Below are 115,343 nucleotides of genomic sequence, written 5' to 3'. Positions count from 1 at the left end.
GGTGATTCTGGCCGGGGTGATTCAGGGCGCACTGTCGCAAAGCTATGGGCACGCCAGCGTCTACTGGACAATTGCCGCTATCTCGCTGGTGACGCTATTTATGACCAGCCGGGTGAAAGATATCTGATTGTCGTTACCGCCCCGGCTGGCTACCGGGGCAGCGTCCCGGCGGGTTATTTCAACACGATCCTTTTTATATCGCCGATAATAAAAATATAAGCGATAACGCCAATCAGCGCGGTTAAACCGATATAAATCAGCGCGTAGAAAAAATTACCGGTCATGGATATGATGACCCCGATAATTAACGGGGTAATAATTGATGCCATATTTGCGCAGAAGTTGAAGATCCCTCCGGTGAATCCGCCCATGTTTTTAGGCGCAATGTCTGAAATAAGCGTCCAGCCGAGTCCAACCATGCCCTGACCAAAAAAAGCGATCGACATAATAATAATAACAGCGGTGTTACTCTCGACCCAGTTAGCAATGATGATGCAGCTCGAAAGCAGCAGCCCGGAAATAATGGGTAGCTTTCTGCTAATATTTACGGAACAGGTTTTCTTTAAGATTTTATCGGATACCCAACCGCCGAAAAAGATACCGATAGCCGCGGCCAGGAACGGCCAGGAGGCGAAGAAACCCACGTGAAGCCACGGTAAATGGCGTTCGTTAGCCAGATAAGTGGGGAACCAGGTCAGGAAGAAAACCAGCGTGGTGTTACCGGCAAACTGCCCCAGGCTGGCGCCGATAATCTGTCGGCAGCACAGCAGGCGTTTGGCATCGGGCCAGTTAAACGGGATATTTTCATCGGCGCTAGCCGTATTTTCTACGCCGATATATTCCAGCTCTGCTTTATTTGCAGTCTTTGATTGATGCGGTTCATGATAAAATTTCCACCACACAAAAGTGAATGCAATGCCCAAACCGCCGGTCAGGAAAAATAGCGTTCTCCAGCCATGATGCTCCAGAATTAAAAAAAGTAGCGGGGAGAATGCGGCCAGCCCAATATATTCACCGACGGTGTAAGTCGCCGTTGCCCGAGCGCGTTCATGCTGGGGAAACCATTTACTCACGACCCGACTATTCACCGGAAAGCAGGGGGCTTCGCTGATGCCTAAACCTAATCGCAGCAGCAGCAATGATTTTAAGCCTACGGAAAAGCTTTGTAATAGGGTAAAGGTTGACCAGAAGAAAATAGAAAGCGCGTAAGTTAATTTATTACCGAAGCGATCTAAAAACATTCCCCCGGGAATTTGCGCCAGCGCGTAGGTCCAGGCGAAAGCGGAAAAAACGATACCCATCATCGCCGGGTCGATATGGATTTCGCTCGTTAACTTAGGTGCAACAATACCTAAAATAGTACGATCGAGATAATTTATCATCGTCCCGATCGATAGTAACATTAAAATTACAATTCGCGTTTTAGTTCGCTTTTGCGTGGCCGACGGCAAAATCGGCCGTTCCTGAGCATTGAGTGTCCTCATAGAGAGTTCCTTTAAAGTTTAAAATATTTTTGCATGTATTTATGCATGCAGAAATACTCTGCTTAAGTATTGACTCTATCGATGATTGGTCATGCCTTGTTACCCCTGGAACGAAATGGTAAAACAATATTTGATATGACTCCGATATTTCTCCTTTCCGGCTCATCATAGATAGCTTGTATGGTATATTAAGCACATTAGTTTTATTTTTATATTATACGAGCAAAAATAATGAACCTAAAGCAACTTTATTATTTTAAGCGACTGGCAGAAACTGAGCATTACACTGAAGCTGCCTCCAGCCTTTTTATCACCCAACCGTCCCTCAGCCATGCCATATCTGAACTGGAGAAAGAGCTGGGAGTGGCGCTATTTGCCAGGAAAGGGCGCAATGTCAAGATTACGCAGAATGGTAGGCGCTTTCTGCCCTACGTGGAAGATGCGCTGGCCTCGTTAGAAAATGGCCGTATGACGTTGCAAAAAAATAGCGCTGAGAACAAAGAAAATATTCGCATTGCATTTATTTATACCATGGGCGAATATGTTGTTCCGCAGTTAATTAACAAATATTCGCTGTCACCATCTCGTCACAATGTGACATTTTCTTTTACTCAGGGAACCTCGTTAACCCTTCTCCAGGAACTGAAAGCCGGAAAAAGCGATCTGGCTATTTGTTCCTATATTGCGGATGAACCGGATATTGACTTTATTCCTATTATTCAACAAGAACTGGTCGTAGTGACGGCAAAAGATCATCCTCTGGCCAGGCTTTATGAAAATGAAGTCGACCTGGTGGAGACGATCCACTACCCCTATATCTATTTTTCAGAAAATAGCGGTCTGCGACCTTTTATTGATAACGTGTTTATGCAGCAAAAACTAGTTCCGGATATTGCCTGCTACGTTGATGAGGATACGGCGATGGCGGGGCTGGTTAGTATTGATTACGGTATTGCGATTATGCCGAGAATTTCCGCGCTGTCGTATTACAACGTGCATATCCTGACGATCAAAAATGCCATTCCTCCGCGTTATATCTATCTGGCGACCATGAAGGAGCGGGTACTTTCCCCGGCCATTCAGTCATTTAAAGATGTCATTATTAATGACAGCCAAAAAATCAGATAACAAGATGCCCGGAGGGTGACCTCCGGGCGATGGTTTCATCAGGAAAGAATATCCATCAGCTCACGCAGCTGGGTAATGGCGATTTGCCCTGGCGCAGAAGCCTGACCGACGGTGCCAAAGGTCATTGCTGAACCGAACAAACGGCCGGTTACCCGGCTCACGCCGCCGGATTTACCCATCGACATCGTGATTAATGGGCGAGTGGCATACTTCTCTTTCATCGTCAGCGTTGCCGAAAGCAGGGTCAGAACATCTTGCGGCGACTGTGGCATAACCGCGATCTTCGGCAGGTCAGCACCAAGATCCTGCATGCGACGCAGACGGTAGATGATATCTTCCTGAGCTGGCGTTTTATGAAAATCGTGATTGCTCATGATAACTTTAACGCCCGCAGCGTGGGCATCGCTCACCAGCGAGCGAATTTGCGCTTCGTCGTTGAACAGCTCGATATCAATCACGTCGGTCAGACCGCTAACGGCCGCCTGGCGATTCAGCTCAAAATAGGCTTCGTCGCTGATTTCCGTTTCGCCACCCTCTTTTTTGCTGCGGAAGGTAAACAGCAGAGGAATCTCTTTCAGCAGCTGGCGAATTTCGCCCAGCGCCAGCAGAACCTGCTCAGTTTCTCTGACCTGGGTGAAGTGATCGACGCGCCATTCGATAATATCGGCTCCGGCGGTAGCCAGCGCGCGTGCGTTAGTCTGCAGCTCGGCAAGCGTTTTGCCGATCAGCGGTACGCAGATTAAGGTTTCCCCTTCCTGGAAGGTGATGTTTTTTACTGTTACTGCTTTAGTCATGTTGGTATCCATTATTCTTTTTGTCATTGACCATCAGGCGGTTGCTGCAACGCGGGATGTTTTTGCAGCGGCGCGAACCTGAAGCTGACGATAACCGATGTACAGGGCGATCACAAAGCCGACGATAGCGATCAGAAGATCGAACCACATAATGCTGGCGATACCAATCTTCGACAGTTTTGCCGTAATTAGCGGGATCGTAAAGCTGGCCAGACTTCCTGCGGTATAAAAGATCCCGGTGGCTTTGCCTTTCCCGTTCGGAAAGCTCATGGCCATGATGGTCGCGCCTATCTGCAGCACGCCGCCTGCGGCGGCAAAGCCGATGATAAAGGCAAAGCCGGTCACAATCATTGGCGTCGGGAACAGGCAAACGATCAGCAGTGAAATCATCGACAGGAAAGTGTAGATGATCATAGCGACGGCTGAGCTGAATACCTCTTTAACAAATGCCGCAGTGACAAATACGCAGGTCAGTGAACCGGCAGTATAGACGCTCAAGAGTTTAATAGCCGACTCGTGAGGTATGCCTGCAACGAACTCGCCGTACTGCGCTAACCACTGGCTTACCAGATAAAAAGTCGCCATACCGATATAACCGTACAGGGTAAAGATGACCATATCCAGTTTGCCGGCGTCCGCCTGCGGAGCGGCGGCGGCAGTCACTGATTTCTCTGCGGTTTCCTTTTTCGCCCGATGATCCGGGAAAGGCATTTTTATCAGGTAGACCGCGCTCAGGATCATTAATGCTGCAGCGATGATAAACGACCACCCGTACCACATATTCGCCCATATCAGCGCACCGATAATGAACGGCAGCAGGAACTGCCCGGCAGAGACAAAGGCTTTGATCAACACATTAGCCCGGCTGGCGGAGTTAGGGAAAGACTCCATCAGCGCCGGATAGGTACCGGAGTCGAGGAAGCTGTTCGCCAGGCCCGCCATAATGCCGCAGCAGTAGGCCAGATAGATGTTTTTCGTCAGCAGAATACCGAGGAAGAACACCACATAACTGGCTATGCCGAGATAGATAAAGGGTTTACGACCAAAACGGTCGGACAGGAATCCTGTCACGATCGTGGCGAGCTTACCGATCCCGAGCGACGAGATAACGATGGAGACGCCGGCAGCGTCGGTTCCCCATTGTTCCTGCAGATTCGCCATATTGAGGGTAATTAACAAAACCCCCATACCGTGGATCAGATAGTTAAGATATAGCCCAGCTGCCGTTGGGACATATTGATTTTTCATCGCGCCCATCCTTAGAACAGGATATTTTTGACGTGTTCAACCGGCATTTCTTTGCCTGTCCAGATTTCAAAAGCGCGCGCGCCTTGCCAGAGCATCATCCCCAGACCGTTGATGGTGCGGCAGCCTTTTTTCTCAGCCACTTCCAGCAGATAAGTTTTGCGCGGGTTGTAGACCACGTCAGAAACGATCAGGTCCGGGCGCAGGAAGCTGTCGTCAGGCAGCAGCATCTGGCCTTCAAACGGTTTCATCCCCACGCCGGTGGCGTTGGTCAGAATGACGCTGCTGTCGATTTCCGCGCGCAGTTTGTCATGATCGTCCAGATCGAACAGGTGGATCTCGCAGTTGGTGTTATTACGGATTTTGGCAACGGTCTGTTCTGCGTTGGCGAAGAATTTATCTTTGCGGTTGAAGATGGAGATCGCTTTGACGCCATCAAGCGCGGCCTGAACGCAGAGCGCGGTTGCCGCACCGCCAGCGCCCAGAACGGTCATCTTTTTGCCGATGATATCAATGCCTTCTTCTTTGAGCGCGCGCATATATCCGGTGCCATCGGTGATATGGCCGGTCAGGACGCCATTGTCGTTCACCACGGTATTCACCGCGCCAACCAGTTCTGCCGCCGGCGAGAGTTTGTCCAGATACTGGCAAATCTCCGTTTTGTTCGGCATGGAGACGTTACAGCCGCGCAGTTTTAATGCACGAAAACCCTGTACGACATCTTTCAGCTCTTCATTACCTACTTCGAACGCCAGATAAACGTAGTCCAGTCCCAGATGGGCAAAGGCTTCGTTATGCATAGTCGGCGACATGCTGTGACGAATCGGGGTCGCAATCAGGCCAATCAGCTCGGTGTGTCCAGTAATACGTTCTGCCATGATAAAGTCCTCAATATGTTAGAAATGGAATTTTTGTCGATTCGCGGTTGCCGAGAGCGCCCATATCTTCGAGGGTGTCCAGCACGTTGCGCCCTTCGCGCACGCCATCAATGATTCGCCGGGCCATCAGGCTGTCGCCGATGTTCATTATTTTTACGTTATTGGCTCTGGCCCATTGTTCAATCTCAGTGAGACCGGCGGTATTGGCGCGCATTCCCAGGCAGACGAAGCCGTAATCAAAAGGAATGTCAAAGGTGCCATCCGCATTTTTAACGGTGAAATGCGTTGGGGTGACGGCAACCAGCTGCGTACGCATGTGCTGTTCCACGTGATGTTCATCGAGCATGGTCAACATGGCATTTTTAGTAATGATGTCCAGGTCGCGTCCCGGCGCGTCCTGCATCTCGATAAGCACGGCGCTGGCGCCGCGCGCGGAGAAGTATTCAATAACATCCAGACCTACGGCGCCTGCGCCGACGACAGCGATGCGTTTACCTGTAGCATCGGCAAACTGGTCCAGATGATGAATCATGTTGGTGATGGAGAAGACGTTTCCGCCTTCGACATCGATGTTCTCGCGCAGTCCTTCAATTGGCGGCAGCAGAGGAACTGAACCGGTTGCGTTGACGATTAAATCCGGGCGAAGAGCGGAAACGGATGCCACGGTGGCGCGCTTGCCGACCTGCAGCATCAGGTTATCGAGCGAGGCGATACGGTTTTTCATAAACTGCGGAAAATCGGCGATACGCTTTTTCTCCGGCAGCAGGGAGATCTCGCTGGCCAGTCCGCCGATGCTGTGCTTCTCTTCCAGCAGCCAGGTATGGCAGCCGACTTCCGCCGCGGTGCAGGCCGCTTCCATTCCCGCCGTACCCGCGCCGATAACCACGACGTTGGTATCGCGGATAACGCGCTGCTGTTTATAGGCATCGCCGTGGATAATATCCGGGTTAATCGAGCAGCGCAGAGGGCGGGAGCGGGCGATGCGGTGATCCGCGCAGCCGATGTTGCAGGAGATGCATTTCCGCATCAAACGCTCGTTACCGCTCTGCACTTTTTGTACCCACTCCGGCTCGGCGATCAGTCCGCGGCCAATGGCTATCAGGTCAGCATCGCCGCTGGCGATAATATCTTCAGCGACTTTCGGGGTACGGATATTGCCGGCAATTACCGTTGGCTTGTGGAATTTGTCGCGTACCGCACGGGAGAGATAGCGCTTCCAGCCATCTTCCAGAGACATCTGGTCAATCTGGAAATTCAGGTTGTCGTTTTGCGCGGCGGAGACGTTGATAATATCGACTTTCTCCTGGCACAATTCGAGGATCCGCAAGGAATCTTCGAGCGTATTCCCGCCCTCCAGGAAGTCATCGGCGCTAATACGCAGGCTGACCGGGAAACGCGGACCTACGCAGGCGCGTACCTTATCGACGATTAAGGTTAATATTCTGGCGCGATTCTCTACGCTGCCGCCAAATTCATCGGTACGCTTATTAAACAGCGGTGATAAAAACTGACTAATTAAATAAGAGTGGCCGGCGTGAATTTCCACACAGTCGAAACCAGCGCGGCGAACGCGCTCGGCAGCATCACCAAACTTATCGACGGCATGATATATCTCGTCGTGCGTCATCGGACGGGGAATATTACCGTTCTTTTTGGACGGCGTGCTGGAAGAGGAAAGCGGCATTTCGCCGTTCAGGCGATATGCATAGGCCGATGCGCCAGCGTGGTTTAATTGAATACCGACGCAGGCGCCGTGTTTATGTAAGGTTTCGGTTAATTTGAACAGGCGCGGAATATACTGATCGTTATCGATACGCAGCTGGGTTGTGCCATTAGAAGCGAATGGAAAATCGATACAAATATTCTCGATAGTGATGAGTCCTGTGCCGCCCCGCGCGCGTAGCTCATAGTAGTCAATCTGTTCCTGAGTGACTTCACCGTTCAGGCTCGCCAGGTTGGTCCCCATTGGCGGCATAATGATGCGGTTTTTTATTGTCATCCCGTTAATGGTCAACGGGGAAAAAAGATGGGGGTAGTGGCTCATATGCTCTCTCCACTGGATGCCTGATGGCCGCTATTGGGCGATCCTGGCCGGTCCAAAGTTAATATTTCTCTGTGGGGAAAGATAACGAGGCGTCCAATAGAAAAATAATGCTTTTTTTTGCGTGGAGCTATAGGGGGACTCTATGGGATTAACATTCGATTCACATATTCATGTTTTTATCTTAAATATTTCAATCGAATTTTTACTTGTACTTGTGGAATGACACAAAAAAAGTAGGGGAATGATTGAATAGATGCCCAATTGATAATGATTTATTTTTTTATCGGCAAAATTTTCTATCTATCAAATCAGTCTGGATATTATATATGTGCGCTAGATCTCATTTTCATCGGCAGAAAAAAGCCCGGATGTTCGTCCGGGCTGAGATAGCAATGGCGGTTCGCCTTAATTCATAAAAGCCGGCAGTTTTTTCTCATAGGCCGAGATGGCCTCTTCGTGCTGCAGGGTCAGACCGATGCTGTCCAGGCCGTTAAGCATGCAGTGGCGGCGGAAAGCGTCAATTTTAAAGCTCCATGATTTATCGCCAGCTTTCACGACCTCGGCTTGCAGATCGACTTCAAACTTAATGCCGGGCTGAGACTGGACCAGCTTAAAGAGCTCATCAACCTGTTCTTCGCTCAGCGTGACCGGCAGCAGCTGATTGTTAAAGCTGTTGCCATAGAAGATATCGGCGAAGCTGGGCGCGATGACGACTTTAAAACCGTAATCGGTCAGCGCCCACGGCGCATGCTCGCGGGAGGAGCCGCAGCCGAAGTTTTCTCGCGCCAGCAGGATAGAGGCGCCTTTATACTCCGGAAAGTTCAGCACGAATTCCGGGTTAGGCTGTTCGCCTTTATCGTCCAGGAAGCGCCAGTCGTTAAACAGATGGGCGCCAAAACCGGTACGCGTGACTTTCTGCAGAAACTGTTTTGGAATGATTGCATCAGTATCGACGTTCGCGGCATCCAGCGGAACCACCAGGCCGGTATGTTGGATAAATTTCTCTGCCATGAGGGTTTCCTTATTTCAAGCTACGGATATCGGCGAAATGACCGGTAACGGCCGCCGCGGCTGCCATGGCCGGGCTAACCAGATGGGTGCGCCCGCCGCGGCCCTGACGGCCTTCAAAGTTACGGTTGCTGGTGGAAGCGCAGCGCTCGCCCGGATTCAGGCGGTCGTTGTTCATCGCCAGGCACATAGAGCAGCCGGGTAAACGCCACTCAAAACCGGCTTCAATAAAGATTTTATCCAGACCTTCCGCTTCGGCCTGCGCTTTCACCGGGCCGGAACCTGGGACGACCAGCGCCTGAACGCCCGGCGCCACTTTACGGCCTTTAGCGATCTCGGCGGCCGCGCGTAAGTCTTCGATGCGCGAGTTGGTGCAGGAACCGATAAAGACTTTATCAATCGCTACTTCGGTTAACGGTACGCCAGATTTCAGCCCCATATAGGCCAGCGCTTTTTCCGCGCTTGCGCGCTCTACCGGGTCGTTGAACGATGCCGGATCCGGGATGATGTCGGTGACGGATATCACTTGCCCTGGGTTGGTGCCCCAGGTGACCTGCGGAGCAATATCTTCCGCCTGCAGCGTGACAACGCTGTCAAACGTCGCGCCATCATCGGTAGTCAGGGTCTTCCACCAGGCGACGGCTTCGTCAAAATCCTGGCCCTTCGGCGCGTGCAGACGGCCTTTCACGTAATCGAAGGTGGTTTGGTCAGGCGCCACCAGGCCCGCTTTCGCGCCCATTTCGATCGCCATATTGCACAGAGTCATACGGCCTTCCATGCTTAAATCACGGATGGCTTCGCCGCAAAATTCGACAACATGACCGGTGCCGCCGGCGCTGCCGGTTTTACCGATAATCGCCAGAACGATATCTTTGGCGGTGATGCCCGGGGCTGCTTTACCCTTGACCTCAATCTTCATGGTTTTGGCGCGGCCCTGCTTCAGCGTCTGCGTTGCCAGAACGTGCTCGACTTCGGAGGTGCCGATACCGAATGCCAGCGCGCCGAATGCGCCATGGGTTGCCGTATGGGAGTCGCCGCAGACGATGGTCATGCCCGGCAGGGTCACACCCTGTTCCGGCCCCATCACGTGCACGATGCCTTGGTAAGGGTGATTCAGGTCATACAGTTCAACGCCGAACTCTTTGCAGTTTTTAATCAACTCCTGCATCTGGATACGCGCCATTTCGCCGGACGCATTAATGTCTTTAGTTTGCGTCGATACGTTGTGATCCATCGTGGCGAAGGTTTTACCCGGCTGGCGTACCGGACGTTTATGGGCGCGCAGGCCGTCAAACGCCTGCGGCGAGGTCACCTCGTGAACCAGATGACGGTCAATGTACAGCAGCGGGGTTTCGTTTTGCGCTTCATAAACGACGTGAGCATCAAACAATTTTTCGTATAACGTCTTCGCCATGATTACACCCCTTCAGCGACATAGCGGGCAATGATATCGCCCATTTCATCGGTACTGACCGCCGCCGCACCGCGCGCTAAATCGCCGGTACGTACGCCTTCTTCTAATGCGCGGTTGATCGCGTTCTCAATCGCAGTGGCCGCGTTGTCGGCATCCAGGCTGTAGCGCAGCAGCAGCGCCAGCGAGAGGATCTGCGCGATAGGGTTAGCGATGTTTTTGCCGGCGATATCCGGCGCGGAGCCACCTGCTGGTTCATATAAACCAAAGCCTTGCTCGTTGAGGCTGGCTGACGGCAGCATGCCCATCGAACCGGTAATCATGGCGCATTCGTCAGAAAGGATGTCGCCGAAAAGGTTGGAACACAGCAGAACGTCGAACTGAGACGGATCTTTAATCAGCTGCATGGTGGCGTTGTCGATGTACATATGCGACAGCTCAACGTCAGGATACTGCTTACTGATTTCACTAACGATTTCACGCCATAAAATAGAGGACTGCAGGACGTTAGCCTTATCAATAGAAGTCACTTTGTGACGACGTTTACGGGCGGATTCGAAGGCAATGTGCGCGATACGCTCAATCTCGAAGCGGTGGTATACCTCGGTATCAAATGCTTTTTCATGCTGACCGCTACCTTCGCGACCCTTCGGCTGGCCAAAGTAAATGCCGCCGGTCAGTTCACGCACGCATAAAATGTCGAAGCCGTTGGCGGCGATATCGGCGCGCAGCGGGCAAAACTCTTCCAGCCCCTGATACAGCTTAGCCGGACGCAGGTTGCTGAATAATTTAAAGTGTTTCCGCAGGGGCAGCAGCGCACCGCGCTCCGGCTGCTCAGCGGGCGGCAGATGCTCCCATTTCGGTCCGCCAACGGAGCCGAACAGAATTGCGTCAGCCTGCTCGCAGCCTTCAACGGTAGACTGAGGCAGCGGAGTGCCCTGACGATCGATGGCGATACCGCCAACGTCATGCTGGCTGGTGGTAATGCGCATATCAAAACGGTTGCGAACGGCTTCCAGTACTTTCATTGCCTGGTTCATGACTTCCGGGCCAATACCATCACCTGGTAAAACAGCAATATGGTAATTCTTCGACATTACACGGTTTCCTTATTGTTCTCTTTATTCTGAGCTTTGCGTTGCAATTCTTTTTCGACTTCAGCGGCGCGCCAGATATTGTTCAGGACGTGAACCATCGCTTTCGCGGAGGATTCCACGATGTCCGTCGCCAGGCCAACGCCGTGGAAGCGGCGGCCGTTGTAGTTTGCCACGATGTCCACCTGGCCCAGCGCATCCTTGCCCTGACCCTTGGCGTTCAGGTCATATTTGACCAGCTCAACCTCATAGCCGGTGATGCGGTTAATCGCCTGGTAGATGGCGTCAACCGGCCCGTTGCCGTTGGCGGCCTCAGCTTTGGTTTCTTCGCCGCAGACCAGCTTCACGGAGGCGGTTGCGATGTCGCTGGAACCGGACTGCACGCTGAAGTAATCCAGACGGAAATGCTCCGGTTCTTCCTGCTGTTTGTTAATAAAGGCTAACGCTTCCAGGTCATAGTCAAATACCTGGCCCTTTTTATCCGCCAGCTTCAGGAACGCTTCATACAGGTGATCCATGTTGTAGTCGCTGTCCTTATAGCCCATCTCTTCCATACGGTGTTTCACCGCCGCGCGGCCGGAGCGGGAAGTCAGGTTCAGCTGTACCTGGTTCAGACCGATAGATTCTGGCGTCATGATTTCGTAGTTTTCGCGATTCTTCAGCACGCCATCCTGGTGAATACCGGAAGAGTGGGCGAAGGCACCGGTACCGACGATCGCTTTGTTGGCGGGAATCGGCATATTACAGATCTGGCTGACGGTCTGGCTGGTACGCCAGATTTCCTGGTGATTAATGCGGGTGTGCACATTCATAATGTCTTTGCGCACTTTAATCGCCATAATCACTTCTTCCAGCGAGCAGTTACCCGCGCGCTCGCCGATGCCGTTCATTGCGCCTTCAACCTGGCGAGCGCCGGCATGGACTGCGGCGAGGGCGTTACCCACCGCGATACCCAAATCGTCATGGGTATGGACGGAGATAATGGCTTTATCGATATTGGGAACGTGTTCGTACAGGCCGGTTATGATATTGGCGAATTCGAACGGCATGGTGTAGCCGACGGTATCAGGGATATTGATGGTCGTTGCGCCGGCATTTATCGCGGCTTCGACGACGCGGGCCAGATCGGCAATCGGCGTACGGCCAGCATCTTCACAGGAAAACTCAACGTCGTCAGTGTAGTTGCGGGCGCGCTTAACCATATAGATAGCGCGTTCAATCACTTCATCCAGATTACTGCGCAGCTTGGTCGCGATGTGCATCGGCGAGGTGGCGATAAAGGTATGAATACGGAAGGCTTCCGCGACCTTCAGCGATTCCGCCGCAACGTCGATATCTTTTTCAACGCAGCGGGCCAGCGCGCAAACGCGGCTGTTTTTGATGGTGCGTGCGATGGTTTGCACGGATTCAAAATCGCCCGGGGATGAAACCGGAAAACCGACTTCCATCACGTCAACGCCCATCCGCTCCAGGGCCATAGCAATCTGCAGTTTCTCTTTCACACTCAGGCTGGCTTGTAACGCTTGTTCACCGTCGCGTAAGGTCGTATCGAAAATAATGACTTGCTGGCTCATGGTTTAGATCCTTGGTCTGTGTCCTGGCGCCTTGCTAGCGAGCATAAAAAAACCCGCGCATTGGCGCGGGTTTTATAGTCTTGCTGGAAGATGACTTAACGATGAACGTCGCCCAACAGCCTACCGCGCAAAATGGATGCGTTTAGTAGTAGTAGGCTGAGAAAGCGAATGCTGCGAATCATTGCGTCATGCTCCAGATGAAATCGTTATGCTTTTAGAGTTACTGGATATGGGTTTTGATGTCAACCCCCGGGCGTAGAAAACGTCTTTTTACCTAACAGGCGCATTAGCTAATTGTGCTGACGATCGCGCTTTTTGGCCGATGATCCTTTTTTGGACATTACTTCATGTTGAGTTATTTTCACCATTTGATAATTTTTATTTTCAATCGAATCTTCATGGATATCGCTGTCGCGCAGGATGATATCCTGATGAAAATTATAAGCTTATTTGTTTTATGAATGTGTTTGTGAATATGATGGTTCATTATCAATGATAATAAAATGTGAAGTTTAAGGATGGCTTAAGCTGATATTTTAATAATGCTTAAGTTAAAGTTAACCACTGCTGTTATTGTTTATTTTTGATATTTATGGGTACACTTGATTTTATCAAGTAAACAATATGGTTTAAGTGGTCGCGGGTACTTTCAAATGCAGACTTTTCGTCGCCACTCATAACCTTGATATATTCCTAAAATTCATCTTTGCCCTTTTGTAAATGTCATATGCATGATAAATGATATTCTGAGAATTAATTACTGCACTTTGGCAAAGGGAATTTAGCGTGACAGTGGAGTTAAATATGTTAAATGAAGGTACTGAATATAAGTCGACCTCTGAGGTAGAAAACACAAAACCCCAGCTGCGGATGGTCGACCTCAATCTGTTAACCGTATTTGATGCGGTAATGCAGGAGCAAAATATCACCCGTGCGGCGCACTCTCTGGGAATGTCCCAGCCGGCGGTCAGCAATGCGGTCTCGCGCCTGAAAGTGATGTTTAATGATGAGCTGTTTGTTCGTTATGGGCGCGGCATCCAGCCTACGGCGCGGGCTTTCCAGCTATTTGGTTCCGTACGGCAGGCTCTGCAGCTGGTGCAAAACGAATTACCGGGCTCGGGCTTTGAGCCGCTCAGCAGCGAGCGGGTCTTTAATTTATGCGTGTGCAGCCCGCTGGATAACGCTTTAACTTCGGTTATTTTCAACAAAGTTGGCGAGATTGCGCCCAACATTCATTTGGTCTTTAAATCGGCATTGAATCAAAACACGGAACATCAATTACGCTATCAGGAAATTGAATTCGTTATTGGTTATGAAGAGTTTCGTCGTCCTGAGTTTGCCTGCGTACCTTTATTTAAAGATGAAATGGTACTGGTGGCAAGTCGCAAGCATCCGCGTATTTCCGGTCCGCTGATGGAAAATGATATTTATCAGGAGGAGCACGCCGTTGTCGCTCTTGATCGTTACGCATCATTTAGTCAGCCATGGTATGACACTGCGGATAAACAGTCTCGTATTGCCTATCAAGGCAACGCAATGGTTAGCGTATTAAACGTTGTTTCCCAAACCAATATGGTCGCTATCGCGCCGCGCTGGCTGGCCAGCGAGTTCGCCGATAAGCTGGATTTGCAAATATTACCTCTACCGTTGAAGGTCAATAGCCGTACCTGCTATCTCTCCTGGCATGAAGCGGCAGGCCGCGATAAAGGCCATCAGTGGATGGAAGAATTGCTGGTGAGTATCTGCCAGCGCTAAACTGTCGCAATACAAACGGGGGCTTCGGCTCCTGCTTTGTGTGACAAAAATCACTAAATGCAGAATTTTATTCTGTTTGCATTGTTCGGTAACCAACGCGGTCAGATAAAAAATGGATGATTTGCTGCTGTTGGTTATTTTCCCCGAGCATTGACTATCATATTTTCTTATCGCCGAAGTTTTTCACCGTGTTTTACCTGCGAATCTTTCTTTTATTCTTTTAATGCCGGTCAAGCGCCGACGCTCGCCAATTGCCTGCCCGTAAGCGAGCAGTTATGGTAACGGCATGCAGTCTATTCATCTCAATGCGAAGCTATTGCGCTTCGTCTTGTGCGAGCGCGCGGAAATCGGATTCCGCTGTCGTTAAAAACAATAAGCCGGGAGGCAAACCATGGAGATGTTGTCAGGAGCCGAAATGGTCGTCCAGTCGCTGGTCGATCAGGGCGTCAAGCAGGTGTTCGGTTATCCCGGGGGCGCGGTCCTCGATATCTATGATGCGTTACACACCCTTGGCGGAATCGATCACGTTCTGGTCCGTCATGAGCAAGCGGCCGTTCATATGGCGGATGGTCTTGCTCGCGCAACGGGCGAAGTCGGAGTGGTACTGGTGACCTCGGGCCCGGGGGCGACCAACGCCATCACCGGCATTGCGACGGCTTATATGGATTCCATCCCGCTGGTGATTCTTTCCGGCCAGGTCGCGACCTCCTTAATCGGTTACGATGCTTTCCAGGAGTGCGACATGGTTGGCATCTCCCGACCGGTGGTAAAGCACAGCTTTCTGGTTAAGCAAACCGAAGATATTCCCGGCGTACTGAAAAAAGCGTTTTGGCTGGCCGCCAGCGGGCGCCCTGGTCCGGTCGTCGTGGATTTACCGAAAGATATTCTCAACCCGGCTAAAAAACTGCCCTACAGCTGGCCGGATACGGTTAGCATGCGTTCTTATAATCCGACGACGTCCGGTCATAAAGGGCAGATTAAGCGAGCGCTGCAGACGCTGATAGCGGCAAAAAAACCGGTCGTTTATGTAGGGGGCGGGGCGATCAATGCGCAATGTGAACCGCAGCTGTACGCGCTGGTTGAGAAACTGAAGTTACCGGTAGCTTCATCGCTGATGGGGCTGGGCGCTTTCCCTGCGTCGCACCAGCAGGCATTAGGGATGCTGGGCATGCATGGGACCTATGAAGCCAATATGACCATGCACAATTCCGACGTGATTTTCGCCGTTGGCGTGCGCTTTGACGATCGTACGACGAATAACCTGGCCCGCTACTGTCCGAACGCTACGGTGCTGCATATTGATATCGATCCGACTTCGATATCCAAAACCGTTCCTGCCGACGTGCCTATTGTGGGTGACGCTCGCCTGGTGCTGGAACAGATGCTGGAGCTGCTCGAACACGAGGAGACACAGCAGCCACTCGATGAAATTCGCGACTGGTGGCAGCAAATTGAACAGTGGCGCGCGCGTCACTGCCTGCAATACGACACGCAAAGCGGCAAGATTAAACCGCAGGCGGTTATTGAAACGATCTGGCGGCTGACTAACGGCGATGCGTACGTAACGTCCGACGTCGGTCAGCATCAGATGTTCGCCGCTCTCTATTATCCTTTCGATAAACCGCGGCGCTGGATCAACTCGGGTGGTCTGGGAACCATGGGGTTCGGCCTTCCTGCTGCGCTTGGCGTGAAGATGGCGCTGCCGGAAGAGACGGTCATTTGCGTCACCGGCGATGGCAGTATCCAGATGAATATCCAGGAGCTCTCCACCGCGCTGCAGTACGAGCTGCCGGTGCTGGTGCTGAACCTGAATAACCGCTACCTCGGGATGGTGAAGCAGTGGCAGGATATGCTCTATTCGGGCCGCCATTCGCAATCCTATATGGAGTCACTGCCTGATTTTGCCCGCGTAGCGGAAGCCTATGGCCATGTGGGCATTCGTATTAGCGACCCGCAGGAACTGGAAGCGAAACTCGCTGAGGCGCTGGCGCAGGTGCGTAACAATCGACTGGTTTTTGTCGATGTGACGGTTGATGGCAGTGAGCATGTATACCCTATGCAGATCCGCGGCGGCGGTATGGACGAGATGTGGCTGAGCAAAACGGAGAGGACCTGATTATGCGCCGGATATTATCAGTATTACTGGAGAACGAATCGGGTGCTTTATCCCGCGTGATCGGCCTCTTTTCCCAGCGTGGTTATAATATTGAAAGTCTGACGGTAGCGCCGACGGACGATCCGACGCTCTCCCGCATGACGATTCAAACCGTTGGTGATGAGAAAGCCATTGAGCAGATCGAAAAGCAGCTGCATAAGCTGGTCGACGTTCTGCGCGTTAACGAGCTTGGGCAATGCGCGCACGTAGAGCGTGAAATTATGCTGGTGAAAGTGCAGGCGAGCGGCTATGGACGCGATGAGGTGAAACGCAATACGGAAATCTTCCGCGGGCAAATTATCGATGTCACGCCGTCTATCTATACTGTTCAACTGGCGGGAACCAGCGACAAGCTGGATGCGTTTTTGGCTTCTCTGCGCGACGTGGCGCGAATTGTTGAAGTCGCCCGCTCGGGCGTGGTTGGTTTATCTCGCGGTGACAAAATCATGCGTTGAGCCCTGAAACTGACGTAAAAATAGCCCGACACAGCGTGCCGGGCTATTTTTTTGCGAATTCGGTGGGAACTGTGGACTAAAGCGGTTGCTGCGCTTACTTTTCTGCGCTTAGATGTTATAAAAACGAGCTCGTACCTGAAGAATGGTTATGTTCTGTACTTATTACCCAAGGGGCAATTGTGAAACTGGATGAAATCGCCCGGCTGGCCGGCGTCTCGCGAACGACCGCTAGCTATGTGATTAATGGTAAAGCGAAGCAGTATCGCGTTAGCGATAAAACTGTTGAGAAGGTGATGGCGGTCGTTCGTGAGCACAACTATCACCCCAACGCGGTTGCTGCAGGCTTGCGTGCAGGACGTACGCGTTCTATCGGTTTGGTTATCCCGGACCTGGAAAACACCAGCTATACGCGCATCGCTAATTACCTGGAGCGTCAGGCGCGCCAGCGCGGCTATCAGCTATTGATCGCTTGCTCCGAGGATCAGCCGGATAACGAAATGCGCTGTATTGAGCATCTGCTGCAGCGACAGGTCGACGCGATTATCGTTTCCACCTCATTACCGCCTGAACATCCGTTCTATCAGCGCTGGGCTAACGATCCTTTCCCGATTGTCGCCCTCGACCGCGCTCTCGATCGAGAACACTTCACCAGCGTAGTTGGCGCCGATCAGGATGATGCCGAAATGCTTGGTGCGGAGCTGCGTAAGTTTCCCGCTGAAACGGTGCTGTATCTCGGCGCTTTGCCGGAGCTTTCCGTGAGCTTCCTGCGCGAGCAGGGATTCCGTACGGCGTGGAAGGACGATCCCCGAGAGGTACATTTCCTCTATGCAAATAGCTATGAGCGAGAAGCCGCGGCCCAGCTTTTCGAAAAGTGGCTGGAAACTCATCCGATGCCTCAGGCGCTATTTACAACTTCATTTCCGTTACTGCAGGGGGTGATGGACGTCACGCTGCGCCGGGAAGGGAAGCTGCCTTCTGAACTGGCCATTGCCACTTTTGGCGATAACGAGCTGCTGGATTTCCTCCAGTGCCCCGTTTTGGCCGTGGCTCAGCGCCACCGCGATGTCGCGGAACGCGTGCTGGAGATCGTGCTCGCCAGCCTTGATGAACCGCGGAAGCCCAAACCGGGTTTAAGCCGCATACGGCGCAACCTTTATCGTCGCGGCAGCCTGAACCGTCGCTGAGCGCAATACCAGGATTATTCGTAGCAAATTCGCCAGACGGAGACGCGTCTGGCGATAATCTGGATAAATGACGTAAAAATTGCAGGGTTAAGGATCTTTCAGACAAATCCTTAATCTTCCTGACATCTCTTTTAATTCTATTCTTAGCGCCATTTATTTAGCGGTTTAATTAACCGATAAAAGGATTAGCGTATTTATTTGTATTATTTTGTTACATTCGGCGGATGAGTTGCTGAATTAACACTCATTTCCTCACGCTTATGCTCGCCAAAAGCGCTGTACCCCGCAGTAAGAGAGCCTCCCCAATGAAAACTGGTGCTGTTAACGGTCATCAGAATGGCCTAAAATGCCGCTCGCGTCGCAAACTGACACTTTATATTTTCCCTCAGAAGATATTTTGCTGCTTTTAACTGTTACAAGTTTGTTGGTTGTTTTCTTACCGATATTCATAACGTTAATTTGCCTCGTTTGTTGGTTGATTTTTCCTCAGGGCGAATATCGGCTGTAAATAATGGGTTTTTGAGCTCTGTTGGCATTCGTGCTGGCTTGACAAGCTTTTCCTCCGCTCCGTAAACTCCTTCTTGTGGGAATTTGTGGGGTAAAGTGGCGAAAAGGGGTGAGGCTGGCATGTTCCGTGGGGCAACGTTAGTCAATCTCGACAGTAAAGGCCGTTTGGCCGTGCCGACGCGCTACCGCGACGGGCTGATCGAGGACGCTTCCGGTCAATTGGTGTGCACCATTGACATCCATCACCCATGCCTGCTGCTTTACCCTTTGCCTGAGTGGGAAATCATCGAGCAAAAATTATCGCGTTTATCGAGCATGAACCCCACCGAGCGGCGCGTACAGCGTTTGCTTTTGGGACATGCCAGCGAATGTCAGATGGATAGCGCCGGGAGGCTATTAATAGCCCCGGTGCTGCGGCAACATGCCGGGCTGACAAAAGAAGTGATGCTGGTCGGGCAGTTCAATAAGTTTGAGCTGTGGGATGAAACGACCTGGTATCAACGGGTCAAGGAAGATATCGACGCTGAGCAGTCCGCTTCCGGGGAACTGTCGGAGCGCCTGCAGGATTTGTCTTTGTAAAATGATGGAAAATTATAAACACACTACGGTACTTCTGGATGAAGCCGTTAACGGCCTGAATATTCGTCCTGACGGTATCTACATTGATGGTACCTTCGGCCGCGGCGGTCACTCGCGTCTGATCCTCTCCCAACTGGGAGCGGAGGGACGCCTGCTGGCGATAGATCGTGACCCACAGGCTATCGCCGTCGCGAAAACTATCGATGATCCCCGCTTTTCCATCGTTCATGGTCCATTTTCTCAGCTGGCCGACTATGTAGGCGAGCGCAACCTGACCGGCAAGATCGACGGTATTTTGCTCGATCTTGGCGTCTCCTCGCCGCAGCTGGATGACGCTGAACGCGGCTTTTCTTTTATGCGTGATGGCCCGCTGGATATGCGTATGGATCCGACGCGCGGCCAATCTGCCGCTGAATGGCTACAAACCGCCGACGAAGCCGATATCGCCTGGGTCATCAAAACTTTTGGTGAAGAGCGTTTTGGTAAACGTATTGCCCGCGCCATCGTCGTACGTAACCGCATCGAACCGATGACGCGCACCAAAGAGCTGGCGGAGGTCGTTGCGGCGGCAACGCCGGTGAAAGACAAATTCAAACATCCCGCGACCCGTACCTTCCAGGCGGTGCGCATTTGGGTAAACAGTGAACTGGAGGAGATAGAGCAGGCGCTAAAAAGCTCGCTCAGCGTGCTTGCCCCGGGCGGGCGGCTCTCAATTATTAGTTTCCACTCGCTGGAAGACCGTATTGTGAAGCGTTTTATGCGCGAGCAAAGCCGCGGTCCGCAGGTTCCGGCTGGGTTACCGATGACCGAAGAGCAGCTTAAAAAACTGGGCGGCCGTGAGCTAAGAGCATTAGGCAAGTTGATGCCGGGTGAAAAAGAGGTAGCTGAAAATCCTCGTGCCCGTAGTTCAGTTCTGCGTATTGCAGAGAGGACGAACGCATGATCGGCAGAGTGACAGAAGCCCTAAGCAAGGTTAAAGGGTCGATAGGAAGCAACGAGCGCCATGCTTTGCCTGGCGTGATCGGAGACGACCTTCTGCGGTTCGGGAAGCTGCCACTCTGCCTGTTCATTTGCATCATTATTACGGCGATTACGGTGGTGACAACGGCGCACCATACTCGCCTCTTAACGGCGCAGCGCGAACAACTGGTTCTGGAACGCGACGCGCTGGATATTGAATGGCGCAACCTGATCCTCGAAGAAAATGCTCTCGGCGATCACAGTCGGGTTGAGCGGATCGCGACCGAGAAGCTGCAGATGCAGCACGTCGATCCATCACAAGAAAATATCGTTGTACAGAAATAAGGATTATTGCGACGCATGAAAGCAGCGCCGAAAACGCCAAAAGCAAAACGTCAGGAAGAACAGGCCAACTTTATCAGTTGGCGTTTTGCGTTGCTGTGCGGCTGTATTCTGCTGGCGCTGGGCTTCCTGCTGGGCCGCGTGGCCTGGCTACAGGTGATTAGCCCGGACATGCTGGTACGCCAGGGCGATATGCGTTCTCTGCGCGTGCAGGAAGTTTCTACCGCGCGCGGAATGATAACCGATCGTTCCGGCCGTCCGCTGGCGGTGAGCGTACCGGTAAAAGCGATCTGGGCTGACCCGAAAGAGCTGCATGAAGCGGGCGGCGTCACCCTGGACAACCGCTGGAAGGCGCTGGCCGATGCGCTGAATATGCCGCTGGATCAGCTGGCATCGCGCATCAATACCAACCCACGGATGCGTTTCATCTACCTGGCGCGTCAGGTGAACCCTGATATGGCCGACTACATCCGTAAATTGAAGCTGCCGGGGATTCACCTGCGGGAAGAGTCCCGCCGCTACTATCCGTCGGGCGAAGTAACCGCTCACCTCATTGGCTTCACTAACGTTGATAGCCAGGGGATTGAGGGCGTTGAGAAGAGCTTCGATAAGTGGCTCACCGGCCAGCCCGGCGAGCGTATCGTACGTAAAGACCGCTATGGCCGGGTAATAGAAGATATTTCGTCCACCGATAGCCAGGCCGCGCATAACCTGGCGCTGAGCATCGATGAACGCCTCCAGGCGCTGGTTTATCGCGAACTGAACAATGCAGTGGCGTTCAACAAGGCGGAGTCAGGCACAGCGGTTCTGGTCGACGTCAACACCGGCGAAGTGCTGGCAATGGCTAACAGTCCTTCGTACAACCCGAATAATTTCGCTGGCACGTCTAAAGATACCATGCGTAACCGCGCCATTACCGACGTGTTTGAGCCGGGTTCAACGGTGAAGCCGATGGTGGTGATGACGGCCCTTCAGCGCGGCATTGTTAACGAAAATACCGTGCTGAATACCATTCCTTACCGAATTAACGGCCACGAAATCAAAGACGTGGCGCGCTACAGCGAATTGACCCTGACCGGGGTGCTACAGAAGTCGAGTAACGTCGGTGTTTCTAAGCTGGCGTTAGCGATGCCGTCCTCAGCGTTAGTAGATACTTACTCACGTTTTGGGCTTGGAAAAGCGACCAATTTGGGGTTGGTCGGAGAACGCAGTGGCTTATACCCTCAAAAACAACGGTGGTCTGACATAGAGAGGGCCACCTTTTCTTTCGGCTATGGGCTAATGGTAACGCCGTTACAGTTAGCGCGAGTCTACGCAACGATCGGCAGCTACGGCATCTATCGCCCGCTGTCGATTACCAAAGTTGATCCACCGGTTCCGGGCGAGCGCGTCTTCCCGGAATCACTCGTTCGTACCGTTGTTCACATGATGGAAAGCGTGGCGTTGCCCGGCGGCGGCGGCGTAAAGGCGGCGATCAAAGGCTATCGCATCGCCATTAAAACCGGTACGGCGAAAAAAGTAGGGCCGGATGGCCGCTACATCAACAAATATATTGCTTACACCGCAGGCGTTGCGCCCGCCAGCCATCCGCGCTTTGCGCTGGTGGTGGTGATCAACGATCCGCAGGCGGGCAAATACTACGGCGGCGCCGTTTCCGCGCCGGTCTTCGGTGCCATCATGGGCGGCGTGCTGCGTACCATGAACATTGAACCGGATGCGCTGGCAACGGCTGAAAAAAGTGAATTAGTGATTAATCAAGGCGAGGGAACAGGTGGCAGATCGTAATTTGCGCGACCTTCTCGCTCCGTGGGTGCCAAATGCGCCGGAGCGAATTCTGCGAGAAATGACGCTGGACAGCCGGGTGGCTGCTTCTGGCGATCTTTTTGTCGCGGTTTTAGGTCATCAGGCGGACGGGCGTCGTTATATCCCGCAGGCGATAGCGCAAGGTGTTGCTGCCATTATTGCTGAGGCCAAAGATGAGGCCCATGACGGCGAGATCCGTGAAATGCACGGGGTGCCGGTTATCTATCTCAGCCAACTCAACGAGCGCTTATCCGCGCTGGCCGGGCGTTTTTACCATCAGCCTTCAGAACAACTGCGCCTGGTGGGCGTCACCGGAACTAACGGTAAGACCACCACGACGCAACTGCTGGCGCAATGGGCGCAGCTGCTTGGCGAAACCAGTGCGGTAATGGGAACCGTAGGCAATGGCCTGCTGGGGAAAGTTATCCCAACGGAAAACACCACCGGTTCGGCTGTTGACGTTCAGCACGTCCTTTCTGGCCTGGCAGGGCAGGGGGCAACGTTCGCCGCGATGGAAGTTTCCTCTCACGGCCTGGTGCAGCACCGCGTCGCCGCGCTGCAGTTTGCCGCGTCGGTCTTCACCAACCTGAGCCGCGATCACCTTGATTACCACGGTGATATGGAGCATTACGAAGCGGCAAAATGGCTGCTCTACTCAACTCACCATTGCGGTCAGGCGATTGTTAATGCGGACGATGAAGTCGGTCGCCGCTGGCTGGCGAAACTGCCGGATGCGGTTGCCGTATCGATGGAAGATCACATTAACCCGAACTGCCGTGGCCGCTGGCTCAAAGCCACTGCAGTGAACTATCACGACAGCGGCGCAACCGTTCAGTTTGCTTCCAGCTGGGGTAACGGCGAGATAGAAAGCCGCTTGATGGGCGCCTTTAATGTCAGCAATCTGCTGCTGGCGTTAGCCACCCTGCTGGCGCTGGGTTATCCGCTTGCCGATCTGCTGAAAACCGCCGCGCGCCTGCAGCCGGTATGCGGGCGTATGGAAGTGTTCGCCGCGCCGGGTAAACCGACCGTGGTCGTTGATTATGCCCACACGCCCGATGCGCTGGAAAAGGCGCTGCAGGCGGCGCGTCTGCACTGCAGCGGTAAGCTGTGGTGCGTATTCGGCTGCGGCGGGGATCGCGACAAAGGCAAGCGTCCGCTAATGGGCGCTATCGCCGAAGAGTTTGCCGATATTGTGGTTGTCACCGATGACAACCCGCGCACTGAAGAGCCGCGGGTGATTATTAACGATATTCTGGCCGGCATGCTGGACGCGGGCCATGCCAGAGCGGTGGAGGGGCGTGCGGAAGCGGTGACGAATGCAGTGATGCAGGCGAAAGAAAACGACGTCGTTCTGGTGGCGGGCAAAGGCCACGAGGACTATCAAATCGTCGGCAATCGCCGGCTCGATTATTCTGACCGCGTCACCGTGGCGCGTTTGCTGGGGACGGTAGCATGATTCGCTTGACTCTCAGCCAGCTCGCCGACATCACGCGCGGCGAGCTGCACGGCCGCGATGTGGCGATTGATGACGTCACCTCCGATACCCGTAAAGTCACGGCGGGCTGCCTGTTCGTGGCGCTAAAAGGCGAGCGTTTTGATGCTCACGATTTTGCCGAACAGGCGAAAGCTGCCGGCGCGGGCGCGCTGCTGGTCAGTCGTCAGCTGGCCTGCGATTTACCGCAGGTAGTGGTGAAGGATACGCGCCTCGCGTTTGGCGAACTGGCCGCATGGGTGCGTCAGCAGGTTCCGGCGCGCGTAGTCGCGCTGACCGGATCTTCCGGAAAAACCTCGGTCAAAGAGATGACCGCGGCGATTCTGAGCCAGTGCGGGAATACGCTGTATACCGCAGGTAACCTGAACAACGATATCGGCGTGCCGATGACGCTGCTGCGCCTCACCCAGGAATATGACTACGCGGTCATCGAGTTAGGCGCTAATCATCAGGGCGAAATTGCCTGGACCGTTAGCCTGACCCGCCCCGAAGCCGCGTTAGTGAATAACCTGGCCGCTGCCCACCTGGAAGGTTTTGGCTCTCTGGAAGGCGTGGCGAAAGCTAAAGGCGAAATTTACACCGGCCTGCCGCTCAACGGCATCGCGATTATGAACGCCGACAATAATGACTGGCTGAACTGGCAAAGCGTAATTGGCGAGCGTAAAACTTGGCGTTTTTCGCCGAATGCCGCCAACAGCGATTTCACGGCAACCAACGTACACGTGACGTCGCATGGGACTGAATTTACCCTGCAAACCCCATCGGGCAGCGTTGATGTCCTGCTACCGCTCCCGGGGCGCCATAACATCGCTAATGCGCTGGCCGCAGCGGCGCTGTCAATGGCGGTTGGTGCGACGCATGAGGCGATCAAAGCGGGTCTGAAAGATCTGCAAGCAGTACCAGGGCGTTTATTCCCGATCCAACTGACCGACAGCCAGCTCCTGCTGGATGATTCCTATAACGCCAACGTTGGCTCGCTAACCGCCGCGGTACAGGTGCTGTCTGAGATGCCGGGCTATCGGGTACTGGTCGTCGGCGATATGGCTGAACTCGGCGCGGAAAGCCAGGCGTGCCATCGTCAGGTGGGCGAAGCGGCAAAAGCGGCCGGGCTCGATCGCGTACTGAGCGTCGGTACGCTGAGCGCAGAAATCAGCGGCGCCAGCGGAGTTGGCGAACATTTTAGCGAGAAGGCCGCGCTGGTGACTCGCCTGCGCGAGCTTACCGCAGAACATAAAATTATGACCATTTTAGTGAAAGGTTCACGTAGTGCCGCCATGGAAGTGGTAGTACGCGCATTACAGGAGAACGGAACATGTTAGTATGGCTGGCCGAACATTTGGTCAAATATTATTCAGGCTTTAACGTCTTTTCCTACCTGACGTTTCGCGCCATTGTCAGCCTGCTGACCGCGCTGTTCATCTCGCTGTGGATGGGCCCGCGCATGATCGCCCGTCTGCAAAAACTCTCCTTTGGCCAGGTTGTACGTAACGATGGCCCGGAATCTCACTTTAGTAAGCGCGGTACGCCAACCATGGGCGGGATCATGATCCTGACCGCCATTGTTGTCTCCGTTCTGCTGTGGGCTTACCCATCCAACCCCTACGTCTGGTGCGTACTGACGGTTCTCGTCGGCTACGGCATCATCGGCTTTGTCGATGACTATCGCAAAGTGGTGCGTAAAGATACCAAAGGCCTGATTGCGCGCTGGAAGTACTTCTGGATGTCGGTGATTGCGCTGGGCGTTGCCTTTGCGCTGTATATGGCAGGTAAAGATACGCCGGCGACTCAGCTGGTGGTGCCGTTCTTTAAAGACGTGATGCCGCAGCTGGGCCTGTTCTACGTCCTGCTGGCCTATTTTGTTATCGTTGGGACCGGTAATGCGGTCAACCTGACTGACGGCCTCGATGGGCTGGCGATTATGCCAACCGTATTAGTTGCCGCCGGCTTCGCACTGGTGGCCTGGGCGACCGGTAACATGAACTTCGCCAACTACCTGCATATCCCTTATTTGCGTCACGCCGGTGAACTGGTGATCGTCTGTACGGCGATTGTTGGCGCGGGTCTGGGCTTCCTGTGGTTTAACACCTATCCGGCACAGGTCTTTATGGGCGATGTGGGTTCGCTGGCACTCGGCGGCGCGCTGGGTATTATCGCCGTGCTGCTGCGCCAGGAATTCCTGCTGGTGATTATGGGGGGCGTATTTGTGGTGGAAACGCTCTCGGTGATTCTGCAGGTCGGTTCCTTCAAGCTGCGCGGTCAGCGCATTTTCCGCATGGCGCCGATTCACCATCACTATGAACTGAAAGGCTGGCCGGAACCGCGCGTTATCGTGCGTTTCTGGATTATTTCGCTGATGCTGGTGCTGATTGGCCTGGCGACGCTGAAGGTACGTTAATCATGGCAGATTATCAGGGTAAAAAAGTCGTCATTATTGGGCTGGGTATGACCGGCCTGTCATGCGTGGACTTTTTCATGGCTCGCGGCGTGACGCCGCGGGTGATGGATACCCGCGTTGCGCCGGCGGGGCTGGATAAACTGCCGGAAGCTGTTGAGCGCTATGTTGGCGGTCTTAATGAAGACTGGCTGTTGACGGCAGACCTGATTGTCGCCAGTCCGGGTATCGCTCTGGCGCATCCTTCCCTGAGCGCCGCGGCGGATGCTGGGGTGGAAATTGTCGGTGATATCGAACTGTTTTGCCGCGAGGCGCAGGCGCCTGTCGTTGCGATCACCGGCTCTAACGGTAAAAGCACCGTGACTTCCCTCGTGGGAGAAATGGCGAAAGCAGCGGGTATGAACGTTGGCGTTGGGGGCAATATTGGCCTGCCGGCGCTGATGCTGCTGGATCCTGAACGCGAACTCTATGTTCTGGAGCTTTCAAGCTTCCAGCTGGAAACTACCTCCAGCCTGCGGGCGGTAGCGGCGACGATCCTGAACGTCACCGAAGATCATATGGACCGCTATCCGCTAGGGCTTCAGCAGTACCGCGCCGCCAAACTGCGAATTTACGAGAATGCGCGGGCCTGTATCGTCAATGCCGACGATGCGTTAACCATGCCGGTACGCGGCGCGGACGAGCGCTGCATCAGCTTCGGCGTTGACGTTGGCGACTATCACCTGAACCGCCAGCAGGGCGAAACCTGGCTGCGCGTCAAAGGCGAAAAAGTGCTTAACGTCAAAGAGATGATGATTAGCGGCCAGCACAACTACAGTAACGCTCTTGCGGCCCTGGCCCTGGCTGACGCCGCGGGTTTGCCGCGCGCCAGCAGCCTGAAAGCGCTAACCACATTCACCGGGCTGGCGCATCGTTTCCAACTGGTGCTGGAGCACAACGGCGTGCGCTGGATCAACGATTCTAAAGCCACCAACGTCGGCAGTACCGAAGCGGCGCTCAATGGGCTGCATCTTGATGGAACGCTCTATCTGCTGCTGGGCGGAGACGGGAAATCCGCTGATTTCACGCCGTTAAGCCGTTACCTGACCGGCGACAATATTCGCCTGTACTGCTTCGGACGCGACGGCGCGCAGCTGGCGGCGCTGCGCCCGGATGTCGCTGTGCAAACGGAAACGATGGAGCAGGCGATGCGCCAGATTGCGCCGCAGGTTGTCCCGGGCGATATGGTGCTGCTGTCTCCCGCGTGCGCCAGCCTCGATCAGTTTAAAAACTTTGAACAACGCGGCGACATCTTTGCTCGCCTCGCGAAGGAGTTAGGTTGATGCGTTTATCACTCCCGCGCCTGAAAATGCCACGGCTAAGACTGCCGCGTCTGCCGGGAATGTTTATTTTCGCATGGCTGTTCGCCGCGCTGAAAGGCTGGGTGATGGGCTCACGGCAAAAAGATACCGATAGCCTGGTGATGTATGACCGGATGCTGCTGTGGCTGACTTTTGGCCTGGCCGCAATCGGCTTCATCATGGTGACCTCGGCGTCGATGCCGGTAGGCCAGCGTCTGGCGAACGATCCGTTTCTGTTTGCCAAGCGCGATGGCTTATACATTCTGCTGGCGCTAGGGCTGGCGATGGTGACGCTGCGCCTGCCAATGGAGTTCTGGCAGCGCCACAGTACTGCAATGCTGATTGCTTCTATCGTCATGCTGCTGATTGTTCTGGTGGTCGGCAGCTCGGTTAACGGGGCCTCGCGCTGGATTGCGCTGGGGCCGCTGCGTATCCAGCCTGCGGAGTTCACCAAGCTGTCGCTGTTCTGCTATATCGCCAACTACCTTGTGCGTAAAGGCGACGAAGTGCGTAACAATCTGCGCGGCTTCTTAAAGCCGATGGGCGTGATTTTCGTGCTGGCGATTTTACTGCTGGCGCAGCCTGACCTCGGTACCGTCGTGGTGCTGTTTGTCACGACTCTGGCCATGCTGTTCCTTGCGGGGGCCAAGCTGTGGCAGTTTATCGCGATTATCGGGATGGGGCTTTCGGCAGTCGTACTGCTGATTCTGGCTGAACCGTACCGTATTCGCCGCGTGACCTCTTTCTGGAACCCGTGGGAAGATCCATTCGGCAGCGGCTACCAGCTCACCCAGTCGCTGATGGCCTTTGGCCGCGGCGAAATGTGGGGGCAGGGCCTGGGTAACTCGGTCCAGAAGCTCGAATATTTGCCTGAGGCGCACACCGATTTCATCTTCGCCATTATCGGTGAAGAACTCGGTTATATCGGTGTGGTACTCGCACTTTTAATGGTATTCTTCGTCGCTTTTCGCGCCATGTCCATTGGCCGCAAAGCGCTGGAGATTGACCACCGTTTCTCCGGTTTTCTGGCCTGCGCCATTGGGATCTGGTTCAGCTTTCAGGCGCTGGTTAACGTCGGCGCGGCAGCGGGAATGCTGCCAACTAAAGGCCTGACGCTGCCGCTGATCAGCTACGGTGGCTCGAGCCTGCTGATTATGTCGACGGCCATCATGTTGCTGTTACGAATTGATTATGAAACGCGTCTGGAAAAAGCCCAGGCGTTTACACGGGGTGTTCGATGAGCGGTCAGGAAAAGCGGTTAATGGTGATGGCGGGCGGTACCGGAGGACACGTGTTCCCGGGGCTGGCGGTTGCGCACCATTTAATGGACCAGGGCTGGCAGGTTCGCTGGCTGGGTACCGCGGATCGTATGGAAGCGGATTTAGTGCCGAAGAACGGCATTGAAATTGACTTCATTCAGATTTCCGGCCTGCGCGGCAAAGGCCTGAAGGCGCAGCTGCTGGCGCCGGTTAGGATATTCAACGCCTGGCGCCAGGCGCGGGCGATTATGCAGCGTTTTCAACCGGACGTGGTGCTGGGAATGGGCGGCTATGTGTCCGGCCCCGGCGGACTGGCGGCATGGTCGCTGGGGATCCCGGTGGTCCTGCATGAACAGAACGGAATTGCCGGTCTGACGAATAAGTGGCTGGCGAAAATTGCCAAAAAAGTGATGCAGGCATTCCCCGGCGCTTTCCCGCATGCCGATGTTGTGGGCAACCCGGTTCGCACCGATGTGCTGGCGCTCCCGCTGCCGGAACAGCGCTTAGTCGGGCGTCAGGGGCCAATTCGCGTATTGGTCGTCGGCGGTTCGCAGGGCGCTCGCGTGCTCAATCAGACGATGCCTCAGGTGGCGGCGAAGCTGGGCTCTACTGTCACCATCTGGCACCAGAGCGGTAAAGGTGGGCAGGGAACCGTACAGCGGGCCTATTCCGATGCCGGGCAGCCGCAGCACAAAGTGACCGAATTTATTGACGACATGGCGGCGGCTTACGCCTGGGCCGATGTTGTCGTGTGTCGTTCCGGGGCGCTGACGGTGAGCGAAATTGCCGCCGCGGGTTTACCGGCGCTGTTTGTGCCTTTCCAGCACAAAGATCGTCAGCAGTACTGGAATGCCCTGCCGTTAGAGAAGGCAGGAGCAGCGAAGATCCTCGAGCAGCCGCAGTTTACCGTGGATGCCGTCGCGCAAACCCTGGCGGGCTGGGATCGCGAAACGCTGCTGGATATGGCGGAGCGAGCGCGTAGAGCCTCGATTCCGGATGCTACCGAACGGGTAGCGGAAGAAGTGAGCGCCGCAGCACTGGCGCGCTAATCGCGGTGATGATCACCGTCCGAATAAAGAAGTTGATGGCGTAAAGAATGAATACACAAGATCTGGCAAAACTGCGTTCCATAGTGCCCGAGATGCGTCGCGTCCGGCACATTCACTTTGTTGGCATTGGCGGTGCCGGCATGGGCGGTATTGCCGAAGTTCTGGCCAATGAAGGTTATCAGATTAGCGGCTCCGACCTGGCGCCGAATCCGGTGACCCAACAGTTGACTCAGCTTGGCGCCACGATTTATTTCAATCATCGCCCTGAAAACGTGCGCGATGCGAGCGTTGTCGTGGTTTCCAGCGCGATTTCTGCGGATAACCCGGAAATCGTCGCCGCTCACGAAGCGCGTATTCCGGTTATTCGTCGCGCTGAAATGCTGGCGGAACTGATGCGTTTTCGCCACGGCATTGCCATTGCCGGCACGCACGGCAAAACCACAACTACGGCGATGGTCTCAAGTATTTATGCAGAGGCTGGACTTGATCCGACCTTCGTGAACGGTGGTCTGGTGAAAGCCGCTGGCGTGCATGCGCGCCTTGGACACAGCCGTTACCTGATTGCCGAAGCGGATGAAAGCGACGCCTCGTTCCTGCATTTACAGCCGATGGTTGCTATCGTGACCAATATCGAAGCCGATCATATGGATACCTACCACGGCGACTTCGAAAACCTGAAGCAGACGTTTATCAACTTCCTGCATAACCTGCCGTTCTATGGACGCGCGGTGATGTGCGTGGACGATCCGGTGATTCGCGAGCTGCTGCCGCGCGTTGGTCGCCAGCTCACCACCTACGGTTTTAGCGATGATGCTGACGTTCGCGTGGAAGAGTATCGTCAGGTCGGCGCTCAGGGGCATTTCCGCCTGGTCCGTCAGGATAAAGACGTCATTCAGGTGACGCTGAACGCACCGGGTCGCCACAACGCGCTTAACGCAGCGGCAGCGGTGGCCGTTGCGACGGAAGAGGGCATTGATGATGAAGCGATCCTGCGCGCGCTGGAAAGTTTCCAGGGTACCGGGCGTCGTTTTGATTTCCTCGGCGAATATCCGTTAGCTGAGGTTAACGGTAAAACGGGAACCGCGATGCTGATCGATGATTATGGCCACCATCCTACGGAAGTGGATGCCACTATCAAAGCGGCGCGAGCGGGCTGGCCGGATAAAAATCTGGTGATGTTGTTTCAGCCGCACCGTTTTACCCGTACGCGCGATCTGTATGACGATTTTGCCAACGTACTGACCCAGGTTGACGCTCTGCTGATGCTGGACGTTTATTCTGCTGGCGAAGCCGCCATTCCTGGCGCTGATAGCCGCTCGCTGTGCCGTACGATTCGCGGCCGCGGAAAAGTCGACCCGATTCTGGTTTCCGATCCGGCGCAAGCGGCAGAGATGCTGGCATCAGTATTGACCGGCAACGATCTGGTGCTGGTGCAGGGGGCTGGAAATATCGGTAAAATCGCCCGTCACCTGGCGGAAATCAAATTGCAACCGCAAAAAACGCAGGAGGAGCGCCATGGCTGATAAAATCGCGGTCCTCTTTGGCGGAACCTCCGCTGAACGTGAAGTCTCTCTCAATTCAGGTTCTGCGGTGCTCGCCGGCCTGCGTGAAGCCGGCGTTGATGCGCACCCGGTCGACCCGCGCGACGTTGATATTACCCAATTGAAAAATATGGGCTTTAAGAAAGCGTTTATTGCCTTGCATGGTCGCGGCGGTGAAGATGGTACGTTGCAGGGGCTGCTGGAGCTGATTCAGCTTCCCTACACCGGTAGCGGGGTGATGGCTTCAGCGATCTCAATGGATAAGCTGCGCAGCAAATTACTGTGGCAGGGCGCCGGACTGCCGGTTGCGCCGTGGGTTGCGCTAACCCGTAAACAGTTCGAGGCAGGGCTTTCTGCTGACGTTGAACAGCAACTCCTGGACCTCGGACTGCCGCTGATTGTTAAGCCGAGCCGGGAAGGCTCCAGCGTCGGTATGTCAAAAGTCAGCGAAAGTTGCGCATTACAAAATGCATTGGCGCTGGCTTTTCAGCATGATGATGAAGTTCTGATTGAAAAATGGCTCAGTGGCCCGGAATTTACCGTCGCTATGGTTGGAGAAGAAATTTTGCCGTCAATACGTATCCAGGCGGCTGGAACCTTCTATGATTATGAAGCAAAGTATCTCTCTGATGAGACGCAATATTTCTGCCCAGGCTTCGAAGATCCAGCGCGTGAGTCAGAAATCCAGGCTCTGGTGCAAAAAGCCTGGGATAGCCTTGGCTGCAAGGGATGGGGAAGAATTGACGTGATGCTGGACAGCGATGGCCAGTTTTATCTGCTGGAAGCTAACACCTCTCCTGGCATGACCAGCCACAGCCTGGTGCCGATGGCGGCGCGTCAGGCAGGGATGAGCTTCTCGCAGCTTGTTGTACGAATTCTGGACCTGGCGGGGTGATATGTCGCAGGCTGCGCTGAATACGCGGAACCACGAAGAGGAAGAAGAATCTTCTTCGCGTCGAAGTAATGGCTCTCGTCTGGCAGGTATTTTCTTCCTGCTGGCGGTGCTCTGTACCGTGCTGGTCAGCGGCTGGATGGTTCTGGGCTGGATGGAAGATGCACAGCGATTACCGCTGTCGAAGATGGTCGTCACCGGAGAGCGTCACTACACGCGCAACGATGATATCCGTCAGGCGATACTGGCATTGGGGTCGCCGGGCACCTTTATGACTCAGGACGTCAATATTATTCAAAGCCAGATTGAACGCCTGCCGTGGATTAAGCAGGCGAGCGTCAGAAAGCAATGGCCGGACGAATTGAAGATTCATCTGGTTGAATATGTGCCGATTGCGCGCTGGAATGATCAGCATATGGTAGACGTCGAAGGCAATTCTTTCAGCGTGCCGTCAGATCGCACCAGTAAACAGAATTTACCGATGTTATACGGCCCGGAAGGTAGTGAGAACGAAGTTCTTCAGGGGTACCGTGACATGGGGCAGGTGCTGGCAAAGGATAAATTCACGTTGAAAGTGGCGGCAATGACCGCGCGTCGCTCCTGGCAATTGACGCTTAATAACGATATTAAGCTCAATCTTGGCCGAGGCGACACCATGAAACGGCTTCAGCGCTTTATGGAACTCTACCCGGTTCTTCAGCAGCAGGCGCAGACCGACGGCAAACGGATAAGCTACGTTGATTTGCGTTATGACTCGGGAGCGGCAGTCGGTTGGGTACCGGTTCCCGCAGAGGAAACTAATCAACAACAGAATCAGGCACAGGCAGAACAACAATGATCAAGGCGACGGACAGAAAACTGGTAGTTGGACTGGAGATTGGCACCGCTAAGGTTGCCGCTTTAGTAGGGGAAGTTCTGCCCGACGGTATGATTAATATCATTGGCGTGGGCAGTTGCCCATCGCGTGGTATGGATAAAGGCGGAGTGAACGACCTGGAATCCGTGGTGAAATGCGTACAGCGCGCCATTGACCAGGCCGAACTGATGGCGGATTGCCAGATCTCGTCAGTCTATCTGGCGCTTTCAGGCAAGCATATCAGCTGTCAAAATGAAATTGGTATGGTGCCGATTTCTGAAGAAGAAGTCACTCAGGATGACGTCGAGAACGTGGTGCATACCGCCAAATCGGTTCGCGTGCGCGATGAACACCGCGTTCTGCACGTTATTCCGCAAGAGTACGCTATTGACTACCAGGAGGGGATAAAAAACCCCGTCGGCCTGTCTGGCGTACGTATGCAGGCAAAAGTGCATTTGATTACCTGCCATAACGATATGGCGAAAAATATTGTCAAAGCGGTGGAGCGCTGCGGTCTGAAAGTCGACCAGCTCATCTTCGCCGGTTTAGCCGCCAGCTATTCCGTTTTAACGGAAGATGAACGTGAACTGGGTGTCTGCGTGGTGGATATCGGCGGTGGTACAATGGATATCGCGGTGTATACCGGCGGCGCGCTGCGTCATACCAAAGTGATCCCTTATGCGGGGAACGTTGTGACCAGCGATATTGCTTACGCTTTCGGTACGCCGCCGAGCGATGCCGAAGCCATTAAAGTGCGCCACGGCTGCGCGCTGGGCTCCATCGTTGGTAAAGATGAAAACGTCGAAGTGCCGAGCGTGGGTGGGCGTCCACCCCGCAGCCTGCAGCGTCAGACTCTGGCAGAGGTTATTGAGCCGCGTTATACCGAATTGCTCAACCTCGTGAATGAAGAGATTCTGCAACTGCAGGAACAGCTTCGTCAGCAGGGCGTCAAGCATCATCTGGCGGCAGGGATTGTATTAACCGGCGGTGCGGCGCAAATTGAAGGGCTTGCCGCCTGTGCGCAGCGCGTGTTTCACACGCAGGTGCGAATTGGCGCGCCGCTGAACATTACCGGATTAACGGATTATGCCCAGGAACCGTATTACTCGACGGCGGTTGGGCTGCTGCACTACGGGAAGGAATCTCATCTCAGTGGTGAAGCAGAAGTGGAAAAACGCGTAACGGTCGGGTCGTGGATCAAACGACTCAACAGTTGGTTGCGAAAAGAGTTTTAATTTTTTAAGAGAACGCAGAAAATTAGCGTTCTCAGGCGACAGGCACAACGGAGAGAGAAATTATGTTTGAACCTATGGAACTGACCAACGACGCGGTGATTAAAGTCATCGGCGTCGGTGGCGGCGGCGGTAACGCCGTTGAGCACATGGTGCGCGAGCGCATTGAGGGTGTTGAATTTTTCGCGGTGAACACCGACGCGCAGGCACTGCGCAAAACGGCTGTTGGCCAGACTATCCAGATCGGCAGCGGTATTACCAAGGGGCTGGGCGCAGGCGCAAACCCGGAAGTGGGCCGTAACGCAGCGGATGAAGACCGTGAAGCGCTGCGTGCCGCTCTTGATGGCGCCGACATGGTGTTTATCGCAGCAGGTATGGGCGGCGGGACCGGAACCGGTGCTGCGCCCGTGGTTGCTGAAGTCGCCAAAGATTTAGGCATCCTGACCGTTGCCGTCGTGACTAAGCCGTTCAATTTTGAAGGCAAGAAGCGTATGGCATTCGCCGAGCAGGGTATCACCGAGCTGTCCAAGCACGTGGATTCTCTGATCACCATCCCGAACGATAAGCTGCTGAAAGTTCTGGGGCGCGGTATTTCGCTGCTTGACGCCTTCGGTGCGGCTAACGACGTGCTGAAAGGCGCGGTGCAGGGTATCGCTGAACTGATTACGCGCCCAGGCCTGATGAACGTCGACTTTGCGGACGTACGTACCGTGATGTCTGAAATGGGCTATGCGATGATGGGCTCCGGCGTAGCGAGCGGTGAAGACCGTGCGGAAGAAGCGGCTGAAATGGCTATCTCTTCCCCGCTGCTGGAAGATATCGATCTGTCCGGCGCCCGCGGCGTCCTGGTTAACATCACCGCTGGCTTCGATCTGCGTCTCGATGAGTTCGAAACCGTGGGTAACACGATCCGTGCATTTGCTTCGGATAACGCGACCGTGGTTATCGGTACCTCTCTGGACCCGGATATGAACGACGAACTGCGCGTAACCGTGGTTGCCACCGGTATCGGTATGGACAAACGTCCGGAAATTACCCTGGTCACCAACAAGCAGGTTCAGCAGCCGGTGATGGATCGTTACCAGCAGCACGGCATGTCCCCACTGAATCAAGAGCAGAAACCGGTTTCGAAAGTGGTAAACGACAATACGCCGCAAACCGCAAAAGAGCCGGATTATCTGGATATTCCAGCCTTCCTGCGTAAGCAAGCCGATTAAGAATTGGCTGGAAGTTGGGCATCTGCGCTCTTTGTGCTAAACTGGCCTGCCGAATGTATAGTACACTTCGGTTGGATAGGTAACTTGGCGAGATTATACGATGATCAAACAAAGGACTCTTAAACGTATCGTTCAGGCGACTGGCGTCGGTTTGCATACCGGCAAGAAAGTCACCCTGACGTTACGCCCTGCGCCGGCAAATACCGGGGTCATCTATCGTCGCACCGACTTGAATCCACCGGTTGATTTTCCGGCTGATGCCAAATCTGTGCGTGATACCATGCTCTGTACTTGCCTGGTCAACGAGCATGACGTGCGGATATCGACGGTTGAGCACCTTAATGCTGCCCTGGCTGGCTTAGGTATCGACAACATTATTATTGAAGTCGATGCCCCGGAAGTCCCGATTATGGACGGTAGTGCGGCTCCGTTCGTTTATCTGTTGCTGGATGCCGGCATCGATGAACTGAACTGCGCTAAGAAATTTGTGCGTATCAAAGAGACCGTTCGCGTCGAAGATGGCGATAAATGGGCTGAATTCAAACCGTATAATGGTTTTTCACTGGACTTCACCATTGATTTTAACCATCCGGCGATTGACTCCAGCAGCCAGCGCTACGCAATGAACTTCTCGGCCGATGCGTTTATGCGCCAGATTAGCCGTGCGCGTACCTTTGGTTTCATGCGCGATATCGAATATCTGCAGTCCCGCGGCCTGTGCCTGGGCGGCAGCTTCGATTGTGCCATCGTTGTTGACGATTATCGCGTACTGAACGAAGACGGTTTGCGCTTTGAAGACGAATTTGTCCGTCATAAAATGCTGGATGCGATTGGCGACCTGTTTATGTGCGGTCACAATATTATCGGTGCATTTACGGCGTACAAGTCCGGCCATGCGTTGAATAACAAACTGCTGCAGGCTGTTCTGGCAAAACAGGAAGCCTGGGAGTATGTGACCTTCGAGGACGACGCAGAGATGCCGCTGGCGTTCCGCGCGCCGACACTGGTTCTGGCATAAGCCAGATCCTGTAGTAAATTCGACTGGTAACCTGGTACTCTCTCCGGCCAGGGAACCAGTCGTTTTCTTTTTGCGTTTCCGCTGCACCCAGCTTCCAGTTTTACCCGTCTTTACTGCGCGTTCGTTCCTTTTTTAGACGTTTTTACCCCGCCCGAGCCCTCATTCCTGCTGCCGTGATGGCGTATTAATGTTAGTATTTGGACGCAAAATATTTATCAGGGTTGTTACCAACAAAAGGTAAGTTAAGTGAGTGGATTGCTGACGCGCTGGCGACAGTTTGGCAGAAGGTATTTCTGGCCGCATCTCCTGTTGGGGATGGTCGCGGCTAGCCTTGGCCTGCCTGCGCTTAGCAACGGCCATGAGCATGAGACCGCGTCGCCGGCAAAAACAACTTCCAGCAACCACAACCCTGCTAAAGTCAATTTTTCTCAGCTCGCGCTACTGGAGTCTTCCAGTCGTCGGCCAAATTTTACCGTTGATTACTGGCATCAGCATGCCATTCGTACGGTCATCCGCCATCTCTCTTTTGCGATGGCGCCGCAGGCGCTGCCGGTAGCTGAGGAGTCTTCACCGCTGCAGGCGCAGCATCTCGCGCTCCTCGATACGCTTAGCGCGCTGTTGACGCAGGAGAGTAAACCTCCGGTCATCGTTCACCTGGTGGCATACAATCCCACCTTCTCCCAATGTGCGTTTCGCGTCTGTACCTGGATAAGCCAGGTTACGGGCATACGCGCCGGGCCTCAACGTCTCAGCTGAAACAAATACGGACCATTCCATTTTTTGTGACTCCGCACTGCGGGGCGTTTGAGATTTTATTATGCTAATCAAATTATTAACTAAAGTATTCGGTAGCCGTAACGACCGTACGCTGCGTCGTATGCGCAAAGCCGTCAACGTTATCAACGCCATGGAACCGGCCATGGAAAAACTTTCCGATGACGAACTGAAAGCGAAAACCGCTGAGTTCCGCGCGCGTCTGGAAAAAGGTGAAAGCCTTGAGAGCCTGATCCCGGAAGCCTTTGCCGTTGTACGTGAGGCCAGTAAGCGCGTCTTCGGCATGCGTCACTTTGACGTTCAGCTGCTGGGCGGCATGGTCCTCAACGAGCGCTGCATTGCGGAAATGCGCACTGGTGAAGGTAAAACCCTGACCGCCACCTTACCAGCATATCTTAATGCGCTGACCGGCAAAGGTGTTCACGTGGTCACCGTCAACGACTATCTGGCGCAGCGTGATGCGGAGAACAACCGTCCGCTGTTTGAGTTCCTCGGTATGAGCGTTGGGATTAACATGTCTGGCCTGCCTGCGCCAGCCAAGCGCGAAGCCTACGCCGCCGATATTACTTACGGCACCAACAACGAATATGGCTTTGACTATCTGCGCGACAACATGGCGTTCAGCCCTGAAGAACGCGTACAGCGCAAACTGCACTATGCGCTGGTGGATGAAGTCGACTCCATCCTCATCGATGAAGCACGTACCCCGCTTATCATTTCTGGCCCGGCTGAAGACAGTTCGGAAATGTATAAGAAAGTGAACAAAATCATCCCGCATCTGATCCGCCAGGAAAAAGAAGACTCCGAGACCTTTACCGGCGAAGGGCATTTCTCCGTTGATGAGAAAGCGCGCCAGGTTAACCTGACCGAACGCGGTCTGGTGCTGATTGAAGAGCTGCTGGTCAATGAAGGCATTATGGATGAAGGCGAGTCGCTGTACTCTCCGACCAATATCATGCTGATGCACCACGTGACCGCCGCGCTGCGCGCGCACGTGCTGTTTACCCGTGATGTTGACTATATCGTTAAAGATGGCGAAGTTATCATCGTCGACGAGCATACCGGCCGTACGATGCAGGGACGTCGCTGGTCTGATGGCCTGCACCAGGCGGTGGAAGCGAAAGAAGGCGTTGAGATTCAAAACGAGAACCAGACGCTGGCTTCAATTACCTTCCAGAACTATTTCCGCCTGTACGAGAAGCTGGCAGGAATGACCGGTACCGCCGATACCGAAGCGTTTGAATTTAGCTCGATCTACAAGCTGGATACCGTTGTGGTTCCGACCAACCGCCCGATGATTCGTAAAGACATGGCGGACCTGGTTTATATGACCGAAGCGGAAAAAATTCAGGCCATTATCGAAGATATTAAAGAGCGTACCGCTGCGGGTCAGCCGGTGCTGGTGGGTACCATTTCAATCGAAAAATCAGAAGTGGTCTCCAAAGAATTGACGAAAGCGGGCATCAAGCACAACGTGCTGAATGCGAAATTCCACGCCAGCGAAGCGGACATCGTTGCTCAGGCGGGCTACCCATCAGCAGTGACCATTGCGACCAACATGGCGGGCCGTGGTACTGATATCATGCTCGGCGGTAGCTGGCAGGCGGAAGTCGCCCAGCTGGAAGACCCGACGCCGGAACAGATTGCTCAGATCAAAGCCGACTGGCAGGTTCGCCACGATGCGGTGTTGGCCGCCGGCGGTCTGCATATCATCGGGACCGAGCGCCATGAATCTCGCCGTATCGATAACCAGCTGCGCGGCCGTTCAGGTCGTCAGGGGGATGCGGGTTCTTCCCGTTTCTATCTGTCGATGGAAGATGCCCTGATGCGCATCTTCGCGTCTGACCGCGTGTCCGGCATGATGCGTAAACTGGGTATGAAGCCGGGTGAGGCTATCGAGCATCCTTGGGTGACCAAGGCGATTGCCAATGCCCAGCGCAAAGTCGAGAGCCGCAACTTCGATATCCGTAAGCAGCTGCTGGAATATGATGACGTGGCCAACGACCAGCGTCGCGCTATTTACACCCAGCGTAATGAACTGCTCGACGTGACCGACGTGAGCGAAACGATCAACAGCATTCGTGAAGACGTATTTAAAGCCACTATCGATGCCCATATTCCTCCGCAGTCGCTGGAAGAAATGTGGGATGTGGAAGGACTGCAAGAACGTCTGAAAAATGACTTCGACCTCGATCTGCCGCTCAAAGAGTGGCTGGATAAAGAACCGGAGCTGCATGAAGAAACGCTACGCGAGCGCATTCTGCAGAGCGCCATTGAAACCTATCAGCGTAAGGAAGAAGTGGTTGGCGCTGAGATGATGCGTCACTTCGAAAAAGGCGTCATGCTGCAAACGCTGGACTCACTGTGGAAAGAGCACCTGGCGGCGATGGACTACCTGCGTCAGGGTATCCATCTGCGCGGCTATGCGCAGAAAGATCCGAAGCAGGAATATAAGCGTGAATCCTTCTCTATGTTTGCTGCAATGCTGGAATCACTAAAATACGAAGTGATCAGCACGCTGAGCAAAGTTCAGGTGCGGATGCCGGAAGAGGTGGAAGCGATGGAGCAGCAGCGTCGTGAAGACGCTGAGCGTCTGGCGCAGATGCAACAGCTGAGCCATCAGGACGATGAGAGCGCAGCTGCGGCCGCGCTGGCTGAACAAACCGGCGAGCGTAAAGTGGGCCGTAACGATCCTTGTCCGTGCGGCTCTGGAAAAAAATATAAGCAGTGCCACGGTCGTCTGAGCTAAGCTCAACAACGTTGAATACAAGGGCGCAGATATCTGCGCCTTTTTTATGGAAGAAGCACAATGAAAACACTACAGATTTCCGTCGGTATTATCCGCAATGCGCGAGGCGAAATTTTCATCACCCAGCGAGCTGCCGACGCGCATATGGCGAATAAGCTTGAATTTCCTGGTGGGAAAATTGAAGAGGGCGAGTCGTCAGAGCAGGCCTTAGTGCGTGAACTACAGGAAGAAGTGGGTATTACAGTGAGAGCTTCCAGCCTGTTCGATAAGCTGGAGTATCAGTTTCCCGACCGTCATATAACGCTGTGGTTCTGGCTGGTGGAAAGCTGGGATGGCGAGCCGTGGGGGAAAGAGGGGCAGCCAGGGCGCTGGATAGCGCAAAGCGCGCTCGTCGCCGAAGATTTTCCTCCGGCAAATGAACCCGTGATAGCAAAACTAGCGGCCGGGAGTTAAGCCGGACCGGGCGAGACCGCGATCCGGCAAGGTATCTTTGGGCTAGCCCGGTTTTACTCTTTATCCTCACTCCAGCCATCGCTATCTGACAGATCGCTGCTGCTCGGGATGCGTTTCTCTTCCGCCGCCCATTCGCCTAAATCAATGAGCTGACAGCGTTTGGAGCAGAACGGACGATGTGGACTCTGTTCATTCCAGATCACAATTTTGCCGCAGGTTGGGCAATTAACGGTTATCTCTTCTGACATTTTCGCTCCTTAACAGCAGGCCAGTTCAAAATCAAAACGTTCCGGCACAATACCGTGCTCGCTGTCCAGCGGCATAAAGCGGATGGCAAAACGGCTCTTATGACCTGAAATTTGCGGGTAGAGCTGGCTGGCAAGATCCAGGCGCAGACGCAGCAGGTCGGCGTCCTCGCCGTTGTCCTGATAAAAACCGTTCAGGCTGGTCTGCTTACGGAAAGGTGCCGAGTTGCGGATGAGATCGAGAACAAGCAGCAAGGATTGCGTTAAAGGTTCAAGGCTTGTCAGCCACTTACCGACCTGCTCATCGCGGTATGCCTGCGGCATATGCAGCCAGATATGCAGCGTCGGGAGGTCAAAGCTACAGCAGCCACCTGGGATGCTTAAGCGCTGGCGCACCAGGGCGATCAGACGGTCTTCTCGCAGATACTGGCCGATCCGCGGGGCGGACATTAATGTGCTGCCGGATTGTTTTAGCTGCTGGCGTAATTCATTGATGCGATCCTGATCGACCCCAGGTACTTCTGCCCAGGATTGCAGTTTCCTCTGTTGGCGATCCAGCTCTTTCATCAGATCGGTACGGACTTCACCGCGTTCTAAAACATCTAAAAGATCGCCGATATTGCGGAAGAAATGCAGCGCATCCGCATGAGTGGTAATCGCCGGATGAACGGATAACTGCTGAAGTAAAAATTCAATGCGTAGCCAGGTGCGCATCTTTTCATTAAGCGGATGTTCAAAAAGAACAGGGGTATGCATTACGGTTTTTCCTGTGAGGCGGCCTGCGATGCCAGACGTTGATACTTTGCATGCAGGCGGGCGACAGCTGATGCTATGACATCAGGTGAACCCATATTTTCAATAACATCATCCGCTACGGCAAGGCGCTGCTCGCGCGTCGCCTGAGCGGCAAGAATATGTTCCGCATGTTGCCGACTGACCCGATCGCGAAGCATCGTACGCTCAATTTGCGTCTCTTTTGGCACATCGACAACCAGTACGCGGTCGGCTTTGGCGGACAAACCATTTTCGACCAGTAGAGGTACAACCCAGAGAATATAAGGCGAGGTGGCAAGCTGTATCTGCCGACGCGTTTCCTGCTGAATTTGCGGGTGCAGCAGCGCGTTTAGCCAGCGCTTATCCTCGTCATGAGCAAAAATATGCTCGCGCAGAGCACGACGGTTCAGGGTACCATCTTCGTTGAGCATCTGCGCACCAAAGCGTTGAGCAATAGCGCTTAGCCCCGGTGTACCGGGCTCCACCACCTGGCGCGCGATAATGTCAGCATCAATAACGTTAACGCCGAGCTGTGCGAACGCATCGGCTACGGTACTTTTACCGCTGCCAATGCCGCCTGTTAACGCCACCGTGTACGTCATACACCTCGATCCTGAAACTGACTACATGCATATTTTCAACTAACAGCGCCGTTATTTACGACATGACAGCGACGCCGCAGCTGTTTTATCGACGTAATATCAAACCGATAATCTGCTGTCACTACGCATTCTGATTCTTTTTACACATGTAAATCAAGTGGTTAAAAATGATACGCTGGCGATTAAATATCGCGGGTTCGCTTTTGTCTATTCACCAGGTAAATTTATACGATTGTAGCGTAAAAAAAGTGAAAATCGCAGTCTTGCGCGGCCATGATTCGTGCGTATGATAACGTCACTGGAGTTGTGCTCTCACAATAATGCAATTAACCCCAGGAATTCGCACATGCGTATTGAAGAAGATCTGAAGCTTGGTTTTAAAGACGTTCTTATCCGCCCGAAACGCTCTACCCTCAAAAGCCGTTCTGATGTACAGCTGGAACGTGAATTCACTTTCAAACATTCTGGCCAGACCTGGTCTGGTGTGCCGATCATTGCCGCCAACATGGATACGGTGGGCACGTTTGCTATGGCCAAAGCGCTGGCTTCTTTTGGCGTTCTGACCGCAGTTCATAAGCATTACAGCGTTGAACAGTGGCAGGCGTTTGTTCAGGGCGTTTCTGCGGATGTCCTGCAGCATGTCATGGTCTCAACCGGCACTTCCGATGCGGATTTCGAAAAAACGAAGCAGATACTGCTGCAGAACCCGCAGCTTAGCTTTGTGTGCATTGATGTGGCGAATGGTTACTCCGAGCACTTCGTGCAGTTTGTGGCCAAAGCTCGCGAAGCCTGGCCGCAGAAAACTATTATTGCGGGTAACGTTGTGACCGGTGAAATGTGTGAAGAGCTGGTTCTTTCTGGCGCCGATATTGTGAAGGTTGGCATTGGTCCGGGGTCCGTATGTACGACTCGCGTAAAAACTGGCGTCGGATATCCGCAGCTTTCCGCCGTAATTGAATGCGCCGACGCGGCGCACGGCCTGGGCGGGCAGATTATCAGCGACGGCGGTTGTACTATGCCGGGCGATGTGGCTAAAGCATTCGGCGGCGGCGCGGATTTCGTGATGCTTGGCGGTATGCTGGCCGGTCACGAAGAAAGCGGCGGTACCGTAGTTGAAGAGAACGGCGAAAAATTTATGCTGTTCTACGGTATGAGCTCCGAGTCGGCGATGACCCGTCACGTTGGCGGCGTAGCGCAGTATCGTGCGGCTGAAGGCAAAACCGTTAAGCTGCCTCTGCGCGGCCCGGTTGAAAATACCGCGCGCGATATCCTTGGCGGCCTGCGTTCCGCATGCACCTACGTTGGTGCTTCACGCCTGAAAGAATTGACTAAACGCACGACTTTTATTCGCGTACAGGAACAAGAGAACCGCGTGTTCAACAGCCTGTAACGCAACTCGCTGGCGCGTCTGCGCCAGCGCTATCCCCCCATCCCGCTAATGGCGTCGCCCAGATGAAAAATGGGTAAATACATCGCGACTACCAGTACGCCGACAATCGTTCCGGTAACGACCAGCATCATCGGTTCCAGTAAGGTGGCCAGGTTATCCGCCTGCTGTTGCGTCTGCTCACTGTGATGGCGAGCCAGATTTTCCAGCATGGTATCCAGCGAACCCGAAGCTTCACCGGTACGTATCAGTTGCAAACAGAGCGGCGTGAATCCTCCGCTGTCAGTGAGCGCCTGCCAGATGGGCGCGCCGTGAGTGATTTGCCGGGAAACCTGCTGCAGCCTTTGTCGCCATAGCGGACAGCTCAGGGTTTCTTCCACGCTTTGCAGGCCCTGCAGAAAGCTGATACCGGCGCTTTGCGTCAATGCGAGTACGGTAAATATCTGGCTAAGCCGCTGACCGCACAGCAGTTTGCCAAACACCGGCAGCTTATGGAGAACTTTCTGACGATACAGCAGCCAGTCGGGCCTCTGGCAAATCAGTCGGTTGAGTATCGCAGGTAAAACGAGCAGCGCAGCGAGCAATGGCCAATAGTGAGTTAACCCTTCGCCAATGCCCATGACCGCGCGGGTCAGCAGCGGTAGCGGGGTATTGAAGGTTTGATAAATGGCAGCAAACTCTGGCAAAACAAAGCACAGCATTCCCATCACCACCAGTAGCGCCAGGGACAAAATAATCAGAGGATAGCGCAGGGCCTTTTTGACTTTTTCACTAAGCAGTCGCTGTTCTCGCTGCTGATGAGCTAACTGCGCGCAGCATAGCTCCAGTTTACCGGTAAGTTCTCCGGTGCGGATCATTGCCAGATAGAGCGGAGGAAAAGCTTCGGGCCATTTTTCAAGGGAGCCTGAAAGCGAAATGCCTTGCGCCAGATCCTCAGCCAGGGTTTGCAGCAATGCCTGCCACTGCGCGTTAGGCTGCTGCTGCGCCAGCAGTCCAAGCCCCTCAGCAAGGGGAAGACCGGCCTGGAGAAGGGCGGCCAGCTGGCGAATAACCTCACCGCTGTAGCGTGGATGCCAGAGGGACTTTTGCACACTACAGCGGCGCAGCGTAAGCGGGATGATTCGCTCTCGCTCCAGGCTTTGCAATGCCTCAGGGCGATTATCCTGCCAGAGCGTTCCCTGGCAGGGCATCCCCTGACCATCGATACCGTGCCAGCGCCAGAGTCGTTTAGTCGCCATGCGGGATCCCTAAAACGCGTACCACTTCTTCCAGACTTGTCATCCCACGCTCTACAGCCAGACAGCCGCTTTCAAACAGCGTCATCATGCCGGATTCCCGCGCCAGCGTTTCGATTTCCTCAGCGCTAAGGCCCTGGGTAATCCCCTGCCGCAGTGCGGTATTAACCGGCAGCAGTTCGAAGAGTGCCAGGCGACCGTAGTAGCCGTGATAGCAGTGCTGGCAGCCCGGAGCCTGCCACTGAGGAAGCGATCGCGGCCACAGGCTATGCGGGACGTTGGTCGAACTGCCGGTTTCACGGCGGCAGTGCGGGCACAGTTTCCGTACCAGGCGTTGAGCGACAACCAGCGAGAGCGCGGATGAGACCATCCAGCGCGCAACGCCCATCTGCTGCAGGCGAACCAGCGTTTCACACGTTGAATTGGTGTGCAATGTTGAGAGTACCAGATGCCCGGTTTGCGCTGCTTTTATCGCAATTTCCGCGGTTTCAGCATCGCGTATCTCTCCCACCATAACGATATCGGGATCCTGACGTAGCAGGGCGCGCAGTACGCTGTGAAAAGTGAGCCCCGCGCGTGGGTTAATCTGCGTTTGATTCATTCCCACGATGGGGATCTCCAGCGGATCTTCCACGCTACAGATGTTGACCTCATCACGATTTCGCGCCTGCAGCGCGCTATAAAGAGTGACGGTTTTTCCGCTTCCCGTCGGACCGGTGACCAGTATCAGTCCCTGAGGTTGGTTAAGCGCCGAGCGAAAGGCGGCAAGCTGTTGTGAAGAGAGCCCCAGCGCTTCGAGGTCCAGCGTCTGCTCGACCTGGTGTAACAGGCGCAGAACGATTTTTTCTCCTCCACGGCAGGGAAGCGTAGCGATCCGAAACGAGATCGGACGATCTGAGAGCGTAAGGGTGAACTGGCCGTCCTGCGGCGTTCGATGTTCGGCAATATCCAGATTGCCGAGCACCTTAAGCCGGGCGGTAATAGGTGCGGCAAGTTCCGGGGCCAGCGGCGTCAGAGAATGTAGTACGCCATCTACCCGCAGGCGAATTCTCAGTTGCTGTTCGCCTGGTTCGATATGAATATCCGATGCGCGCTGGCGTAGAGCTTGTTCCAGAAGATTATTGACCTGTTCAACGATGCTGGCTGAAGCTTCGACAGGCGGGGCAAGCGTTGCTATTCCCGGTTCCTGCAGCCGCTTGTCCATCCGATCCTGGCTCCAGCATTCGATATCAATCCTTTTCTGAGTCGCAAAACGTAGCGCCTCCAGCAGCTCCGGGGCAGGGGCATCAACCACGGCGATAGCGATAGTGTGTTCATTGCTGTCAAGCAGCAAGGCGTGATAGCGCTGGCAGAGAGGTATTAATTGTTCAGTTTTCATTGCTGCGGCCTCAGTTAAAACGGAACACGTCTTCACAGGCCTGCTTGAGTGCGCTATCACCGGTAATATTGCACACGCGCTGCCAGCCGGTAATGCCGTTAGCGTTATCCCAGTTCGGCGTCATCGTGACGCTTAAGCCATTGAGACTTTCCTGTCCGGTGAGCGTGACAACGCCTGCCGCCACGGTCATGGCCGAGACATAGCGAGTAGTCGCGGGCGAAGGGATACCGTTGCTGCCGCCATCGCAGGTGGTTATGCCGCCGTGCTCAAGCGCGCAAAGCTCAATGGCGGTGCGGAAAGGGACGAAGGTTTGCAGCATATCGGTAAGTGCTGCTTTTCGTAGGTAGTTCTGATAAGCCGGAATGCCGATTGCGCTGAGTATCGCGATGATTCCGATGACCACCATCAGTTCGATTAAAGTAAAACCACGTTGTTTGTCCATAAGTTGCTCCTTGTTATCCTCGGGAGCACTTTGCCGGGCTTTATTCTGCGATACGAGCAGCGGATCGCGCCTAAGGAAGCAGGCTTCCAGGCTTTTTTTGCGGGTTGCAGCGAGAGATTACTGGCGTGCGAGTCGGTTCGCAAAAGTGCGCCCCGGCATGAAGTGCAAACCGGGGCGAGGGAATTAGCGGAAACGCATAGAGAGATCAAGAGCGCGGACGTGCTTGGTCAATGCGCCTACGGAAATGTAATCGACGCCGGTTTCAGCGAATTCACGAATGGTGTCGAATGTGACGTTGCCGGAGACTTCCAGCGCTGCCTGGCCATTGGTGAGTTTGACCGCCTCGCGCATCATATCGGTAGTGAAGTTATCGAGCATAATAATGTCGGCACCGGCTTTCAGCGCTTCATCCAGCTCTTCAAGGTTTTCAACTTCGACTTCTACCGGAACATCCGGGTGCAGCCAGAACGCTTTTTCTACCGCCTGCCGTACCGAGCCGGAAGCGATAATATGGTTCTCTTTAATCAGAAAGGCATCGGAGAGACCCAGACGATGGTTGGCGCCGCCGCCGCAAAGAACGGCATATTTTAGCGCCGTGCGCAGTCCAGGCAGCGTTTTGCGTGTATCGAGCAGCTGAGTTTTAGTGCCGGCCAGTAGGTCGACATAGCGACGAACTTCGCTTGCCACCCCGGAGAGTGTCTGCACGAAATTAAGCGCGGTACGTTCGCCGGTAAGCAAAATACGCGAAGGGCCTTCCAGCTCGAACAGCGGCTGGTTGGCTTTTACCGCATCGCCATCGGCAACATGCCAGGTGAAGTTAACATCATCGCCCGCAAGCTGAATAAAGACCTCTTCCACCCAGCGTTTACCACAAAATACGCCGTCTTCACGGGTGATCACTACCGCGTGCGAGCGTGCGTCCTGCGGCAATAATTGGGCGCTAATGTCATTATTGGCATCCACTTCGCCGCCTAAATCTTCCCGCAGGGATTGGGCCACGGCATCGGTAATATCAAGATTAATACGCTCCAGCAGCGCGTCACGGCGGCGGTCGGGATTGTAGCGACGAGGCGTCATGAGAAAGCTCCAGATAGATAAGATTCAGAAGTGGGAAACATGCTAACCTGAACGACGTTTCCGTACCACATCCGCTTCATTTCGCCGGTGGTTTTCAGCGTGGAGTTTTTGGTGTTAGCCAACTGAAGAAGAGCGCAAATGATGCCGGGGATGCGATGGCCACGGTGCCGCGAATGCATAAGCTAGTAATAAGGAGATCAACATGCAGTTGAACGGGGGATGGCTGGTAGAAGCGCGTCGGGTTCCTTCGCCGCACTACGATAGCCGCCCGGATAATGAAACCCCTTCGTTGCTGGTGGTGCATAATATTAGCCTGCCGCCAGGTGAGTTTGGCGGGCCATGGATTGATGCCCTGTTCAGCGGGACGCTCGATCCGAATGCGCACCCTTTTTTTGCTGAAATAGCTCATCTTCGCGTTTCGGCACACTGTCTGATTCGCCGCGATGGTGAAATCGTGCAGTATGTCCCTTTTGATAAGCGTGCCTGGCACGCGGGCGTTTCCAGCTACCGCGGCCGAGAACGTTGCAACGATTTTTCCATCGGCATTGAGCTGGAAGGGACCGATACGCTGGCCTATACCGACGCGCAGTATCAGCAACTGGTTGCGGTTACCCGTCAGCTTATCTTGCTTTATCCGGCGATAGCTGACCATATCACCGGCCATTGCGATATTGCGCCCGTGCGTAAAACGGATCCCGGTCCGGCCTTTGACTGGGCTAAATTTCGCAGTTTGTTAACCCCGTCGTCAGAATAAGGAGATGCCATGACGTTGTTCACTACGCTGTTAGTACTTATAGCCGAGCGTTTGTTTAAGCTTGGCGAGCACTGGCAGCTCGATCACCGGCTGGAAGTGCTGTTTCGCCGGGTTAAGCATTATTCCCTGCTGACCACCGTACTGATGACGGCAGCGGCGGCGGTGGTCGTGTATGTTATTCAGCGCCTGCTGCAAGGGCAGCTGTTTAACGTTCCTTTGCTGGTGTTCTGGATCCTGCTTGGTTTGCTGTGTATTGGCGCAGGTAAAGTGCGTTTGCACTATCACGCCTATCTGAAAGCCGCGGCGCGCGACGATAGCCGCGCCTGCGATGCGATGGCCAGCGAGCTCACCCTGATCCACGGCGTGCCGCCCGGCTGCGACCAGCGTGAATATCTGAGCGAGCTGCAAAACGCGCTGCTGTGGATTAACTACCGCTACTATCTCGCTCCGCTGTTCTGGTTCGTTGTCGGCGGACCGTGGGGGCCGCTAACTCTGGTTGCCTATTGTACGCTGCGGGCCTGGCAGACCTGGCTGGCGCGTTATCAGACGCCGCGTCATCGCTTACAGTCGGGGATTGACGGCATTTTGCACGTAGTCGACTGGGTTCCGGTACGTCTGGTCGGCGTGGTCTACGCGCTGATTGGACACGGGGAAAAGGCTTTGCCTGCGTGGTTTGCTTCGCTGGGCGACCGCCACTCTTCGCAGTATCAGGTGCTGACGCGCCTGGCGCAGTATTCGCTGGCGCGCGAGCCGCATGTGGATAAAGTGGCAACGCCGAAGGCGGCGGTCTCAATGGCGAAAAAAACATCGCTGGTGGTGGTCGTGATTATGGCGCTGCTGACGATTTACGGTACGCTGATTTAAGCACCTGCCCGCTGGCGGGCAGGTTCCGCTTTTAATTCGTCTCTGCTGCCGGGATGCCAAAATCAGGCATCCCGTTTTCTTGCCAGCGAATCAGCTTCAGGCGCGTATGGCGATTCGGATCGTACAGCGGGTCGCCTTCGATTTCGGTGTAGTTGCGCGCATGGTACACCAGCACATCTTCTCCCTCCGGCGTTTGCGTAAAGCTATTGTGGCCGGGCCCATACTGACGATTCTCATAGCTGGTACGAAATACCGGCTGCGGCGCTTTATGCCAGTTTTCCGGGCGGAGAGGGTCGGCGCTGACGTCTATCCACAGTAGGCCCATGCAGTAGTTTTCGTCGGTGGCGCTGGCGGAATAGCTGACGAACAGCTTGTCGCCATGGAACAGTACCGCCGGGCCTTCGTTCACCAGAAAACCTCGGCACTCCCAGTCGAACTCGGGTTGACTCAGCATGACCGGCTGACCTTTTAGCGTCCACGGATTTTCCAGTTCAGCCAGATAGAGGTTGGTATTGCCTTTAATTTCAGGATCTTTTTGCGCCCATAGATACCACTGCTTACCCTGATGGCGGAAAGTCGTGGCATCCAGCGCAAAGGTATCAAGCGGCGTTTTAATCTGGCCTTTTTCCTGCCATTTACCGGTTAACGGGTCGCTGTCCGCGCATTCCAGCGCGAACATGCGGTGCTGGAACATACCCAGCGCATCCAGATCGTGCGTGTGGCTGGCGGCAAAGTAGATATACCATTTGCCGTTAATTTTATGCAGCTCCGGGGCCCATATGAGCTGGCTCATTGGGCCGTTGTCCGGCTTACGCCAGACGACCACCGGCTGCGCGTCGCGCAAGCCTTCAAGGGTGGCTGAGCGTCGGATTTCCAGACGGTCATACTCCGGTACCGAGGCGATAAAGTAGTAGCTATCCTGATGGCGCAGAATATAAGGGTCCGCGCGTTGTTCAATAAATGGGTTCGGCCAGTTTTTCATTATGCTTTCCTTACATGTTCGCCGGTTTTCAGTTCCTGATAGTCGTTGAGCTCGCTGTAGTTAATCCGACGTTTTTCGAGGTCGGACTGAATTTGCCGCATAAATTCGCGGTTTACCTTCAGCATACGCACCACGCCGGCGGTAATCAGATAGCCGACGCCGGGGATAATGCTGAACAGCAATACGATACCGTTAATCGCGGAAGCGCTTTGCTGCTTCGCGCCGGCATCGTAACCGTACCAGGAGAGCAAGAAGCCAACCATCGCGCCGGCGATGGCCAGGCCGACTTTCAGGAAGAACAGATTGCCGGAGAAGCTGATGCCGGTGATGCGCTTACCGGTCTTCCATTCGCCGTAGTCATCAACGTCGGCCATCAGCGACCAGTGCAGCGGCGACGGGATCTGGTGCAGAATGTTCAGCAGGAAGTAGAGCACCATAATCATCATGGTGGCGTGCGGGTCGAAGAAATAGAACGCGCAGGAGAAAATCGCCAGGACGATATTGGTCCAGAAAAACACCTGCAGTTTGCACCAGCGGTCGGTCAGGACTTTAGCCAGCATACTGCCGATCATCATTCCGACAACCCCGAGGCTGATAAACAGCGTGGCGAAGTGGGTGCTTTGCTGCATAACCCAGGTGACGTAGTACATAGTCGCAGCCATACGGATAAAGCCCGGACAGACGTTGCACAGCGTTAACAGCAGGATGCGAACCCACTGGTCGTTTTTCCAGACGTCTTTTAGATCTTTTTTCAGCTCGTCGTTGGTCTGGACTGCGGGTTTTACGCGTTCACGGACGGTGGCGAAGCAGAACAAGAACATGCACATACCGATAATCGCCAGCACGGTCATCGCCATCTGGTAGCCTTTGGCTTTATCCTCGCCGCCGAACCAGTCCGCCATCGGCAGCAGCGTCAGGGAGAGTAACAGGGTAGCGATGCCGACCAATACGAAACGATATGACTGACAGGCCACGCGTTCCTGCGGGTCGTTCGTAATCACGCTACCCAATGAGCAGTAGGGGATGTTGATCGCGGTGTAGGTCAGAGAGAGCAGGAAGTAGGTGACGAAAGCATAGATAACCTTGCTATTGTACGTCCATTCCGGGGTGGTAAACATCAGGACACTGAACAGCGCGTACGGGAAGGCGATCCACAGGAGCCACGGGCGAAAACGGCCATATTTGCTGCGGGTACGGTCTGCCATTGCCCCCATAATCGGGTCGGTCACGGCATCAATAACGCGTACGGAAAGCAGAAGCACCCCGACCAGCGCCGGTGCGAGACCAAAAATATCCGTATAAAAATAGTTAACAAACAACATGATGGCGCCGAAGATAATATTACATCCGGCATCGCCCATTCCGTAGCCTATTTTCTCTTTAACTGAAAGCTTATTGCCATTCATAGCGACGATCTCCCCGTTGCGGTATGGAGAGGATTATTAGTCGGGTAAGAGATGATTGCGTTGCAGGATAGGGTCGACGATATGGATAAATGGGTTATGACGAGGAAAGTGTGAAGCAGATAACAATGCGCTGTGCCCGCCAGCGGCGGGCGGGCACAGATTCAGGTGATGTATGATTATGCTTTAACGGCGCTGGCGGTTTTCTGCTTGAACAGATAACCGACGCCGAGAACGGCAATCCACACCGGGATCAGATAGACGGAAATCGCCATCCCCGGAGTCATCAGCATAATAACCAGCACCCCGACCATAAATAGCAGGCAGATCCAGTTGCCTAACGGATAAAACAGCGCCGGGAAGCGGGTGACCACGCCCTGTTGCTGCTTAGCGCGGCGGAATTTAATGTGCGCCAGGCTAATCATCGCCCAGTTGATCACCAGCGCAGAAACCACCAGCGCCATCAGCAGACCAAACGCGGATTCCGGCGCGAAGTAGTTAATCAGTACGCACAGCGCGGTGACCAGCGCGGAAACGAGGATCGTATTAACCGGCACGCCGCGTTTATCGACGCTCATCAGCGCTTTTGGCGCGTTCCCCTGCTGGGCCAGACCGAACAGCATACGGCTGTTGCAGTATACGCAGCTGTTGTAAACGGAAAGCGCTGCGGTTAATACCACAATATTCAGGGCATTAGCGACGAAGGTATCGCCCAGTTCGTGGAAGATAAGGACGAACGGGCTGGTATCGGCGGTCACGCGGCTCCACGGCAGCAGAGAGAGCAGAACGGCCAGCGATCCTACATAGAAAATCAGAATGCGGTAGATAACCTGGTTGGTCGCTTTCGGGATACTTTGCTCCGGGTTATCTGCTTCTGCGGCGGTAATACCCACCAGCTCAAGGCCGCCGAAGGAGAACATAATAATCGCCATCATCATCACCAGCCCGGTGAAGCCGTGCGGCAGGAACCCGCCTTGCTCCCACAGGTTGCGTACGGTAGCCTGCGGACCGCCGTTGCCGCTGAACAACAGCCAGCCGCCGAACAGGATCATCGCCACAACGGCGACAACTTTAATGATCGCGAACCAGAACTCCATTTCGCCAAACACCTTGACGTTAGTCAGGTTGATAGCATTGATGGCGATAAAGAAAATAGCCGCAGAAACCCAGGTGGGAATTTCCGGCCACCAGAACTGAACGTATTTCCCGACCGCGGTCAGCTCGGCCATGGCCACCAGAACGTAGAGAACCCAGTAGTTCCATCCGGAAGCAAAGCCCGCAAAGCCGCCCCAGTATTTATAGGCGAAATGACTAAATGAACCGGCTACCGGCTCTTCTACCACCATCTCGCCCAGCTGACGCATGATCAGGAAGGCAATGAAACCGGCAATTGCGTAGCCCAGAATAATACCGGGACCTGCATTTTGGATGACGGATGCACTACCCAGAAACAAACCGGTACCGATAGCGCCTCCCAGCGCAATAAGCTGAATGTGGCGGTTTTTAAGGCCGCGCTTTAGCCGATCGCCATGCTGTTGACCTTCCATCATGAAACCTCGTGTGTGGTTATGGTTATTATGTTTGTATGCGTCATCCATCAGGTGACTTCTTCGCTGTCCATCCCTGCCTGATAGCATAGTCAGCGAAGTTTCACTGAGCCTGCGCCCCGTTTTGCCCCGAGTGATGTAGCGCACATATTATTGTATGTGTGTAATTATCAAATTCCGTATGTGTACTTATTTGTTTACGCAAGGCAGAGAGGGTAATTCATGAAAAGGCCTTTCGTAACATGGAGAATAGTGATAAGCGCCGCTGAATGCACCTGCTTTATGAAGGGATGATGACGAAGCGAGCAAAAAGAAACCATTTGTAAATTATGCCAGCATACTCCGCATCTACTCCTTTCTTCTCTGTTATTCATGTTAAGTGAATTTATATTCATTAAAAAAGGCGTTGAATCGGTTCAGATAGCGTAATTTTTCGTTTCCATTTAGTTAATGCTACCTCCTTGTGAGTAAACACAACATTTGTGCAAAGTTACATTTATGAAATGTTATTTCTGTAAGGTTGTTAAAACGTGCCGGGTTTAATGATTTCAATCAAAACCTGTATGGACAGAAGGTGAATACTTTGTTACTTTAGCGATACGAACTATGAATTGGTAAGACCAATTGACTCCGGGCTAATGGCAGAGACAGGGAATATGGCCTACAGCAAGATCCGCCAACCAAAACTATCCGATGTGATAGAGCAGCAGCTGGAGTTTTTAATCCTTGAGGGGACGTTGCGCCCCGGTGAAAAGCTCCCGCCTGAACGTGAACTGGCAAAACAGTTTGACGTTTCCCGACCCTCGCTACGTGAGGCTATTCAACGCCTCGAAGCTAAGGGGTTGTTGCTTCGTCGCCAGGGGGGCGGAACGTTTGTACAAAGCCGCCTGTGGCAGAGCTTCAGCGATCCGCTGGTAGAGCTACTGTCCGACCACCCTGAATCCCAATTTGATCTGCTGGAAACCCGTCACGCGCTTGAAGGCATTGCCGCATATTACGCAGCGCTGCGCAGCAATGATGAAGATCGCGAACGCATTCGCGAGCTGCATCAGGCTATCGAGCGGGCTCAGCAGTCGGGCGATCTTGATGCTGAATCCGATGCCGTCGTCCAGTATCAAATAGCCGTCACCGAAGCGGCGCACAATGTTGTGCTGCTCCATCTATTACGCTGTATGGAGCCAATGCTGGCTCAGAACGTTCGCCAGAATTTTGAATTGTTGTACGCCCGCCGGGAAATGCTCCCGCAGGTCAGCAATCATCGCACTCGAATTTTTGAGGCGATAATCGCCGGGGAGCCGGAGCAGGCGCGTGAAGCCTCGCATCGTCACCTGGCGTTCATAGAGGAAATTTTGCTGGATCGTAGCCGTGAGCAGAGCCGTCGTGAACGCTCACTGCGTCGTTTACAGCAACGAAAGGATGAGAACTCCGGTTCTTAAGCGCCATTTTTAGAGCGCGGCAACTAAACGCAGAACCTGTCTTATTGCACTTTTAGTTGTTCAAAATAATTTTGGGTGTATCGCGGCGGCAAGCGCGCGAATCCCCGGGAGCATAGTGAACTATGCGACTGGAGTGAGGTAGCGAAGCCAACAAAGAGACAGCCAGAAGCATGAAGAACAAAGAGCGCAATGGGACAGGTTCCAGATTAATCAACGATTAGATAGATAAGGAATACCCCCCATGTCAGAACGTTTACCAAATGACGTGGATCCGATCGAAACTCGCGACTGGCTACAGGCGATCGAATCGGTCATCCGTGAAGAAGGTGTTGAGCGCGCTCAGTATCTTATTGACCAACTCCTTTCTGAAGCCCGCAAAGGCGGGGTGAAAGTGGCTGCTGGCGCATCGACCGGCGGCTACGTGAACACTATTGCCGTTGAAGATGAGCCGGAATACCCGGGTAATCTGGATCTGGAACGTCGTATCCGTTCTGCGATCCGCTGGAACGCCATCATGACCGTTCTGCGCGCATCGAAAAAAGATCTCGAACTGGGCGGCCACATGGCTTCTTTCCAGTCTTCCGCAACCTTCTACGAAGTGTGCTTTAACCACTTCTTCCGCGCACGCAACGAGCAGGACGGCGGCGACCTGGTTTACTTCCAGGGCCACATCTCTCCGGGCGTCTATGCGCGTGCTTTCCTGGAAGGTCGTCTGACTGAAGAGCAGATGAACAACTTCCGTCAGGAAGTTCACGGTAAAGGTCTGTCCTCTTATCCGCACCCGAAACTGATGCCTGAATTCTGGCAGTTCCCGACCGTCTCTATGGGTCTGGGCCCAATCGGTGCGATTTATCAGGCTAAATTCCTGAAATATCTGGAACACCGCGGCCTGAAAGACACCTCTAAACAGACCGTTTACGCTTTCCTCGGCGACGGTGAGATGGACGAGCCGGAATCTAAAGGCGCGATCACCATCGCAACCCGTGAGAAGCTGGACAACCTGGTCTTCGTAATCAACTGTAACCTGCAGCGCCTCGACGGTCCGGTTACCGGTAATGGCAAGATCATTAACGAACTGGAAGGCATCTTTGGCGGTGCTGGCTGGAACGTTATCAAGGTTATCTGGGGCGGTCGCTGGGATGAGCTGCTGCGTAAAGATACCAGCGGTAAACTGATCCAGCTGATGGAAGAAACCGTTGACGGCGATTACCAGACCTTCAAATCCAAAGACGGCGCTTACGTGCGTGAGCACTTCTTCGGTAAATATCCGGAGACCGCAGCGCTGGTTGCCGACTGGACTGACGAGCAGATCTGGGCCCTGAACCGCGGCGGTCACGATCCGAAGAAAGTCTATGCTGCACTGAAAAAAGCGCAGGAAACCAAAGGCAAAGCTACCGTAATCCTTGCCCATACCATCAAAGGTTACGGCATGGGTGACACCGCCGAAGGTAAAAACATCGCTCACCAGGTTAAGAAAATGAACATGGACGGCGTACGCTACGTCCGCGATCGTTTCAATGTGCCGGTTGCCGATGCTGATATCGAAAAACTGCCGTATGTAACCTTCCCGGAAGGTTCCGAAGAGCACACTTATCTGCACGCCCAGCGTCAGAAACTGCACGGCTATCTGCCGAGCCGTCAGACCCACTTCACTGAGAAGCTGGAGCTGCCGACCCTGGAAGATTTCCGTCCGCTGCTGGAAGAGCAGAACAAAGAGATCTCGACCACTATCGCGTTCGTACGTGCCCTGAACGTGATGCTGAAGAACAAATCCATCAAAGACCGCCTCGTGCCGATCATCGCCGATGAAGCGCGTACCTTTGGTATGGAAGGTCTGTTCCGTCAGATTGGTATCTACAGCCCGAACGGCCAGCAGTACACTCCGCAGGACCGTGAGCAGGTTGCTTACTACAAAGAAGACGAAAAAGGCCAGATTCTGCAGGAAGGTATCAACGAACTGGGTGCCGGCGCCTCCTGGCTGGCTGCTGCGACTTCTTACAGCACCAACAACCTGCCGATGATCCCGTTCTACATCTACTACTCCATGTTCGGGTTCCAGCGTATCGGCGATCTGTGCTGGCAGGCTGGCGACCAGCAGGCTCGCGGCTTCCTGATCGGCGGGACTTCCGGTCGTACCACGCTGAACGGCGAAGGTCTGCAGCACGAAGATGGCCACAGCCACATTCAGTCTCTGACTATCCCGAACTGTATCTCTTACGATCCGTCTTACGCGTACGAAGTTGCGGTCATCATGCAGGATGGTCTGGAACGTATGTACGGTGAAGCGCAAGAGAACGTTTACTACTACATCACCACGCTGAACGAAAACTACCATATGCCGGCGATGCCGGAAGGCGCCGAGGAAGGTATCCGTAAAGGTATCTATAAACTCGAAACCGTTGCAGGTAGCAAAGGTAAAGTTCAGCTGCTGGGCTCCGGTTCTATCCTGCGTCACGTGCGTGAAGCAGCGCAGATCCTGGCCAACGACTACGGCGTAGGCTCTGACGTGTACAGCGTTACCTCCTTCACCGAACTGGCGCGCGATGGCCAGGACTGTGAACGCTGGAACATGCTGCACCCGCTGGAAACTCCGCGCGTTCCGTACATTGCTCAGGTGATGAACGACGCTCCGGCAGTTGCGTCTACTGACTATATGAAACTGTTCGCTGAGCAGGTTCGTACTTACGTACCGGCTGATGATTACCGCGTACTGGGTACCGACGGCTTCGGTCGCTCTGACAGCCGTGAAAACCTGCGTCACCACTTCGAAGTTGATGCTTCCTACGTGGTGGTAGCAGCGCTGGGCGAACTGGCTAAACGTGGCGAAATCGATAAGAAAGTGGTTGCGGAAGCCATCACTAAATTCAACATCGATGCAGATAAAGTTAACCCGCGTCTGGCGTAAGAGGTAAAAGAATAATGGCTATCGAAATCAAAGTACCGGACATCGGGGCTGATGAAGTTGAAATCACCGAGATTCTGGTCAAAGTTGGCGACAAAGTTGAAGCTGAACAGTCGCTGATCACCGTAGAAGGCGACAAAGCCTCTATGGAAGTCCCGTCTCCGCAGGCTGGCGTTGTTAAAGAGATTAAAGTCTCCGTCGGCGACAAAACCGAGACCGGTAAACTGATCATGATTTTCGATTCCGCCGATGGTGCAGCAGCCGCTGCACCTGCGCAGGAAGAGAAGAAAGAGGCCGCTCCGGCCGCCGCTGCGCCTGCAGCCGCGAGCGCAAAAGAAGTTCACGTACCGGATATCGGCGGTGATGAAGTTGAAGTCACTGAAATCATGGTTAAAGTGGGCGACACCATCGCCGCTGAACAGTCGCTGATCACCGTAGAAGGCGATAAAGCCTCTATGGAAGTTCCGGCGCCGTTCGCGGGTACCGTGAAAGAGATCAAGATTAACACCGGCGATAAAGTCTCAACCGGCTCCCTGATCATGATCTTCGAAGTAGCGGGCGCAGCGCCTGCCGCAGCTCCGGCAAAAGCGGAAGCCGCTCCGGCTGCTGCTGCACCGGCAGCTTCGGGTTCTAAAGAAGTTCACGTTCCGGATATCGGCGGTGATGAAGTTGAAGTCACTGAAGTGATGGTTAAAGTGGGCGATAAGATTACCGCTGAACAGTCGCTGATCACCGTAGAAGGCGATAAAGCCTCTATGGAAGTTCCGGCGCCGTTTGCGGGCACCGTGAAAGAGATCAAAATCAGCACCGGCGACAAAGTCTCAACCGGCTCCCTGATTATGGTCTTCGAAGTGGAAGGCGCAGCGCCTGCAGCGGCTCCGGCTAAGCAAGAAGCCGCTGCACCTGCGGCAGCTCCGGCTCAGGCGGCGAAACCTGCTGCAGCTCCTGCTGCTAAAGCGGAAAGCAAATCTGAGTTCGCTGAAAACGACGCGTACGTTCATGCAACGCCGCTGATTCGTCGCCTGGCGCGCGAGTTCGGCGTCAACCTGGCGAAAGTGAAAGGTACGGGTCGCAAAGGCCGTATCCTGCGCGAGGACGTTCAGGCTTACGTGAAAGAAGCGGTTAAACGCGCTGAAGCTGCGCCTGCGGCAACCGGTGGCGGTATCCCGGGCATGCTGCCGTGGCCGAAAGTGGACTTCAGCAAGTTTGGTGAAGTGGAAGAAGTTGAACTGGGTCGCATTCAGAAAATCTCTGGTGCTAACCTGAGCCGTAACTGGGTGATGATCCCGCACGTTACTCACTTCGACAAAACCGATATCACCGATCTGGAAGCGTTCCGTAAACAGCAGAACGCCGAAGCTGAGAAGCGTAAACTGGACGTGAAATTCACTCCGGTTGTCTTCATCATGAAAGCTGTTGCCGCTGCGCTTGAGCAAATGCCGCGCTTCAACAGCTCGCTCTCTGAAGATGGCCAGCGTCTGACGCTGAAGAAATACATCAACATCGGTGTGGCGGTTGATACCCCGAATGGCCTGGTGGTTCCGGTCTTTAAAGATGTGAACAAGAAGAGCGTAACCGAGCTGTCTCGTGAACTGACCGTGATTTCTAAGAAAGCGCGTGATGGTAAGCTGACCGCTGGCGAAATGCAGGGCGGTTGCTTCACTATCTCCAGCATCGGCGGCCTGGGTACTACCCACTTCGCGCCGATCGTTAACGCGCCGGAAGTGGCTATCCTCGGCGTGTCCAAGTCCGCGATGGAGCCGGTGTGGAATGGTAAAGAGTTTGTTCCGCGTCTGATGATGCCGATCTCTCTGTCCTTCGACCACCGCGTGATCGACGGTGCTGATGGTGCGCGCTTTATCACCATCATCAACAATATGCTGAGCGACATTCGCCGCCTGGTGATGTAAGCGAAAAGCCGGCCTGACGGCCGGCTTTTTTCTGGTAATCTCTTCTGCGTTTTGAAGTTACCAGCAATAAAGGACAAAATCGTTTGCCGTTTGTTGTTTCAAAATTGTTAACAATTTTGTAAAATGCTTGCGGATAGAACGTCCCGGTGGACATGGGCGTAAAAACTATAGCGTCAGACCCGCCGGATACAAATTACAGAGGTCATGATGAGTACTGAAATCAAAACTCAGGTCGTGGTACTTGGGGCAGGTCCCGCAGGTTATTCTGCTGCCTTCCGTTGCGCTGATTTAGGTCTGGAAACCGTCATCGTAGAACGTTACAGCACCCTCGGCGGTGTTTGCCTGAACGTCGGCTGTATCCCTTCTAAAGCACTGCTGCACGTTGCAAAAGTTATCGAAGAAGCGAAAGCGCTGGCCGAACACGGCATCGTTTTCGGTGAGCCGAAAACCGACATTGACAAGATTCGCACCTGGAAAGAAAAAGTCATCACTCAGCTGACCGGTGGTCTGGCTGGCATGGCCAAAGGTCGTAAAGTGAAGGTGGTTAACGGTCTGGGTAAATTTACCGGCGCTAACACCCTGGAAGTGGAAGGCGAAAACGGCAAAACCGTGATCAACTTCGACAACGCTATCATCGCGGCGGGTTCCCGTCCGATTGAACTGCCGTTCATTCCGCATGAAGATCCGCGCGTATGGGACTCCACCGATGCGCTGGAGCTGAAAACCGTACCAAAACGTCTGCTGGTTATGGGCGGCGGTATCATCGGTCTGGAAATGGGCACCGTATATCACGCGCTGGGTTCAGAGATTGACGTGGTTGAAATGTTCGACCAGGTTATCCCGGCTGCCGATAAAGACGTGGTGAAAGTCTTCACCAAGCGCATCAGCAAGAAATTCAACCTGATGCTGGAAACTAAAGTGACCGCCGTTGAAGCGAAAGAAGACGGTATCTACGTTTCCATGGAAGGCAAAAAAGCCCCGGCGGAAGCGCAGCGCTACGATGCCGTTCTGGTCGCTATCGGCCGCGTGCCGAACGGTAAAAACCTCGATGCCGGTAAAGCAGGCGTTGAAGTTGACGAGCGTGGCTTTATCCGCGTCGACAAACAGCTGCGCACTAACGTGCCGCACATCTTCGCGATCGGCGATATCGTTGGTCAGCCGATGCTGGCGCACAAAGGCGTTCACGAAGGCCACGTTGCCGCAGAAGTTATCGCCGGTATGAAGCACTACTTCGACCCGAAAGTTATCCCGTCTATCGCTTATACCGAACCAGAAGTTGCATGGGTTGGTCTGACAGAGAAAGAAGCGAAAGAGAAAGGCATCAGCTATGAAACCGCCACCTTCCCGTGGGCGGCTTCTGGCCGCGCTATCGCTTCTGACTGCGCTGACGGTATGACCAAACTGATTTTCGACAAAGAATCTCATCGCGTTATCGGCGGGGCGATTGTCGGCACCAACGGCGGCGAGCTGCTGGGTGAAATCGGTCTGGCGATTGAAATGGGCTGTGACGCTGAAGACATCGCGCTGACTATCCATGCTCACCCGACTCTGCACGAGTCCGTTGGCCTGGCTGCGGAAGTCTTTGAAGGTAGCATCACCGACCTGCCGAACGCGAAAGCGAAGAAAAAGTAAGTTTTTCTTTCAGGCAAAATGAAGAAGCGGCTCAGTGAGCCGCTTTTTTTATGCCTGATGTTTAGAACTGTGTCGCTGTTAATAAAATTGCATACCTTATTAATACTTGAAAAATAGTAACTCTATAAACTTATAGCTAATTAACTATATGTGAGGTGTGTGATGAAAAGATTTTTAACGACGACGCTGTTGGCAGCAACCTTAGTTTCGGGCATGGCCTGCGCAGCTGATGCCGTTATCCCCTGGGCTGATAACAGCGGCGGTACAGAAAGTACGCATATTGCGGCTATGGGCCAGGATTTAAATATGCAGCATCAGCAGATTACGAAGACTCGCGAAGGCGTGTGGGCGGCGAATTCCGGTAGCATCAGCGCTGACGAAGCGGCGTTGAGCAGCACTAAACCGGCTTTTGCGGGCGACCCGTCTCTGATGCCTCATCAGGGCTAACTCATCACGGCGATATGGCCCGGCGGCGTTATCGCGCGCCGGGCTTTTTTACTGATCGATGGCCTGCCAGCCATTATCAGGTGAAAACTGAGAAATGGCCTGCGCCTTGTTCGGCGTTTCTTCACCTAAATTAGTCTGATAAACGCGATCATCCTGGTTGACCATAAAGCTCATGATGCCGGTTTTCCCCCATGTCGCGGGCCATGCCAGCAGGGCGACGCCATGATTGCCCCCATCTTTGATAATACGGAAACGATAGCCATGATAGCCCTCCCCGGGTTCAACGGGGCTGAAGGCCGGCCCTAACGGGCTGGCTGCCTCTCCCGGCGCGACGGGCCAGTAGAGCCCATCCTTCTTGCCGTCGCTGCTGATAATCTTCTGCGCCCAGGCGTGGTTTAACTGATAAAAATCCTGCTGAGCGTCAACGTAAGCGTGCATAGCCTGAATGGCTGACAGTTCATTACGACCAATTGCGCGCGTGAGAATCTCATCTTCAGCCGCGGCCATATCAAAATGCCAGCCATCGTTATCTTTGATGATGGGTATCGGCAGACGCCACTCTGTCCGGCCTACCTCCAGCCAGGCGGTATTTTCCTGCAGAACGATACGGTGGCCAACCTTCCAGTCACGCTGAAAGCGAGCGACGGCGTCAGGGTCGATGCCATCCGGCGGTAAAAATTGCTGCCAGCTATCGCCGAGCAGCTCGTTGAGAGCAGATTCATCATGCCTGCCGATTGCCTCAGCCAGCGCGCTTGCGGCCTCATCAGGGGAGGAAAACTGCTGCTGAGCTAGCGCCATGCCGGGCGTCAGGGCCAGGGCCAGCAGCGTCATTTTTAATAATTTTTTCATTTGCGTATCCTCAGCGATGGCGCAGTTCACGATGGGCGGATAAGTGCTCTCTGACCGCGCTGCGCTGCTCGCTGTTTAAACCTGAGATATGACGGCTCTGCAGGCCGCGTTCCCGCTGCAACTGCCAGTCGGGAGAGCGGATGTCGTTACCGCTGAGTGCATTGACGTGGAGGTCATTTAGCTTCTGCTGGCGTTGCTCGGGCGTTGCGGTCCGCAACTGTTCGCGGCGCTGCTGCTGCCCTGTGGAAGTCTGGATTTGCGTTTTTAGCGCTTCCCGATGTTGCGGTTGTACGGCGCTATGATTAACCGCCTGCGCCTGGTCATAGCCGCGATAGTTATTGCGCTGGGTCAGCTGATGCAGCTGCTGCGATGCGGCCTGACGCTGGGCATCGCGGTAAGGCGCATGTGCGTTCGAGTGACCTGCTGCTGACGCCGGGCCGGTACGCTGCTGCAGCTGAGTCATTGCAGCCTGACGCTGTGCGTTGCGATCGACTGGCTGATGTCGGGTCGCGCTCAGCCCACCGGGAACAGTGGTCTGATGGAATTGCTGCGCAATGTTGTCGTTTGGGTACGGAATATTACCGCGCCAGGTGGGATTATGCTGCCAGCTGGCATGATTCCCCGGCAGGTTTTGCCCGGTGATATGGTTGAAATTATTCACGTTGATATGGATGTTATCGCCGTTGTGCGAGTAGCCGCCGTGATGATCATCATCGTGATGGTGATGATCGTCATCATGATGATGGTCATTGTCATCCCAGTCGATATTGCTGAATAAGGCGTAGGTGGTGGCGACGCCGAGGCTAAAACCAAAACCTTTTACAAAGCTATTGGTGAACTGCTCGCCGGGAGGCGGCGGCAGGTAGACCGGTGGATAGGCCGCGTCAGGCCAGGCGCCATAAACCACCGAGGGATTATAGGCCGGCACATACACGACATTCGGATCGGTGGATTCGATCTTAATAATCACTGGCGCCGGGGCGGAGGAGGTGACGGCGCTGCTACTGCGGGAAGCGGTGGTCATTGACGTTGACGTTGACGGAACCGCGGAGTTGGTGGCGGTAATGATTTTCTGCTGCGGCGTGGATTTTAACGTTCCGGTTTGCCGGGCAATGGCGCGTAAGCGCTGCACCGAGTCCATTACGTCCTGAGGTTGGGCAAGAAATGCGTTCCCCAGGTTTTCCACCCATGGCGGGTTTTCCCCCATTAACGCCAGCAGAGCGGGGAAGGCGACCAGCGATTTTACGCTGGGATCCCAGGGCTGATTTGCCACCGCCTGTACCGCCGAATCGCCTTTCATCGTCGGATGATCCTGCGACCACTGCACCGCCTGCACGACGTTGCCCGGATAAGTCGAAGCCATTAGCACCTGTGACAGTAGATTGTCGGGATAGAGCGCAATCGGCGCGACCCACTGATCTATCTGCGCGGGAGTTAAGGCGGTAGTCACCGGCTGAGCGGCGGCGGTTGCCTGAGCCGTCTGCGTAACGGCAGGGGGCTCGGCAGCGGTTTGCGGTTCCCGGCTTTTTACATACAGCGTACCCGCGGCGGCGAGTAGCCCGGCGCTGCAAAGCAGGGCGAGCACGTGGGGTTTGAAAGGCAGCGTCATGAGTACTCCCGACACAAAAGTTGGCCCGTTTCGATTGACTATTGTCGAACGACGGAGAAGTGTCTGAGTATTAAGGAGGGCGCATTTGCGTTTTTGATTTTTGTTGGGATTGTGGTCAGTTATGTGTAACAGAATTAATTTTATCTTCCGCTAAACTGACATAAAAACTGCAATATTCTGCCCTTAACGATTCAGCTAATTTTTAATGTTGCTTTTTTGTAAACAGATTAACACCCCGCCAAAATCCTGCTATGCTGCCGACGCGGTATCGGGCATTTACCCTACAAACTGCTGTCTCACAGGAGCGTGAAGAGAATCGCCTACCGCATTTTACAATGAGAGCGAGGAGAACCGTCGTGCTAGAAGAATACCGTAAGCACGTAGCTGAGCGTGCCGCCGAGGGGATTGTTGCCAAACCCTTAGATGCAACCCAAATGGCCGCGCTGGTAGAACTGCTGAAAAACCCGCCTGCGGGTGAAGAAGAATTCCTGTTAGACCTGTTAATTAACCGCGTACCGCCAGGCGTCGACGAAGCCGCCTATGTTAAAGCCGGATTCCTTGCCGCGATCGCTAAAGGCGAAGCGACCTCCCCACTGGTTACCCCTGAAAAAGCTATCGAACTGCTGGGCACCATGCAGGGCGGTTACAATATTCATCCCCTGATTGACGCGCTCGACGACGCAAAGCTGGCGCCGATTGCCGCCAAAGCGCTGTCCCACACCCTGCTGATGTTCGATAATTTCTACGACGTAGAAGAGAAAGCCAAAGCGGGCAACGCATATGCCAAACAGGTGATGCAATCCTGGGCAGATGCTGAGTGGTTCCTGAGCCGTCCTCAGCTGGCCGATAAAATCACCGTGACCGTTTTTAAAGTGACCGGTGAAACCAATACTGATGACCTGTCTCCGGCTCCTGATGCCTGGTCTCGTCCGGATATCCCGCTGCACGCGCTGGCGATGCTGAAAAACGCCCGTGAAGGTATCGACCCGGATCAGCCTGGCGTCGTTGGCCCGATTAAGCAAATTGAAGCCCTGCAGCAAAAAGGCTTCCCGCTGGCCTACGTTGGTGATGTCGTCGGTACCGGTTCATCGCGTAAATCCGCCACCAACTCGGTGCTGTGGTTTATGGGCGACGATATTCCGAACGTGCCGAACAAACGCGGCGGCGGTCTGGTTCTCGGCGGCAAAATTGCGCCTATCTTCTTCAACACCATGGAAGATGCTGGCGCGCTGCCGATTGAAGTTGACGTAAACCGTCTGAATATGGGCGACGTCATCGACGTTTATCCGTTCAAAGGCGAAGTGCGTAACCACGAAACCGGCGAGCTGCTGGCGAACTTCGAGCTGAAAACCGACGTGCTGATCGACGAAGTCCGCGCCGGTGGCCGTATTCCGCTGATTATCGGTCGCGGCCTGACCACCAAAGCGCGTGAAGCGCTGGGTCTGCCGCACAGCGATGTTTTCCGTCAGGCGAAAGATGTAGCGGAAAGCAGCCGCGGATACTCGCTGGCGCAGAAAATGGTTGGCCGCGCCTGCGGCGTTGCCGGCGTCCGTCCGGGCGCTTATTGCGAACCGAAGATGACCTCCGTAGGCTCTCAGGACACCACTGGGCCAATGACCCGTGATGAGCTGAAAGACCTGGCCTGTCTGGGCTTCTCTGCCGACCTGGTGATGCAGTCCTTCTGCCACACCGCTGCGTATCCGAAGCCGGTTGACGTGACAACGCACCATACGCTGCCGGACTTCATTATGAACCGCGGCGGCGTATCGCTGCGTCCGGGCGATGGCGTTATCCACTCCTGGCTGAACCGTATGCTGCTGCCGGATACCGTGGGCACCGGCGGTGACTCGCATACCCGTTTCCCGATTGGTATCTCTTTCCCGGCGGGCTCCGGTCTGGTGGCGTTTGCCGCAGCAACCGGCGTTATGCCGCTGGATATGCCGGAATCAGTACTGGTTCGCTTTAAAGGCAAAATGCAGCCGGGTATCACTCTGCGCGATCTGGTGCATGCGATCCCGCTGTACGCAATCAAACAAGGTCTGCTGACCGTTGAGAAGAAAGGGAAGAAAAACATCTTCTCTGGCCGCATTCTGGAAATTGAAGGTCTGCCGGATCTGAAGGTCGAGCAGGCGTTTGAGCTGACCGATGCCTCCGCCGAGCGTTCTGCTGCCGGCTGTACCATCAAGCTGAACAAAGAGCCGATTGTTGAATATCTGACCTCCAATATCGTCCTGCTGAAGTGGATGATCGCCGAAGGTTACGGCGATCGTCGTACGCTGGAGCGTCGCGTTCAGGGCATGGAAAAATGGCTGGCCGATCCGCAGCTGCTGGAAGGCGATGCGGATGCAGAATATGCGGCGGTGATCGAGATCGATCTGGCCGATATCAAAGAGCCTATCCTCTGCGCGCCGAACGATCCGGACGATGCGCGTCTGCTGTCCGACGTGCAGGGTGAGAAGATCGATGAAGTCTTTATCGGTTCCTGCATGACCAACATTGGCCACTTCCGCGCGGCCGGTAAGCTGCTGGACAGCCACAAAGGCCAACTGCCGACTCGCCTGTGGGTGGCGCCGCCAACCCGTATGGATGCTGCGCAGCTGACTGAAGAAGGCTACTACAGCGTGTTCGGTAAGAGCGGTGCGCGTATTGAAATTCCTGGCTGCTCCCTGTGTATGGGTAACCAGGCGCGCGTTGCCGACGGTGCGACGGTGGTTTCAACCTCAACCCGTAACTTCCCGAACCGTTTAGGTACCGGCGCTAACGTCTTCCTGGCTTCTGCGGAGCTGGCGGCCGTTGCGGCGCTGATTGGTAAGCTACCGACACCGGAAGAGTATCAGACCTACGTTGCTCAGGTGGATAAAACCGCGGCGGATACCTACCGCTACCTGAACTTCGATCAGCTGGGTCAGTATACTGAGAAGGCTGATGGGGTGATTTTCCAGACCGCGGTATAACGCAATAAGTCAGCGTTGTACATAATCCCTTCAATGCCCGGTGAACATTGCATCACCGGGCATTTTTATTTCCAATCCCTCCGTCAGCGACGCTTTTTTTCTCTCTGACTGCTGCGATAATGACGTTATGGGTACAGTGCAGCGGTGACGCACTGCCCTTGCAGAGGAAAAGACTATGGATTACGAATTTCTGCGCGATATTACCGGAGTGGTAAAGGTGCGAATGTCGATGGACCATGAGGCGCTCGGCCACTGGTTCAACGAGGAGGTTAAAGGCAACCTTGCCCTGCTGGATGAAGTAGAGCAGGCTGCGCGTACCATTAAAGGCAGCGAACGTTCCTGGCAACGTGCCGGCCATGAATACACGCTATGGCTGGATGGTGAAGAAGTGATGATCCGCGCTAATCAGCTGGATTTTTCCGGCGATGAGATAGAAGAGGGGATGAGCTACTATGACGAAGAAAGCCTCTCGCTCTGCGGCGTTGAAGATTTTTTGCAGGTCGTTGCTGCCTACCGGGAGTTTATGCAGCAGCGCTAAGTCTGGCGGAGCCTCCGTGCTCCGCCGGGCGTTACACCGCCGGAATATTTCTTGCGTAGTAAATTTCGCGCATCTCTTTCCAGAGCCGATCGGTGATGACCCTGCGCTCTTCTTCCGTTAAATCTTCCGGCCTGGTGTGAAACATGTAGTGCTTAAGGTCGAACTCCTTCAGCAACATCTTGGTATGGAAAATATTTTCCTGATAAACGTTCACGTCCACCATGTCATACAAAGATTTAATATCCTCGGACATGAAGTTTTGAATGGAGTTGATTTCATGATCGATGAAGTGCTTCATACCGTTCACATCACGGGTGAAGCCGCGAACGCGGTAATCGATGGTGACGATATCGGATTCAAGCTGGTGAATCAGATAGTTCAGGGCTTTCAGCGGCGAAATGACTCCGCAGGTTGAGACTTCAATATCGGCGCGGAAGGTGCACAGCCCGCCTTCAGGATGGCTTTCCGGGTAGGTGTGAACGCAAATATGGCTTTTATCGAGATGTGCCACGACGGTTTCCGGTAGTGGACCCGGGTGTTCCGTCTGATCGATGAGCTGCGGGTCGATCGGCTCTTCGCTGACCAGAATAGTCACGCTGGCGCCCTGAGGTTCATAATCCTGACGGGCAATGTTAAGAATATTGGCGCCGATAATCGAACAGGTCTCCGACAAAATTTCCGTCAGGCGGTTGGCGTTATAGAGTTCATCAATATAGGCGATGTAGCCATCGCGCTCCTCTGCCGTTTTTGCGTAGCAGATATCATAAATGCAAAAACTCAGGCTTTTGGTCAGATTGTTAAAGCCGTGCAGCTTCAATTTTTTCAATTTAGATCACCCCCTTACTTAACGGTGGATAGCGCATCCAGTAAATATTGCGGTAAAGCAAATGCCGCCGCGTGAATTGCCGGGTTGTAATAGCGAAACTTCAGGTTTGACTTGTGAAAACGGGCCTGGATGATTTCACTGGAAAGATGGCGCAGGGCTTCATTGTCCGTGGCCCACGCGAAGGTCATGATGCCGCCGTAATAGGTTGGGATCGCCGCCTGATAGAAGCTTACATCACCAAAGTAATGGCTGAGCTTACGATGGCTATCGACGGCTTCATCCTGCTGCAGGAAACTAACGCCGTTCTGAGCAACGAAGATTCCTCCTGGATTGAGGCAGCGTTTGCAGCCTTCGTAAAAGGCGGAAGTGAACAGGCTCTCGCCGGGACCGATAGGATCGGTGCAGTCGGAGATAATGACGTCAAACGTTTGCGCGGTTTGATTAACAAAATTGACGCCATCGTCAATAACCAGCGTAAAGCGCGGGTCATCGTACGCGCCAGCATTATGATTAGGGAGATACTGGCGGCAGAATGAAACTACGCCCGCGTCAATTTCAACCATAGTGATGGTTTCGATGTTGCGATGACGGGAGACTTCGCGCAGCATTGCGCCATCGCCGCCGCCGATGATTAATACATGTTTCGCCTGGCCGTGGGCCATCAAAGGAACATGGGTCATCATTTCATGATAGATAAACTCATCACGTTCGGTGGTTTGCACTACGCCATCCAGCGCCATCACGCGGCCAAAGGCAGCATTTTCGAATATGATTAAATCCTGATGATCGGTTTTCTCATGATACAGTACGTTATCAACGCTGAAATACTGACCAAAATGGTCGTGCAGCGTTTCATGCCACAGATTGCTATCGGCCACGGGCAGATCCTCCTTTGTTAACACCTGTTACACCCATTAAAAATGAGCGCAACATCATAGCCAACTATAGAAGATGATGCACGGTGGATATTTCAGCAAATGAAGCGTGGGGCATAACCTTTCAAGAAAAGGGAAACACGCCCCCTGTCAGGAGGCGTGAGGATCAGGGGTTTTTCGCCTGGGGTTGTGCCGCCGTGGCGTCTACGATTCTGACTGAATACACCATGGTCGCTCCGGGCGGGATTTTGGGTGGCCGGCCTTCGCTACCATAGGCGAGTTCAGGAGGGATAACCACCGTAATAGAACCGTGGTTCCCCAGGCGCTTTATTGGCCCGAGGAAGACAGGAGGATAGGATTTTAGGGTCTGAGACCAGACTTTGCCTTCCGCTTCCATGTCGTTAATAACGGTTCCATCGATTAGCGTCTCCTTGATGGTTACGGTGACGGTATCGCTGTCGAGGATCTTACCTTCGCCGGCATAGTCGATACGGCTGTATACCCCATCTTTAAATACCACACCTTTTTGTTTCGCGAACTTTTGTTGGTATTTTTTTCCTTCGTTAACCATCTGCTGTTCTATCTTATGCAGATGCTGAAAGACCTTTTTCGACACATCGAACAGAGCCTTATTGCGCGCTTTCTCGTCGAGGGCGATTTTCCCTGAAAAGGAATCCAGGATGCCCTGCAGAACGGTATCTTTACTGATTTTTATGCCCTGTGAACTGCGGGTGGACAACACTTTTAGCGCCTCCTCGCCCATCGATACGCCGACAGAGTAAGCCTGCTGCTGAGGCTCTCTGGTAAGATCGATAGCCGCCGGGTTTTTACCTGATTTCGTCTCGGCATCAGCAAGCCGGGCCTTTAGCTGGCTTATCTCATCAGCGCTGGCCTGCAGCAGGGCGTTGTTTTCATCTGCCTGCGGGCTGACCGCATTTTCCTGAGGCGCTGGCTGCTGCCTGCTGATGGTGAAGGAGTCCAGTTTTGCCGTGAGCGCCCGGTTTTCTACCCCCGTGGCCGCCAGTTTTACCGCCAAATTCTGCTTTTCCGCTACTGCGGCAGCAAGTTTCGCCGCCAGCGCTTGCCTGCCGGTTTCTCCCGCATCCAGTTTTGTTTTGAGTTCCCGCTGTGCGGTTTCTGCGGCGACGAGCTTTGCAGCGAGCGCTTGCTTGTCTGATGCAGCGGCAGCAAGCTTAGAGGCGATATCTTGCTGTTGTTTTTCCTCAGCCGCGAGCTTCTTTAACAGCGTTTGCTTTTCAGCGGCGGCTTCCGTTAGCAGTGATTCAAGCTTTTGTTTCGCTGATTCCGCAGAAGCTAGCTTTTTTTCCTGTAGCAGAATTTTATTTTCCGTGGCATTGAGCTGCCCCAGTTTCTGTTTCATTTCAGCGGCGGCGGAGAGCTCTTTGTCTATTAAGCGTTGTTTTTCTGCTACGGCAACCGTTAATGCTTTCTCAAGCTGGCGAATTTTATCCGTCAGATCTTTTTGATTGTCCTGTACGGCATAAACCGTAGCTGGCTTTGCTGAAAGCTGTTGTCGAAGTTGCCGAATGATTTTATCTTTTTGAGCAATTATTGCAGCCTGGCGTGAAACTTCAGTGACTTTCTGTTCGTTTTTTTTATTCGTTGTTTGCGTAATAGCGTTTTTTTCTTCAACGGACTTCGCAGGCGCGCGATCTTTCTGAGCCTGCTGCTCTTTAGCGTAATTTAAGAATGCCGGCCCTGACGCGTCACTATTCGAATTTGCCGTAACATGTATCAGCGCCTCTTTTTCCGCGCGAGCGTCGGGTGATGGCGACAGCGCCAGCACAAGCGCTGCTGCCAGCGATATCGAATTGAAGTTAATAGCTATTTTTCCGTTCATGGCTGAACATTTTCACCGCGTTTAACCAGACTATCGATCAGTTCCTTTTCAATATCCGCGCATAGCTTGATTGATTTGAACTGGTACATGGAGTCGATACCCTGTTTAGTTGGCTCTGCAACTTTGCTGCGCACAGAATTATATTGAGATGCGGCGTTGAGCAGGGCGGTGAACTCATTCCCCAATTTAGCTGCCTGCTTTGGATTCACCTCTTTCAGTGACTCCAGCGCTTTACGGCAAGTCTCAATGCGCGCTTGCTCCTCGGCAATTCTCTGCTGTTCAGTTTGCTGTTGATTTAATGTCGCGTCAGGTAAAGGTTTCATTAATCTGGCGGATTGTCGGGATTGTGTTGATTGACAACCTACTAATAAAATGACGGCCAGAGGTGCTACGCGGGTAAATAAGGATATGTTCAAGGTTTCATTCCATTGATAAAAAGGGTCGTTATCGGGCGATAATAATGTGCAAAAAAGGAGATTGCAATAATATGGCTGCTGTTTTTTTAATGGTTTATTAGTATTAATTTTATTAATTAGTTAAACACTTAATGAATTATCGGTGAGGTTTTTGAATTGAGATATGAATTAGTCGTCGCTGTAAAGTGAATCGCTATTACCAATAACACAATAGCCGTATTTAAACGGCTATTAAACTTGTTAAATCAGAAGCGTGATTATTTCACGTAGGCAAGCAGGCTAAGCGAGTCGCGAGCCAGCGCTTTACATTTTTTGGTGGTAGGAATTTTGATTCCGCTGAGATCCCGATAGCTATCCTCGCCCAGCGCTTTCATATTGAAGCTGTCGTAGTTGCTTAAATCCCACTGGTTCTGCTGAGCAAAAAACACCAGAGCGCGACGAATCTGCGTGTTAGGCAGATTTTGATAACCGCAATCGTTCTTCAGAAAGACGAATACCGCCGTCAAATCAGCCATATCTTCCGCTTCGGACTCGCTTAATGCATAGCTATTGGCGGAGAGAGTAAGCAGGCTGCCAAGCACTATTGTTCTGAAAAGCGTCTTCATTTTTTCTACCATTGAATCACTGACAAACAAAGTTAGCATACTTCTTTACACTACGCTGAGCTTTATTCTTACTCTTCCGCTTGACCTTCCCGTTGGTGGAGGGTTTAAGCTCATTTATTCACCTGCAGAATAAAAGGATGTGAAAAATGCAACGTCGTGAATTTCTTAAATTAACCGCTGCGGTCAGCGTAGCCAGTGCATTGCCGCTCTGGAGCCGCGCGGTTTTGGCTGCCGGTCGTCCCTCTTTGCCCGTGCCGGAACTGCTGATGGCTGACGCGCGCAATCGCATCTCCTTAACCATTCAGGCCGGAAAAACGCAGTTCGGCTCTCACCTGGCGACGACCTGGGGCTACAACGGTAGCCTGCTGGGGCCAGCCCTGCAGCTTAAGCAAGGTGAGGCGGCAACCATCGATATTCATAATCGTCTGGCGGAGGAGACTACCGTGCACTGGCACGGTCTGGAGGTTTCCGGCGTCGTTGACGGTGGCCCTCAGGGGGTGATTCCCGCAGGAGGTTCCCGTACCGTGACGTTTACGCCAACGCAGCGGGCGGCGACCTGTTGGTTCCACCCTCACCAACACGGTAAAACCGGCAGACAGGTGGCGATGGGGCTGGCCGGACTGGTGCTCATTTCTGATGCAGAAAGTGAAAAGCTGCTCTTGCCAAAGCAGTGGGGAATCGATGATGTGCCGGTGATCGTGCAGGATAAGAAATTCACCCCGGAAGGCCAGATTGACTACCAGCTCGATATTATGAGCGCCGCCGTTGGCTGGTTTGGCGATACGCTGCTGACCAACGGCGCGCTTTATCCGGAGCATGCCGCACCTCGCGGCTGGCTGCGTTTGCGTCTGCTTAACGGCTGCAACGCGCGTTCTTTGAATTTCTCTACCAGCGATAAGCGGCCCATGTACGTCGTGGCAAGCGATGGTGGTCTGCTTGCTGAGCCGGTAAAAGTTAACGAGCTGCCGGTGCTGATGGGGGAACGGTTTGAAGTGCTGGTGGATACGACGGACGGTAAACCCTTTGATCTGATAACGCTGCCGGTGAGCCAGATGGGTATGGCTATTACGCCATTCGATAAACCGCAGCCAGTATTACGCGTTCAGCCGCTGACGATTCCGGCTTCCGGTAAGCTGCCGGATGTCCTTGCCGCCATGCCAGCGCTACCTTCCTTACAAGGGCTAACCCAGCGTACGCTGCAGCTCTCTATGGATCCGATGCTTGATATGATGGGCATGCAGGCGCTGATGCAAAAATACGGCGACCAGGCGATGTCCGGAATGGACCACGGCGCGATGATGAACCATGGCGAGATGGGGAATATGAACACTATGAACCACGGCGACATGGAACATATGAATCATGGCGGCATGATGCAGATGAAGCACGGTAATAAGGATTTTGATTTCCATAACGCTAACCGCATCAACGGGAAAGCATTTGATATGAATGTCCCCATGTTTGCGGCGGCGAAAGGGCAGTATGAGCGGTGGGTCATTTCCGGTAAGGGCGACATGATGCTGCATCCGTTTCATATCCACGGTACCCAGTTCCGTATTTTATCTGAAAACGGCAAGGCGCCTGCAGCGCATCGCAGCGGCTGGAAAGACACCGTTCGGGTGGAAGGCGCAGTGAGTGAAGTACTGGTGAAATTTGACCATGATGCCCCGAAGGAGTTTGCCTATATGGCGCACTGCCATCTGCTGGAACATGAAGATACGGGAATGATGTTGGCCTTTACGACTGCCTGAGGACGTTTCCTGCTCGTTCGCCCTGCGCGGCGGGCGGGCACTTTTCTTAAAGTCCTTACCGAGGGTGTTGATTAATAAAATCACGCATATACTGTCGCGATTGCTTAATAATCAACGAGGTTGAAATGGATATTTACCGCAAAGTGATTGCCGCATCGCTGGCGCTATTTGTTACGCTTTCCGCACATGCCGGGATGACGATGGAACGCAAGGACATACCCGATTTAAAGCTTAGTGTTGAAATCCCCGAGGGGCTGACGCCAATGTCTGAAGAGATGGCAAAGCTCAAATACCCTTCCGAAAACCGTCCACAGGTCATTTATGGCGATGAGAAAGGCAAAGCATCGCTGGGGGTTACCGCAGGGCGCAATCCGTTACCAGCGGAGAAGCTCGATGCATTTAAAGAGATGATGCTTAAGATGCTGGAGAGTTTAAAACCGCAGGCCGAGGCCGTTACCGTTGATGGTCATAAGGGGTGGTTACTCACCTTCTATTCGCAGGCTGCGGATACTGAAATTCTCAATATGATGTTAATCACATCGCAGAATAATAAGGCGGTGCAGATGACGTTTAATATGACCAAAGATTTAGTTGAACAGTATCAGGAAGCGGCAAAAGCCTCTTTGCTTTCCCTGCAGTTCGCGAAGTAACTCTGGTCTCGACTGAAAAAAACGCCCGTAAAGGGCGTTTTTTTATTTCCTGTCTCTAAGACAAGGGAAGGGGCTCAGAAGGCAAAGCGGAATTACTTCGCGTCGTCCGGCAGAGCGTAAGCGACGATATAGTCGCCCATCTTCGTGCCAAACGAACCGTGACCGCCCGCAGAGATGACAACGTACTGCTTGCCATTCACTTCATAGGTCATCGGCGTCGCCTGGCCGCCCGCCGGCAGACGGGCCTGCCATAATTTTTCACCGTTGCTCATATTGTACGCGCGCAGGTAGTTATCTGCGGTCGCGCCGATAAACAGCACATTGCCTGCCGTAGAAATAGGGCCGCCCAGCATCGGCATACCCATGGTGAACGGAAGTTTAATCGGCATCGGGAACGGCAGGCTATCCTGCGGGGTACCGATACGTTTTTTCCACACCACTTCGTTGGTTTTTAAATCCAGCGCGGAGATATAGCCCCAGGCCGGCTGTTTGCAAGGCAGACCAAACGGTGACAGGAACGGGTTTAGCGTAACGCCGTAGGGAACGCCGTACTGTGGCTGAATACCAGCTTCAGTACCGGAACCTTTGGCGTCTTTCGGCTGCTCCATCGGGTTGCCGGGGCCGCGCGGGATCAGTTTTGACACAAACGGCAGCGCCATTGGGTTAGCAATCGCCACCTGGCGGTTCGGATCGACGGAGATACCGCCCCATTCGAACATCCCCAGGTTACCCGGGAACACCAGAGTTCCTTGTTCTGACGGCGGGGTGAAGATGCCTTCATAGCGCAGCTGATGGAAGATAACCCGGCACACCAGCTGGTCAAACATGGTGGCGCCCCACATATCCGCGCCGCTCAGGTCTTTTTTCGGGCGGAAGCTCAGATCGGAGAACGGCTGAGTTTTTGAGACGTAGTCACCTTTCGCCGCCCCTTGCGGAACCGGTTTTTCCGGTGCCGGGACAACCAGCTCACCGTTACGGCGATCGAGGACAAAAATATTACCGGTTTTTGCCGGAGCGTAAATTACCGGTACGGTTTTACCGTTGACGTCGATGTCCGCCAGCGTCGGCTGCGACGGCATATCCATATCCCACAGATCGTGGTGCACGGTCTGGTAGCTCCATGCCAGTTTACCGGTGGTGGCGTTTAGCGCCACGATGGAGCTGGCATAGCGTTCCTGTTCTGGCGTACGGTTGCCGCCCCAGATATCCGGGGTGGTCACGCCCATAGGCAGGTAGACCAAATCCAGCTTCGCGTCATAGGCTGCTGGCGCCCAGGAGTTAGGTGAATTCAGTGTGAAATGATGTTCATCACTCGGAATCGCGTTGGGATCTTTCGCACCCGGATCAAAGGCCCACAGCAGCTTACCGGTATTCACATCAAAGCCGCGGATAACGCCAGACGGCTCGCGGGTCGAGAAGTTATCGGTCACGGCGCCGGCGATAACGATCGTTTTATCAGTAATAATCGGCGGTGAAGTTGGTTCGTACATACCCGGCGTAGTGACAGGCATGTTGGTTTGCAGATTGAGAATGCCTTTATTAGCAAAGGATTCACACAGCTTACCGGTTTCGGCATTGATGGCGAACAGGCGGCCATCGTTGACCGGTAGAATGATACGGCGCGGGCAGTCGGCAACCACATCTGCCGGCGCATTGTCCGCTCTGGCTTCATGATATGAAACGCCGCGGCAGGTCACGTGCTGGAAAGAGGGATCTGCGTTGAGCTGCGGATCGAAATGCCATTTTTCTTTACCGGTGGCCGCATCAAGCGCGAACAGGCGCTGGTGGGCAGTACACAGATAGAGCGTGTCGCCCACTTTAATCGGCGTAACTTCGTTGGTAATTTCGCCCGGATCGTTAGGCTGCTTGAGATCGCCCGTACGGAAGACCCAGGCTTCTTTCAGATTCTTCACGTTATCGGCGTTGATCTGCTTCAGCGGCGAGTAACGCTGTCCTTCCTGATTACGGCCATACGCCGACCAGTCGCCATCGGCAACGTCGGAAATAGGCGCTGCTGGCGTTGCATCCGCTCTCAGCGTACCGTTGACTTCCTGCGGGTCGTTGAAGCCGGCCCAGGTGAGGATGCCGCCGCTAATCAGCAGGGCGACGACCAGCCCGGCAACGGCGCCAGCGGAGGGAATCGGCAGGCGACGCCAGACAAAAGGAAGAATCAGCCAGATGCCGAAGAAGACCAGAATGTCGCTGCGTGGGGTCAGCGCCCAGAAGTCAAAACCAACCTCCCAGACGCCCCAAATCATCGTGGCAAGCAGCAGCGCGGCGTAAAGCCAAAGCGCAGAGCGCTTACCGCGGAACAGGAGGACGGTGACGCCCAGCATCACCAGACCTGCGATAGGGTAGTACCAGGAGCCGCCGAGGGCGACCAGCCAGGCTCCGCCCGCTAAAAGATAGAGGCCACAGAACGCTGCAAAAAGAGCCGTCAGCGTCACGAGTAGCCGTGATTGTTGAGATTTTGTTTCTGCCATAGAAAGACACTCGTTTGATTGTTAATTTTTTACCTGCAATTAATTATAGGATTTAACAAGTGTGATCGGAATCACAAAATGGGCTTTATTAATCACTGCATCGCATATTTCTTTTTGCTGGTATACTGCGTGGCTTGCCGGTCAACGTCGGTGCAATCGCAGCGGCATTGATGATTTACATTAAGAATCAAATGGTTAGTTTTATGAAACATACTGTAGAAGTGATGATCCCGGAAACTGAGATCAAAGCCCGTATTGCTGAGCTCGGTCGTCAAATTAATGAACATTACCAGGATAGCGGCAGCGAAATGGTGCTGGTGGGGCTATTGCGCGGTTCATTTATGTTTATGGCCGACCTGTGCCGTGAAGTTCAGGTACCCCATGAAGTCGATTTCATGACCGCATCCAGCTACGGCAGCGGCATGTCCACCACCCGCGACGTCAAAATCCTCAAAGATCTGGATGAAGACATCCGCGGTAAAGATGTGCTGATCGTGGAAGACATCATTGACTCCGGCAACACACTGTCAAAAGTGCGTGAAATTCTTAGCCTACGTGAACCTAAATCCCTGGCAATTTGTACCCTGCTCGATAAGCCAAGCCGTCGTGAAGTTAACGTGCCGGTAGAGTTCGTCGGTTTTGCGATCCCGGATGAATTCGTCGTGGGCTACGGCATTGACTATGCTCAGCGCTACCGTCACCTGCCCTATATCGGCAAAGTGACCCTGCTCGACGAATAAAGCGGATTATCTATCCCGGCGGCCCGGGATAATAATTAAGAGGAGCGCGTGAATTACTTGTGATTGACGTGCTTGCTTTTAAGGTTGGAAATACCCTGGCGATAGCGCTGTTCCAGCGTTTCGCGGCTGACGGCGGTCACGTCAAGGTCGCGTAACATGCCGTCGTGAATGCCGTAAGCCCAGCCGTGGATGGTCACTTTCTGTCCGCGCTTCCACGCCGACTGCATAATCGTTGAGTGACCCAGGTTGTAAACCTGCTCCATCACATTCAATTCACACAGCGTATCAAGGCGACGCTCTTCGGGCATCTCACCCAGTAATGAGCTGTGCTTAAACCAGATATCGCGGATATGCAGCAGCCAGTTGTCGATCAGGCCAAGCTCGGTATTTTCAATTGCCGCCTGCACGCCGCCGCAGCCGTAGTGGCCGCAGATGATGATGTGCTCGACTTCCAGTACATCAACCGCGTACTGCACCACGGAAAGACAGTTCAGGTCGGTATGAATCACCAGGTTTGCAACGTTACGGTGTACAAACAGCTCGCCGGGTTCCAGGCCGGTCAAACGTTCGGCGGGGACGCGGCTATCGGAACATCCAATCCACAGAAAGCGCGGTTTTTGCGCTTGTGCCAGCTTCTCAAAGAAACCGGGGTCTTCCTCCACCAGCATTTTTGACCATAGTGCATTGTTGCTGATGAGTGTATCTATATCGTTCATGGATGTTTACGGGCCTGTAACCAAGTAAGTGCGTTGCGCTAATATAGGGTAACCTCACATTTTTTAAAACAACCCATCGCGTGTCGCGACACGAGAAGAGACCTTTAATGACCATTGCTCTGGAACTAAAACAGCTCAAGAAAACCTACCCCGGTGGAGTTCAGGCGCTGCGCGGAATCGATCTGCAGGTCGAAGCGGGCGATTTTTACGCGCTCCTGGGGCCTAACGGCGCGGGGAAATCGACCACTATCGGCATCATCAGTTCGCTGGTAAATAAAACCTCCGGCGAGGTGAATGTTTTTGGCTACGATCTGCAAAAGGATGTGGTGAACGCCAAACGCCAGCTCGGTCTGGTGCCGCAGGAGTTCAACTTCAACCCATTTGAAACCGTGCAGCAGATTGTGGTCAACCAGGCGGGCTACTATGGCGTTGAGCGCAAAGAAGCGATTGTCCGCAGTGAAAAGTACCTCAAACAGCTCGACCTATGGGAAAAGCGCAACGAGCGCGCGCGGATGCTCTCCGGCGGCATGAAGCGCCGCCTGATGATCGCCCGCGCGTTGATGCATGAACCGAAGCTGCTGATCCTCGATGAGCCCACGGCGGGAGTGGATATTGAGCTTCGTCGCTCGATGTGGGGATTTTTGAAAGATCTCAACGATAAAGGCACGACGATTATCCTGACTACCCACTATCTGGAAGAGGCCGAAATGCTGTGCCGCAATATCGGCATTATTCAGCGCGGCGAGCTGGTGGAAAACACATCGATGAAAGCGCTGCTGGCCAAGCTGAAATCAGAAACTTTTATTCTCGACCTGGCTCCCAAAAGCCCGCTGCCGGTGCTGGAAGGCTATCAGTATCGTCTGGTCGATACGTCGACTCTGGAGGTAGAAGTGCTGCGCGAGCAGGGGATTAACAGCGTGTTCACTCAGCTGAGCGCGCAGGGAATACAGGTATTAAGTATGCGTAACAAAGCAAACCGGCTTGAAGAGCTGTTTGTCACGCTGGTGCATGACCGGAAAGGAGAATCAGCATGATGCAGCTTTATTGGGTCGCGCTGAAAAGCATCTGGACCAAAGAGATCCATCGGTTTATGCGTATCTGGGTCCAGACACTGGTGCCGCCGGTGATAACCATGACCCTCTACTTTGTCATTTTTGGCAATCTGATCGGTTCGCGCATCGGTGAGATGCACGGTTTTACCTATATGCAGTTTATCGTGCCGGGTCTGATCATGATGGCGGTGATCACCAACGCCTATGCCAACGTGGCGTCCTCTTTCTTCAGCGCCAAATTCCAGCGCAATATTGAAGAACTGCTGGTCGCACCGGTCCCCACGCACGTGGTGATCGCCGGCTATGTGGGCGGCGGGGTTGCCCGCGGTCTGTGCGTCGGGATTCTGGTGACGGCGATTTCGCTGTTTTTCGTTCCGTTCCAGGTCCACTCGTGGGTATTTGTCGCTCTGACCCTGATACTGACCGCCGTGCTATTCTCGCTGGCCGGCCTGCTGAACGCGGTGTTTGCTAAAACCTTTGACGACATCAGCCTTATTCCGACCTTCGTGCTGACGCCCTTGACCTACCTCGGCGGGGTTTTTTATTCCCTGACCCTGCTGCCGCCCTTCTGGCAAGGGCTGTCGCATCTCAATCCGATCGTCTATATGATCAGCGGCTTCCGCTACGGCTTCCTCGGAATTAACGATGTTCCTCTGGCGACGACCTTCGGCGTGCTGGTCGTGTTTATCGTCGCGTTTTATCTCTTGTGCTGGTATCTGATCCAGCGCGGACGCGGGCTGCGCAGCTAATTTAACGACCGATGGCGCTTTGCTGCTCACTGAGGCAAAGCGCCAGCCAACAATTTGATTGCCATCACCGATATTCATCATTTGCCTTGCTAAATTGTTTGCCTGCTAAGGAGGTAGGCGATGTTAGGTTGGGTGATTACCTGTCATGATGAACTGGCGCAGGAGATGCTGGATCGTCTGGAGAAAAAGTTTGGGCCGTTGACGCAGTGCCGGGCGGTCAACTACTGGCGCAATCTCAGCAGCAACATGCTGAGCCGTATGATGTGCGATGCGCTACATGAGACGGACGGCGGCGAAGGCGTTATTTTCCTGACCGATAAATCCGGCGCGGCGCCTTATCGCGTGGCGGCGCTGATGAGCCATAAGCACACCCACTGTGAAGTGATTTCCGGGATCGACTATTCATTACTGGAAAGTATGTATTTGCTGCGACAGAGCCTGAGCAGCGAAGCCTTCCGACACGCCATTGTCAGCGCCGGAGGCCCGGCGGTGAGCAGTCTCTGGCATCAGCAGCAAAAGAATCCACCCTTCCGGCTGCTGCATGAGCCGTACGGGAATTAAGCATTGGTATTGATCGCGCTTTTGTTACAATGACGGCAGTTTTTATCTACCGGTTCGATGCGCATGCTTGCCCGAATGTTTGTTTTACTCCTTCTGCTTACGGCGTGCAGCGCTTCCGCCAGCCTGTTAAGCCAGCAGGGCACCCCCGCGCGCTATATGCAAACGACCGAAGATGCGGATATCTGGGCGCAGGTTGGCAACCAGGTAGTGAGCGTCGGCAACGTACGGGCAGGGCAAATACTGGCGGTAGTGCCGACCGCAGCCGATTACTACGAGTTTAATTTTGGCTTTGCGACCGGCTTTATCGATAAAGGCCACCTTGGCCCAGTGCAGGGCAAGCAGCGGGTTGAGGATAGCCTCGGCGACCTGCATAAGCCTCTGAGCAACCAGAATCTCATTACCTGGAAAGATACGCCCGTCTATGATGGCCCCTCCGCTGGCAGCGCGCCGTTCGGCACCCTGGCGAATAATTTGCGCTATCCGATTATCAGCAAGCTCCGGGATCGGTTGAATCAAACCTGGTTTCAGATACGCATTGGTAACCGCCTGGCGTGGGTGAGCAGTCTGGATGCGCAGGAAGATAACGGCATCCCCATACTCACTTATCACCATATTCTGCGTGACGAAGAAAACACCCGGTTTCGTCATACCTCGACCACGACTTCCGTTCGCGCCTTCAGCAACCAGATGACCTGGCTACGCGACCAGGGCTATGCCACGCTGAGCATGTATCAACTGGAAGGTTATCTGCGTAATAAAGTGAATCTTCCGGCGCGTTCGGTGGTGATCACTTTTGACGATGGTCTGAAATCGGTCAACCGCTATGCGTACCCGATTCTTAAGCAATATGGCTTTCACGCTACGGCTTTTATTATTTCATCGCGCATCAAGCGCCATCCGCAGAAATGGGCGCCGAACTCGCTGCAGTTTATGAGCATTTCCGAGTTAAAACAGATTCATGATGTCTTCGACGTGCAGTCGCATACCCATTTCCTGCATCGGGTTGATGCCCGGCGTCATCCGATTCTGCTCAGCCGCAGCTATCACAATATTCTGTTTGATTTTGAACATTCGCGGCGGGCGCTGGCGCAGTTTAATCCCCATGTGCTCTATCTTTCTTATCCGTTTGGCGGCTATAACGCTAAGGCGGTTCAGGCGGCGAACGACGCCGGTTTTCATCTGGCGGTGACTACCGTGAGAGGTAAGGTAAAGCCGGGCGACAATCCGTTCTTATTAAAAAGGCTATATATTCTCAGAACGGATTCGCTGGAGACGATGTCGCGGCTGATAAGCAATCAGCCGCAGGGGTAGATCAGGCAACCTGTACCGGAATGGCTTTTGCCTGGCGCTTCATTTCGTTTTCGCCCTCGAAATAGGCGACTTTCGGCTGCCAGGTGCGGGCTTCTTCGTCAGGCATGGTGACGAAACTGGCGATAATCAAAATATCGCCGACGTTGGCGCAGTGTGCCGCCGCGCCGTTAACGGAGATAATTCGCGACCCGCGCTCTGCGGCGATGGCGTAGGTGGTGAAACGATTACCGTTGGTCACGTTCCAGATATGAATAGCCTCGTTTTCAAGGATGCCGGACGCATCGAGGAAATCCTGATCAATAGCGCAGGAGCCTTCATAGTGCAGGTCGGCCTGCGTGACTTTAACGCGGTGGAGTTTGCCCTGCAGCATATTACGAATCATAACGTCTACCTTTAAAGCTTAACGATAACAAAGCGGACATGACGTCCGCCTTGAGGAAATTCCTGGCAGTATTGCCTGATTTTTAACCCGTGTCTAGCCAGCGAGTGCGACGATCTGATTGTCGATCAAACGCGCTTCGCCGAGCCAGGCCGCCATCAGGATCACCGCTCGCTTACTGGTTTCCGTCAGGTCGAGCAGCGTATCGGCATCGCGGATCTGAATATCATCGGCGCGGAAGCCTTTTTCGTTCAGCTCCTGAGCGGCAATCGCGATAACCTCGTCAAGATTACGTTCGCCGGCCGCCAGTTTCTCCGCCACGCTATTCATCACCTTATGCAGTCCCGGCGCAATTTTGCGCTGCTCAGCGCTGAGATAACCGTTGCGCGAGCTCAGCGCCAGCCCATCTTTAGCGCGCATAATCGGCACGCCGATAATCTCGATGTCATAGCCCATATCGGCCACCATCTTGCGGATGAGCGCCAGCTGCTGGAAATCTTTTTCGCCGAAGCAGGCGACATCCGGCTGTACCAGGTTAAACAGCTTGCTGACGATGGTCGAAACGCCGCGGAAGTGACCAGGACGGCTGGCGCCTTCGAGCATCGTCGACAGTCCTGGAACATCGACGTAAGTCTGATTTTCGATGCCGTGCGGATAAATTTCCGCCGCTGCAGGGGCAAAAACTAAATCGACTTTGCGTTTGTTCAGCTTCTCGCAATCGTCCTGCAGGGTTCGCGGATAGCGCGCCAGATCGTCCGGGCGGTCAAACTGCATCGGATTGACGAAAATACTGGCTACCACCACATCCGCGCTGGCTTTTGCCGCATCGACCAGCTTCATATGACCATCGTGCAGGTTGCCCATGGTGGGAACCAGCGCAATGCGCTTGCCTTCCTGACGTAAACGGCGAATATGCTGGCGCAGCAGCGGCAGGGTTTCAATAATCAGCACAACAATACTCCTTAATGGAAACTGTGTTCTTCGCCCGGATATTCACCGGACTCCACTTCGGCAACATATTGCCGTACCGCGGCGCGCATGTCGCCCGCTGTGCTCAGGAAATTTTTGGCAAATTTGGGAATGTGACCACCGGTGATACCAAAGGCATCATGCATCACGAGGATCTGTCCATCGGTGACGTTGCCCGCGCCGATGCCGATTACCGGGATGGTGAGCGCCTCGGTGACGCGTTTCGCCAGCTCGACCGGCACGCACTCCAGGACCAGCAGCTGTGCGCCCGCCGCTTCTAACGCCAGCGCATCATCCAGCAGAACTTGCCCGGCATCGCCGCGCCCCTGAATTTTATAACCGCCGAAGACGTTCACCGACTGGGGAGTCAGCCCGAGGTGTCCGCATACGGGTACCGCGCGCTCGGCGAGCATTTTCACCGTATCCGCCAGCCATGCGCCGCCCTCGATTTTGACCATATTGGCCCCCGCGCGCATCACGATGGCGGCGTTCTCGAAGGTTTGTTCCGGCGTGGCGTAAGCCATAAACGGCAGATCGGCGAGCAGCAGGCAGTTTGGCGCGCCCCGGCGCACCGCGCGGGTATGGTAGGCGATATCTTCTACGGTCACCGGCAGGGTGGAGTCGTGGCCCTGCACCGTCATGCCCAGCGAATCGCCGACCAGCATCACGTTGATACCCTCATCGGCAAACAGCTTTGCAAAGCTGTAGTCATAGGCGGTGATAGTGGCGAAGCGTTTCTTCTCCTGTTTGCATTTCTGCAGCAGGGCGATAGTGGTCGGTTTCATAACGTTTCCTGATGATGAAAGTCATTTTAACCGGCATTCTAGCAGCCGCATTCAGGGGGGCAATGGTTTTAGGCAACCGATTACCACGATCGCCGTAATTGCTAAAAAATGAAGGGGTATTACCAGCGAGCGGGTTTTTCTGCGCCGAGAGTGGCCAGAACATCGCGCAATGCCAAACCGTCGGGGAAACGTAGCTCAGGCGCAATTTCAAACAGCGGCCACAGCATAAAGCCGCGGTTTTTCATATCGTAGTGCGGCACGGTCAGGCGCGGAGTATTCAACACTTGCTCGCCGAACAGCATGATATCGAGATCCAGCGTGCGGGGGCCCCAGCGTTCAGCTTTACGGGTACGGCCCTGCTGCAGCTCGATGCGCTGAGTGTAGTCGAGCAGCGCCTCTGGGGCGAGAGAGGTCTCCAGCGCCACGGCGGCGTTGAGGTAGTCAGGCTGATCCTGCGGCCCCAGCGGCGGTGTACGGTAGAAAGAGGAAACGCTTATCACCCGGCTGTCAGGAATCTCCGCCAGCGCGTTGACGGCAGCGTTAACCTGCTCCAGCGGAGAGGCCAGATTGCTGCCAATAGCGATATAAGCAAGCGTCATGCGCTACCTTCGCGACGCGGCGCGCGTTTACGCGGACGGCGGTTGCGACGACGTGGAGCCGGATCGTCACCCAAATCATCCAGCATATTTTTCTGAGCCGGCGGCGCAGCGACCTGGAACTCGCCCCACCATTTGGTCAGGCGCTGCAGTTCGCCATTGTTCTCGGCGCCGGCGCGCAGCTCCAGCAGATCGTATGCGGCGCGGAATTTTGGATGCTCCATCAGCTTCCACGCGCGTTTGCCCTGACGGCGGGACATCCGCAGCTGAAGCTGCCAGATATCGCGCACCAGAGTGGTGATGCGTTTCGGGATCGCCAGCGTACGGCAGGCTTCGTCCAGCACGTCGTTCATCGCCAGCGCGAAGGCATCGTAGTAGGCCAGCCCGCTCTCCTGAGCGATTTTCTGCGCGGTTTCCAGCAGCGGGTACCAGAACATCACCGCGAACAGGAACGCCGGATTAACGCGCATGTCGTTGCGAATACGGTTATCGGTATTCTTCAGCACCTGGCTGATGATACGCTCCATCGGACTATCGCCGCGCTCGGTGAAGTAGCGGGTAATGGTCGGGAACAGCGGCTGGAACAGATTATATTCGCGCAGCAGGATATAGGTTTGATATCCGTCGCCGGCCTGCAGCAGCTTCAGGACTTCTTCAAACAGACGCGCCGGCGGCACATCGTGCAGCAGCGTCGCCAGGCGTGGGATCGGTTCGGCGGTCTCTTCGCTGATGCTCATGCCGAGCTTCGCCGCAAAACGCACCGCGCGCAGCATCCGCACCGGATCTTCACGATAGCGGGTCTCCGGATCGCCGATCAGGCGGATAACGCCATCCTGCAGATCTTTCATGCCGCCGACGTAGTCGCGGACGGTAAAATCCGCCACGCTGTAATAGAGGCTGTTGATGGTAAAGTCGCGACGCTGGGCGTCTTCTTCAATCGAACCGAAAATGTTGTCGCGCAGCAGCATGCCGTTCTGGCCGCGCTGGGAGGTGACGCGATCGGTGGTGTGGCCTTCATGATGGCCGCGGAAGGTCGCGACTTCGATAATTTCCGGCCCGAACATCACGTGCGCCAGGCGGAAGCGACGGCCGACCAGACGGCAGTTGCGGAACAGCTTACGCACCTGTTCCGGGGTCGCGTTGGTGGTGACGTCAAAATCTTTGGGTTTTTTGCCCAGCAGCAGGTCGCGTACGCCGCCGCCGACCAGCCACGATTCGTAGCCCGCCTTGTTGAGTCTGTACATGACCTTGAGGGCATTTTCACTGATATCTTTGCGGGAAATTGCATGCTGCTCACGCGGGATAACCGTCATATGTAGTTGTTCGACGGCGGCTTCTGCCTCGCGCTCTTCACGGCTTAGCACCTTACGGCAAAAATTAGCGACTCGGGTAAAAATGGTACACCTCGTAGTGTCAGACGGACTTCAGGACAAAAAAATAGCGGCTAATCATAGCTCAGCGGAACGCATTTGAGAATGCTGGATTTGCTCCGGCCGCCAGTTCGCTATCGCGTACTTGAGTAAATCCTCAATGCTCAGCGTCTGCCATTCCTGAATGACATCCTGATTAAGAAACGTTAGCGCCCGCACAATTTCTGGCCGCGGGTCGCCCTCAGACAGTGCCGGAGCGTGGTTTTGCTTCGACAGTTTATTGCCCTGCGCGTTGAGGGCCAGCGGCAAATGGATATAATCCGGCGCCTGCCAGCCAAAATGCTGATAGAGAGAAATCTGCCGTACCGTTGGTTCGATAAGATCGGCGCCGCGGACGATTTCGCTGACGCCCTGAAAATGATCGTCCACCACCACCGCCAGATTATAGGCGAACAGCCCATCGCGGCGATGGATAATAAAATCTTCGCGCGCCAGCGGCTCGTCGGCAACGATGGTGCCGCGCAGCTGGTCATAAAATTCAAGGACTGGACGAGTTTGCCGCAGACGCAGAGCGGCGTTTTCCGCGCCGAGGCGTAAATCCCGGCAGTGGCCGTCGTAGATGCCGCCCATACCGTGGATACGCGCGCGGGTGCAGGTGCAGTAGTAGCAGAGGCCCTGCTCGCGCAGCCAGGCCAGGCGCTCGCGATAGGCTTCGTGACGTTTTGACTGCCAGAGTACCTCTCCGTCCCAGTGCAGGCCGTAGTGGTCTAATTGACGAAGGATAGTTTCAGCGGCGCCGGGGACTTCACGCGGCGGATCGATATCTTCAATGCGCACGCGCCAGATACCGTTCTGCGCCCGAGCCTGCAGATAGCTGCCAAGCGCGGCAATTAATGAGCCAAAGTGGAGTTCACCGGAGGGTGAGGGGGCAAAGCGCCCGATATAGTGTGAATCTTTCATGATATGACTAAAGCATCAGGGCGGGAGAAAGCTCCCGCCAGAGATGCATCAGCGAAGTGATTAGCCTGCCATCTGTTTTTCGCGAATTTCCGCCAGCGTTTTGCAATCAATGCACAGGTCGGCGGTCGGGCGCGCTTCCAGACGACGGATACCAATCTCGACGCCACAAGATTCACAGAAGCCGAAATCTTCGTCTTCGACTTTTTTCAGCGTTTTCTCGATCTTTTTGATCAGTTTACGTTCGCGGTCGCGGTTACGCAGCTCCAGGCTGAACTCTTCTTCCTGAGCGGCACGGTCTACCGGGTCCGGGAAGTTAGCAGCTTCATCCTGCATATGCGTTACGGTGCGATCCACTTCATCCCTAAGTTGATTACGCCACGCTTCAAGAATGCGCTTGAAGTGCGCCAGCTGGGCTTCGTTCATATACTCTTCGCCCGGCTTCACTTGGTACGGCTCCACCCCAGCGATGGAGAGAATACTCAGGGACGATGTTTTACGGTTTTGCCCTTCTTGCATGTTGCTTCTCCTTAACACGCACTATCGATCCCCGTGTTGGGGGAAAAATCAGGCCGCTATAAATAGCAGATGCTTTTCCGGATAGCAATTATCTAAACGTTACACTTGACAACCCTGTGAGGAAAAGCGTATTTGCGCTCGCGACCCGAATACTATTTAGCCGTTTATTTACCGGGGGTTAACACCACGGTAATTGGCTTATTCAGAGTCATCATCTCGGTAGAAAGTTCCGCCTTGTACGCGAGAATTTCCACCCCCTTGTTTTGCGCCTCAATCAATAGCTGTGCGTATCTGGCATCAATATGATGCGCGGGAGAGAAACGGTCGATCGCGGAATGAAGCACCGCGAACAGTATCACCGCCCGATCGCCCGCCGCCGCCACGCTCATCAGCTCCCGCAGGTGCTTCTGGCCGCGCTCGGTGACCGCATCGGGGAAATAACCGTATTCCTTTTCCGCCAACGTAACCGATTTCACTTCAATATAGCAGTTTTGTCGGCCATCTGCTTGTAACAGAATATCAATACGGCTGCTTTCATCACCATACTTCACTTCGCTTTTCAGCGTGTTGTAGCCTACAAGCTCGGGAATTTTACCTGCCAGAATCGCCTCTTTCGCCAACGTATTAGCACGTAGAGTATTAACACAAATTGTCGCGCCTTCGACGGTTTCAGTTAATTCCCATGTGTGAGCATATTTGCGTTTAGGATTATCTGAGGTGGAATACCAGACGGTGTCGCCCGGCGCGGCGCAGCCGGTCATGGCGCCGGTATTGGGGCAGTGCAGGGTCAGCTCGCGTCCATCCGGGGTCATGACGTCGGCGAGAAACCGTTTGTAACGTTTAATCAGGATGGCGGACTGCAGGGGAGGAGTGAACAGCATCAGCTTTCCTTGTCGAAAGGGTAACGTTCCAGCGCCTGATAGCGGGTGCGTCCGCGGCTAAAGCTGGATTGGTAGAGAACAAATTCGTTGACCGCAAACGCCCAGCTAAATCCGGGCGGCGGAATAGGCACCGCGTGGCGCGCGTCGCGCAGCAGGGTGATGTGCGGATGAAACGGCTGCGGGCTTTGATAGCAGCCGCTGCGGGCGGCCTGGGCGCGCAGCATATTCGCTAATTGCAAAACCCCGCGCGGCGGCTGACGAGTACCCAGCCACACCACCCGCGAACGTAGCCACTGCCCGGCATCGTCAAGCGTCAGGGTAAAGCCCGGCTGGCGGATCCGTCCGGCCATTGCAGACAGCGCCCGCTGCTTGTCCGCGCTCACTTCGCCAAGAAAGGCCAGCGTCAGATGGAGGTTAGCCGCCGCCACCGGTCGACCCGCATCCTCGGGAAAGCTGGCGGCGCGCCAGTGAACGATCTGCTGCTGAACTTCTCCAGGAAGTTCAATGGCGAAAAACAGCCTTTTCGGCTCGGACATGATAGAGACTCGGTAATGAATTATCGGGATGCTACAATGCTTGCCCTCACATGTTAACCCCCGGAGCGCTTCGTGTCCTCATTGCCGGTTGCCGCCGTCCTCCCTGAACTTCTCTCTGCCCTGCAGCATGCGCCGCAGGTTTTGCTTAACGCGCCAACCGGCGCCGGGAAATCCACCTGGCTGCCGCTGCAAATTCTCGCCGAAGGTAAAATCAACGGACGCATAATCCTGCTGGAGCCGCGGCGGCTGGCCGCGCGTAACGTGGCGCAGCGGCTGGCGGAACTGCTGGGAGAAAAGCCCGGCGAGACGGTGGGCTATCGCATGCGCGCGGAGAGCTGCGTCGGGCCGAACACGCGTCTCGAAGTGGTGACCGAAGGTATTTTAACGCGGATGATCCAGCGCGATCCTGAGCTGAGCGGCGTGGGGCTGGCGATCCTTGATGAATTCCACGAACGCAGCCTGCAGGCGGATCTGGCGCTGGCGCTGTTGCTCGACGTCCAGCAGGGACTGCGCGACGATCTTAAGCTGCTGATTATGTCGGCGACGCTGGACAATGAACGCCTGCAGAAGCTGCTGCCGGAGGCGCCGGTGATCGTTTCCGAAGGGCGCGCGTTTCCGGTTGAACGGCGTTTTTTGCCGTTGCCGACTCATCAGCGTTTTGACGAGGCGGTGGCGATAGCCGCCGCAGAGCTGCTGCGTAGCGAGAATGGCTCAATGCTGCTGTTTCTGCCCGGGGTAGGAGAAATTCAGCGCGTGCAGGAGCGGCTGGCGGAGCGGGTGGCGAGCGATGTTGTGCTGTGCCCGCTGTACGGCGCGTTGCCGCTGAGCGAGCAGCGTAAGGCGATACTGCCTGCGCCAGCCGGGATGCGCAAAGTGGTGCTGGCAACCAACATCGCCGAAACCAGTCTGACCATCGAGGGGATTCGGCTGGTGGTGGATAGCGCTCAGGAGCGAGTCGCGCGCTTTGACGCCCGGACCGGGCTCACTCGCCTGGTGACGCAGCGCATCAGCCAGGCCTCAATGACCCAGCGCGCCGGTCGAGCCGGGCGTCTGGAGCCGGGTATCTGCCTGCATCTGCTGGCAAAGGAGCAGGCCGAGCGCGCGGCGGCGCAGGGCGACCCGGAAATCCTGCAAAGCGATTTGTCGTCGCTGCTGCTGGAGCTATTGCAGTGGGGATGTCAGGACCCGGCCCAGCTCAGCTGGCTGGATCTGCCGCCTGCGACCAACCTGGCGGCGGCCCGGCGTCTGCTCACTGACCTTTCTGCGCTGGAAGGTGACCGGCTGTCGGCGCACGGGCGCAAAATGGCGGCGTTAGGTAACGATCCGCGTCTGGCGGCAATGCTGACGGCCGCGGAGGATGCCGATGGCGCCGCCACGGCGGCTAAGCTGGCGGCGATCCTTGAAGAGCCGCCGCGCGGCGGCAATAGCGATCTCAGCGCGGCGTTTGCCCGTCAGCAGGGCAACTGGCAGCAGCGGGCGCAGCAGCTGATGAAAAGGCTGGCGGTTCGCGGCGGTCAGCCCGACGCCGACAGCATCGCGGCGCTGCTGGCCTCCGCTTTTGCCGACCGTATCGCCCATCGTCGCGGTCAGGAGGGGCGCTACCAGCTGGCTAACGGGATGGGGGCGATGCTTGACGCCGATGATGCCCTGAGCCGCCACGAATGGCTGATTGCGCCGCTGCTGCTGCAGGGGAGCGCATCGCCAGATGTGCGGATCCTGCTGGCGCTGCCGGTCGATATTCACGCGCTGATTGAGCAGTGTCCGACGCTGGTCCGGCGTTCCGATATCGTCGAGTGGGATGAGGCGCCAGGCACGCTGAAGGCCTGGCGGCGCACCTGTATCGGACGCCTGGTCATCAAGACCCAGCCGCTGGCGAAGCCGGCGGAAGAGGAGCTGCATCAGGCGATGCTTAACGGAATCCGCGAGAAGGGACTGAACGTGCTCAACTGGACGCCGGAGGCGGAGCAGCTGCGTCTGCGGCTGCACTGCGCGGCGCAGTGGCTGCCGGAGGAGGCGTGGCCGGCCGTTGATGAGGCGTCGCTGCTGGCCTCGCTTGAACAGTGGCTGCTGCCGCAGATGGCGGGCGTCCATTCGCTGCGGGCTCTGAAGGCGCTGGACGTGCGTCAGGCGCTGCAAAACTGGCTGCCGTGGCCGCTGCGCCAGAAGCTGGACAGCGAGCTGCCCACGCATTATACGGTGCCGACCGGTAGCCGCATTGCGATTCGCTATCACGATGAAAACCCGCCGGCGCTGGCGGTGCGAATGCAGGAGATGTTTGGCGAGGCGACCACTCCGACTATCGCCCAGGGGCGGGTGCCGCTGGTGCTGGAGCTGCTTTCGCCGGCGCAGCGCCCGCTGCAGATCACCCGTGATTTAGGCGCGTTCTGGCAGGGGAGCTACCGCGAGGTACAAAAAGAGATGAAAGGGCGCTATCCGAAGCACGTCTGGCCCGACGATCCGGCCAATACCGCCCCGACCCGCCGCACCAAAAAGTATTCGTAGCCGGAGAGTTCCCGGGTTGCGGCGTAAACGCCTTACCCGGCTACCCGACCAGCACCGCCCGTAGCCCTGCTAAGCGCAGCGCGAGCAGGGGATATTTTATACCTGGCCCCACAAAAAGATGCCGCCGCCAGCCAGCGCCAGCCAGGGGCCGAAGGCCAGAGGCTGTTCGAGCGAACGACGGGTTACCAGGCGCTGCAGCAGCGTCCAGATCAGGCCGCTGGCGGAAGCCAGCAGCAGCGTATGCGGCAGCGCCTGCCAGCCGAGCCACGCGCCGAGCGCCGCCAGCAGCTTGAAATCACCGTAGCCCAGCGCCTCTTTACCGGTCAGCAGACGGAACACCCAGTACACTGACCACAGCGATAGATACCCGGCCATCGCGCCAACGACCGCCTCCGCCAGCGGCGCGAAGAGATCGGTAAGATTGAACAGCAGCCCGGCCCACAGCAGCGGCAGAGTCAGCCTGTCAGGCAGCAGCTGCGTTTGCGCGTCGATGGCGGCGAGGATTAGCAGCAGCGACAATAAAATTAACCCGCCCAGCAGCGTCATGCCCGCAGGGATCAGGTACCCGACCAGCATAAACAGCGCGCCGGTCGCCAGCTCCATCAGCGGATAGCGACGTGAAATCGGTCGCCCGCAGCAGCGCGAACGCCCCTTGAGCCATAAAAAGCTCAGCAGCGGGATATTGTCCCGCCAGGCGATGGGCTGACGGCACTGCGGACAGAACGATGCGGGGAAGCAGAGATTCACTCCCCCTGCGTACTCCATCATCAGCGGTAAACGATGGATAACGACGTTAAAAAAGCTGCCGAACGCCAGTCCGGACAAGAATAAAAAACCGCTCCAGATTAACGGGAATTGCGCGGCGAACTCGGGTAACAATGCGATGTTTTCCACGGCTATTTTTTCTCCTCGGATAGCCACTGTCCCTGCCACTGCCACGGCGTGCGCCCCTGCTTATCTTTACGGCCGGTTTGCGCAACCAGCAGCGTCAGCAGCGCCGGAGCCGCCTGACGGGTTTGCAGCATGCCGTTAAACGTATAGCGCCCGTCGGGCGTCAGAACGCCCTGTCCGGTGAGGCTAAGCTGATGGGAATCCTGGGTCAGGGCGATAGCCAGCGCGCCCGCCGGGGTGCAGCTTAGTTTGCCGCTAACCTGGGCCAGTTCGAGCGAACCGGCGGGGGAGGTGAGCGCCGCATCCTGCCACTGCACGGCGCCCGCGCTTATCTGTCGGCAGCCGCCAGCGTTAAAACGGGCTTCCGGTAGCGTCAGCATCACCTGGCCACGAGCTTCCAGCGGTATCCCGAGCGCCAGCCGCTGGCCGATCGTCCGGGCCGGAATCACGAGTCGGCCCTCGAGCACCACAAACTCGTTCAGGCCGTGCAGCCAGGCCTGGCCGCGCAGGCCGGAGGGGGCGCTAAACGCGATATGCCAGCCGGGAAGCCACGACGAAAAGCCAAACTCCCAGCGTAAATGGGCGATGTCAAAACCGCGCCAGCTGGCCTGACGGGCTTCTCCTTGCCACAGGGTGCCCGTGGTTTCGCCGAGCCGCGCGCCTTCCGGCAGCGCCAGGGCCAGCAGTCTCGCCGGCGCGCTAAGCAGCAGCCAGAAGAGATAGACCGCCGCCAGCAGCAGGCCGATAGTGAGTCTATTTTTCATCGCTGCGCTCCAGCACCAGCGTAGTGACGGTGACCCGGCCGGGCTGCTGCGCCACGGCGGCCACCGTCAGCGTAACGGTGGTCATCCCCGCCTGCCCCAGCGCGTCGAGCCATGCCATCAGCGCCTGAAAATCGGCGGGCTGCACGCTAAGGCCCAGGCGAGCTCCCTGCGGCTGCAGGCGAACGATGGCGATCCCGTGGCGGGCGGCTTCGCGCATAATCACCGTTGATGGCTCTTGCGGCGCGGCAGGCGATTTCTGCTGGCGAAGCTGCTGCAGAAGGGGAGTCTGCTGGCGCATCCACTGCAGACTGGCCTGCTCCCGGGTCAGCGTTTGCCGCCACTGCGTCTCGCGACTTTGCCAGGGCTGCCATAAAGCGTAATAGACCAGGCCGATAATCAGCATCACGCCCATGCCCAGCAGCAGATGCCGTTCGCGGCGCGTACGCTGTTGCCATAAGGTCATCAGGTTATGCATCGTTATCCTCCAGCGTCAGACGCCCTTCAATACCGTCGGCGTGCGGTTTCATTTCCCCGCTCTGCACGCGGAAGCCGGCCCGCGCCCGCTGGCTGAACTGCTCCAGAGCCTGCGATGAGACGGCGGATATCTCCAGCTGCAGCGCGTTGCGCCCGGCATCATAGCTCAGGGTTCGCAGGCGAATGCCCGGCGTTTCAGCAATGATTTGCTGCAGAGCGCCGAGCCGCGAGATGATCACCGGCCGGGCGCTTGCGCTTGCCAGCCGACGCAGATGCTGCTGCATTTGCAGACGTGGATTGACGAGGTTTTTTTCGCTTTTGAACCACTGGCGGTAAAAGTCACGGCTGGCCTGTACCGCGGCGTCGGCCTGGCGCGCCAGCGCGAGATGGTCGTGGAGGCGATTCCCGCTCCACAGCAGCAGTAGCGCCAGCGCAGCGGCGAGAGCCGGGCGCCAGCGTCGGGGCGTCGGCGCCCGGCGGCGTTCAGGGGCAAAATCGCCCTGGCATAAGCAGATTTTACGCGCCTGCGGGTTGCTCGCCGCCAGCTCCAGCAAATCCTGCGTCGGCAGAGGCTGCCACGGCACGGCAATCTCCGGCGGCGGCGAGTAGCTGGCGATGGGCGCGAGGTCAGGCCAGTGAACCAGCAGTTCGCCGAGCCATGAGGTTTCCACCGCCATACCGCTCTCCGAATCGTGGCGAAACAGCCACTGCTCGCCGCAGCGTACGGCGCTCCAGCCGGTTGGGTTGTGCGGCAGGGTTAGGGCATCCGGCGTCAGTGCCAGCACGTTGAGTCCGAGTTGTTCGCACCAGGCCTGCCAGGCGCGCATCTTCTCCCGCCCGACCACCGCCACGGCACAATCGCTTTTATCCCGGTGGAGCAGGGCAAAATGGCTCTCCTCGACCTCTGTTGCCAGCTGTTCTTCGAGTAAAAACGCCAGGGCCTGCTGCGCATTTCGGCGCACGCCGGCGGGCAGAGTAACGCGATGAAACGCGCAGTCGCTGGCGGGCACCAGCACCCAGGCCGGATAACGCTGCGCCAGCAGGCTGAGCGTCGGATCGCCAGCGTCAGGATGCCATTCTCCGCTCTGCGCCTCGTCGCCCGGCGCGGCCAGCCGCCATATCGCCGTCGTGGCATCGGGATTGAGGCGAATAATCAGCACGGTGGCGGAAGATGTATGGTGGTTATTCATCGGCTACCCAATAGATTCCATAGCGCCGCTGGACGACGCCGAAGGTTCGCCCCTGCTTTTGCAGGAGGCTACGTTGCTGATAGCGGGCGCTGCCCATCACTACGCTGAAGGTGGCGATAAAACGCTCGCTGCGCACCGTCAGCCACGGACGCGCGGCGGCGGTATCGGTTTTTTGTAGTATCGGCTGCGACAGGAAAGCGGCGACGCTGCTCCAGCCAGTGGCCGCGCGCGCCTGCAGCAGCTGCCGGGCTTCGGCAAGGGTGAGTTCAGCCGGGAAGAGCGCCGACAGTAGCGCGGCCTGAGCGGGCTGCAGGGTATTGACGTTCACCTGCAGCGCATCGTCCGGAGGCGCGCAGACGTAGGGCAGCAGACGCTGATAGAGCGTCGCGTCCATCCCGGCCAGCAGGCGCAGTTCGCTGACATCCTGCAGCGGCTGATTGCCGCTCAGATAGCCGGGGGATTGCGCCATATAGACTTCATCTTCCGCGCCGTTCAGCAGCGGCTGGCGATCGCTGTCCACCCAGTCGCGCAGGGCGGCGGTCAGCTGTAAGGCGCGCAGCGGCTCGCTGCCGAGGTTCTCCAGCAGTCGGGTAAAAACCTGTGCGGGATAAGGGATTTCAACGCTTTCGTCGCCGCTGAGCTGGTTAATGGCGTTGAGGTTGAAGCAGGCCTGAGCGTCGGTAATCGTGGCGTAGATCTCGCCGTCATTGAGCGTAAAACGTCGCCCCTGCTGGGCCCAGTTCTGCGCCAGATGGGTTTGGTTCGGCGAGTCGAGCGCGTCGCGTTGTAGCAACGCCGCCGTCAGGGTTTCCGCCCCCAGCGCGTACCATTTGGCCTGCAGGTTATCGAGGGTCGTCGCGGTTTGCTGATACATCCGCACGCTGCGATCGGTCATGGCGCTCGCCAGCACCATCATCAGAGCGAGGATCAGCAGCACCATAAGCAGGGCGACGCCGCGCTGGCGGGTATTCATTGGCTGCCTCCCGGCGTAAGCAGAAACAGCCTTCGGATCTCGCCGTATGGCTCCAGCGTCAGGGTGACCTCCAGCCCCTGGGGCAGCCTCTGCGGCTGCTGCCATTCATCCAGCCAGCGGCCGCTGGCGTAAAAGCGCAGACGAAACGCCTGCACGTTGCGCTGCATAACGGTCACCGTGGGCAGACTACCGGGCAGCGGGTCCTGCTGGTCGTAGCTCAGGCGCTCCAGGTGGCTGCCGCGCAGGCGGTAGCTGACGTTCTGAATTTCCGAACGCGGCAGAAGCCCCAGAGGGTTGGGCCAACCGTTGCGGCTAAAAGCGATCGCCCAGTCGTCGCTGCCGAGCTGAAAGCGTCCGGCAAAAAACAGGCTCGCGCTGTCGCGGCTGCGGCGGGGAATGATTTGGCTAAAGTCCGCCGCCATCTGGCTGAACGTTTGCTGCAGCATCTGGATGCGCTCGCCTTTATCGCGGGTGAGCGTATCGGCGCGCATCACATTTTGCAGCACCGTGACCGCAGCGACGCTGAGCGCGGCGAGGATGGTCAACGCCAGCAGCATTTCAACGAGGGTAAATCCGCGAGCTCGCTGGATCATGGCGGCGTCACGTAGGTGCGCAGCGAAGAGACGGGCATCTTTTCGCTTTTGGCATGGCGGACCTCGACGTCCAGCGCCCGCAGCTGCGGGAGGTCGGTTTCCACGCCCTGCCAGCGAATGTGCCAGCTGACGCCCGCCGTCTGCACCGTGGTTTCCGACCAGCTCAGCGCGGGCCAGTGATTTTCCAGCCGTAGCTGCACCAGCTGATTATCCGCCAGCCAGCCGGCCAGAATTTTCTCCTCCATTCGCCCCAGCTGGCGGGTTTGCTGGAGCGTGGCCTGCACCACCGCCAGCCCGGCAAGGGCGAAGACCACCAGCGCGACCATCACTTCTATTAGCGTCATGCCGGCCTGCTTTTTCATGGCGCCTCCTGCGGTTGAGGCTGGCTTTCGCCGCGCGCATTAAACGCGATACCCGTGGCTTCGCCGACGGTCAGCCGAAAGGGGGTCATCTCCCCGCCGGGAAAGATCAGCACATCGGGGTTGTCGCCCGGCGTCCAGGCCTCGCCCTGCGGAAAAGCGAGGCGTAGCTTGTCCCCGATGACGTTACCCGAAGTGGCGACGCGTCCGGCACTTAGCGGCAGCCAACGATAGCCGTTCCAGTCGTTGCCGACAGAGGGGGGCTCATGGCTTTCGCGGGCTTGCAGGACCAGAAACTGCCATCTATCGGGATGCACCGAGACGCCAAAAAACTGACCGGTTTGTAGACCTCGCTGCTGGACAAAGCGCAGCTGCGCCTCAAAGCGCGCCAGGGTCTGCGCCGCGCTATCATCGCGCGAGGCGGGGAAGGCCAGCAGCACCATGCCTGCGCTGACCCCCATCAGCAGCAAAATGAGCATCATCTCCAGCAACGTAAAGCCGCGCTGTCGCACTATTTTTTCCCAATCGTCCAGTTGCCGATATCGTCATTGCTCTCCGGCACGCCGTCCGGCCCGAGGCTGAAAATATCGACCTGTCCATGCTGGCCGGGGCTTAGCAGCTGGTAATCGTTGCCCCAGGGATCCTGCGGCAGACGGCGAATATAGCCGCCTTCGGGATAGTTGCGCGCGTGCGGCTCGGCCGATGGCGCGCTGACCAGCGCCTGCAGCCCCTGCTCGGTAGTGGGATAGCGGCTGTTGTCCAGTTTGTACATGTCCAGCGCCCCTTCGAGCGCCACAAGATCGCTGACCACTTTTTGCCGATCGGCCTTTTCTTTGTTGCCCATCAGATTGGGCACCACGAGGCTGGCGAGTACGCCGAGGATAACAATCACCACCATGATTTCCAGTAAGGTGAAGCCGCGCTGTCGTTGCATATTTTTCTCCATTAGAACAATTACATACTCATCAGGGTATTGAGTTGCAGTATCGGTTGCAGAATGGCGAGGACGATAAACAGCACCATGCCGGCCATCGCCACTACCAGCAGGGGTTCAAACAGGCTGAGGGCCAGCTGAATTTGCGCGCTCAGATCCCGGTCCTGGTTATCTGCCGCGCGCGCCAGCATGTCGTTGAGCTCGCCGCTCTGTTCGCCGCTGGCGACCATATAGCGCATCATCGGCGGGAAAAGCTGGGTCATTTCGAGCGCGCGATGCAGGCTGACGCCTTCGCGTACCGCGTCGCTGGCGGCTTCGAGCTGGCGCTTAGCCCAGGCGTTGCTTAATACTTCCGCGCTGATGCGCATCGCCAGCAGCAGCGGAACGGCGCTGGCGTTGAGAATGCTCAGAGTACGGGCGTAGCGGGCGCTGTTAACGCTGCGCGCGACCCGGCCAATCAACGGCAGGCGCAGCAGCAGTCTGTGCCAGGCCAGCCGCTTTGCCGGCTGCCGCAGCAGGTAGCGCAGCAGCAGAGCCATGAGCATGGCGGCGAGCAGCAGCCACGGACCGGCGGCGCGCAGCATATCGCTCATCGCCATCAGCAGACGGGTAGAAAACGGCAGCGCCTGCTTAAGGTGGATAAACTGCTCGACAACCTTCGGCACCACCGTCGACAGCAGAATGACGATCACGCTGACCGCCACCAGGGTTAGCACGATGGGGTAAATCATCCCCTGCAGCAGCCGGGCGCGCAGCTCCTGGCGCTGTTCGGTGTAGTCCGCCAGCCGGTTCAGTACGCTATCAAGATGGCCGGAAGCTTCTCCGGCGGCGACCATCGCGCAGTAGAGCGCGTCGAAGCAGCCAGGGTAGCCGCGCATCGCTTCCGCCAGCGCATGGCCTTCCAGCACTTTGCCGCGCACGCCGGCAATCAGGGTTTTCAGCTGCGGTTTCTCACCCTGCTGGGCCACCGCGTCGAGCGCTTTTTCCAGCGGGATGGCGGCGGCGACCAGCGTCGCCAGCTGGCGGGTGACGAGGGCGAGATCGCGGGCGTTAGTCCGGCGGATAAAGCGCGGTTGCCCGCCGCCGGCAGCCGGGGCAATATCCAGGGCCAGCCAGTTCTTATCCCGCAGCAGCTGGCGCGCGTGGCGGGCGGAATCCGCCTGCTGGATGCCGCGCCGGGTTTTACCCTTTTCATCAACAGCCTGATAGCGAAAAAGCGCCATGTCAGGAGGCCTCCGCGATCTGCTGTTCGGTGACCCGCAGGACCTCTTGCCAGCTGGTGATCCCCGCCAGCGCCTTTTCCCGCCCGGCATGGCGTAGGGTGACATAGTCCGTTCCCAGCTGTTGGATCAGCGTCACCTCGTTTTCGCCGCGGTGGATAGCCATGCGCACGCGATCGTCCACCAGCAATAGTTCGTGAATGCCGGTACGTCCGCGATAGCCGGTAAAGCCGCACTCGGCGCAGCCCCGGGGCTGCCAGAGCGCCGTGCCGGGGGCGATCTCCATCTGGCGGGCGGTATCGGCATTGGCCGGCTCCTGCTGGCGACAGTGCGGGCAGAGCCGGCGCACCAGCCGCTGCGACATCACCGCCAGCAGCGAGGTGGAGAGCAGAAAAGGCTCGACGCCCATATCCTGCAGGCGCGAGATGGCGCCCAGCGCGCTATTGGTATGCAGCGTTGAGAGCACCAGATGGCCGGTTAGCGAGGCCTGAACGGCGATTTGCGCCGTTTCGCCGTCGCGGATTTCGCCCACCAGCACCACGTCAGGGTCCTGGCGCAAAATGGCGCGCAGCCCGCGGGCAAAGGTCATATCGACTTTCGCGTTAACCTGAGTCTGACCGATGCCCTCCAGCTCATATTCGATAGGATCTTCAATGGTCATGATGTTGCGCTCGCGGGCATCGAGGCGGCTTAGCGCGGCGTAGAGGGTGGTGCTTTTTCCCGAGCCGGTCGGCCCGGTCACCAGCACGATGCCGTGCGGGCGAGCGATCAGTCCATCTACCTGCTGAAGCAGCGCGGGCGGCATCCCGAGGGTCAGCAGATCGAGATTAACGCTGTTTTTATCGAGCAGACGCAGCACCACGCGTTCGCCGTAGCTCGACGGCAGGGTGGAGACGCGGACATCGACGGCGCGTCCGCCAATACGCAGCGCCATGCGCCCATCCTGAGGAATGCGTTTTTCGGCGATATCAAGGCTCGCCATCACCTTAATGCGCGAGATCAGCAGCGCGGCGAGGCGGCGCTGGGGGCGCAGGATTTCGCGCAGTACGCCGTCGACGCGAAAGCGAATTTGCAGGTGGCGTTCATAGGTTTCGATATGAATATCCGACGCTTTCTCTTTGATAGCCTCGGTGAGCATGGCGTTAATCAGGCGGATAATCGGCGCGTCGTCTTCGCTATCCAGAAGATCGTCGGTGTCCGGCAGCTCTTCGGCAAGGGTGTACAGATCCAGCTCGTTGCCGATATCCGCCATCATGCGCCGCGCCTCGGCGGAGTCGCGCTGATAGCTCAGCACCAGCAGCTTTTCGAACGCCTCTGCTTCCAGTCGTTCCAGGCTGAACGGCATCCCGGCCACCCGGCGAGCTTCCAGCAGCGCCTGCGGCGCGGTGGCGGCAAGGCAGAAAACCTCGCAGCTTGCGCCGTTGCTCAGGAGCATCACGTTGTGAGCGCGGGCGTAGCTGAAGGGGAGCAGCGGACGTCGTTCAGCGGCGGGCATCATAGAGTGCCTCCCAGATTGAACGCGTCGATGGCGGCGCTGACCTGGCGGAACGCGGCGGTATCCTGGCGCGGGTAGATCTCCAGCAGATCGTTACTCAGCATCGCGTCGTTGTTCTCTTTGCCGCGCTGTTTGCTCTGGGCGTCGTTAAACGCGGCATACTGCCCGGATGAAGCCTGACGGTACTCGTCTCGGTCGCGGATCACCGTTGGACGAATGAACAGCATCAGGTTGCGCTTGGAGACCTTTTTGCTGGTGGAGCGGAACAGCGCGCCAATTACCGGGATATCGCCGAGCAGAGGGACTTTATCGGCGGTGTCGGAGACGCTTTTATCCAGCAGGCCGCCGACGACCACCGTTTCGCCGCTGCCGACCAGCACGGCGTTATTCACCGTACGGGTATTGAAGGTCGCGCCGAGATCCGAACTGGTGCTGGAGGCGGCATCCGCCACGCTCGATACCTCCTGTTCGATCTCCAGCAGGACCGAATCGCCTTCGTTAATTTGCGGCTTTACCTTCAGCTTGATGCCGACGGTCTTACGCTCGACGGTATTGAAGATGTTATCGCCGGAGGTGGTTTGCGAGCCGGTCAGCACCGGGACTTCCTGGCCGACGTTAAAGGTGGCCTCCATGTTGTCGAGGGTGACAATGCTCGGCGTGGCGAGAATATCGTTCTTGGTGCTACTTGAGAGTGCGGTGAGCAGCATTGCCCAGTTGCCCTGGTAGAAGCCGGCGGCAATGCCGTTGAAGGAGCTAAGGGCGCTGGCCAGGGAGCTGCTGACGGTGCCGTCTTTGTTGTACTGGTTGGCCCCGGCGATGGCCGTAGATATTGGCAGACCGCTGTTGGTGAACTGGGTCATCCCGGCGTTTTTATTGGCCCACTGGATGCCGAGGTTAAGACCGTCAGCGTCCTGCACTTCGGCGATGATCGCCTCCACCAGCACCTGTGGACGGCGGATATCCAACTGATCGATTACCCGTTCAAGATCGTTCATCACGTCAGGGGCGGCGGTGACAATCAGGGCGTTGGTCTGTCCGTGCGCTTTGATAATAATATTTTTATCCAGCGCCGCCACCGGCTTCGCGGCCTGCTTTTCGCTCTGCATCGTGCTGCTGATGCCGGTCAGCACTTCGACCAGGTCGGCGGCTTTGGCGTATTTCAGATAGATCACTTTGGTGTTGCCCTGCGTCGCCTGTTGGCGGTCGAGCTGCTTAATCATGGCGACGATCCGCTGGCGCGAGTTGGGCTCGCCGCTGACCAGCACCGCGTTGGTGCGCTCGTCGGCCACCACGTTGGCGACCATCGAGCCGGGCAGGGCCGATTTGCTGGTATCTTTGTTGAGTTCAGTCACCAGCTTGACCACATCGGCGGCGGAGGCCCATGAGAGGGGAACTGTCACCACGCTGCGGTCTCCGGCGTTATCGACGCGTTCGACGATGGTCAACAGACGCTTGATCACCGCCGCGCGGCCGGTCATCAGCAGGACGTTGGAGGGTTCATAGTGCACCACGCTGCCCGCGCCGGCGTTATCGTTAAGCTGGCGCAGCAGCGGCGCCAGATCGCGGGCGGCGACGTTAGTCAGCGGCACGACGCGGGTGACGACCTCATCGCCAGTACCCGGTGCGGCATCGCTCGCCACCGGCACCGCGGCGGTTTTCGCATCCTTCGAACGAACGACTTTCAGGACGCCGTTATTCATATTAATCACCGCGAAGCCATAGACATCGAGGACGCTGAGGAAAAATTGATAATATTGCTCTTCGTTGAGCATATCGTAGCTACGTACGGTAATGGTGCCGCGTACGCTGGGATCGATAATGACCGTTTTATTCAGGTTTTTACTGACCGTATTGATAAATTCCTGAATATCGGTGCCCTTAAAGCTGGCGGAAAACTCTTCCGCCGCGGCCGGTTTGAATATCAGCGCGGCGAATATCAGCAGCGTCAGGAAAAATGGGCGGGTAACGTTGGTGATGATCAATTATTCATCCCTCAGATCTAGAGAAATATCTTGTTTCTGGCCGTCGCGTTCAACGGTAAGGGTTATTTCGGTTAATTCCGGTAGCTGAGCTAATGCCTGGCGAGACTGTTCTTTATCGCGGAGATCCAGGCCGTTCAGGGCAATCGCCAGATCGTTTTCCTTGAGACCCGCCTGGCGAAATAACGCCGGTTTTTTTCCCGCATTCAGGCGATATCCGCTGAGCTTGTCGTTGACCATGACCGGCGAAATATTGAGGTAATGAAGAATATTTTGCGGCTGCGCGCGGAGCTCCTGCGCCAATTGGCCGGCTGGCGGCGCGGCGCTATTTTTGCCGGCGGCGGGCGGGTCGTTAAACAGCGGGATAGCCTCATTTGTGCCGCGGTAATTAACAATCAGGCGGTCGGGGAAAATGGCGACAATTTTCGCCTCTCCGCCCGGCGTATTATCGCCAATCCCGAGGCTAACCTGTTGATTCCCCTGCATCATGATAGCAATGGCGCGAGAGGGATCGGTACTGGCGAGCAGGCCGGTTACGCGCAGTTTGAGCGCCGAAACGGGCGCCTGCTCGAGGTTGTCGCCGTTTGCGGAGGAGGGCGTTTTCTCCGCCACGCCAAATAGCGTAAAGCGCGGCAGCGCCGTTTCCGGGGAGGGCGCGGCGGGCACCGTCGTATCGGCAGAGTTTAATGCGTTATCCGTAAAGTTTACCGGGAGAATTATTTTCCAGGTTAATTGGGCGAGCTGCTGGCAGATAAAAAATAATATGATGAACGTCACAATATGAGGCACGTAATTAATTATTTTTTTATTTGATATTGTTAATCTCATCACGGAATTAGGCATTTTTATTCCTTTGCTCATTGTATTTCCCTCAGTAAAAGGTACCGCCCTACCGATATTGGTGGGGATTTTTTTTATGGTGAGCGTGCTTATTGCGGGAATCTGCGTAGGTCGCTGCGAATGATAAAGAGTTTGGCTATTGCGGTCGTCATTCCCTTTTTATTTTTTCTCCTCCGGCCGCCTACGCCCCCACACAATGAGCGAACGGATGATTGAACCGGAGAGAGCAAGAATATCTAATTATCGACGCTTTAAAGATATGCTCGTTATTTTTTTATGGTGCTTAAATGCGCCAGGAATAGTTTCGTGTATATATCACTTCATATAATTTAATCAGCATGTATAGGGACTATCGAATGCTCAGATATACCCGTAATGCCCTGGTTCTGGGATCGCTGGTTTTACTTAGCGGCTGCGATAACGGATCCTCTTCTTCTTCCTCTGGAAATCCCGACACTCCTGGTAATCAGGATGTGGTTGTACGTTTACCTGACGTTGCCGTACCCGGCGAAGCGGCCACGGCGGCAGAAAACCAGGCGGTCATCCACCTGGTGGATATTGCCGGCATCACCAGCAACAACGCGGCGGACTACAGCAGCAAAAACCTCTATCTGTGGAATAACGAAACCTGCGATGCGCTCAGCGCGCCGGTAGCGGACTGGAATGACGTCAGCACCACCCCGAGTGGCAGCGATAAATATGGCCCGTACTGGGTGATTCCGCTCAACAAAGAGAGCGGTTGTATCAACGTCATCGTTCGCGACGGCACCAATAAACTGATCGATAGCGATCTGCGGGTGGCGTTTGGCGACTTCACCGATCGCACGGTATCGGTGATCGCCGGTAACAGCGCGGTCTATGACTCCCGCGCTGACGCTTTCCGCGCCGCTTTTGGCGTCGCGCTGGCCGAAGCCCACTGGGTCGATAAAAATACGCTGCTGTGGCCGGGCGGACAGGACAAGCCCATTGTGCGCCTTTACTACAGCCACAGCAGTAAAGTGGCGGCGGATGGCGAAGGCAAATTTACCGACCGTTACCTGAAACTGACGCCGACTACGGTCAATCAGCAGGTCAGCATGCGTTTCCCGCATCTTTCCAGCTATGCGGCTTTTAAACTGCCGGACAATGCGAACGTTGACGAGCTGCTGCAGGGCGAAACGGTCGCCATTGCCGCCGCAGAGGACGGGATCCTGATTTCCGCCACCCAGGTGCAGACGGCGGGCGTCCTGGATGACACCTATGCCGAAGCGGCGGAAGCGCTGAGCTACGGCGCGCAGTTGACCGACGGCGGCGTCACCTTCCGCGTCTGGGCGCCGACTGCTCAGCAGGTGGATGTGGTGGTCTACAGCGCGGACAAAAAAGTGATTGGCAGCCATCCGATGACCCGCGACAGCGCTTCCGGCGCGTGGTCGTGGCAGGGGGGCAGCGATCTGAAAGGCGCGTTCTACCGCTATGCGATGACGGTTTATCACCCGCAGTCGCGCAAGGTTGAACAGTATGAAGTCACCGACCCGTATGCGCATAGCCTGTCGACCAACTCGGAGTACAGCCAGGTGGTCGATCTCAACGACAGCGCCCTGAAGCCTGACGGCTGGGATAGCCTGACGATGCCGCATGCCCAGAAGACAAAAGCGGATTTAGCGAAGATGACGATCCATGAATCGCATATTCGCGATCTCTCCGCCTGGGACCAGACCGTTCCGGCCGAACTGCGCGGTAAATATCTCGCGCTGACCGCCGACGACAGCAATATGGTACAGCATCTGAAGAAGCTCTCCGCCTCAGGCGTCACGCACATCGAGCTGCTGCCGGTCTTCGATCTGGCGACGGTGAACGAGTTCAGTGACAAAGTCGCCGATATTCAGCAGCCGTTCAGCCGCCTGTGCGAAGTGAACAGCGCGGTGAAAAGCAGCGAGTTCGCCGGATACTGCGACAGCGGCTCCACCGTGGAGGAGGTGCTGAACCAGCTCAGGCAGAGCGATAGCCAGGATAATCCGCAGGTACAGGCGCTGAATACGCTGGTGGCGCAGACCGACTCCTATAACTGGGGCTACGATCCGTTCCACTACACGGTTCCGGAAGGATCCTACGCGACCGATCCGGAAGGCACGACGCGCATCAAAGAGTTCCGTACCATGATTCAGGCGATCAAGCAGGATCTGGGGATGAACGTGATCATGGACGTGGTATATAACCACACCAATGCCGCGGGTCCGACCGACCGCACGTCGGTGCTGGATAAGATAGTGCCCTGGTACTATCAGCGTCTGAATGAAACCACCGGCAGCGTTGAATCCGCCACCTGCTGTTCCGACTCTGCGCCGGAGCATCGGATGTTCGCCAGGCTGATTGCCGACTCGCTGGCGGTATGGACCAAGGATTATAAAATCGATGGTTTCCGCTTCGATCTGATGGGCTATCACCCGAAAGCGCAAATTCTCTCGGCGTGGGAGCGCATTAAAGCCCTGAATCCGGATATCTACTTCTTTGGTGAAGGCTGGGATTCAAACCAGAGCGACCGCTTTGAAATCGCCTCGCAGATCAATCTGAAAGGCACCGGTATCGGGACGTTCTCCGATCGTCTGCGCGACTCCGTGCGCGGCGGCGGCCCGTTTGATTCCGGCGATGCGCTGCGTCAAAACCAGGGCGTTGGCAGCGGCGCTGGCGTATTACCAAACGAGCTCACCAGCCTGAACGATGATCAGGTCCGTCATCTGGCCGATCTGACCCGTCTTGGGATGGCCGGTAACCTTGCTGACTTTGTGATGATCGACAAAGACGGCGCGGTGAAGAAAGGCAGCGAAATTGACTATAACGGCGCGCCTGGCGGCTATGCCGCAGATCCGACGGAAGTCGTCAACTATGTTTCGAAGCACGACAACCAGACGCTGTGGGATATGATCAGCTATAAAGCGTCCCAGGAAGCCGACCTGGCGACCCGCGTTCGCATGCAGGCTGTTTCGCTGGCGACGGTGATGCTCGGGCAGGGGATCGCTTTCGACCAGCAGGGTTCTGAAATGCTGCGCTCGAAATCCTTTACCCGCGACTCCTACGACTCCGGCGACTGGTTTAACCGTGTGGATTATTCCCTGCAGGACAATAACTACAACGTTGGTATGCCGCGCATCAGCGATGACGGCAGTAACTATGACGTGATTTCGCGCGTCAAAGATATGGTTGCCGCTCCGGGCGAAGCGGAGCTGAAGCAGATGACCGCCTTCTACCAGGAGCTGACCGAGCTGCGTAAATCCTCGCCGCTGTTCACCTTAGGTGAGGGCAGCGCGGTGATGAAGCGCGTTGATTTCCGTAATACCGGTTCAGACCAGCAGGCCGGTCTGCTGATTATGACCGTGGATGACGGGGTGAAAGCGGGCGCCAGTCTGGATAGCCGTCTTGACGGCCTGGTGGTGGCGATCAACGCTGCGCCGGAAAGCCGTACGCTGAATGAGTTTGCCGGTGAGACGCTGCAGCTGAGCGCGATCCAGCAGGCGGCGGGCGAAAATTCGCTGGCTCACGGCGTGCAGATTGCCGCAGACGGCGCGGTCACCCTGCCGGCATGGTCGGTGGCGGTGCTGGAAATGCCGCAGGGCGATGCTCAGGGTGCGGGGCTGCCGGTCAGCAGCAAGTAAGACCTTAACCTCCCGGCCCGCGGCGTACAAACCGCGGGCCGGGATGGCGTGTCCTGATTAAGGAGAAATCCGTGCTTGTTCGTGAGCAAGAACCGTACCCGCCGTCCAGTCCCCCGGCGGGGGGCGGGAAAATGGTGCAAATTCCCTGCGTGACCGTACCGCTGTATGCCGCGCTGCTGATTGCGCTCGGCTGGTTTGGCGGCGAGCAGTGGCGGAATAAACCCGTCCCGCAGCCGATAACGCAGCCGGTAGCCCATGCGGCGTTAGTGCCGCTGAATCAACCGGCGGTCGAAACTGCCGTCAAGCCGGTTAAAGCCGGGCCAGAAACGCAGGCCCTTGCGGAGGCGCCGATCGATGAAGATCATCTGCCGCCTCTGCGCTACAGCGCGCACGTCTACGCCACCCTGGCGGAGAAACGCAGCATTGTATTAAACGGACAATCCTGGAAGGAGGGCGACTCGCCGCTGGCGAATCTGGTTATCGAGCAGATCCAGCAGGATCTCACCGTCTTTAGCTTCAACGGTAAAACGTTTACCCTCGCGGCGCTGGATGACTGGCCGGGCGGGACGATTGAGGAGAGTCCGCAGGGAGAATAAAAATAGCGCGAGCGGAATTAAAATAATCGCTATTTATTGCCGCGCAGGCTATCAATAAATGGCGCCAGCTGGCGATTAAACTGGCTGCATTTTGTGGCTTCCGGGGTACTATCCTGCTGGAGCTGTTGATATAGCTGCGCGCTGCGCTGGCTCAGCAGATTATCATCAATATTTGCCCATCCGCGTTTTTTACCGACGTTTATTGCCGCACGGTTAATTGCGTCATCGGCAGGCAGATCGCTGCGGTTGCATTTATTCTTCAGATAGCGCGCCCCGGCGGCGACGGAGGCAAGCTGCTCAAGCTGAGCCTCACCGCTAACCGCAGGACTCAGGGTTGTCTGACGATTTTGCTGACAGCCTGAGAGCAGGGCAACCGCCATAAGCGGAAATATAATAAAGTTGCGCATAATCTATTAAGCAGAAAAATTAATTGGCTGACAGTTTAACAAATATTTTTCGGCAGTCATCAGAAAATCTGCCAAATTATAAATGTTAAGTGGCTCGCGTTTTTATCATTGCGCTCTTTTAACTCTCATTTTCTTTCATCTGGGTCGTTTCTGTTTTCCGGCGGAAATAATATTTTCCGGCCTTACTGCTTCGGTTTGTTTCTGCGGCCAGCAGAAGGTTACGGGCGCACATTTTTATGTTGTTAAAAAACATCACAATTTCCCTGAGGTTGTCCGGCGAGGATGTAAAATGCTGGTTAAGAATGTCGCGGTTTAGTGCTATCCTGTATTCCCTGGACAATCCGTTCCGTGTCCCGAATAATTCTGTCGATGAAGCGTGTAACAATGTGATTTGTATGGTGAATTTTTAAAGTGAAAATCATGCGAGCGACATGATAATGCGTCGCGCAGTCCATAAATGGTTGCCTGAAAAACAACACCTTCGGGCGGCAATTTGAGAGATTTCTTCTTTCCCCCATCCGGGGAAACATTGAGAATCAGGCCTTTACGCCTGTAAGTTGCGGAGAAAAAGCATGGCGGGAGATGACCGCGAGCCGATCGGACGTAAGGGGAGACCCTCGCGCCCGGCAAAACAAAAGGTAACTCGCCGTCGGGTTCGGGAAGAGGACTACGACGACGATTACGATGATGACTATGAGGATGAAAAACCGATGCCGAGGAAAGGAAAAGGCAAAGGCGGTAAACCCCCTCGTCGTAAACGCACCTGGCTGTGGCTGCTGATTAAAATTGGGGTCGTCTGTGCGGTATTGATTGCCGCCTATGGCGTCTACCTTGACCAGAAAATCCGCAGCCGCATTGACGGGAAAGTCTGGGATCTGCCCGCGGCGGTTTATGGCCGGATGGTCAACCTTGAGCCGGATATGCAGATCAGCAAAAACGAAATGGTGCGCCTGCTCAACGCGACGCAGTATCGCCAGGTGAGCGCGATGACGCGTCCGGGGGAATATACGGTACAGGCCAACAGTATCGAGATGATCCGCCGTCCGTTCGATTTCCCGGACAGTAAAGAAGGCCAGGTGCGCGCGCGTCTGACCTTTAATGGCGATCGTCTCGACACCATCGAGAACATGGATAATAACCGCCAGTTCGGTTTCTTCCGTCTCGATCCGCGCCTGATCACCATGCTGCAATCGGCTAACGGCGAACAGCGTCTGTTTGTGAAGCGCAACGGCTTCCCGGATCTGCTGGTGGATACTCTGCTGGCGACGGAAGACCGCCATTTTTACGAACACGACGGCATCAGCCTTTACTCCATTGGCCGTGCGGTGCTGGCTAACCTGACCGCCGGTCGTACGGTGCAGGGGGCGAGTACGCTGACCCAGCAGCTGGTGAAGAACCTGTTCCTCTCCAGCGAACGTTCGTACTGGCGCAAGATTAACGAAGCCTATATGGCGCTGATCGTCGATGCCCGCTACAGCAAGGATCGTATCCTTGAGCTGTACATGAACGAGGTGTACCTCGGTCAGAGCGGCGATAACGAGATCCGCGGCTTCCCGCTGGCGAGCCTCTATTACTTTGGTCGTCCGGTGGAAGAGCTCAGCCTCGATCAGCAGGCGCTGCTGGTGGGGATGGTAAAAGGCGCGTCGGTTTACAACCCGTGGCGTAACCCGAAGCTGGCGCTGGAGCGACGCAACCTCGTGCTGCGTCTTCTGCAGCAGCAGCAGGTTATCGATCAGGAGCTGTATGACATGCTCAGCGCGCGTCCGCTGGGCGTACAGCCGCGCGGTGGGGTGATCTCTCCGCAGCCGGCGTTTATGCAGATGGTGCGTCAGGAGCTGCAGGCGAAACTGGGCGATAAAGTCAAAGATCTCTCCGGCGTGAAGATCTTTACCACCTTCGATTCCGTGGCGCAGGATGCGGCGGAAAAAGCGGCGATAGAGGGTATTCCGGCGCTGAAGAAACAGCGTAAGCTACCGGATCTGGAAACCGCGATGGTGGTTGTCGACCGCTTCACCGGAGAAGTACGGGCGATGGTCGGCGGGGCGGAGCCGCAGTTTGCTGGCTATAACCGCGCAATGCAGGCGCGCCGTTCGATTGGCTCGCTGGCAAAACCGGCGACCTATCTGACCGCGCTAAGTCAGCCGAATCAGTATCGTCTCAATACCTGGATCGCCGATGCGCCTATTTCGATTCGTCTGTCTAACGGCCAGACATGGTCGCCGCAGAACGACGATCGTCGCTACAGCGAGAGCGGGAAGGTGATGCTGGTTGACGCGCTGACGCGTTCAATGAACGTGCCGACGGTGAATCTCGGGATGGCGCTGGGCCTGCCGGCGGTGGTTGATACCTGGACTAAACTGGGCGCGCCCAGGAATCAGCTGAATGCGGTTCCTTCTATGCTGCTGGGGGCGCTGAACCTGACGCCGATTGAAGTGGCGCAGGCGTTCCAGACCATTGCCAGCGGTGGCAACCGCGCGCCGCTGTCAGCGCTGCGTTCGGTGATCGCTGAAGATGGTACCGTACTCTATCAAAGCTATCCGCAGGCGGAACGGGCGGTACCGGCGCAGGCGGCTTATATGACGCTCTGGACTATGCAGCAGGTGGTGCAGCGCGGTACCGGTCGTCAGCTGGGCGCGAAGTATCCGGGCCTGCATCTGGCGGGTAAAACCGGGACCACCAACAACAACGTTGATACCTGGTTTGCCGGTATTGACGGCGGTCAGGTGACCATTACCTGGGTGGGACGCGATAATAACCAGCCGACTAAGCTGTACGGCGCCAGCGGCGCAATGTCGATTTACCAGCGCTATCTGGCTAACCAGACGCCGACTCCGCTGGTCCTGACTCCGCCGGAAGATGTGGTGGATATGGGCGTCGATAGCAGCGGTAACTTTGTCTGCAGCGGCGGCATGCGTTCGCTTCCGGTATGGACGACCTCGCCGGACGCGCTTTGCCGCCAGGGCGAACTGATTCAACAGCAGCAGCTCCAGCAGCAGCAGGCGAATAATCCGTTCAATCAGTCCGGGCAACAGCCGCAACAGCAGCAAAATCAGCAGCAACCGCCGAAGCAGGAGAAGAGCGATGGCGTAGCGGGCTGGATTAAAGATATGTTCGGCGGTAATTAACTCGTCGTTGCATCCTGAAAGCCGGCGCCTTGTTGGTTGAGTGGGTGCAGGAATAGTGGCCCTCTAATACCTCAGTATTAGAGGGCCTTTTTATATCTGTAAATTAATTAACAGCCTTATAACCCCACAATTACCGTCTGGTTATTTATTCATCCTTTGATAGCCCGCAGGGGGCATATTTCTTGCCTTGCCGCGCTCGTTTCGCCTATTATGTCAGCCGTTATAATAATAATTCTCGTTTACGTTATCATTCACTTCTATCAGAGATATACCCATGGCGCGTCTTAAAACTGCTCAGCCAAATCACTCGCTGCGTAAAATCGCAGCTGTAGTAGCCACGGCGGTTAGCGGCATGTCTGTTTATGCACAGGCGGCAGTTGAACCGAAAGAAGAAACCATTACCGTAACCGCCGCTCCGGCTCCGCAGGAGAGCGCCTGGGGACCGGCAGCGACCATCGCGGCGAAACATTCGGCTACCGCAACAAAAACCGATACACCCATCGAAAAAACGCCGCAGTCTATTTCCGTGGTGACCCGCCAGGAAATGGAGATGAAGCAGCCGACGACGGTCAAAGAAGCGCTGGCCTATACCCCTGGCGTATTCTCGACCCGCGGCAGTTCAACCACCTATGATGTGGTGACGATTCGTGGTTTCACCACCTCAACAACGGTGAATACCAACCAGTATCTGGATGGGATGAAGCTGCAGGGTAATAACTATTCTGAAGTCTCAATGGACCCTTATTTCCTCGAACGCGTGGAAGTGATGCGCGGGCCAACGTCGGTGCTGTACGGCAACAGCAACCCTGGCGGCATCGTCAGCATGGTCAGCAAGCGTCCGACGACTGAACCGCTGAAAGAAATCCAATTTAAAATGGGTACCGATAACCTGTGGCAGACGGGCTTTGATTTCAGCGATGCCATTGATGAAGACGGCGTGTGGTCATATCGTCTGACCGGTTTAGGCCGCAGCCAGGATGCTCAGCAGCAGATGGCGAAATCAACCCGCTATGCGGTCGCTCCTTCCTTTAGCTGGCGTCCGGATGACAAAACGGACTTCACTTTCCTGAGTAATTTCCAGAGCGATCCGTATGCCGGGTATTACGGCTGGCTGCCGCGTGAAGGGACAGTGGTGCCCTATTACGACGCCAACGGTAAGGCGCATAAGCTGCCGACGGACTTTAACGAAGGCGAAGCGAACAATAAGATGTCTCGCCGTCAGCAGATGGTTGGCTACAGCTTCTCGCATCAGTTCGATGACACTTTCACCGTGCGTCAGAACCTGCGTTATGCCAACGTCCATACTCTGTATCGTTCAGTCTATGGCAACGGATATACGCCGACAGGCAAAATCAACCGTGCGTATGTTCGCTCCGATGAGAACCTTAATACGTTTACCGTTGATACCCAGTTGCAGTCTGATTTCGCTACCGGCGCGGTAGGGCACACCCTGTTAACCGGCGTAGACTATTCGCGCATGCGCAATGATGTGAACGCGGATTACGGGACGGCTTCCGCGATTGATATGCAGAACCCGCAGTATGGCAATGCAAACGTGAGCGTTAACTTCCCCTATTCAGTGCTGAACCGTATGGAGCAGACCGGTCTCTATGCCCAGGATCAGATGGCGTGGGATAAGTGGGTGATGACGCTGGGGGGCCGCTACGACTATGCGATGGCTTCAACCCTGACGCGCCCTGCGAATACCCTCGCCAAAAATCACGATCAGCAATTCACCTGGCGCGGCGGCATTAACTATCTGTTTGATAATGGTATCTCGCCATACTTCAGCTACAGCCAGTCTTTTGAGCCGGTTTCCGGATCGTCGCGGGATGGCAAACCTTTCGATGCTTCCCACGGCGAGCAGTATGAAGCCGGCGTGAAGTACGTACCGAAGGATATGCCGGTGGTGCTGACCGCCGCAGTATATCAGCTGACCAAAGATAAAAACCTGACGGCGGATCCGAACAACGCCTCATTCAGTATCCAGACGGGCGAAATCCGCTCTCGCGGGATTGAGCTGGAGGCGAAAGCGGCGGTTAATGCCAATATTAACGTGACGGCTTCTTACACCTATACGGATGCTCAGTACCAGCACGACACCACCTTTAACGGCAAGCGTCCGGCAGAAGTCCCGCGCAATATGGCCTCGCTGTGGGCAGATTATACTTTCCACGAAACCGCGCTGAGCGGTCTGACAGTGGGCGCCGGTGCTCGCTATGTCGGTTCAACGGTAAGTTATTACAAAAACGATACTTCGACCGGGAAAAAAGACGACTCCTTCAACGTCGCGGGCTACGCGTTAATGGATGCCACCGTGAAATACGATCTCGCGCGCTTTGGTTTGCCGGGCTCGTCGATCGGAGTCAACGTCAATAACCTGTTCGATCGTGAATACGTTTCCAGCTGCTACAGCGAATACGCATGTTACTGGGGCGCTGAGCGTCAGGTTGTGGCGACCGCGACTTTCCGTTTCTAACCACTTAACGGGCGCGGTTCGCCGCGCCTCTTACCAGGTTCCGTTATGCAGGAAAACATTCCGCACTCCGATACGACGTTTTCACTGGACCGCGTGACCTTCCGCGTGCCCGGCCGAACGCTGCTGCATCCTCTGTCGTTAACCTTCCCGGCGGGAAAAGTTACGGGCCTGATTGGCCATAACGGCTCCGGCAAATCGACGCTGCTGAAAATGCTTGGCCGCCATCAGCCGCCTTCGGACGGGGAGGTTTTGCTTGACGGTCAGCCGCTCGATAGCTGGGGCAGTAAGGCCTTTGCCCGCAAGGTGGCTTATCTGCCGCAGCAGTTGCCCCCGGCGGAAGGTATGACGGTGCGCGAACTGGTGGCTATCGGCCGCTACCCGTGGCACGGGGCGCTGGGGCGTTTTGGCGCGGCGGACCGGGAAAAAGTGGAAGAGGCGATTGCGCTGGTCGGGCTAAAACCGCTGGCCCATCGACTGGTGGACAGCCTCTCCGGCGGCGAACGCCAGCGCGCGTGGATTGCCATGCTGGTGGCCCAGGATAGCCGCTGCCTGCTGCTCGATGAACCCACCTCGGCGCTGGATATCGCACACCAGGTGGATGTGCTGGCGCTGGTTCATCGCCTGAGCCAGCAGCGCGGGCTGACGGTGATCGCCGTACTGCATGATATCAATATGGCGGCGCGCTACTGCGACTATCTGGTTGCGCTGCGCGGCGGTGAAATGATCGCTCAGGGAACGCCCGCGGAGCTGATGCGCAGCGAAACTCTGGAACAAATTTACGGTATCCCGATGGGGATCCTGCCGCATCCGGCTGGCGCAGCGCCGGTAAGTTTTGTCTATTGATGGAAAACCTCACACTCATCACGCGGCGGCGCCTGCTGACCGCGATGGCGCTGTCGCCGCTGCTGTGGCAGATGCGCGGCGCGCGGGCGGCGGAAGTTGATCCGCAGCGTATTGTCGCGCTCGAATGGCTGCCGGTAGAGCTGCTGCTGGCGCTGGGCGTCACGCCCTACGGCGTTGCCGATATCCCTAACTACAGGCTGTGGGTCAATGAACCGGCGCTGCCTGATTCGGTGATTGATGTTGGGCTGCGCACCGAACCCAATCTGGAGCTGCTGACGCAGATGAAGCCGTCGTTTCTGGTCTGGTCGGCAGGGTACGGCCCGGCGGCGGAAAAGCTGGCGCGTATTGCGCCCGGACGAGGATTCACCTTCAGCGACGGCAAGCGTCCGCTGATGATGGCTCAGCAGTCGCTTAGCGAAATGGCTGACCTGATCGGCAGGCAGCAGGAAGCGAAGCGCCATCTGGCGGAATTTGACGCGCTGATGGAGAGCCTGCGTCCGCGCTTTGCCCGCCGCGGCGATCGCCCGCTGCTGATGATTACCCTGCTTGATACCCGCCATGTGCTGGTCTTTGCGCAGAACTGTCTGTTCCAGGAAGTGCTCGACCGCTTTGCCATCAAAAATGCCTGGCAGGGCGAGACCACCTTCTGGGGCAGCGTCACCGTCGGTATTGACCGGCTGGCGGCCTACAGAGATGCCGACGTTATCTGCTTCGATCACGGCAATGCGCGGGAGATGGCGCAGCTCACGGCGACGCCGCTGTGGCAAGCGATGCCGTTTGTTCGCGCAGGGCGTTTTCAGCGCGTCCCGGCGGTGTGGTTCTATGGCGCGA

At 55.5% G+C, this 115,343-nt stretch carries 101 protein-coding genes (2 of these 101 cut by a window edge); 49 read left to right on the top strand and 52 right to left on the bottom strand.

Annotated features, from left to right (window positions below; all coding sequences use genetic code 11):
- Nucleotides 1-127 carry the final stretch of a sugar efflux transporter gene (locus tag K2184_RS17925; protein ID WP_004108168.1) on the top strand. The gene continues 1,058 nt to the left of window position 1, outside the view, so 127 of the gene's 1,185 nt are visible here — the last part of the coding sequence; its start codon lies beyond the left edge, outside the window; the stop codon is at nt 125-127.
- Nucleotides 128-173: 46 nt separating this feature from the next.
- Here the strand turns inward: K2184_RS17925 and K2184_RS17920 are convergent, their stop codons facing one another.
- On the bottom strand, nt 174-1,484 hold the full coding sequence (locus K2184_RS17920) for an MFS transporter (protein WP_163524563.1): 1,311 nt from the start codon (nt 1,482-1,484) through the stop codon (nt 174-176).
- A gap of 231 nt (nt 1,485-1,715) precedes the next feature.
- On the opposite strand from K2184_RS17920, the gene K2184_RS17915 reads away from it, so the two are divergent.
- On the top strand, nt 1,716-2,612 hold the full coding sequence (locus K2184_RS17915) for a LysR family transcriptional regulator (RefSeq protein WP_004108162.1): 897 nt from the start codon (nt 1,716-1,718) through the stop codon (nt 2,610-2,612).
- 38 nt (nt 2,613-2,650) lie between these two features.
- Here the strand turns inward: K2184_RS17915 and aroD are convergent, their stop codons facing one another.
- From aroD to leuL, 9 genes are all read right to left on the bottom strand, one after another.
- A complete protein-coding gene (gene aroD / locus K2184_RS17910) occupies nt 2,651-3,406 on the bottom strand; it encodes a type I 3-dehydroquinate dehydratase (protein ID WP_004108159.1) in 756 nt (251 codons plus the stop codon).
- Between the two features lie 33 nt (nt 3,407-3,439).
- Complete coding sequence (locus K2184_RS17905; protein ID WP_004108157.1) at nt 3,440-4,654, bottom strand: MFS transporter; 1,215 nt, start codon at nt 4,652-4,654, stop codon at nt 3,440-3,442.
- 11 nt (nt 4,655-4,665) lie between these two features.
- A complete protein-coding gene (locus K2184_RS17900) occupies nt 4,666-5,529 on the bottom strand; it encodes a shikimate dehydrogenase (RefSeq protein WP_004108154.1) in 864 nt (287 codons plus the stop codon).
- 10 nt (nt 5,530-5,539) lie between these two features.
- Nucleotides 5,540-7,573, bottom strand: a complete 2,034-nt coding sequence (locus tag K2184_RS17895) for an oxidoreductase (protein ID WP_004108151.1) — start codon at nt 7,571-7,573, stop codon at nt 5,540-5,542.
- A gap of 405 nt (nt 7,574-7,978) precedes the next feature.
- On the bottom strand, nt 7,979-8,584 hold the full coding sequence (leuD, locus tag K2184_RS17890) for a 3-isopropylmalate dehydratase small subunit (RefSeq protein ID WP_004108149.1): 606 nt from the start codon (nt 8,582-8,584) through the stop codon (nt 7,979-7,981).
- Nucleotides 8,585-8,594: 10 nt separating this feature from the next.
- Nucleotides 8,595-9,995, bottom strand: a complete 1,401-nt coding sequence (leuC, locus tag K2184_RS17885; RefSeq protein WP_004108147.1) for a 3-isopropylmalate dehydratase large subunit — start codon at nt 9,993-9,995, stop codon at nt 8,595-8,597.
- Between the two features lie 2 nt (nt 9,996-9,997).
- On the bottom strand, nt 9,998-11,089 hold the full coding sequence (leuB, locus tag K2184_RS17880; protein WP_004108145.1) for a 3-isopropylmalate dehydrogenase: 1,092 nt from the start codon (nt 11,087-11,089) through the stop codon (nt 9,998-10,000).
- Nucleotides 11,089-12,660, bottom strand: coding sequence for a 2-isopropylmalate synthase (gene leuA, locus K2184_RS17875; RefSeq protein ID WP_004108142.1), 1,572 nt, complete (start codon nt 12,658-12,660; stop codon nt 11,089-11,091). The genes leuB and leuA overlap by 1 nt, the downstream gene beginning before the upstream one ends.
- A gap of 95 nt (nt 12,661-12,755) precedes the next feature.
- Nucleotides 12,756-12,842: a leu operon leader peptide gene (gene leuL, locus K2184_RS17870; RefSeq protein WP_009654551.1), complete on the bottom strand. Its 87-nt coding sequence runs from the start codon at nt 12,840-12,842 to the stop codon at nt 12,756-12,758.
- A gap of 604 nt (nt 12,843-13,446) precedes the next feature.
- Here leuL and leuO point away from each other — a divergent pair.
- The 23 genes from leuO to mutT all read left to right on the top strand — a co-directional run bounded on the left by leuO (nt 13,447) and on the right by mutT (nt 40,664).
- The gene (leuO, locus tag K2184_RS17865) at nt 13,447-14,415 is read left to right on the top strand and encodes a transcriptional regulator LeuO (protein WP_097365569.1); all 969 of its coding nucleotides are present in this window, start codon (nt 13,447-13,449) and stop codon (nt 14,413-14,415) included.
- Between the two features lie 391 nt (nt 14,416-14,806).
- Nucleotides 14,807-16,531 (top strand): acetolactate synthase 3 large subunit, encoded by a 1,725-nt coding sequence (ilvI, locus tag K2184_RS17860; protein WP_004108124.1) that lies wholly within the window; start codon nt 14,807-14,809, stop codon nt 16,529-16,531.
- 2 nt (nt 16,532-16,533) lie between these two features.
- A complete protein-coding gene (ilvN, locus tag K2184_RS17855; RefSeq protein WP_024273724.1) occupies nt 16,534-17,025 on the top strand; it encodes an acetolactate synthase small subunit in 492 nt (163 codons plus the stop codon).
- 179 nt (nt 17,026-17,204) lie between these two features.
- Nucleotides 17,205-18,209 (top strand): catabolite repressor/activator, encoded by a 1,005-nt coding sequence (cra, locus tag K2184_RS17850; protein WP_004098577.1) that lies wholly within the window; start codon nt 17,205-17,207, stop codon nt 18,207-18,209.
- 627 nt (nt 18,210-18,836) lie between these two features.
- Nucleotides 18,837-19,295 (top strand): division/cell wall cluster transcriptional repressor MraZ, encoded by a 459-nt coding sequence (gene mraZ, locus K2184_RS17845; RefSeq protein WP_004108122.1) that lies wholly within the window; start codon nt 18,837-18,839, stop codon nt 19,293-19,295.
- A 1-nt stretch (nt 19,296) separates the two neighbouring features.
- Nucleotides 19,297-20,238: a 16S rRNA (cytosine(1402)-N(4))-methyltransferase RsmH gene (gene rsmH, locus K2184_RS17840; protein WP_163524561.1), complete on the top strand. Its 942-nt coding sequence runs from the start codon at nt 19,297-19,299 to the stop codon at nt 20,236-20,238.
- Nucleotides 20,235-20,600 (top strand): cell division protein FtsL, encoded by a 366-nt coding sequence (ftsL, locus tag K2184_RS17835; protein WP_002888550.1) that lies wholly within the window; start codon nt 20,235-20,237, stop codon nt 20,598-20,600. Before rsmH ends, ftsL begins: the two co-directional genes overlap by 4 nt.
- A 15-nt stretch (nt 20,601-20,615) precedes the next feature.
- Nucleotides 20,616-22,382, top strand: a complete 1,767-nt coding sequence (locus tag K2184_RS17830) for a peptidoglycan glycosyltransferase FtsI (protein ID WP_004098582.1) — start codon at nt 20,616-20,618, stop codon at nt 22,380-22,382.
- Entirely contained in the window at nt 22,369-23,856 is a 1,488-nt protein-coding gene (murE, locus tag K2184_RS17825) for a UDP-N-acetylmuramoyl-L-alanyl-D-glutamate--2,6-diaminopimelate ligase (protein WP_024273725.1), read from the top strand. The genes K2184_RS17830 and murE overlap by 14 nt, the downstream gene beginning before the upstream one ends.
- Nucleotides 23,853-25,211 (top strand): UDP-N-acetylmuramoyl-tripeptide--D-alanyl-D-alanine ligase, encoded by a 1,359-nt coding sequence (murF, locus tag K2184_RS17820; RefSeq protein WP_024273726.1) that lies wholly within the window; start codon nt 23,853-23,855, stop codon nt 25,209-25,211. The genes murE and murF overlap by 4 nt, the downstream gene beginning before the upstream one ends.
- Entirely contained in the window at nt 25,205-26,287 is a 1,083-nt protein-coding gene (gene mraY / locus K2184_RS17815; RefSeq protein WP_163524559.1) for a phospho-N-acetylmuramoyl-pentapeptide-transferase, read from the top strand. The genes murF and mraY overlap by 7 nt, the downstream gene beginning before the upstream one ends.
- Nucleotides 26,288-26,289: 2 nt before the next feature.
- On the top strand, nt 26,290-27,606 hold the full coding sequence (gene murD / locus K2184_RS17810) for a UDP-N-acetylmuramoyl-L-alanine--D-glutamate ligase (protein WP_163524557.1): 1,317 nt from the start codon (nt 26,290-26,292) through the stop codon (nt 27,604-27,606).
- A complete protein-coding gene (gene ftsW, locus K2184_RS17805) occupies nt 27,606-28,865 on the top strand; it encodes a cell division protein FtsW (protein ID WP_004098587.1) in 1,260 nt (419 codons plus the stop codon). The genes murD and ftsW overlap by 1 nt, the downstream gene beginning before the upstream one ends.
- Nucleotides 28,862-29,932, top strand: a complete 1,071-nt coding sequence (murG, locus tag K2184_RS17800; protein WP_016807523.1) for an undecaprenyldiphospho-muramoylpentapeptide beta-N-acetylglucosaminyltransferase — start codon at nt 28,862-28,864, stop codon at nt 29,930-29,932. The genes ftsW and murG overlap by 4 nt, the downstream gene beginning before the upstream one ends.
- Before the next feature lie 47 nt (nt 29,933-29,979).
- Nucleotides 29,980-31,455: a UDP-N-acetylmuramate--L-alanine ligase gene (gene murC, locus K2184_RS17795; protein ID WP_004108115.1), complete on the top strand. Its 1,476-nt coding sequence runs from the start codon at nt 29,980-29,982 to the stop codon at nt 31,453-31,455.
- On the top strand, nt 31,448-32,368 hold the full coding sequence (locus tag K2184_RS17790; protein ID WP_163524555.1) for a D-alanine--D-alanine ligase: 921 nt from the start codon (nt 31,448-31,450) through the stop codon (nt 32,366-32,368). The genes murC and K2184_RS17790 overlap by 8 nt, the downstream gene beginning before the upstream one ends.
- A gap of 1 nt (nt 32,369) precedes the next feature.
- Nucleotides 32,370-33,203, top strand: a complete 834-nt coding sequence (gene ftsQ / locus K2184_RS17785) for a cell division protein FtsQ (RefSeq protein WP_004108112.1) — start codon at nt 32,370-32,372, stop codon at nt 33,201-33,203.
- Nucleotides 33,200-34,456 (top strand): cell division protein FtsA, encoded by a 1,257-nt coding sequence (gene ftsA, locus K2184_RS17780; protein WP_004098594.1) that lies wholly within the window; start codon nt 33,200-33,202, stop codon nt 34,454-34,456. The genes ftsQ and ftsA overlap by 4 nt, the downstream gene beginning before the upstream one ends.
- A gap of 62 nt (nt 34,457-34,518) precedes the next feature.
- A complete protein-coding gene (ftsZ, locus tag K2184_RS17775) occupies nt 34,519-35,670 on the top strand; it encodes a cell division protein FtsZ (protein ID WP_004108111.1) in 1,152 nt (383 codons plus the stop codon).
- A 100-nt stretch (nt 35,671-35,770) separates the two neighbouring features.
- A complete protein-coding gene (gene lpxC / locus K2184_RS17770) occupies nt 35,771-36,688 on the top strand; it encodes a UDP-3-O-acyl-N-acetylglucosamine deacetylase (RefSeq protein ID WP_004098599.1) in 918 nt (305 codons plus the stop codon).
- Between the two features lie 246 nt (nt 36,689-36,934).
- On the top strand, nt 36,935-37,444 hold the full coding sequence (secM, locus tag K2184_RS17765) for a secA translation cis-regulator SecM (RefSeq protein ID WP_004108110.1): 510 nt from the start codon (nt 36,935-36,937) through the stop codon (nt 37,442-37,444).
- Between the two features lie 61 nt (nt 37,445-37,505).
- On the top strand, nt 37,506-40,211 hold the full coding sequence (gene secA, locus K2184_RS17760) for a preprotein translocase subunit SecA (RefSeq protein WP_004108109.1): 2,706 nt from the start codon (nt 37,506-37,508) through the stop codon (nt 40,209-40,211).
- A 60-nt stretch (nt 40,212-40,271) separates the two neighbouring features.
- A complete protein-coding gene (gene mutT, locus K2184_RS17755) occupies nt 40,272-40,664 on the top strand; it encodes an 8-oxo-dGTP diphosphatase MutT (protein WP_024273728.1) in 393 nt (130 codons plus the stop codon).
- Between the two features lie 53 nt (nt 40,665-40,717).
- Here the strand turns inward: mutT and yacG are convergent, their stop codons facing one another.
- The 3 genes from yacG to coaE are packed head-to-tail and all read right to left on the bottom strand — an operon-like array spanning nt 40,718 to nt 42,285.
- Nucleotides 40,718-40,912 (bottom strand): DNA gyrase inhibitor YacG, encoded by a 195-nt coding sequence (gene yacG / locus K2184_RS17750; protein WP_004108106.1) that lies wholly within the window; start codon nt 40,910-40,912, stop codon nt 40,718-40,720.
- Between the two features lie 9 nt (nt 40,913-40,921).
- On the bottom strand, nt 40,922-41,665 hold the full coding sequence (zapD, locus tag K2184_RS17745; RefSeq protein WP_004108104.1) for a cell division protein ZapD: 744 nt from the start codon (nt 41,663-41,665) through the stop codon (nt 40,922-40,924).
- Entirely contained in the window at nt 41,665-42,285 is a 621-nt protein-coding gene (gene coaE, locus K2184_RS17740; protein WP_024273729.1) for a dephospho-CoA kinase, read from the bottom strand. The genes zapD and coaE overlap by 1 nt, the downstream gene beginning before the upstream one ends.
- Before the next feature lie 346 nt (nt 42,286-42,631).
- Here coaE and K2184_RS17735 point away from each other — a divergent pair, with 346 nt between their 5' ends.
- A complete protein-coding gene (locus K2184_RS17735; RefSeq protein ID WP_004108101.1) occupies nt 42,632-43,675 on the top strand; it encodes a GMP reductase in 1,044 nt (347 codons plus the stop codon).
- 29 nt (nt 43,676-43,704) lie between these two features.
- Here the strand turns inward: K2184_RS17735 and hofC are convergent, their stop codons facing one another.
- From hofC to nadC, 4 genes are all read right to left on the bottom strand, one after another.
- Complete coding sequence (gene hofC / locus K2184_RS17730) at nt 43,705-44,910, bottom strand: protein transport protein HofC (RefSeq protein ID WP_123830155.1); 1,206 nt, start codon at nt 44,908-44,910, stop codon at nt 43,705-43,707.
- On the bottom strand, nt 44,900-46,285 hold the full coding sequence (gene gspE / locus K2184_RS17725) for a type II secretion system protein GspE (RefSeq protein ID WP_163524553.1): 1,386 nt from the start codon (nt 46,283-46,285) through the stop codon (nt 44,900-44,902). Before gspE (K2184_RS17725) ends, hofC begins: the two co-directional genes overlap by 11 nt.
- A gap of 10 nt (nt 46,286-46,295) precedes the next feature.
- Complete coding sequence (gene ppdD / locus K2184_RS17720) at nt 46,296-46,727, bottom strand: prepilin peptidase-dependent pilin (protein ID WP_004108095.1); 432 nt, start codon at nt 46,725-46,727, stop codon at nt 46,296-46,298.
- 183 nt (nt 46,728-46,910) lie between these two features.
- A complete protein-coding gene (nadC, locus tag K2184_RS17715; RefSeq protein ID WP_004108093.1) occupies nt 46,911-47,804 on the bottom strand; it encodes a carboxylating nicotinate-nucleotide diphosphorylase in 894 nt (297 codons plus the stop codon).
- A 202-nt stretch (nt 47,805-48,006) separates the two neighbouring features.
- Here nadC and ampD point away from each other — a divergent pair, with 202 nt between their 5' ends.
- On the top strand, nt 48,007-48,558 hold the full coding sequence (gene ampD / locus K2184_RS17710; RefSeq protein WP_004108091.1) for a 1,6-anhydro-N-acetylmuramyl-L-alanine amidase AmpD: 552 nt from the start codon (nt 48,007-48,009) through the stop codon (nt 48,556-48,558).
- A 9-nt stretch (nt 48,559-48,567) separates the two neighbouring features.
- Complete coding sequence (gene ampE, locus K2184_RS17705; protein ID WP_032728902.1) at nt 48,568-49,422, top strand: beta-lactamase regulator AmpE; 855 nt, start codon at nt 48,568-48,570, stop codon at nt 49,420-49,422.
- A gap of 31 nt (nt 49,423-49,453) precedes the next feature.
- Here the strand turns inward: ampE and K2184_RS17700 are convergent, their stop codons facing one another.
- The 3 genes from K2184_RS17700 to aroP form a co-directional block, all read right to left on the bottom strand.
- Nucleotides 49,454-50,404 (bottom strand): glycoside hydrolase family 43 protein, encoded by a 951-nt coding sequence (locus K2184_RS17700; protein ID WP_023320329.1) that lies wholly within the window; start codon nt 50,402-50,404, stop codon nt 49,454-49,456.
- Entirely contained in the window at nt 50,404-51,810 is a 1,407-nt protein-coding gene (locus K2184_RS17695) for a glycoside-pentoside-hexuronide (GPH):cation symporter (protein WP_064370771.1), read from the bottom strand. The genes K2184_RS17700 and K2184_RS17695 overlap by 1 nt, the downstream gene beginning before the upstream one ends.
- A 176-nt stretch (nt 51,811-51,986) precedes the next feature.
- Nucleotides 51,987-53,357: an aromatic amino acid transporter AroP gene (gene aroP / locus K2184_RS17690; RefSeq protein WP_160886621.1), complete on the bottom strand. Its 1,371-nt coding sequence runs from the start codon at nt 53,355-53,357 to the stop codon at nt 51,987-51,989.
- A gap of 653 nt (nt 53,358-54,010) precedes the next feature.
- On the opposite strand from aroP, the gene pdhR reads away from it, so the two are divergent.
- From pdhR to K2184_RS17665, 5 genes are all read left to right on the top strand, one after another.
- On the top strand, nt 54,011-54,790 hold the full coding sequence (gene pdhR / locus K2184_RS17685; protein WP_004098632.1) for a pyruvate dehydrogenase complex transcriptional repressor PdhR: 780 nt from the start codon (nt 54,011-54,013) through the stop codon (nt 54,788-54,790).
- 241 nt (nt 54,791-55,031) lie between these two features.
- Nucleotides 55,032-57,695: a pyruvate dehydrogenase (acetyl-transferring), homodimeric type gene (gene aceE, locus K2184_RS17680; protein WP_004108078.1), complete on the top strand. Its 2,664-nt coding sequence runs from the start codon at nt 55,032-55,034 to the stop codon at nt 57,693-57,695.
- Between the two features lie 14 nt (nt 57,696-57,709).
- On the top strand, nt 57,710-59,602 hold the full coding sequence (gene aceF / locus K2184_RS17675) for a pyruvate dehydrogenase complex dihydrolipoyllysine-residue acetyltransferase (RefSeq protein WP_163524551.1): 1,893 nt from the start codon (nt 57,710-57,712) through the stop codon (nt 59,600-59,602).
- A gap of 207 nt (nt 59,603-59,809) precedes the next feature.
- Nucleotides 59,810-61,234 (top strand): dihydrolipoyl dehydrogenase, encoded by a 1,425-nt coding sequence (lpdA, locus tag K2184_RS17670; RefSeq protein WP_004098637.1) that lies wholly within the window; start codon nt 59,810-59,812, stop codon nt 61,232-61,234.
- A gap of 162 nt (nt 61,235-61,396) precedes the next feature.
- Entirely contained in the window at nt 61,397-61,681 is a 285-nt protein-coding gene (locus K2184_RS17665) for a hypothetical protein (protein ID WP_004108075.1), read from the top strand.
- A 48-nt stretch (nt 61,682-61,729) separates the two neighbouring features.
- On the opposite strand, the gene K2184_RS17660 is transcribed toward K2184_RS17665, so the two are convergent.
- Together K2184_RS17660 and K2184_RS17655 are read right to left on the bottom strand one after the other, a co-directional pair.
- Entirely contained in the window at nt 61,730-62,530 is an 801-nt protein-coding gene (locus K2184_RS17660) for a DUF2950 family protein (protein ID WP_004108074.1), read from the bottom strand.
- A gap of 10 nt (nt 62,531-62,540) precedes the next feature.
- Complete coding sequence (locus K2184_RS17655) at nt 62,541-64,139, bottom strand: DUF3300 domain-containing protein (RefSeq protein ID WP_004108066.1); 1,599 nt, start codon at nt 64,137-64,139, stop codon at nt 62,541-62,543.
- A gap of 356 nt (nt 64,140-64,495) precedes the next feature.
- Between K2184_RS17655 and acnB the strand changes: the two genes are divergently transcribed.
- Both acnB and yacL read left to right on the top strand, forming a co-directional pair.
- Nucleotides 64,496-67,093, top strand: a complete 2,598-nt coding sequence (acnB, locus tag K2184_RS17650; protein ID WP_004108065.1) for a bifunctional aconitate hydratase 2/2-methylisocitrate dehydratase — start codon at nt 64,496-64,498, stop codon at nt 67,091-67,093.
- A 175-nt stretch (nt 67,094-67,268) separates the two neighbouring features.
- Nucleotides 67,269-67,631, top strand: coding sequence for a protein YacL (gene yacL, locus K2184_RS17645; protein WP_004108063.1), 363 nt, complete (start codon nt 67,269-67,271; stop codon nt 67,629-67,631).
- Nucleotides 67,632-67,662: 31 nt separating this feature from the next.
- Here the strand turns inward: yacL and speD are convergent, their stop codons facing one another.
- The 5 genes from speD to K2184_RS17620 form a co-directional block, all read right to left on the bottom strand.
- Entirely contained in the window at nt 67,663-68,457 is a 795-nt protein-coding gene (gene speD, locus K2184_RS17640; protein ID WP_004108061.1) for an adenosylmethionine decarboxylase, read from the bottom strand.
- A gap of 14 nt (nt 68,458-68,471) precedes the next feature.
- Nucleotides 68,472-69,335, bottom strand: a complete 864-nt coding sequence (gene speE, locus K2184_RS17635; protein WP_163524549.1) for a polyamine aminopropyltransferase — start codon at nt 69,333-69,335, stop codon at nt 68,472-68,474.
- Between the two features lie 163 nt (nt 69,336-69,498).
- Nucleotides 69,499-71,193: an FKBP-type peptidyl-prolyl cis-trans isomerase N-terminal domain-containing protein gene (locus tag K2184_RS17630; protein ID WP_163524547.1), complete on the bottom strand. Its 1,695-nt coding sequence runs from the start codon at nt 71,191-71,193 to the stop codon at nt 69,499-69,501.
- Nucleotides 71,190-71,609, bottom strand: coding sequence for a permease (locus tag K2184_RS17625; protein ID WP_224227579.1), 420 nt, complete (start codon nt 71,607-71,609; stop codon nt 71,190-71,192). Before K2184_RS17625 ends, K2184_RS17630 begins: the two co-directional genes overlap by 4 nt.
- 257 nt (nt 71,610-71,866) lie before the next feature.
- On the bottom strand, nt 71,867-72,214 hold the full coding sequence (locus K2184_RS17620; RefSeq protein WP_004872121.1) for a YacC family pilotin-like protein: 348 nt from the start codon (nt 72,212-72,214) through the stop codon (nt 71,867-71,869).
- Nucleotides 72,215-72,360: 146 nt separating this feature from the next.
- On the opposite strand from K2184_RS17620, the gene cueO reads away from it, so the two are divergent.
- Nucleotides 72,361-73,965, top strand: a complete 1,605-nt coding sequence (cueO, locus tag K2184_RS17615) for a multicopper oxidase CueO (RefSeq protein ID WP_154022194.1) — start codon at nt 72,361-72,363, stop codon at nt 73,963-73,965.
- Nucleotides 73,966-74,090: 125 nt separating this feature from the next.
- Complete coding sequence (locus tag K2184_RS17610; protein ID WP_108704197.1) at nt 74,091-74,615, top strand: hypothetical protein; 525 nt, start codon at nt 74,091-74,093, stop codon at nt 74,613-74,615.
- A gap of 92 nt (nt 74,616-74,707) precedes the next feature.
- Here the strand turns inward: K2184_RS17610 and K2184_RS17605 are convergent, their stop codons facing one another.
- The gene (locus tag K2184_RS17605) at nt 74,708-77,098 is read right to left on the bottom strand and encodes a glucose/quinate/shikimate family membrane-bound PQQ-dependent dehydrogenase (protein ID WP_004108050.1); all 2,391 of its coding nucleotides are present in this window, start codon (nt 77,096-77,098) and stop codon (nt 74,708-74,710) included.
- 203 nt (nt 77,099-77,301) lie between these two features.
- On the opposite strand from K2184_RS17605, the gene hpt reads away from it, so the two are divergent.
- A complete protein-coding gene (gene hpt, locus K2184_RS17600; RefSeq protein WP_023322073.1) occupies nt 77,302-77,838 on the top strand; it encodes a hypoxanthine phosphoribosyltransferase in 537 nt (178 codons plus the stop codon).
- 53 nt (nt 77,839-77,891) lie between these two features.
- On the opposite strand, the gene can is transcribed toward hpt, so the two are convergent.
- Nucleotides 77,892-78,554 (bottom strand): carbonate dehydratase, encoded by a 663-nt coding sequence (gene can / locus K2184_RS17595; RefSeq protein ID WP_004108036.1) that lies wholly within the window; start codon nt 78,552-78,554, stop codon nt 77,892-77,894.
- A 107-nt stretch (nt 78,555-78,661) separates the two neighbouring features.
- Between can and K2184_RS17590 the strand changes: the two genes are divergently transcribed.
- From K2184_RS17590 to K2184_RS17575, 4 genes are all read left to right on the top strand, one after another.
- Nucleotides 78,662-79,588 carry an ABC transporter ATP-binding protein gene (locus K2184_RS17590; protein ID WP_004108035.1) on the top strand — a complete coding sequence of 309 codons (927 nt, stop codon included), beginning with the start codon at nt 78,662-78,664 and terminating at the stop codon, nt 79,586-79,588.
- Complete coding sequence (locus tag K2184_RS17585) at nt 79,585-80,355, top strand: ABC transporter permease (protein ID WP_004108033.1); 771 nt, start codon at nt 79,585-79,587, stop codon at nt 80,353-80,355. Before K2184_RS17590 ends, K2184_RS17585 begins: the two co-directional genes overlap by 4 nt.
- A gap of 120 nt (nt 80,356-80,475) precedes the next feature.
- Nucleotides 80,476-80,916: a PTS sugar transporter subunit IIA gene (locus K2184_RS17580; RefSeq protein WP_108704196.1), complete on the top strand. Its 441-nt coding sequence runs from the start codon at nt 80,476-80,478 to the stop codon at nt 80,914-80,916.
- A gap of 57 nt (nt 80,917-80,973) precedes the next feature.
- Complete coding sequence (locus K2184_RS17575; protein ID WP_032742539.1) at nt 80,974-82,227, top strand: polysaccharide deacetylase family protein; 1,254 nt, start codon at nt 80,974-80,976, stop codon at nt 82,225-82,227.
- A 1-nt stretch (nt 82,228) separates the two neighbouring features.
- Here K2184_RS17575 and panD read toward each other — a convergent pair whose 3' ends face one another.
- The 9 genes from panD to thpR all read right to left on the bottom strand — a co-directional run bounded on the left by panD (nt 82,229) and on the right by thpR (nt 89,219).
- Nucleotides 82,229-82,609, bottom strand: coding sequence for an aspartate 1-decarboxylase (gene panD / locus K2184_RS17570; protein WP_004108014.1), 381 nt, complete (start codon nt 82,607-82,609; stop codon nt 82,229-82,231).
- 93 nt (nt 82,610-82,702) lie between these two features.
- Nucleotides 82,703-83,557, bottom strand: a complete 855-nt coding sequence (gene panC, locus K2184_RS17565; protein WP_016809933.1) for a pantoate--beta-alanine ligase — start codon at nt 83,555-83,557, stop codon at nt 82,703-82,705.
- 11 nt (nt 83,558-83,568) lie between these two features.
- A complete protein-coding gene (gene panB, locus K2184_RS17560) occupies nt 83,569-84,360 on the bottom strand; it encodes a 3-methyl-2-oxobutanoate hydroxymethyltransferase (protein ID WP_004108012.1) in 792 nt (263 codons plus the stop codon).
- A gap of 119 nt (nt 84,361-84,479) precedes the next feature.
- Nucleotides 84,480-84,959 (bottom strand): 2-amino-4-hydroxy-6-hydroxymethyldihydropteridine diphosphokinase, encoded by a 480-nt coding sequence (gene folK / locus K2184_RS17555; protein WP_163524545.1) that lies wholly within the window; start codon nt 84,957-84,959, stop codon nt 84,480-84,482.
- Nucleotides 84,956-86,353 carry a polynucleotide adenylyltransferase PcnB gene (gene pcnB, locus K2184_RS17550; RefSeq protein ID WP_071530249.1) on the bottom strand — a complete coding sequence of 466 codons (1,398 nt, stop codon included), beginning with the start codon at nt 86,351-86,353 and terminating at the stop codon, nt 84,956-84,958. Before pcnB ends, folK begins: the two co-directional genes overlap by 4 nt.
- Before the next feature lie 51 nt (nt 86,354-86,404).
- On the bottom strand, nt 86,405-87,286 hold the full coding sequence (gene gluQRS, locus K2184_RS17545) for a tRNA glutamyl-Q(34) synthetase GluQRS (RefSeq protein ID WP_004108006.1): 882 nt from the start codon (nt 87,284-87,286) through the stop codon (nt 86,405-86,407).
- 60 nt (nt 87,287-87,346) lie between these two features.
- Nucleotides 87,347-87,802 carry an RNA polymerase-binding protein DksA gene (gene dksA / locus K2184_RS17540; RefSeq protein ID WP_004098689.1) on the bottom strand — a complete coding sequence of 152 codons (456 nt, stop codon included), beginning with the start codon at nt 87,800-87,802 and terminating at the stop codon, nt 87,347-87,349.
- Between the two features lie 164 nt (nt 87,803-87,966).
- Nucleotides 87,967-88,683 carry a DNA/RNA nuclease SfsA gene (gene sfsA, locus K2184_RS17535; protein ID WP_004110646.1) on the bottom strand — a complete coding sequence of 239 codons (717 nt, stop codon included), beginning with the start codon at nt 88,681-88,683 and terminating at the stop codon, nt 87,967-87,969.
- Nucleotides 88,683-89,219 carry an RNA 2',3'-cyclic phosphodiesterase gene (thpR, locus tag K2184_RS17530; protein ID WP_004108002.1) on the bottom strand — a complete coding sequence of 179 codons (537 nt, stop codon included), beginning with the start codon at nt 89,217-89,219 and terminating at the stop codon, nt 88,683-88,685. The genes sfsA and thpR overlap by 1 nt, the downstream gene beginning before the upstream one ends.
- 72 nt (nt 89,220-89,291) lie before the next feature.
- Between thpR and hrpB the strand changes: the two genes are divergently transcribed.
- A complete protein-coding gene (gene hrpB, locus K2184_RS17525; protein WP_163524543.1) occupies nt 89,292-91,721 on the top strand; it encodes an ATP-dependent helicase HrpB in 2,430 nt (809 codons plus the stop codon).
- A gap of 96 nt (nt 91,722-91,817) precedes the next feature.
- On the opposite strand, the gene K2184_RS17520 is transcribed toward hrpB, so the two are convergent.
- The 13 genes from K2184_RS17520 to gspC are packed head-to-tail and all read right to left on the bottom strand — an operon-like array spanning nt 91,818 to nt 103,436.
- Nucleotides 91,818-92,615 carry a prepilin peptidase gene (locus K2184_RS17520; protein WP_047720367.1) on the bottom strand — a complete coding sequence of 266 codons (798 nt, stop codon included), beginning with the start codon at nt 92,613-92,615 and terminating at the stop codon, nt 91,818-91,820.
- Nucleotides 92,616-92,617: 2 nt separating this feature from the next.
- The gene (locus K2184_RS17515; RefSeq protein ID WP_163524540.1) at nt 92,618-93,376 is read right to left on the bottom strand and encodes a type II secretion system protein N; all 759 of its coding nucleotides are present in this window, start codon (nt 93,374-93,376) and stop codon (nt 92,618-92,620) included.
- On the bottom strand, nt 93,366-93,851 hold the full coding sequence (gene gspM / locus K2184_RS17510; protein ID WP_016808874.1) for a type II secretion system protein GspM: 486 nt from the start codon (nt 93,849-93,851) through the stop codon (nt 93,366-93,368). The genes K2184_RS17515 and gspM overlap by 11 nt, the downstream gene beginning before the upstream one ends.
- Complete coding sequence (gene gspL / locus K2184_RS17505; RefSeq protein WP_064370765.1) at nt 93,844-95,040, bottom strand: type II secretion system protein GspL; 1,197 nt, start codon at nt 95,038-95,040, stop codon at nt 93,844-93,846. Before gspL ends, gspM begins: the two co-directional genes overlap by 8 nt.
- Nucleotides 95,033-96,013, bottom strand: a complete 981-nt coding sequence (gene gspK / locus K2184_RS17500; protein ID WP_163524537.1) for a type II secretion system minor pseudopilin GspK — start codon at nt 96,011-96,013, stop codon at nt 95,033-95,035. Before gspK ends, gspL begins: the two co-directional genes overlap by 8 nt.
- The gene (gspJ, locus tag K2184_RS17495; RefSeq protein WP_126488473.1) at nt 96,010-96,606 is read right to left on the bottom strand and encodes a type II secretion system minor pseudopilin GspJ; all 597 of its coding nucleotides are present in this window, start codon (nt 96,604-96,606) and stop codon (nt 96,010-96,012) included. Before gspJ ends, gspK begins: the two co-directional genes overlap by 4 nt.
- Nucleotides 96,603-96,968, bottom strand: a complete 366-nt coding sequence (gene gspI / locus K2184_RS17490; protein ID WP_023329260.1) for a type II secretion system minor pseudopilin GspI — start codon at nt 96,966-96,968, stop codon at nt 96,603-96,605. The genes gspJ and gspI overlap by 4 nt, the downstream gene beginning before the upstream one ends.
- Nucleotides 96,965-97,477, bottom strand: coding sequence for a type II secretion system minor pseudopilin GspH (gene gspH / locus K2184_RS17485; RefSeq protein ID WP_163524535.1), 513 nt, complete (start codon nt 97,475-97,477; stop codon nt 96,965-96,967). Before gspH ends, gspI begins: the two co-directional genes overlap by 4 nt.
- Nucleotides 97,477-97,899, bottom strand: coding sequence for a type II secretion system major pseudopilin GspG (gspG, locus tag K2184_RS17480; protein ID WP_004110681.1), 423 nt, complete (start codon nt 97,897-97,899; stop codon nt 97,477-97,479). Before gspG ends, gspH begins: the two co-directional genes overlap by 1 nt.
- Before the next feature lie 20 nt (nt 97,900-97,919).
- Entirely contained in the window at nt 97,920-99,122 is a 1,203-nt protein-coding gene (gspF, locus tag K2184_RS17475) for a type II secretion system inner membrane protein GspF (protein WP_163524532.1), read from the bottom strand.
- Between the two features lies 1 nt (nt 99,123).
- Nucleotides 99,124-100,617 carry a type II secretion system ATPase GspE gene (gene gspE / locus K2184_RS17470; RefSeq protein ID WP_023320344.1) on the bottom strand — a complete coding sequence of 498 codons (1,494 nt, stop codon included), beginning with the start codon at nt 100,615-100,617 and terminating at the stop codon, nt 99,124-99,126.
- Complete coding sequence (gene pulD, locus K2184_RS17465; RefSeq protein WP_163524530.1) at nt 100,614-102,596, bottom strand: GspD family T2SS secretin variant PulD; 1,983 nt, start codon at nt 102,594-102,596, stop codon at nt 100,614-100,616. Before pulD ends, gspE (K2184_RS17470) begins: the two co-directional genes overlap by 4 nt.
- Entirely contained in the window at nt 102,597-103,436 is an 840-nt protein-coding gene (gene gspC / locus K2184_RS17460; protein ID WP_016808878.1) for a type II secretion system protein GspC, read from the bottom strand.
- A 353-nt stretch (nt 103,437-103,789) separates the two neighbouring features.
- Here gspC and pulA point away from each other — a divergent pair, with 353 nt between their 5' ends.
- On the top strand, nt 103,790-107,062 hold the full coding sequence (gene pulA / locus K2184_RS17455) for a pullulanase-type alpha-1,6-glucosidase (protein ID WP_163524527.1): 3,273 nt from the start codon (nt 103,790-103,792) through the stop codon (nt 107,060-107,062).
- A 71-nt stretch (nt 107,063-107,133) separates the two neighbouring features.
- Entirely contained in the window at nt 107,134-107,658 is a 525-nt protein-coding gene (gene gspB / locus K2184_RS17450) for a type II secretion system assembly factor GspB (RefSeq protein WP_163524525.1), read from the top strand.
- Between the two features lie 29 nt (nt 107,659-107,687).
- On the opposite strand, the gene pulS is transcribed toward gspB, so the two are convergent.
- A complete protein-coding gene (gene pulS, locus K2184_RS17445) occupies nt 107,688-108,065 on the bottom strand; it encodes a GspS family T2SS pilot lipoprotein variant PulS (protein ID WP_004107976.1) in 378 nt (125 codons plus the stop codon).
- Between the two features lie 572 nt (nt 108,066-108,637).
- Between pulS and mrcB the strand changes: the two genes are divergently transcribed.
- From mrcB to fhuD, 4 genes are all read left to right on the top strand, one after another.
- Nucleotides 108,638-111,190, top strand: coding sequence for a bifunctional glycosyl transferase/transpeptidase (gene mrcB / locus K2184_RS17440; RefSeq protein WP_004107974.1), 2,553 nt, complete (start codon nt 108,638-108,640; stop codon nt 111,188-111,190).
- A gap of 274 nt (nt 111,191-111,464) precedes the next feature.
- Nucleotides 111,465-113,669, top strand: coding sequence for a ferrichrome porin FhuA (gene fhuA, locus K2184_RS17435; RefSeq protein ID WP_049129074.1), 2,205 nt, complete (start codon nt 111,465-111,467; stop codon nt 113,667-113,669).
- A 45-nt stretch (nt 113,670-113,714) separates the two neighbouring features.
- On the top strand, nt 113,715-114,512 hold the full coding sequence (gene fhuC, locus K2184_RS17430) for a Fe3+-hydroxamate ABC transporter ATP-binding protein FhuC (RefSeq protein ID WP_004107972.1): 798 nt from the start codon (nt 113,715-113,717) through the stop codon (nt 114,510-114,512).
- Nucleotides 114,512-115,343, top strand: partial view of a Fe(3+)-hydroxamate ABC transporter substrate-binding protein FhuD gene (fhuD, locus tag K2184_RS17425; RefSeq protein WP_016808882.1) — the 5' portion only. The gene runs 59 nt beyond the window's last position; the window shows 832 of its 891 coding nt (coding positions 1-832); it begins with the start codon at nt 114,512-114,514; the stop codon falls past the right edge of the window. Before fhuC ends, fhuD begins: the two co-directional genes overlap by 1 nt.

The sequence above is a fragment of the Klebsiella sp. K5-306 genome (assembly GCF_051835185.1).
Lineage (GTDB): Bacteria > Pseudomonadota > Gammaproteobacteria > Enterobacterales > Enterobacteriaceae > Klebsiella > Klebsiella oxytoca.
This window is presented reverse-complemented; position numbering and strand designations above follow the sequence as displayed.

What these genes read in the sequence shown, in the direction of transcription:
- K2184_RS17920 (WP_163524563.1), bottom strand. Translation starts at nt 1,484, where the DNA reads ATGAGGACACTCAATGCTCAGGAACGGCCGATTTTGCCGTCGGCCACG.
- K2184_RS17915 (WP_004108162.1), top strand. Translation starts at nt 1,716, where the DNA reads ATGAACCTAAAGCAACTTTATTATTTTAAGCGACTGGCAGAAACTGAG.
- aroD (WP_004108159.1), bottom strand. Translation starts at nt 3,406, where the DNA reads ATGACTAAAGCAGTAACAGTAAAAAACATCACCTTCCAGGAAGGGGAA.
- K2184_RS17905 (WP_004108157.1), bottom strand. Translation starts at nt 4,654, where the DNA reads ATGAAAAATCAATATGTCCCAACGGCAGCTGGGCTATATCTTAACTAT.
- K2184_RS17900 (WP_004108154.1), bottom strand. Translation starts at nt 5,529, where the DNA reads ATGGCAGAACGTATTACTGGACACACCGAGCTGATTGGCCTGATTGCG.
- K2184_RS17895 (WP_004108151.1), bottom strand. Translation starts at nt 7,573, where the DNA reads ATGAGCCACTACCCCCATCTTTTTTCCCCGTTGACCATTAACGGGATG.
- leuD (WP_004108149.1), bottom strand. Translation starts at nt 8,584, where the DNA reads ATGGCAGAGAAATTTATCCAACATACCGGCCTGGTGGTTCCGCTGGAT.
- leuC (WP_004108147.1), bottom strand. Translation starts at nt 9,995, where the DNA reads ATGGCGAAGACGTTATACGAAAAATTGTTTGATGCTCACGTCGTTTAT.
- leuB (WP_004108145.1), bottom strand. Translation starts at nt 11,089, where the DNA reads ATGTCGAAGAATTACCATATTGCTGTTTTACCAGGTGATGGTATTGGC.
- leuA (WP_004108142.1), bottom strand. Translation starts at nt 12,660, where the DNA reads ATGAGCCAGCAAGTCATTATTTTCGATACGACCTTACGCGACGGTGAA.
- leuL (WP_009654551.1), bottom strand. Translation starts at nt 12,842, where the DNA reads ATGATTCGCAGCATTCGCTTTCTCAGCCTACTACTACTAAACGCATCC.
- ilvI (WP_004108124.1), top strand. Translation starts at nt 14,807, where the DNA reads ATGGAGATGTTGTCAGGAGCCGAAATGGTCGTCCAGTCGCTGGTCGAT.
- ilvN (WP_024273724.1), top strand. Translation starts at nt 16,534, where the DNA reads ATGCGCCGGATATTATCAGTATTACTGGAGAACGAATCGGGTGCTTTA.
- mraZ (WP_004108122.1), top strand. Translation starts at nt 18,837, where the DNA reads ATGTTCCGTGGGGCAACGTTAGTCAATCTCGACAGTAAAGGCCGTTTG.
- rsmH (WP_163524561.1), top strand. Translation starts at nt 19,297, where the DNA reads ATGATGGAAAATTATAAACACACTACGGTACTTCTGGATGAAGCCGTT.
- ftsL (WP_002888550.1), top strand. Translation starts at nt 20,235, where the DNA reads ATGATCGGCAGAGTGACAGAAGCCCTAAGCAAGGTTAAAGGGTCGATA.
- K2184_RS17830 (WP_004098582.1), top strand. Translation starts at nt 20,616, where the DNA reads ATGAAAGCAGCGCCGAAAACGCCAAAAGCAAAACGTCAGGAAGAACAG.
- murF (WP_024273726.1), top strand. Translation starts at nt 23,853, where the DNA reads ATGATTCGCTTGACTCTCAGCCAGCTCGCCGACATCACGCGCGGCGAG.
- mraY (WP_163524559.1), top strand. Translation starts at nt 25,205, where the DNA reads ATGTTAGTATGGCTGGCCGAACATTTGGTCAAATATTATTCAGGCTTT.
- murD (WP_163524557.1), top strand. Translation starts at nt 26,290, where the DNA reads ATGGCAGATTATCAGGGTAAAAAAGTCGTCATTATTGGGCTGGGTATG.
- ftsW (WP_004098587.1), top strand. Translation starts at nt 27,606, where the DNA reads ATGCGTTTATCACTCCCGCGCCTGAAAATGCCACGGCTAAGACTGCCG.
- murG (WP_016807523.1), top strand. Translation starts at nt 28,862, where the DNA reads ATGAGCGGTCAGGAAAAGCGGTTAATGGTGATGGCGGGCGGTACCGGA.
- murC (WP_004108115.1), top strand. Translation starts at nt 29,980, where the DNA reads ATGAATACACAAGATCTGGCAAAACTGCGTTCCATAGTGCCCGAGATG.
- K2184_RS17790 (WP_163524555.1), top strand. Translation starts at nt 31,448, where the DNA reads ATGGCTGATAAAATCGCGGTCCTCTTTGGCGGAACCTCCGCTGAACGT.
- ftsQ (WP_004108112.1), top strand. Translation starts at nt 32,370, where the DNA reads ATGTCGCAGGCTGCGCTGAATACGCGGAACCACGAAGAGGAAGAAGAA.
- ftsA (WP_004098594.1), top strand. Translation starts at nt 33,200, where the DNA reads ATGATCAAGGCGACGGACAGAAAACTGGTAGTTGGACTGGAGATTGGC.
- ftsZ (WP_004108111.1), top strand. Translation starts at nt 34,519, where the DNA reads ATGTTTGAACCTATGGAACTGACCAACGACGCGGTGATTAAAGTCATC.
- lpxC (WP_004098599.1), top strand. Translation starts at nt 35,771, where the DNA reads ATGATCAAACAAAGGACTCTTAAACGTATCGTTCAGGCGACTGGCGTC.
- secA (WP_004108109.1), top strand. Translation starts at nt 37,506, where the DNA reads ATGCTAATCAAATTATTAACTAAAGTATTCGGTAGCCGTAACGACCGT.
- mutT (WP_024273728.1), top strand. Translation starts at nt 40,272, where the DNA reads ATGAAAACACTACAGATTTCCGTCGGTATTATCCGCAATGCGCGAGGC.
- yacG (WP_004108106.1), bottom strand. Translation starts at nt 40,912, where the DNA reads ATGTCAGAAGAGATAACCGTTAATTGCCCAACCTGCGGCAAAATTGTG.
- zapD (WP_004108104.1), bottom strand. Translation starts at nt 41,665, where the DNA reads ATGCATACCCCTGTTCTTTTTGAACATCCGCTTAATGAAAAGATGCGC.
- coaE (WP_024273729.1), bottom strand. Translation starts at nt 42,285, where the DNA reads ATGACGTACACGGTGGCGTTAACAGGCGGCATTGGCAGCGGTAAAAGT.
- K2184_RS17735 (WP_004108101.1), top strand. Translation starts at nt 42,632, where the DNA reads ATGCGTATTGAAGAAGATCTGAAGCTTGGTTTTAAAGACGTTCTTATC.
- hofC (WP_123830155.1), bottom strand. Translation starts at nt 44,910, where the DNA reads ATGGCGACTAAACGACTCTGGCGCTGGCACGGTATCGATGGTCAGGGG.
- gspE (WP_163524553.1), bottom strand. Translation starts at nt 46,285, where the DNA reads ATGAAAACTGAACAATTAATACCTCTCTGCCAGCGCTATCACGCCTTG.
- ppdD (WP_004108095.1), bottom strand. Translation starts at nt 46,727, where the DNA reads ATGGACAAACAACGTGGTTTTACTTTAATCGAACTGATGGTGGTCATC.
- nadC (WP_004108093.1), bottom strand. Translation starts at nt 47,804, where the DNA reads ATGACGCCTCGTCGCTACAATCCCGACCGCCGCCGTGACGCGCTGCTG.
- ampD (WP_004108091.1), top strand. Translation starts at nt 48,007, where the DNA reads ATGCAGTTGAACGGGGGATGGCTGGTAGAAGCGCGTCGGGTTCCTTCG.
- ampE (WP_032728902.1), top strand. Translation starts at nt 48,568, where the DNA reads ATGACGTTGTTCACTACGCTGTTAGTACTTATAGCCGAGCGTTTGTTT.
- K2184_RS17700 (WP_023320329.1), bottom strand. Translation starts at nt 50,404, where the DNA reads ATGAAAAACTGGCCGAACCCATTTATTGAACAACGCGCGGACCCTTAT.
- K2184_RS17695 (WP_064370771.1), bottom strand. Translation starts at nt 51,810, where the DNA reads ATGAATGGCAATAAGCTTTCAGTTAAAGAGAAAATAGGCTACGGAATG.
- aroP (WP_160886621.1), bottom strand. Translation starts at nt 53,357, where the DNA reads ATGATGGAAGGTCAACAGCATGGCGATCGGCTAAAGCGCGGCCTTAAA.
- pdhR (WP_004098632.1), top strand. Translation starts at nt 54,011, where the DNA reads ATGGCCTACAGCAAGATCCGCCAACCAAAACTATCCGATGTGATAGAG.
- aceE (WP_004108078.1), top strand. Translation starts at nt 55,032, where the DNA reads ATGTCAGAACGTTTACCAAATGACGTGGATCCGATCGAAACTCGCGAC.
- aceF (WP_163524551.1), top strand. Translation starts at nt 57,710, where the DNA reads ATGGCTATCGAAATCAAAGTACCGGACATCGGGGCTGATGAAGTTGAA.
- lpdA (WP_004098637.1), top strand. Translation starts at nt 59,810, where the DNA reads ATGAGTACTGAAATCAAAACTCAGGTCGTGGTACTTGGGGCAGGTCCC.
- K2184_RS17665 (WP_004108075.1), top strand. Translation starts at nt 61,397, where the DNA reads ATGAAAAGATTTTTAACGACGACGCTGTTGGCAGCAACCTTAGTTTCG.
- K2184_RS17660 (WP_004108074.1), bottom strand. Translation starts at nt 62,530, where the DNA reads ATGAAAAAATTATTAAAAATGACGCTGCTGGCCCTGGCCCTGACGCCC.
- K2184_RS17655 (WP_004108066.1), bottom strand. Translation starts at nt 64,139, where the DNA reads ATGACGCTGCCTTTCAAACCCCACGTGCTCGCCCTGCTTTGCAGCGCC.
- yacL (WP_004108063.1), top strand. Translation starts at nt 67,269, where the DNA reads ATGGATTACGAATTTCTGCGCGATATTACCGGAGTGGTAAAGGTGCGA.
- K2184_RS17630 (WP_163524547.1), bottom strand. Translation starts at nt 71,193, where the DNA reads ATGAACGGAAAAATAGCTATTAACTTCAATTCGATATCGCTGGCAGCA.
- K2184_RS17620 (WP_004872121.1), bottom strand. Translation starts at nt 72,214, where the DNA reads ATGAAGACGCTTTTCAGAACAATAGTGCTTGGCAGCCTGCTTACTCTC.
- cueO (WP_154022194.1), top strand. Translation starts at nt 72,361, where the DNA reads ATGCAACGTCGTGAATTTCTTAAATTAACCGCTGCGGTCAGCGTAGCC.
- K2184_RS17610 (WP_108704197.1), top strand. Translation starts at nt 74,091, where the DNA reads ATGGATATTTACCGCAAAGTGATTGCCGCATCGCTGGCGCTATTTGTT.
- K2184_RS17605 (WP_004108050.1), bottom strand. Translation starts at nt 77,098, where the DNA reads ATGGCAGAAACAAAATCTCAACAATCACGGCTACTCGTGACGCTGACG.
- hpt (WP_023322073.1), top strand. Translation starts at nt 77,302, where the DNA reads ATGAAACATACTGTAGAAGTGATGATCCCGGAAACTGAGATCAAAGCC.
- can (WP_004108036.1), bottom strand. Translation starts at nt 78,554, where the DNA reads ATGAACGATATAGATACACTCATCAGCAACAATGCACTATGGTCAAAA.
- K2184_RS17590 (WP_004108035.1), top strand. Translation starts at nt 78,662, where the DNA reads ATGACCATTGCTCTGGAACTAAAACAGCTCAAGAAAACCTACCCCGGT.
- K2184_RS17585 (WP_004108033.1), top strand. Translation starts at nt 79,585, where the DNA reads ATGATGCAGCTTTATTGGGTCGCGCTGAAAAGCATCTGGACCAAAGAG.
- K2184_RS17580 (WP_108704196.1), top strand. Translation starts at nt 80,476, where the DNA reads ATGTTAGGTTGGGTGATTACCTGTCATGATGAACTGGCGCAGGAGATG.
- K2184_RS17575 (WP_032742539.1), top strand. Translation starts at nt 80,974, where the DNA reads ATGCGCATGCTTGCCCGAATGTTTGTTTTACTCCTTCTGCTTACGGCG.
- panD (WP_004108014.1), bottom strand. Translation starts at nt 82,609, where the DNA reads ATGATTCGTAATATGCTGCAGGGCAAACTCCACCGCGTTAAAGTCACG.
- panB (WP_004108012.1), bottom strand. Translation starts at nt 84,360, where the DNA reads ATGAAACCGACCACTATCGCCCTGCTGCAGAAATGCAAACAGGAGAAG.
- folK (WP_163524545.1), bottom strand. Translation starts at nt 84,959, where the DNA reads ATGACGCTTGCTTATATCGCTATTGGCAGCAATCTGGCCTCTCCGCTG.
- gluQRS (WP_004108006.1), bottom strand. Translation starts at nt 87,286, where the DNA reads ATGAAAGATTCACACTATATCGGGCGCTTTGCCCCCTCACCCTCCGGT.
- dksA (WP_004098689.1), bottom strand. Translation starts at nt 87,802, where the DNA reads ATGCAAGAAGGGCAAAACCGTAAAACATCGTCCCTGAGTATTCTCTCC.
- sfsA (WP_004110646.1), bottom strand. Translation starts at nt 88,683, where the DNA reads ATGCTGTTCACTCCTCCCCTGCAGTCCGCCATCCTGATTAAACGTTAC.
- thpR (WP_004108002.1), bottom strand. Translation starts at nt 89,219, where the DNA reads ATGTCCGAGCCGAAAAGGCTGTTTTTCGCCATTGAACTTCCTGGAGAA.
- K2184_RS17515 (WP_163524540.1), bottom strand. Translation starts at nt 93,376, where the DNA reads ATGAAAAATAGACTCACTATCGGCCTGCTGCTGGCGGCGGTCTATCTC.
- gspM (WP_016808874.1), bottom strand. Translation starts at nt 93,851, where the DNA reads ATGCATAACCTGATGACCTTATGGCAACAGCGTACGCGCCGCGAACGG.
- gspL (WP_064370765.1), bottom strand. Translation starts at nt 95,040, where the DNA reads ATGAATAACCACCATACATCTTCCGCCACCGTGCTGATTATTCGCCTC.
- gspK (WP_163524537.1), bottom strand. Translation starts at nt 96,013, where the DNA reads ATGAATACCCGCCAGCGCGGCGTCGCCCTGCTTATGGTGCTGCTGATC.
- gspJ (WP_126488473.1), bottom strand. Translation starts at nt 96,606, where the DNA reads ATGATCCAGCGAGCTCGCGGATTTACCCTCGTTGAAATGCTGCTGGCG.
- gspI (WP_023329260.1), bottom strand. Translation starts at nt 96,968, where the DNA reads ATGAAAAAGCAGGCCGGCATGACGCTAATAGAAGTGATGGTCGCGCTG.
- gspG (WP_004110681.1), bottom strand. Translation starts at nt 97,899, where the DNA reads ATGCAACGACAGCGCGGCTTCACCTTACTGGAAATCATGGTGGTGATT.
- gspF (WP_163524532.1), bottom strand. Translation starts at nt 99,122, where the DNA reads ATGGCGCTTTTTCGCTATCAGGCTGTTGATGAAAAGGGTAAAACCCGG.
- gspE (WP_023320344.1), bottom strand. Translation starts at nt 100,617, where the DNA reads ATGATGCCCGCCGCTGAACGACGTCCGCTGCTCCCCTTCAGCTACGCC.
- gspC (WP_016808878.1), bottom strand. Translation starts at nt 103,436, where the DNA reads ATGCCTAATTCCGTGATGAGATTAACAATATCAAATAAAAAAATAATT.
- pulA (WP_163524527.1), top strand. Translation starts at nt 103,790, where the DNA reads ATGCTCAGATATACCCGTAATGCCCTGGTTCTGGGATCGCTGGTTTTA.
- pulS (WP_004107976.1), bottom strand. Translation starts at nt 108,065, where the DNA reads ATGCGCAACTTTATTATATTTCCGCTTATGGCGGTTGCCCTGCTCTCA.
- mrcB (WP_004107974.1), top strand. Translation starts at nt 108,638, where the DNA reads ATGGCGGGAGATGACCGCGAGCCGATCGGACGTAAGGGGAGACCCTCG.
- fhuA (WP_049129074.1), top strand. Translation starts at nt 111,465, where the DNA reads ATGGCGCGTCTTAAAACTGCTCAGCCAAATCACTCGCTGCGTAAAATC.
- fhuC (WP_004107972.1), top strand. Translation starts at nt 113,715, where the DNA reads ATGCAGGAAAACATTCCGCACTCCGATACGACGTTTTCACTGGACCGC.